The following is a 93985-nucleotide window of genomic DNA, read 5'->3' on the forward strand; positions in this document are numbered from 1 at the left end:
GTGTACGTCTTCGGCGGTGCCACGACATCCCCTATTTGCGTCTCGTCTGTGTGGTCGGCCGGTTATCGTGCCGACGCGACACATTCCATGACGGTGCGCGACAGCCGACTAGCTGTGACGGGGTGAGTTGCCGTTGACGCACCCGTCACACACATCTCACGCACGTGTCGTCACGCCGTGAAGGAGGGCACACAGGTGGACGATCAGACCGCGGTCGCGCACCTCGCGAGCCGCATCCGCGTGTTACGCCTCGCCGCGGGCATTCACAGCCTCGCCGAGCTGGCCCGGCGCACCCACCTCGACAGGGCCGGGATCAGCAAGGCTGAGAAGGGCGTGGGGCTTCCGTCGAAACGGTCATCCGGGCCATCGACACCGCGGTGGGTGCCGGTGGAGAGTTGGTCGAGCTGCGCGCCCGGATCCACCGGGCGCGGCTTGGTATCCCCGAACCGTGGGAGGAGGCGAGCTCTACGGACCGGCGGCAGATGCTGGGGGCAGGCGCCTTCACCATGCTGTCCATGCTCGCCGCGGACACCTCCCGGGAGATCGCGCACGGAGACCCCGACCCGCTGACACTCGTGGACATCGACGACGACATCGACCGGATCGCCGCGATCTACGCCTTCACCACTCCGCACACCGTGCTCCTGCCCCAGGTCGAGCGCCGTTGGGTGCAGGTCGACACCGCGCTGAAGGGCCGGAGCAGCCTGGCCGTGCATCATCGGTTGAGCCTCGCGGCCGGGCGGCTGTCCTACTTCGCCTCCCGGCTGGCGTTCAACCTCGGCGACTTCACCACCGCCCGGCATCTCGCCGTGCTCGCCGGACAGTACGCCGAGCAGACACAGGACGCGGTGTTGCTCGCCTCGGTCGCCGGGATGCATTCGGGGATCGCCTACTACCGGAACCGGTACGACGTAGCCGTGTCCGTCTTCGGCGAGTACCCGCCCGATCCGCCGTACCTGCAGGCCCGGAACGCGGCCTACCGGGCACGTGCCCACGGACGCCTCGGCAATGCGCCGGCGGCACGGGCCGAACTGGCACTGATGCACCGCTCCTTGGCCGACGATCCACCCCGGCCGGGGGATCTACCGCTCGGGGAGGCAGCGGCGGGCATGTTCACGGCAAGCACTCTCGCTTCGATCGGAGAGGGTCAGGAGGCGGAACCGTGGGCCCGCCGGTCCGTGGCGGCGCACGAAGCCGCCGGGCCGCGGGCGAACCGGGAAGAGTGGGGACATGCCCTGCTCACCCTCGCAACCTCCCTGATCAGCCGGCAGCGGCCCGAACCAGAAGAAGCAGCCCGGATCGGCGTCCAGGTCCTGGACGTCGTCGACGGCCATCCCACGCACACCGTGACCCAGCGAGCCGGGGAGATGTTGGGCATGCTGACCGACCATCGCGGCTTGCCTGCCGTGGTCGACTTCCGCGAGCGGCTCGCGACCGCGCCACGTCCGGCGTTGACGGCATGAGCGTCCAGCTCGGCGAGCCGACCGTCATCGTCATACCCACCGTCGTCACGGACCGGTTGATCCTGCGCTCCTGGCGGCCGGCGGACATCGACCCGTACGCGGCGATGAACGCCGACGACGAGACCATGCGCCACCTCAACGGCACGTTCGACCGGGACGGCACAGAGCGGCTGATCACCCATCTGATCGGTATGTGGGCGCTGCTCGGACATGGCATGTGGGCGGTCGAGGACAAGGCCACCGGGGAGTTCCTCGGCCGGGCCGGCTTGTACTACGGCCCGGGGTGGCCCGGGGTCGAGGTCGCCGTGTCCATCCGCCGGGACCGCTGGCGGGAAGGACTCGGCACGGAAGCATGCCGTGCTGCGGTCACGTGGGGGTTCGCCACCCTCGGCTTAGACGAGATCGTCACGTTCACCAACCGGGGCAACGCCGGGATGAACGGGATCGCCCGGAAGCTCGGCATGTCCTTCCAGGGCGAGGCGTCGGCCATCGGCCCGTGGAAGGACAACAACGTGTACGCCATCACCCGGGCCGAGTGGGAGACGCGCACCGGCGGGTGAGGTTACGTCGCGACCCGGCCCTGATCCAACGACCGATGCCCCGACCGGCAACGGCGGGCATCGTCGCGGGACGGGAACGTCACACCGCCATGCGTGCGATCATCCGTTCGTCGGCCCGGCGCTGGGCCGCCCACCGCGCCCGGTCCGCGTCCGGTGGCCGTGGCTGCGCGGTACCGGAGGCTGACGATGTAGGCGTCGCCGTTGAACGCCGGTCGCTGCGGCATCGCGCGCAGTTCGGCGCGCGCGGCTTCGGCCCGTGCGGCGCGTCCCTCGACGGCCGCACGCTCCCGGTAGGCGTCGAGAGGATCGATGCCAAGGCGGTTCATCTCGGCAGTGGCGCGCGGCTGCGACCCGTCGGCGCATCTTCTCGATGAGATGGGCTCGGAGCGGTAGCGCTCACCATGGCGGACGGTCCGACCGCACCCGCCGAGCCGGCACACCGGCGCCGCGCGCTCCGTCTCGTAGACGTAACCGCCAGCCCCGGACCAGGACATCCTCCGGTCAACCGGCCAGAAGGCGGCCGAGACGGTGTCGGCGGCAATCCCGCGCGGCGTGGGGACCATGCGGGTACCGGCACCACGGGTGAGCCAAAGATGATCATATCGATCGGCGTTTCGGCTGGTCGGAAGGTTACGTCGAAGATCAAAACCAGAAAGATCACGGCGGAGGATGCGAGATTCGAACTCGCGAGGGGTTGCCCCCAACACGCTTTCCAAGCGTGCGCCCTAGGCCACTAGGCGAATCCTCCGCTAGCCACCCTATCGGATCCGACGGGCGATGGAGGCGCCGGGCGGGGCGATCCCCAGCGAGTCAGACGCCGGCGATCGCGATCTCCGTGGACTTGATCAGGACGGTGACCGCGGAGCCCTGCGCAAGACCGAGGTCGGTGGCAGCCGCCTTGGTTATCGCGGCGGTGATCTGGTCCCCTCCCTCGATGGCAACCTTCACGACGGCCATCGCCCCACCCTGTTCGATCCCGGTAACCGTGCCGGGGATCTGGTTGCGGATACTCAGCCCGGACACCGCGTTCACGGCCAGGGCCACCTCGGTCGACTTGACCAGGATCCGGACCTGCGACCCATCAGTGATGCCAAGATCCCGGATCGCCTCGGTGGTCACCGCGGCAGTCACTTCCTGCCCGGCGACCAGACGGATCTTCACAGTACTGATCGCTTCTCCCGAAGTGATTCCAGTCACAGTTCCGGAAATCTGGTTGCGAATACTGATGCTCATGCTCTATCTTACCGAGTTTCCTGCGCGTTGCGGGCGATCGGGGTGCCGCTACCTTCGCACGGCGTGCACTCGGGCCGTCGCGAGACTGAATGGTATGAAATACTTCGCTGTGGTTTGTCGACCGGATAACGATTACCCATGACAGGTCGACCCCACAGCGAAGATCCCTCCAGCAGGCCATAGACTGTCGGGCAGACCCCTCGCGCGGCGTCACCCTCGTGAACTCCCCCAGGGCCGGAAGGCAGCAAGGGTAAGCAGGCTCTGGCGGGTGCGCGGGGGGTCGTCCTTCGTTACGAGGTCGTGGTCCTGGGTTCCGACGAGGCAGGTAAGCCGGTGGTCCAGTGAGCGGTGCGCTGTACAACCGATACCGTCCGGCGACCTTCTCCCAGGTCGTCGGCCAGGAGCACGTCACCGGCGCGCTCATGCAGGCGCTGCGCACCGGCCGTCTCCACCATGCCTACCTGTTCAGCGGGCCGCGCGGCTGCGGCAAGACGTCGTCCGCACGCATCCTTGCCGCATCCCTGAACTGCGTGAACGGTCCGACACCGGAACCATGCGGGGTCTGCGAACAGTGCGTGTCGATCCGCGGCGGGGTCAGCATGGACGTCACCGAGATCGACGCCGCCTCCCACGGGCTGGTCGACGACGCCCGCGATCTGCGAGAGCGTGCGTTCTTCGCACCCGCCTCGGCGCGCTTCAAGGTGTTCGTCGTCGACGAGGCGCACATGGTCACCGCGGCGGCCTTCAACGCTCTGCTCAAGGTCGTCGAGGAGCCCCCGTCCTACCTGAAGTTCGTGTTCGCGACCACCGAGCCGGACAAGGTCATCGCCACCATCCGGTCCCGGACGCACCACTACGCGTTCCGGCTGGTTCCGCCCGGGGTGCTGCGTGACCATCTGACGTCGGTCTGCGCGCAGGAGGGCGTGGATGTCGACCCGGCGGTGTTACCGCTGGTCGTGCGGGCTGGCGCCGGGTCGGTACGTGACTCACTGTCCGTTCTCGACCAGCTGCTTGCCGGGGCCGGCCCGGACGGCCTGCGCTACGACCGGGCGGTCGCACTGCTCGGCATGACCGACGGCGTCCTGCTGGACGAGGCGGTCGACGCCCTGGCCGCGCGTGACGGTGCCACCGCCTTCACCGTCATCGACAAGGTCGTCTCCTCCGGGCACGATCCGCGCCGCTTTGCCATGGACCTGCTCGAACGCCTACGGGATCTGATCGTGCTCGCGGCCGTCCCGGACGCCCCCGACAGGGGACTGTTGGAGACCTACTCGGCCGACCAGCTCGAACGGATGCGTGGCCAGTGCGCACGGATGGGCCAGGCCGAGCTCTCCCGCGCCGCCGATGTCGTGCACACCGGCCTGGTCGAGATGCGCGGAACGACCAGCCCACGGCTCCTGCTCGAGCTGATGCTGGCACGCGCGCTGCTGCCCGCCGCGGGCTCCGACCCGTCAGCGCTACTGGTCCGCATCGAGCGGTTGGAACGTCAGGGGGGGACGACCAGCACCACCGCCCCGGTCACGGCTGCGGGTACGACTACGGGTGTTGCCGGTACGACCACGGTTACGGCCGCGGGCACGCAGCCGGGGGCCCCGGCCGGCACGACGGCTCCGGCCGCCACACCAGGTCCGGCCGCGTCGGTCCAGGCCCCGCACGAGCCCGCCGCGACCACTCCGGCGCCAGCGCCCGGCACGGCCAGCCGAGCTCCCTCGACCCGGATACAGCCGCCGCCCGAGCCCGGACCCGTCTTCTACCCTCCCGCTCCCCCCGCAGCACGGCCAGGCGGCCCGGGCGGCGATTTCGACACGGGAGGACTGCGAGCAATCTGGGGCGACGTGCTGCGTGCGGCCCGGTCACGCAAAGCTGCCACACATGCCCTGCTGCAGGAATATGCATCGGTCGCGGACGTCCGTGGCGACGAGGTCATCCTGGCCTTCTCGGTGCCGACGATCGCCCGGATGTTCGGGCAGGGCAGCAACGTGGACGTCCTGTGCGCCGCGCTGGCCGAGGTCGCCGGCGGAACCTGGCGGGTCACCATCGGAGCGGCCGGCGGACCGCCGAGTGGTCCACCCGGTGGAACAGCCTCCTCCGGCAACGCTGGTCCGTCGGGCGGTTTCGGTGGATCCAGCTGGTCGAGCGATCCGAGCCCGAGCCCGGGCGCGGGCGCGGGACCCGGTCCCGGCGGGTCTGGCTCATCGACGGCATCCGGTTCATCGACAGCGTTCGGCGCTGCCACCCACACCGTGCCCGCTGTGGCGCCGCCGGCGACGACAACGTCGCCGCAGCGCCAGGCGGCATCACCTGAGCGACAGGCGGCCGTCCGGCATCCGGACAACCCGTCGGCGTCCCTGATCTCGGAGCAGGCACCACAGGCGCAGGCAGCCCCACGGCCGGATCCAGACGCTGCCGCACCGGCTGAACGACGGCATCCACGCAGCGTTGCGCACGCTGGTACGACCACTCACAGCAACACAAACATGCCACGCGTGTCACCCACGGTTCTGGCGACGGCCTCGGCGCCACCGCCAGCCGGCCCGGCGGCCAGCCCGGCAACCAGCCATAGCGAGGTCGATGACGAGCCGTCCCCGGACGACGACACATCCGGGCATTCCGATTCGTCACCAGAGAGCCAAAGGCAGCATGATCATGTTCCTTTCGCGCTGCCGGAGGCCCAGGTCCTCGGGTCGCTGTCGGGCGAGGATGCGGCGATGGCACTGCTGCGGGCCGGTCTCGGCGCCACCATCATCGAACAGCCCACAAAGTGACATCCGTAGGACACGGAGGCCGCATGGTCGGCGAGTGCACCTCGAGTGCGTGCGAAGTGGCCGGCAGGGCACCAAGTGGCCGGCAGGGCGGTAGCGCCGGAGCCCGGACGTAGGCTCGTGAGCATGCCGAACCCGCAGATACCACCGGGCGCCGGGCCGAACATCGGCCAGATCCTTCAGCAGGCCCAGCGGATGCAGGCCGAGTTGCTGACCACCCAGCAGGAACTTGCCGACGCCAGGGTCGACGGCACCGCCGGAGGAGGTCTGGTGAAGGCCACGGTCACCGGTGGGGGTGAACTGGTCGATCTCGCCATCGACCCCGCCGCGGTGGATCCGGCCGACACCGAGACGCTCGCCGACCTCGTCCTCGCGGCGGTCAGGGACGCCGCTGACAATGCGCGCAAGCTTGCCTCCGAACGGATGGGCCAGGTCACCGGCGGGTTCGGCGATGTCCTCGGTGGGCTCGGCGGTATCGGCGGTCCTGGTGGCATTGGTGGTCCTGGCGGACTCGGCGGTGGCCCGGCAGGTTTGCCGGGCGGGTTCGGCCCGGGGCCAGCAGCCCCCGGCCTGGGATGACATGCGCGGGATGGGCAGCTCTCAAGCGGGCGAACACCTGCCGGCCATACCCGCCAAAAGAATGATCAGCAGAATGGCGACCACCGGAACAGCGGACTCTGAGACAGGTCGGTGACGATGTACGAGGGGATCGTCCAAGATCTGATCGACGAACTCGGCCGGCTGCCCGGTATCGGCCCGAAAAGCGCGCAACGGATCGCCTTCCACCTGCTTTCCGCTGATCCCGTGGATGTACGGCGACTGGCGACCACGCTGAACGAGATCAAGGACAAGGTCCGCTTCTGCCGGACGTGCTTCAACGTCGCGCAGGCGGAACTGTGCCGGATCTGCTCCGATCACCGTCGTGATCCGGCACAGATCTGTGTCGTCGAGGAGCCGAAGGACGTCGTCGCCGTCGAGCGGACGCGGGAGTTCCGCGGGCGTTACCACGTCCTCGGTGGGGCGATCAATCCGATAGGCGGGGTCGGTCCTGACGATCTGCACATCCGGGAACTGATCGCCCGACTCGCCGACGGAACGGTGACCGAACTGATTCTCGCGACCGACCCGAATACCGAGGGTGAGGTCACCGCTTCATATCTGGCTCGCCAGATCGCTCCCATGGGTCTGAAGGTCACCCGTCTGGCCAGCGGCCTGCCCATGGGCGGGGATCTGGAATGGGCGGACGAGGTCACCCTCGGCCGCGCCTTCGAAGGCCGCCGCGTCGTCGTCTAGACAAAGCCGCTCCGGGAGGTCCGTAAAGCCGGATCCTGCGGAAACCCACGTCCCACAGGCCAGCTCCCCGGACGGGATGGTAGCGGGACGCAACGGTGTGACCCTCTTCGGCGCACGGACACCGCCAGACACACTCGACTGGTGCATACGTTGTTCTGACCGGGCAACGTGACCACCGGAAACTGCCATGGATCCCATGAAGGTCAGGAGCATACGACTGATGATTATTAGTGCGCACGTGGGTGCCGGAGCGCTGATCGGCACAGCACTGCGCCGGCCGCTTCCCGCATTTGCCGCCGGATTCGCCTCCCACCTCGCCATGGACATGGTGCCGCACTGGGGAACCGGTCCGGGCCTGGGCTGGATTCCCGTAGCCCGACGGGACGGCGTGGCAGGACTGGCCGCGATGGGCATCCTGACCGTGGCGGCGCCCCCAGGACGCAGGCTTGCGCTCCTCGCAGGCATGAGCGGGGCCTGCCTTCCCGACACCGACAAGATCGGAATCTACTTCGTCGGGCGCAGCCCGTGGCCGCGCCGCTTCGACCGCTTCCACGGGCGCATCCAGCGGGAGTCCGCCGACCTGCTGCCCCGGGACGTGCTCGTCGCCGCCACACTCAGCGCAACCGCCATCGGGCTTCTACAGCTCCTGGGCCGGAGCCGGCCAGCACGACCGTGAGGTCAGGAGTTCCGACAATCCATACGCTCTGCTGGTCTTGCACTCTGCTGGTCTTGGCATGCTGAAAACAAAGGAACAAAGGAATCCGGCGATGGGTCGATACGGGGAACAGCTCTGGTCCCCGGATCCGGCCGCGCCGCTGCGTGGACGCCGCGTGGGCGTGTACCGCCCCTACTGCCCCGACCTTCTTGCCGCCTACCCGCCGGTACTCCAGGAAGATCTCGTCTCACGGGCCATGGCCATCGAAGCCGGCATCCGTTCGCTAAGTGCTACGGCCGCGGTGGGCCTGGACCGGGTAGCCGGCTTCCTGCTCCGCTCGGAGGCCATCGGGTCGTCCCGGATGGAAGGGATCCGGGTCGCCCCGCAGCAGGTCGCCCTTGCCGAGTTCGCCGTCGCAGCCGCTCCCGACACCGTCGTCGAAAGTTTCAGCACCAGTGCACGCAGGGTCGCCCGCAACATCATCGCGCTCCGCCAGGCGGTCACCGATGTCGCCCGGGCCGGGACGATCACTATGGACGGCATCGTCGACCTGCAGCGTACCCTGCTGCCGGGCCATTCCAGCACCGGCCCGCGAACCGTGCAGACCTGGCTGGGGGGAAGCGAGTGGAACCCGCTCGACGCCGCTTTCATACCGCCGCCCGCATCCGCTGTGGGGAGGTTGATGGCGGACCTTGCCACGTACGCGTCCGAGGGCCCGCACCCTCCCTTGATCCAGGCCGGGCTCGTCCACGCGCAGTTCGAGACGATCCAACCGTTCGACGAGGGCAACGGGCGTGTCGGGCGCACGCTTATCCATACTGTTCTGGCGCGGCGAGGGCTCCTCGGCCGGGCCGTGCTCCCGGTCAGCCTCGTCTTCATGACCCGGCCGCGCGAATACGTGAGAGCGCTGACCGCCTTCTGCCATGAAGGCCCGCCGAACAGCATGGTTGCCCGCACAGCGCTGAACCAGTGGCTCACCTTCTTTCTGGACGCCGTGGTCGTTGCCGTCGAGGAGGCCCGCGCGTTCACCGCGGAGCTGGCTGAACTGCGCCGCTCCTGGGACGTCCGGCTATCGGCTTTTCGCAACCGGACAACTGCGCCACGGAACAGGCCGTGGGAACCGTCGGTGTCCGACCGGCTGCTGGCCGCCTTGTCCGAATCCCCGGTGATCACGGAGGTAAGCGCGGCGCGCCTGCTGGACGTCCCGCCGCAGGCGGCCTGGGCGGCGGCCGAAGAGCTCGTCGCAGCCGGCATCCTGCGCCGCCGGCAGATCGGACGTGGCACCATCGGTTATCTCAGTCGGGAAGTGTCCGACCTGCTCAGCTCCGCCGAGCGCCGGCTCACCTCCGTCAAGTGACCCTGATGCCCCGCAGCGTCCCGCAACGTCCCGCGGTCCCGTGCCGACCGCAGAACGACCATCGACCGACCAACCACCGACCAACCACCGACCAACCACCGACCAACCGAGCGATGATCGGCTGTCTGTCGCGCCCAGTCGGACGGGAAGCTCAGCCGGACGGGAACACGACCGCGGCGCCGTTGACCCGGTCCGCCGCCAGGTCGATCAGTGCCTCGTCCGCACGGTCGAGCGGGTACGGCGTGACCGTGACCGCGAGGTGGTGCCGGCGGGCAATCTCCAGGAACTCGCGGCCGTCCGCACGGGTGTTCGCGGTCGTGCTGCGCAGGGATCGTTCCTGGAACAGATGCCGTTGATAGTTCAGCGCCGGCACGTCGGACAGATGGATGCCGGCAACCGACAGCGTCCCGCCCCGGTTGAGCGCGCTCAACGCGACCGGCACCAGATCACCGACCGGGGCGAACAGGAGCGCGGCGTCCAGCGGCTCCGGCGGTGCGTCATAGGCACCGGACGCCGACAACGCACCGAGCGAGAGCGCAAGCCGGCGGGCCGCCTCGGAACGGGTCATGACATGGACCCGCGCTCCCTGTGCCAAGGCCACCTGCGCAGCCAGGTGGGCGGACGCGCCGAAACCGTAGATCCCCAGCCGGCCACCGGATGGCAGCTCCGCCCGGCGCAGGGCCCGGAAGCCGACGATGCCCGCGCACAGCAACGGCGCCAGCTCCCCGTCGGAGTAGCCGCCCGGCAGCCGGTAGGCGTAGTCGGCACGGACGACGGCGTACTCGGCGTAGCCGCCGTCCGCGTCCCAGCCGGTGTAGCGGGATGCCGTGCACAGGTTCTCCGCGCCGCGCCGGCAGTAGCTGCAGGTACCGTCGGTCTCCCGCAGCCAGGCGACGCCAAGGCGGTCACCGACAGCAACGCCGTCGACCCCGCTACCGACCGAGTCGACGTAGCCGACGATCTCGTGTCCGGGGATGGTGCCGGGTTTGCGCGGCCGTAGGTCACCTTCGGCGAGGTGCAGGTCGGTGCGACAGACACCGCAGGCCACAACCTGCAGTCGGACCTGGCCGGCAGCCGGTTCGGGTACCGGGACGACCGCCCGGCGCAGCGGCCGCGCCGCTGCCGGAGCCGGGGTGGTGACCTGCCAGCCGATCATTGTCGGTGTCATGTTCCTGATGTTCCCAGTTCCGACAGGCGCCTACCGGTCACACGCTGTTGCCATTCACCGACAAGCGGTCGGCTGTCCGGCCGTCCGGGACGAACGGCCGACCGCCGGCACGCTGATCGTGGAGACGTCAGATGTTGACGCCGTGGTCACGGGCAAGACCGCTGAGGTCGTTGTGGCCCTGACCGACCGCGCGGAACTTCCATTCGGCACCGTTGCGGTAAACCTCACCGAAGATAACGACCGTCTCGGTGGAATAGTCTTCGGACAGGTCATAACGGACCAACTCGGTACCGGTCTGGTCGACAACACGGATGTAGGCGTTGCGTACCTGGCCGAAGTTCTGCTGCCTCTCCTGCGCCCCGTAAATCGACACCGGGACGACAATCTTGTCGATCTCGGCCGGAACCTGACCGAGGTTGATGACGATCGACTCGTCGTCCCCCTCCCCCGCGCCGGTGAGGTTGTCACCGGTGAGCTGGATGGCACCGTCCGGGGACTTCAGATTGTTGAAGAAGACGAAGTGCTGATCAGTGAGAACCTTGCCGTCGGCCTTCACGCCGATGGCGGAGGCGTCCAGGTCGAAGTCGGTTCCGGTGGTGGTGCGGGCGTCCCAACCGAGCCCGACCGTCAGCGCGGTGAGCTGGGGCGTGCCCGCCTCGGCCGCCTGCTTGGTGAGGCTGACGTTGCCGCCCTTGGCGAGGCTGATGGCCATGTGCAGATCGTCCCTTCCGATCGGGGTCCGCGTCGTAGCGGGTTGTCCCGACTGATGTCCGACAATGGATACCGGAAGAACCCTCGCACACGCGAGGTCACACGCCCACCCCAGGTCGGGATTCGTACATGACGGGTCATGCCGGCGCCACGACCAACACGACCGCAACTCTTCCAGCATCCGAGCCCTGGAGCGCCAAAAGCGCAGTACGATCATGTTTTCGCGCCCGGCAAAGCGATGCGCGGGATCGGCGCGTCGCCAAGCGAGGCGATGAGCCTGGGAGAGACCCAAGTAACCTGGGACCCATGGCGGTCGTCGTGGCGAAGTTCGGTGGCTCCTCCGTGGCGGACGCCGACCGGATCAAACGGGTCGCCGAGCGGATCGTGGATCAGCGCCGCTGCGGTGACGACGTCGTCGTGGTGGTGAGCGCGATGGGTGACACCACCGACGATCTGCTCGGCCTTGCCGAACAGATCGCCCCCCTCCCACCGGCCCGCGAACTCGACATGCTGCTCACCGCCGGTGAGCGCATCTCCATGGCGCTGCTGGCCATGGCCATCTCGAACCTGGGCGCCGAGGCTCGCTCCTTCACCGGATCCCAGGCTGGGGTGATCACCGACTCGGTACACGGCAGAGCCCGCATCATCGACGTCACCCCGGGACGCATCCGAAGCGCCCTGGACGAGGGCGCCATCGCGATCGTCGCCGGTTTCCAGGGCGTCAGCCAGGACACCAAGGACGTGACAACGCTCGGTCGGGGTGGCTCCGATACAACCGCCGTCGCGCTCGCAGCCGCCCTGAACGCCGACTTCTGCGAGATCTACACCGACGTGGACGGCGTCTTCACCGCCGACCCGCGGATCGTGCCGGACGCCCGCCGCATCGAACGCATCTCGTACGAGGAGATGATGGAGATGGCGGCCTGCGGGGCAAAGGTACTCATGCTTCGATGCGTCGAGTATGCACGCCGTTACACGGTCCCCGTACACGTCCGCTCGTCGTTCTCGTCGAGGCCGGGGACATGGGTTACCGAGATTGCGGAGGCAGAACTCGTGGAACAGGCCATTATCCGGGGAGTCGCGCACGACCAGGGAGAAGCGAAGGTAACCGTGGTCGGCTGCCCGGACAAACCCGGAGTGGCTGCCGCGGTGTTTCGGGCGGTTGCCGATTCCGACGTCAATCTCGACATGATCGTCCAGGTCGGTTCGGTCGCCGGTACCGGCCGGACCGACATCTCCTTCACCCTGCCGAAGACCGACGGCCGCAACGCCCTGAACGCGCTGGAGAAGGTCCGCGCGGAGATCGGGTTCGAACGAACCCTGTATGACGACCACATCGGCAAGCTTTCCCTGATCGGTGCGGGAATGAAATCGCATCCGGGAGTATCGGCCCGGTTCTTCGGGGCACTGGCTGACGCCGGCGTCAACGTGGAGATAATTTCTACGTCGGAGATCCGGATTTCGGTGGTCATCCGTGACACCGACCTGTCGGTTGCGGTGCGGGCCGTCCACGGCGCGTTCGAACTCGGCGACCCCGACGGCCAGGCCGTCGTCTACGCGGGAACCGGTCGATGACCGGCAGGATTCACGAGAGGGCAACCGTGACGTCGGCATCAGCATCGCCGTCAGCGTCGGCGCATTCTCCGGTACCGGCGCCGGCGCATTCAGCACCGGTACCGGCGCATTCGGCCCGGCGTCCAACGCTGGCCGTGGTCGGAGCGACCGGTGCTGTGGGCACCGTGATGCTGTCGCTGCTGGATGAACGTCCCGACATCTGGGGCGAGATCCGCCTGATCGCCTCGGGGCGGTCCGCCGGGCGCAAGCTGCGGGTTCGTGGCGAGGAAGTCGAGGTACTGGCACTTGCCCCGGCAGTCTTCGACGGCGTCGACATCGCCATGTTCGACGTACCGGACGAGGTCTCGAAACAGTGGGCACCGATCGCAGCCTCCCGCGGTGCGATCGCAGTTGACAATTCAGGGGCATTCCGGATGGACGCGGACGTCCCCCTTGTCGTTCCTGAGGTGAACGCGGACGCGGTTACCGACCGGCCCCGCGGGATCATCTCCAACCCGAACTGCACGACGCTGTCGATGATTGTCGCCCTCGGCGCGCTGCACCGCGTCTTCGGCCTGGAATCTCTGGTCGCGACCTCCTACCAGGCGGCCAGCGGGGCGGGTCAAGCCGGTATCGACACCCTCTACGCCCAGCTTTCCACGGTCGCGGGCGACGGTGGCCTCGGCCAGAGCGCGGGCGATGTCCGCAAGGCGATCGGCGCGGACGGACTCGGTCCGTTCCCGGCTCCGCTCGCGCTGAACGTCGTGCCGTGGGCCGGTTCACCCAGGGACGGGGGCTGGTCGTCCGAAGAAATGAAGATCCGAAACGAATCACGCAAAATCCTGGGGATTCCCGGGCTCAAGGTGTCCGCGACCTGCGTGCGGGTGCCTGTCGTCACGACTCATGCAGTAGCTGTGCACGCATGGTTCTCACGTCCGGTCACGGCGGACGCCGCGCGGGCCGTGCTGCACGCGGCGCCGGGTATGGCCGTGCTGGACGACCCGGCGGCCGGCGAGTTCCCCACGCCGGCAGACGTCGTCGGTACCGACCCGACCTGGGTCGGCCGCATCAGGCAGTCCCCCGACGACCCGCACGAGCTGGCCCTGTTCGTCTGCGGCGACAACCTCCGCAAGGGTGCGGCGCTCAACACCCTCCAGATCGCCGAACTGCTGGTGTCCCGCGATCAGTAACGATCAGCAGACCATAGGTCAGATCGGCATGCAAAGGATTCAACCGTGACGCCGCCGGCGATATACGGCTTGTGAAAGTCGGGAAAGTCCACTCACCGGTCGTCCGAACAGCCCGCTGCTTTCACTCGATGTGACGCAATCCGACCGGATGTGATTCCCATCACGATACGATGGAAACGTCTGACGGTAACACGATTGACGAGGAAAAACACAGATGCCGTGCGGTGCGGCGTCGCGACGTGACAGGAGCACCGGGGAAGATGTTTCCCGGTGCACACAGGCGGCGAAAAAGTGAATAAACCGCGATCGACGCCGAACCCGGCAGGCGATCCATGTCGAATCGGACGCAACAGAAACGGTCGAGACCTACGCGGACATCCGGTCAGGATCCACGAAAACACCGATCAGTTCAAGCTCGGGAGATGCAAGGAATGAATCGACGAAGCGCAATTCACGGTGATTGGCGATGATTTGCCGAACGCCGAGTCGAAACACGACGAGGGCCCGCCCTGGTTCAGATGACGGACCCTCGCCTTATGACTGTGAAGTTACGTCGGAGTTACGTCCCTCGTGGCTCAGACGACCCGAACGGCGTCAGCCTGTGGACCCTTCTGCCCCTGGGTCACTTGAAACTCGACCCGCTGCCCCTCTTCCAGGCTCTTGTAGCCGTCCATGTCAATCGCGCTGTAGTGGACGAAGACGTCCGAACCGCCACCGTCCACGGAGATGAAGCCGAAGCCCTTCTCCGAGTTGAACCACTTAACCGTGCCCTGAGCCACGCGCCGTTCTCCCTGCTGGTGCAGTCAGGACCCACACCGCGCGGGCCCCGGACCGTCTGGCGTGAAATTTTGGTTCTCCCACGTCAGCGTTCGTCGTCGGCGTCCCTTGTAGACGCCAACTGCCGAACTTGGCCATGGAAGACGCTACACGGCTACAGGCCATGGCGGGAGCCCTCCGGGCAAGGAAGTCCACTACATACCTCACGCACCGGGTGGTGCCACAACATCCCAGGTAACCCACTGCAACCATCGGCCATGGGGCTTGGGGCGGCCCCGGCGAAGGCCTGCGCGCCTGCGGACAAGGACCGGTCCCAACCTGCGCATACCCCAGCCGGAAGGGTACGGGATGGCGCACCGGAGACAAGCGGGAAGACGCGCCGGAAGAACTGTCTGCGCCGGGCTCTAGGGTTTCGAACGTGGCAACCCCGACCCCCGAGACGGCCCGCGCCCCCGACGTCACCGGCAGGTCCGAGACGACCGGAGGCCTACTACTGGGCGGGGTCGAGGTCCCAGCCGCCCGGAAAGCAGCCGAACCCAGCGATCCGGCTACTCACCGTAAGATTCGTGGGGCATTCTTCACTCCAACAGCACTGTGTGACCACATAGTCACCTGGGCGCTCCGGGGCCAGTGGGACAGCGTTCTCGAACCCGCCTGCGGTGAGGCGGCGTTCCTGCTGGCAGCCGCCCGCCGGCTGCGGGTATTGGACGGCGGCCGCGGCCACCAGCCCTGCGACGGCAGCCACGACAACCACCCACACGGCGCCCAGCTGCACGGGATCGAACTACACGCACCGAGCGCGTCCGCGGCGACCCTGGCTGTCGCGGCGAGCGGCGAGCGGGCCGAGATCACTGTCGCCGACTTCTTCTCCGTCCCGGCACGGCCCGACTTCGACGCCGTCGTGGGCAACCCGCCGTACGTGCGGTACCAGAAATTCCACGGCGAAGTCCGCATGCGGGCCCAGGCCGCAGCCCTGCGGGCCGGTGTCCGCCTGACCAGCCTTGCCAGCTCCTGGGCCGCGTTCACCGTGCACGCCTCACTGTTCCTGCGCCCCACCGGGCGCCTCGGCCTGGTACTCCCGGCCGAGCTGCTGTCGGTCAACTACGCCGCACCCGTCCGGCGCTTCCTGTTGGAACGCTTCCGGCATGTCCAGCTCGTGCTGTTCATCGAACGGGTCTTCCCCGGGGTGCAGGAGGAGGTCCTGCTACTGCTCGCGGAGGGCACCGGACCGACCGATCGCTTCGACGTCCACCAGGTTCACGACCTGGTCGAACTCGCAGCTACCGGGGCGGGGCACACCGCGGGCCCGACCGGCGACCCGGCGTGCCGGCGGGGACCGAGCCTGCCTGCGGCCGTGCACCCGACGGCAGTCGTACACCCGGTAACAGCCGTACATCCGGTAACGGCCATAGATCCGGTAACGGCCGTAGACCCGATGGCGGCCGTAGACCCGATGGCGGCCCTGAGCGCACCGACACCCGAGCCGCAGGCATCCTGGATGCCCGTACTGATCAGCGTTGCCGCCCGTCGGACCCTGCTCGAGCTCACCGTCGCCAGCCTCTTCGGGACGCTGGCGACCTGGGGCCGCACGACGCTCGGCGCGGTGACGGGCAACAACCGTTACTTTGCCCTCAGCCGAGACAAGGCGTCCGCGCTCGGTCTCGACGACGACGATCTCGTACCGATCTCGCCGCCGGGCTCCCGGCACCTACGTGCCCTTACCCTGCGGGCCAGCGACTGGCAGCGGCTGACCGACACGGGTCTGGCGACCCTGCTGTTCCGCCCGGGGCCGAGGCCGTCCCCGGCTGCCCGTGCCTACATCGCCGAGGGCGAACGCGCCGAGGTCGACCTGGCCTACAAGTGCCGCATCCGCAATCCCTGGTGGCAGGTCCCCCTCCCGGTCACGCCCGCGGATCTGCTGCTGACCTACATGAACGCGGACACACCGCAGCTGGCGACCAACCGGGCCGGGGTTGCGCACCTGAACTCCGTCCACGGGGTCGCCCTCGTCCCCGAACACCGGCGCACCGGGCGGGACCTGCTGCCGCTGGCCGCGCTGAACTCCGTGACGATGCTCGCCGCCGAGACCGTCGGGCGTGCCTACGGCGGCGGCATGCTCAAACTCGAACCGCGTGAGGCAGCCCGGCTGCTGCTACCCACCCCGGAGCTGGTCGAGCGGCTGCGTCCGCAGCTGTCCGCGGCCCGCCACGGAGTGGTGCGCGCGCTGGCCGCCGGACGGCTCACCGACGCGGTGGCAGGCGTCGATGAAGTGCTGCTCGCCGGCGGGATCGGGCTGGACACCGCTGTCATCGGGGAGGTCATGACCGCTCGCCACGCCCTGTGGTCCCGGCGCCATGCCCGCGCGGGCCGTGCGGACCCGGGCCGTGCGGACGGCGGACCCACATGAGCCGCCGCCCGGACAAGCTCGTCGCCTACGAGCCGGTGCTCGCCCGCCATCCCACGACGGATCCGTGGCGGCACACCGCCGGCGCCGAGCCGTCCTACGAACCGGGCTACGACCTGCTCGGTGAGCTGCTGACCCAGCCGGTCCGATGCGGCGAGGCCTCCGAGAGCGGCGCGTTCGCCAAGGGGATCGACGCCTGGATCGCCCACGAGCTGCGCCGCGCCGGCTTCGGCGCCGACGAGGTGTGGCCCAGAGCCAACCAAGCGAGGGTGCTGCCGCGTGACGTGGCCGTGCTGCTCGACAAGCTGCCGAAATCACTGGCCGACGAGGTGCGAGCCCGGGTGAGCGCGATGCCGGCGGTGACTCCGGCCGACGCGGTGATCCTCGGGCGCGCCTATGACAAACAGGTCGACGTCGTGATCTCCCGCTGGGAACGCGGCCCCGAGCTCCTGGTCAGCACGAAGGCGCAGGTCTCCTCATTCGGCAAGAATTTACCGAATCGTTTCGAGTAGGCGTTCGAACGGACCATCGACATGATCCGCAAGCTGCGCGCGGGCATGGGCGGACCGGGTGGACCAGGCGCGGGTGCTGACAGTGACGGCTACACCACAACCGCCCTCGTCCTCGTCGAGTGGGACGACACCATCGCTGACCCGACCGCCGGCGCGGCTGGCGGCGCGGACATCGGGCAGACCGGCTGGGCGGGGGTGCGGGTTCGACGTGACGCCGTACCCGCGGACGTGGCCCCACCGCAGTTCTTCACCACGCTGATCCGGCACATCACCGCCGTGACCCCGGTCGTCCACCACGTCCGCGTACGGGAGCTGCTGGAACGTCGTAACCTTCCCGTTGCCGAGGCGGACGCCGATCTGTTGACCGCCGAGGTGAACGCGGCCACCGACCCGGCGACGAAACAGACCGAACCGGCCGGTCTATTAATGATCGACGTGCCGCTCTTTCCCGATCTTTAGGACGCTCTTAAGTCAAGATTGCGTAAATAGATCTTACTCTCGGTGTGCAGGTACGCGTGTCAACTGGATAATCATGACACCGTCGACGCCGCGACGGCCGGTTCCTCGGATGCTTTCATGCTTGTGGAGCGTTCAGAGCTTGCAGTCAGCCGCCGGAACATCGGGTAACACCTCACCGGTGGCGATACCGGCCGGACGGTGATACCTGCCGAGCAGTGATAACAGCCGGACGGTGATAACAGCCGGTGAGGTCAGTCGCCCGGAGTTCCGATCTCGCATGGGGGTAGGCAGTGACAGTGACTCTTCCTACGACACCGTTCGGCACGACCGGTATGAATATCACCCGGATCGGCTTCGGGGCCTGGGCAATCGGAGGCACCGGTTACGCCTTCGGTTGGGGCGCTCAGGACGACGAGGAGTCCGTGGCCGCCATCCGGTACGCGGCCGAGTCCGGCGTGAACTGGATCGACACCGCGGCCGGATACGGCCTCGGGCACTCCGAGGAGATCGTGGCACGAGCCCTGGCGGGCATCGCGGCGGCGGACCGTCCATACGTGTTCACCAAGTGCGGATTGATCTGGGACGATTCGCAGCCCGCGGGTGGTGCCTTCGCCCAGGTGGGCTCTCCCGGCTCAATCCGGCGGGAGGTCGACGCGTCCCTGCGACGGCTGAACGTCGACCGGATCGACCTCTACCAGCTGCACTGGCCGCCGCAGGACGGCACACCGGTCGAGGACACCGTCGCGACGCTGCACGAACTGCGCACGGCAGGGAAGATCCGGTCGGTGGGCGTGTCCAACTTCGACGTCGAGCTGCTCGAACGCGTCGGGCCGGTGGGTGGTGTGGAGGCCCTCCAGCCACCGTTCTCCGCAATCAGGCGGGAAGCCGCCGCGGAGATCCTGCCGTACTGCGCCAAGCACGACATCGGAGTCATCGTCTACAGCCCGATGCAGTCGGGACTCCTTACCGGATCATGGTCTGCCCAGCGCTCGGCCGGCCTGCCGGCCGATGACTGGCGGCGCAGGTCACCTGATTTCACCGGCGAGCCGCTACATCGCAATCTTGCCCTTGCCGACGTCCTGCGGACCGTGGCGAAACGGCACGAGGTCAGCGTTGCCGCGGTCGCCGTCGCCTGGACCCTCGCCTTCGACGGTGTGACCGGGGCCATCGCCGGTGCGCGCCGCCCGTCCCAGGTCGACGGCTGGATCGCAGCCGCCACACTCGCCCTGAGTGCGGACGACCTCGACGACATCGAGATAGGCATCGACCGCCTCAGCGTCGGCTCCGGGCCGTCCCGACCGACGTGGTGACGAGCACCTTCTGAAGCCTCCGGACACACCGGAGAAGCGGACCCGATAGATCATCAGGTGATCTACCGGGTCCGTCAGATCGCCATCGGGAACCTACGCGGCCGCATCGAGGAGACCGCAGACGAACTCCTGGAGAAGATGGCGGACCAGGAACGGGTCGATCTGGTCGACCATTACGCCAGCCTGCTACCGGTCACGGTGATAGCCGAGATCCTCGGCGTTCCGGTCGACATGCGTACCCAGTTCCTGGCCTGGGGGACCGCGGCAGCGCCGACTCTTGACATCGGCCTGCCCGACCGGACGTACAAGCATGCGGAGAACGCTCTTCGAGAAATCAACAGCTGGCTGCGCGACCATTTCAGGCGGCTGCGCAACAACCCGGGCGAGGATCTGCTCAGCAGACTCGTCCTCCTCGTCGACCAAGGCGAACGCCTGAGCGAGACAGAACTGACCGCGACTGCGCAACTGCTGCTAGCGGCTGGCTTCGAGACGACCGTCAACCTGCTCGGAAACGGCACCGCCCTGTTATTGGCCCACCCCGAACAACGGATGCTCCTGCGTGACGATCCGGCGCTGTGGCCGAACGCCGTCGAAGAAATCCTGCGGTACGAGTCACCGGTCCAGACCACCGCCAGATTCGCTCGCCAGGACACCGAGATATGTGGGTTTCCGATACGCGCCGGGCAACTGGTGACCGCTCTGCTGGGCGGCGCCAACCGGGATCCGGATGTTTTCACCGATCCGGGCCGGTTCGATATCCGCAGGCCCAACGCCCGGGAACACCTGGCCTTCTCCGGCGGCATCCACTACTGTTTCGGCGCCGCACTTGCCCGACTCGAAGGTGAGATCGGCCTGTGCAGACTGTTCGAACGCTACCCGGACCTGATGCCGGCCGGTGAGCCCCGCCGGAGGCCGACCCGGGTGCTGCGCGGCTATGAGGCCTTTCCGATGGCTCTCGGGTCCTAAAAGCTGACCACTCGGTTTGAACCGGATCATCTGGATCGTCTTGCGGCCTGATCTCGACGGCCGGCCGGGAGCAGAGGCTCTCGCGGAGAGATTCGCAGGGAACCCTCACGAAGCATAGACGCCTGTCAGATGTCACGGTGAGATGTTCTGTTCGTCCATCCGACATCCTCGACAGGAGATATCTGGTGTTCGCACCGTATCGACGCCTGAGAACACGTGCCTGTTCTGGCGTGGCCAGCTTGCTGGGCGTCACCACTCTTGCCATCGGCATCATTTCCACGGTGTCGCCGGCACCCGATCCGTCGGGGCCCCCGTCCGTGGCCACGGTGAACGCGGCGGCGAATGACGATCGGCCGAACTTTGTGTTCGTCCTGGCTGACGACCTCGACCAGACTACGTCGCCTTACTGGGAGGCCATGCCATACACGGCGTCCCTGATCCGCGACAAGGGCATGACGTTCACGAACGGTTTCGCTCCGACGCCGATCTGCTGCCCGGCGCGGGGTACCATCCTCACCGGTAAATACGGCCACAACACCGGGGTGCTCACCAACGCCGGTGACGTCGGCGGCTGGGCCACCTTTGCGGCGAACGGCAACGAGGAGAAAACCTTCGCCAGGTACCTGCACGACACCGGCTACGACACCGCTCTGGTCGGGAAGTACATGAACGGGATCGATGACGACCCGACGCACATCCCGCCGGGCTGGTCAGAATGGTACGGAAGCGTCGACAACTTCTTCTACACCGGCTACAACTACGCGCTGAACGAGAACGGCACGATCGTCGACTACGGTGGCCCGGAAAATCCGGCGAACTACTCGACCGATGTCGTCGCCGCCAAGTCCACCGACTTCATCCGACGGGCGGCTGCCGGAGACGAGCCGTTCTTCCTCTACGCGGCCTCCACGGCGCCGCCCTTCCGCTGCCCCCGGCCCCACGGCATGCCGACAACCCGTTCGCCGACGACGCCGCACCGCGGACTCCGAATTTCAATGAACCGGACGTCTCGGACAAGCCGTGGTGGCTCCAACAGAGCGCGAAGGCGCGGTCCGCGCAGTTAGCCGCGACCAACGGCCCGGACTACCGGAACCGGATGGGATCGCTGTACGCCTTCGACGAAATGGTACGGGGCATCGTCGAAACCCTGGGCTCGATCGGTGAGCTGGACAACACCTACCTCGTTTTCACCTCGGACAACGGCTACAACCTGGGCGCGCACCGGCTGATCGGCAAGCAGGCGCCCTACGACGAGTCGATGCGGGTACCCCTGGTTATCGCCGGTCCCGGAATCGAACATGGCACGGACGGGCACATGATCGCCCACATAGGCCTCGCCCCGACCTTTCTTGAGCTGGCCGGGGTGAGCATTCCACCGGACGTCGACGGGCAGTCACTCGTCCCGCTGCTCCATGGTGAGGAACCCGCATCCTGGCGTACCGATCTGCTGGGTCAGTACGCCGGCCCCGGTGTCGACGGCCAGGACGGGATCGCCGCCGAGGCAGTGGGAAAAGCGACCGCTGTCTACCTCGACATACCGCCGTGGAGCGGCCTGCGGACCGCACGGTACCTCTATGTCCGCTGGTATGACCTTGACCGCTCACCGCAGGTCCACGAACACGAGCTCTACGACCTGAACGCCGATCCTTACCAGCTCACCAACCTGCTCGCGACCCCGGCAGGCAAGGTTCAGAACGCGGCCTTGGTCGCCGACCTCGACACGCGTCTGAACGAGCTTGCGACCTGTTCTGGTGCCACCTGCCGGAGCTGAACACGCGCAGAACCGCCGTGGCCGGCACTATTGGCGTGGCCGGCCACGGCGGTTCGTCTCACCCGGGTGATCCCGCCTGGTGATAGGCAGAAAGGTGAATGGGCAACGTGATCCGGACGGTGGTCCCACGTCCCAGGACGCTGGATGCCTCAGCGGTACCACCGTGGGCCGCCGCCACCGCGGCGATGATGGACATGCCCAGGCCGTTGCCGCCGTGCACGCGGTCGCGGCCGTCGGTCGCGCGAAAGAAGCGGTCGGAACGCCCGATGCCGCAGGAACGCTGCGCGCCGGCGGGATGGTGATGGACCTTGGCCGGCGCCGTGCCCGGGCCGACGGCCGGGAGGTCGTGTTGACCGCGACCGAGTTCGACCTCCTGTCCGCGTTACTGCGTCGCCCCGGTCTTGTGCACTCCCGTGAACGGCTGCTGTCGCAGGTGTGGGGCTATACCGCGGCAGCCGGCACACGGACCGTCGACGTCCATGTCGCCCAGATCCGGGCGAAACTGGGTGACGCGAGCCCGATCCGGATGGTACGCGGTGTCGGTTACACCGCCGACGCCTGACCGGCCCCGTCCCCGGGAGGTGGGCTGGCGGTACCGTCGATGGCCGGGATCCCGGCGGTCCGGGCTGGCCTTACGGACAGCTCTGCTGACCACGGCTGTCGCCACCCTGACGGCCGTCCTCACCGGAACGATCTTTCTACGACTAATCGGTGGAACAGCCGACGAACAGGCACGTCGGACGCTGGACAGACAGGCTGAGCTCGTCGCGCAGCTCTATGACCGGCCGGCGAGAGCGGTCGAGTTCAGACCCGGTGCGGTCCGGATACTGGCCGCCCAGCAGATCACCGTGATCCGTGTCGACGGCGAAGGGACGGTGATGTCCAGCTGGGGATCACGGATCGCTCGCAGGGCGGTACTGCCTGCCGACGTCCTCGGCGGGTTGGCGGCGGGAGACACGGTCAGCAGGGTCAGAACGGTCACGGGAGACCGTGTCAACATCGCCGCACGACCGTTGCCAGCCGGGGGTGCGGTGGTGCTGGCCCAGCCCGCCTCCCAGGGCCGGGAACTCAGTGTGCCGGTGTCGCGCCGGCTCACCGTCGCACTCCTCGACGGGCTGGCCGAGAACGCACTGCGGGTCGTGCCGACCGGAGCCCCGATCGTGTTCGCCCTCCGGAAGGAGGGGAAACACGCCGTGATCGAGGTCCGTGACGCAGGGCCCGGCCTCACCGCGGAGGACTGCGCGGTCGCCTTCGAGCGATCCTTGCTCTACGAGCGCTACCGCGGCATCCGCCCGGTTTCCACCGGCCTCGGCCTGGCCCTGGTCGCCGGCCTCACAGCACGGCTCGGCGGCCAGGCCGAGGCCGGGACAGCGCCTGAAGGCGGGGCGGCGTTCACCATCCGGCTACCCACCGCCGGCTGACCGGCCGCCGCACACCCCGCTCTTTCCCGCCCGTGGGCTTCCTGTCCCATGCCTGCGCCGGTTCGGTAGCTGAGCTTGGGAGGTCGGCAGGAAGTCAGCCGGCCAGTACAAACATCCGGACCGCTGAACGGGTCTGTCCGTCGACGTCGGCAACGATTCTGACCGTGTCACCGACCTTCACATCAGAGATCTTCGCTCTGTCCTTGTCGCGGCGCACGATGGTCTCGTCCGTGACCGAGTAGGAAACTCGGTACCCATCGTCACCACGAACGGTAAGTGACGAATCAGATACAGCTGCTACCGTCCCGCGCTGGGCACCGATCGTCCTGTAGCCGTCGTCGGTCCGCGCGACGAACTCACCATGGATGCCCCTGCGGGCCAGCCAGGCACGGCGCGGATGGCCCGGTGACGCATCAGTTGCGGAAGCAACCGCATCGGCTACCACGCTCAGGGACGGCGTGGCAGGACCTCCGGAGTCGGCCAGTGCCGCGGTGGCCAAGCCACCGGCCACAACGACCATGGCGCCGACCACCGCGGCCACTCTGGTTGCCGTTGACCTTCTCATACCCTCACCTCCGCCGACCGCGGCCACCATGGTCCGCGTCACCGACCACACTGCGGATCAGCGGTATGCGTGCGACGAGAGAAACGTCAGGATCGTGTAAGAACGTGCATCCGCAAGGCCGCCGACGTCGACAGGGCCCGGCGGGAGCGCCGGCAAGAGCGGCGCTGAGGGCAGGAACGTTCGATCGGCGAACGGCCTCCGAACGGATCGTCGCCAGGCTGCGGAGGAAGGTCGGATCGGCTCCGGGGAGGCCCAAATCGCAATAAGCCCGATGCTAATACGGGATGATCAGAACGAAGTCACGATGAACAGGTGCCCTCTCGGAGCCAGCGGCCGCGCAGACCGAACCCTCCACTCCGATGACCTCGGACAACACGACTCCGGACAACGCGACTGCGGCACCGGACAGCCCGGCGGACAACAACGTCCGGCAGGAGGCCCGACAGCGGGAGCTCGGTAAGTTCCTCCAGGCCCACCGCGAGCGCGTGCCAGGTCTGCTGCGAGAAAAAGTGGCGGAGTCCTCCGGCCTGCAGCTCGTCTGGTACACCTGGCTCGAGCAGGGACGGGTCCAGGCGTCCGAAGAGGTCGTCGAAGCGGTCGCGCGGACGCTGCGGCTGGACACCGACGCCCGGCGACATGCCCTGGCGCTTGTTGGTCTGCCTGTGGAGATGCCACCGCCACCGCAGCGGCGCTACATCGTCACACGTCTGCTTCAACCCGTTCTGGAAAGCTGGCCGACGAGCCCGGCGCTGCTGCTGGACCGCAGGTTCGACATCATCGGGTGGAACGACGCCTACGCGGCGTTGTGGACGGACCCCGGCCTGGTCGACGAACGGCGCCGCAATCTCATATACCTGCTGATTACCAGCCGCCTGCTCGGGAGCACCCTGCACGAGTGGGAGACGGTGACGAAGGATCTGCTCGCGCAGTTCCGCAGCCAGATCGGCAACGATCGTCACGACGAGCGCACCCGGGAGATATTCGCACTGCTCGAAGTGGAACGGGCCGAGCTGAAGCCATGGTGGGAAAGCCGGTCGGCGCACGGGTTCGCCACCCGGACGGTGACTGTCAACACCGCCACCGTCGGCGAGATCCGGCTGGTCCTGTCCCTGTTCCGCCCGATGGACGACCCGGACTCCGGCATCCTGCTGCAGACCCCGGTCGGCCACGCCGACCGGACACGGCTCCGGCAACTCACCGAGCTACCGGCCCGATGGGTCGGCAACGATCGAACGCGCGGCTTTTACGACTGATAACAACCGGCCGACCCGTGGACCCGAGCCCAAGGGTCGGCCGTCAGACCCGTGGGTCGGCGAGATCCCGCTGACGACTGACGGGACGACGAAGTGGCGGCTGACGGTTACCGTTGGCCATCAGTACAGCCAACGGCGGTGACGCCTGCGGGACGCCTCGGGCCAGAAGTCGATGAAGTCCCGTTCCGCCGTGCGTGCCCGGTATTCCTCCAGGCCCAGCAGGAGCCCGATGGTGAACGCGGTCGTTTCGCCCGCGTCCGCGGCCGACGTCCCCCACTGCCGGAGCAGCTCCTGCGCGACCGTGGCGTCCTGGTGGGTGCCGAGCAGCTCCTGGATCTGCTCGGCCAGCCTGGCGAACGCCACCGCGTCGGGTCCGAAGACCGGTCCGGCCGTCTCGGCCGCGTACCGCAGCCGCTTCGCCTGTTTGCGGGCGCTGTGCAGCTGGACGTCGCGTTCGTGGCCGGGCGGGGTGGCCAGGGCCGCGTTGACCTTGCGGGTCAGCCGGCTGTCGACACGTCCGATCAACCTCGGCAGGACGACCCTGGCGGGCTGTGCCGCAGGTTCTTTCAGCTCCGTCGCAGGCTCCTGCAACAGCCCGCGGACCAGGTCCTTCAGGTCTGCGACAAGTGTCAGGTAACGCTCGCTGCGCAGCATCGCCAGCGCCTCGGTGCGCGCCTGCTCCTGCCCGACGAGCAGCTGGCTGTCGATCACTTCGGCGACCGGGCCGCGCACCAGTTCGGCCGGCAGCGAGGCCACCCGCCCGTCGAAGTACTCGACCATCACCTCGGCATCGCGGGCGGCGGACAACGCGCCGGCCAGGTCACGCAGCTCCCCGTCCAGGTAGGCCGCGCGCTCGGCGTCGAACATGGGCGCGAACGTACGCAGCGTGCTACGGAACCGGCGGGTGGCCACCCGCATCTTGTGGACGGCGTCCGGGACGTCGAGGCGGACATACGGGTCGGCGGCGAGCAGCGCCTCCACCTGGGCGGCCAGATAGGCACCGACCACCTCGCCTGCCGGGGAGCGCAGCCGTAGTTTCCCGGGCGAGGGCAGCACGTCGGATCGTCGCTGCTGCGCCAGTGCTGGGCCGAGGACGCGTGACAGCTTCGAGCTGTCCGGGGACGCTGACGCACCCGCGGCGGTGAGAATCGCGCCGACATCGTCCAGCAAGCTGACATCACCGGCGCCGACACGTTCGACCTCGATCTCGCGCCACTGATTGCGCTCGCGGTCCTCACGCTTCCTGCCCCTGTGGGCCGCCGGCCCCAGGGTCTGGGCGCTGACCTGGTCATCGACCACCTCGGCGAGATCGGCGCCAGCGGCATCCCGGAGCCAGACGGCCGTACGGGTCGTGACCAGACGTGCCACCGGTCGAAGCCGCGCGCCGCGCAGATGGACGCGTACCAGATCAACAAGATCGTCCGGTGGAGTGTGGGCTGCCCCCTCGGCGTGCGTCCCGGTGTCCACAGCGTCCACAGCGTCCACCGGGTTCAAGACGGGACCCGGGCCGGCTACCTGAGCGGCAGCGGACACCTCCGGCGTGGGATTGACAGCCGGTGCTCGGTCGGTTCCGGTCGATCGATCCTCCGTGCCGGTAGGGGCCGCGTCCAGCGGACGCTGGATCTCCTCGCGCTCGCCGGCGCGCAGCGGCAGCTTGAGATGCCAGCCCTCGTCATGCCCGCCCGTCCGGCGCCGAAGGGTGATCCTGTTCTGAGCCAGCCGCAGATCGTCGGAGTCGTAGTAGACGGCCTCCAGCGTCACCCTTTCCGGTTCGCTGACCGCTGTCACTCCTGGCAACTGGCCCAGGGCTGGCAGTACAAAAGCCGGATCAACGGCGAACTTACGTTCCACTTCCTTCAGTCCGCCACCCATGGTCACCCTCCGTCATATCCGCCTCATGTCATCACCGTCTGCGCAATTACCGCCGATACATCGGAATAGCGTTGACTGCGCCCGATGAGCCACAGAGAGATCACTGTTGTTCATCATATGTTAACCATCTGACAGTCCGGAGATTTTCCTCCAGTAATGATCACGACACGGGCAACCAGGAAACCCTGCCAGCCAGCGCGACATAACCGACAAAAGCAACAATGTCGATCAGGGAGTGGGCCGCTACGAGCGGGCCGACCCGCCCCCGACGCTGATAGATCCGGCCGAACAGCAGACCCATGATCAAGTTTCCGGCGAAGCCGCCGAGCCCTTGGTAAAGATGGTACGAGCCTCGCAGCACCGCGCTCGCCACGAGCGCGGTGCGCTCATCCCAGCCAAGCTGGCGCAGCCTCGTCAGCAGATAGCCGACCACGACGACCTCCTCGAGCGCCGCGTTCTGCACCGCGGACAGCACCAGGACGGGGATGCGCCACCACACCTCCGGCAGGCTCGTGGGGACCACGGTCAGGTTCGCGCCGGAGTGCCAGGCGAGCAGGTACAGCCCGAGCCCGCCACCGCCGACGATCGCGGCGAGCCCGGCCCCGAAGCGGGCGTCGCGGGCAGGCCGGCTGCGGTCGAGCCCGATGGCGGCAAGCCCTCCGCCATCCCGGACAAGCAGGTGCAGCGCCAGGAAGGCGGGCACGATCGCGGTCACGATCCCGGCCAGCTGCAGTGCGAGATCGAGCCAGGGGCGTCCCGGAGCTGCCGAGGAGTTCAGCTCGGCGACCTGCTGACGGACCGGCCCGGCAGCGGTCAGATCACCGACGTAGCGGACGACCGCCCACAGTGCGGAGGCCCCCAGCGAAACGCCCAGAACAAGGCACACCTCGTGGGCGAGCAGCCGCCGCCGAGGCCGTGCGCGGCCGGCAAGGTCGCCGCTGCCCTGGTCCGGTGACCCCGGAACTTCAGCCTCCGGCAGCGCGAAAGAAGCATGATCGCGCCGCCCTTGGCCCTCCAGCCCCTCACCGGCTTCCTCGCCGGGCTCGTCCCACGATTTCTCCCCCGGTTCCGCCCCGGGGCCGTTGCCGGCGCGTATGCCGGCGTCCGCCTGCGCTGGTCCCCGCTCGTCGCTGCGTAGCTTCACCCGCCGAACGTAACGGCCCCGGGCGAACCGGCCGGCCGGGACGGCGGCCCCGCACCGATCTCCGTACCCGCGCACCCGGCATCAGCAAGCCGCATCGGTGAATCGGCATCAGTGACGAGTGTCACCGCCTGCGGGTTCCGGGTCGGCGAACACCCTGAACAGCAGGAACAGCGCCGGCAGCAGGACCGCCACCCCGAACCCGATCGCGATCAGCATGGCCCGCAGGTTCTGCGTGGGTGCCGCGGCCGAGACGGCAGCGACCTGCCCGACCACCAGGTCCGGGTACTGGGCGGCAGCCCAGCCCCACAGCACCCCTGCCACCGCGAGGCCCGCCGCCAGCCGCGCCGCGGTGTAGTGACGCCGCCAGAGCAGGACCAGCGCCCCCACCCCACCACACACCGACACGGCCACGAACGGAACACCGCGGGTGGGGAACCGCTCGGCGACCACCGGCGCGTCCCGCCACAGCAACGGCAGCAGCACGACCGCGAGCGCGCCCGCAACCACCGCACCACCCAACGCCCGGCGGCGGAAGCCGGCCACGAGATGCTCGGTCTCGGGCCGCCGGGACGCGTCCCGGCACAGGTACACCGCGGCGAGAAAAGCGGTCGCGGTGACCGCGAAGGCGCCGGACACCAGACCGAACGCGCTGGTGAACGGGGCGGTCGCGTCATCGGGCCGGCCGTCGCCGCTGGCCATAGCGGCACCGCACACACCCAGCATGAACGGCGTGACCGTGGACGCGACCGCGAACACCCGCCCCCACCAGTGGTCGGGGCCGGCCGCTGCGGCACCGTAGGCACGGTAGACGTACGCGGCGCCCCGCAGCACGATGCCGACGAGCGCCAGCGCCATGGGCAGCTCCAGGGTGCTGCCGAGCACGCCGAACGCCTCCGGGAACCCGGAGAACATCGCCACGATCACAAAAATCAGCCAGACGTGGTTCGCCTCCCACACCGGGCCGAGCGCGGACGAGATCAGCGCACGCTGTTCGCCGGCATGCCGTCCGCGGGCGAACAGGTCCCATACTCCTCCGCCGAAGTCGGCACCACCGAGTAGCGCGTATGCCGTCAGCCCGCCGACCATGACCATCAGCAGGGCATCCGCGGCGGTCACCGATCCGCCCCTGCCGGCCGCGCGGGTTCCGCCGGGGCAGCTTCCCTGGCCGCGGGTACGGGATCCGCCGGGACCGCGTCTGCCGAGAGCGCGTCGGCCGAGACGGCGTCCGCTGCTATGGATGCGGTCTCGTAGGCCGGCCCGCCCGTGGCCATCCGCCGCAGGATGAGTACCAGTGCCGTCGACAGTCCCAGATAGAGCAGGAGCGTCCCGCCGAACGCCCAGCCGAGGCCGGGGCTGTGGGTCACCGCGTCCGTCACCAGCATGCGACCGTAGACGATCCAGGGCTGGCGGCCACCCTCAGTCACCTCCCAGCCGGCCAGCATCGCAATCATGGATGCCGGCCCGGTGGCGCTCGCCGCGAACAGCCAGCCCCGGCCAATCGGGATCGCCGGGTGAACCCCACGCCGCCGGCGCCGGAACGCCACCACCGCCACGGCCACGGACAGCCCGACGAGCGCCGTCCCGAGGGCCACCATCGTGTCGAAGGCAAGGTGGACGATCAGGGCGTTCGGGCGTTCGGCCGGTGGGACCGCCGCAAGCCCCGTCACCACGTGGTCACGGCTCCAGCCGGTCATGAGCGACAGCAGGTCGGGGATCTCGATGCCGTGCCGGACCTCTCCGGTCACGTCGTCGTAGATGCCGCCGAGCGTCAGCGGCGCATGCGACCGCGTCCGGTACAGGGCTTCCATCGCGGCCAGCTTCACCGGTTGCTGCTTCGCGACCACGCGTGACGCCCAGTCGCCGACGATCAGCTGAAGCGGAGCGCAGGCGAGCACCGTGACCAGGCCGACGCGCAGACCGCGGCAGTGGTAGGCGTCCCGGCGTCCGCGCAGCATCCCGACCGCGTACACCCCGGCAACAGCGCCGCCGGTGCACATCAGCGCCGCAAGCAGCATGTGGACCACCTGTGCCGGGGTGGCCGGGGTCAGGAAGGGCGCGAGCGGCTCCGCGCTGACGACCCGCCCGTCGACCTCCCGCACTCCGCGAGGGACGTTCATCCACGCGTTCGCGGTGATGATGAACAGGGTCGACAGGGTGCCCGCGACGGCGATCGGGAGCATCGTCAGCCAGTGGGCCCTGGGGGACAGGCGCTTCCACCCGTAGAGGTAGAGGCCGATGAAAACCGCCTCGATGAAGAACGCGAAGCCCTCGAGGGTGAACGACAGGCCGAGCGCTCCGCCGTAGCGGGCCATGAACGCCGGCCACAACAGGCCGAACTCGAAGGAGAGGACCGTTCCCGACACCGCGCCGACCGCGAACATCACGGCGAAGGCCCGTGCCCACTTGCGGGTGAGGGCGAGCCAGACCGGGTCGCCCGTCCGGATCCAGCGACGTTCGGTGTAGAGCAGCAGCCAGGGCATGCCCACCCCGAAGACCGCGAAGCAGATGTGGAAGGCCAGTGAGAACGCGGTCTGCCCACGAGCAAGATCCGTGGACGCGGCGAGGATCATGTGCAACCCCTCCTGCCTACCGTCCGTGCGGACGAAGGACCATGCCGGGAAGCGATCTTCTATGCTCTGTAGAACTTCTACGCTTTGTAGAATACGGGACGCCGGCCCGCGGGATCGCACGACCAACCTGGATCACAACCGGACTCCCGATCAGGGCACAGAACTCCGTGGCATGTCGTACAGTGAGATACATGGCGCGTCTCGGTGACCTTGAGCGGTCAGTCATGGACGTGCTGTGGGACGTTGACGTCTGGTTGACCGCGCGCGAGGTGGCCGCTCGGCTCGACCACGAACGCGACCTTGCCTACACCACGGTTCTCACGGTGCTGGAACGCCTCGAACGCAAGGGCTTCGTCCAGCGGGAACGGGCGGAACGCGCCCACCGCTACCGGGCGTCAAGCAGCCGGGACGCCGTCGTGGCCGAGGCCATGCTCGCCGTCCTGGACACCACCGAGGACCGCAGCTCGGCGCTGGTCCGTTTCGTCGGTTCCGTATCCCCGGCCGAAGCCGAGATCCTGCGCAGGGCGCTAGCCCCGACGCCAGGCGCCGAACTCGGCTACACCGGTCCGACCATCCGTCCGACCGACCTCGCAATCGACGAGGGAACCGGCGAACCGGGACGCACCGGCGCAGGGGTCACCCATACCGGCGACACCGTATCGGGCACGACACGCGCACATACCGAACCACCGTCTGCGGGCAGAGGTACTGTTCACCCGCTATGACGACCGCGGCCATCCTCTCCCTGTTCGCGGGCGCGCTCGCATGGCCGGTTCCACGACTGCTCGCCGGAGCTCACTGGCCGTCCCGCTGCCCGCGATCGGCGATCGTGCTGTGGCAGGCGATCGGGCTCGCCGGCGGTGTGTCAGCGCTGCTCGCGGTGATCGCATTCGCTTTCGCGCCGCTTTCCGCCGATCTGCCGGTGGGCGTGCTCGACCATGCCGGTCATGTGGCCGCCGGCGAACCCCTCGCCGGGCTCGGCTGGATCAACGTGATCGCGCTTGGGGTGGCGTCCGCGCTGGCCGCCCGGTTGTTCGGCGTCCTCGCCCTGTCCACCGCGCGGACCCTGCGGCATCGTCGCCGCCACCGCCACCTGGTCGACCTGGCCGGTCAGGACCACGGCGGGCACAACGACGTAGCTGCGGCGTCGGAAGGGCTGCCAGGCGCCGGGGCATGCCAGCCGCCACACGGGTTGCCCAACTGTGCCGGAAGCATCCACCGCCGCGGACGGCTTCGTGTCCTGGACCATCCTGTCGCGGTCGCCTACTGCCTACCCGGCGTGCGCCACACCCGGGTCGTCGTCTCCAAAGGTCTGCTGGCGGCGCTCGCCGAGGACGAGCTGGAGTCCGTCCTCGCTCACGAAGAGGCCCACGCCCGCGGCCGGCATGATCTCGTCATCCAGCCCTTCATAGCCTGGCAGCAGACCTTCCCGTTCCTCCCCCCGGCGCGCGATGCGACCGCCGCGGTGTCACTGCTGGTCGAGATGCTCGCCGATGACACCGCCGCCCGCCGCACCAGCTGCCAGACCCTGGCCCGGGCGCTGGCCCGGCTCGGGGTGGCCCGGTTCCCGGTACCGGCGGGAGCGGTCGGCATCACCGGAGTGTTCCAGCGCGGGACGGTGAGTCCACAGCGGACGACCGGTCACACCAGGGTGCTGCGAGTAAGATTGTCAAACAGGGGACGCGGCAGCGGCAGGAGTGGCATGACGGACCACCTGCTTGCCGAGCCTGCCCGCTCCTCCCCGATCCACACCCCGGTGATCGCGCGCATCTCGCGCCTGCTGGATCCCTCACACCGGGCACCGCTGTGGGCGCATGCCGCGATCTACCTCACCGCCGCCGCCATCTGCGCCTTCCCCGCGTTCGTCCTGCTGGCCATCTGACCCGACACGATCTGGGCCCGACACGACCTGGGCCCGACACGACCTGAGCCCGACACGACCTGAGCCCGACACGACCTGAGCCCGACACGACCTGAGCCCGACACGACCTGGGCCCGGCCAGGACAGGGCCGGTCAGGTCTTTGCGGGACGGCCGGCTGGATGCGGAAGAAGGTCAGGCGCCATCCCGCCCGCGACCGGCCTTCCCTCTGTCCGGCCCGACTGGCCGGGGAAAGCAGGGCCTGGCCCGTAGCGGATTCCCGGCCCGGACGATCGGCCCTCGGTCGCCTGCTCCAGGAGCCTGACGCGAGCCGGAACCCTCCTGTCCAGGTCAGCGGCAGTCCGGTTCCCACCGTCGTTCCCCGCTCCGACCCGATGCTCACCCCTGCTACGGGCACGCGGCGGGCACGGCCGATGCCGGTTGATTGGCCGGTTTCCGATACTTTGGGTGACAGTGGCATTCTGTGTGGGTGACCGAAGGGAGTAGCGAGGTTACCGACCCAGACTTTTTTGTGTCGTACACCGGGGCGGATCGGGAGTGGGCGGAGTGGATTGCCTGGACGTTGGAGGCCGCCAGCTACCGGGTAGTGATCCAGGCATGGGATTTCACTGCGGGGACGCACCTCGTGGAGAAGCTGCACAGGGCGACCGAGCAGGCGCCCCGGACGGTGGTGGTGCTCTCGGCGGCCTATCTGACCTCGGTGTCCGCAGCGCCGGAGTGGCAGGCGGCATGGGCGGCGGACCCGTCGGGGCGAGCGCGCAAGCTGTTGGTGTTCCGGGTGGAGGAATGCGACCGTCCGGGCTTGCTGGGCCAGATTGTCTCGGTGGATCTGTTTGGGATCACCCAGGATGCGGCGCGGCACATGGTGGTCGCCGCCGCTGCGGGTGAGCGGGGGAAACCCGCCACGGAACCAGGGTTCCCCGGTGCTCTGGGCGGTGCGGGGGCGACGGTGGGCGGTCCGGTGTTCCCACCGGATCTGCCGCCGGTGCGGAATGCGCCGCCGCTGGCGCAGCGTGCCATCCGTGAGTCGCTCAGCGCAACGATGGCAGATCAGATCGCGGTAGCGGTACGCCGCCGCTGGGAAGCGGAGGTGGAACTGCGGCGAGTCAACGACCCGTACACGATCCCGGTACGGTGGGAGGCGGCCGAGGAAGCCTTGGTCACGGACTGGGCAGTGCTGCAACGAGCAGCCTGTTCGGCAGGTTGGCCGGAGCCGGACCGGGCGTGGTGGGCACCAGGACCGGCGGCGTTAGCCGGCGGCGGGGACCACATCGCCGGGCTGCTCGCTCGGGTGCCGACCGGCCGGCTGCTGGTGCTCGGCGAACCGGGAGCGGGCAAGACCATTCTGATCGTCCGGCTGGTGTTGGACCTGCTGGCCCGCCGCGCCCCGGGTGGGCCGGTGCCGGTGCTGGTGCCGCTGGCGTCCTGGGATCCGACCCGAGAGCACCTGTGGGACTGGTTGGAACGCCGGCTGTGCCTGGACCACCCTGCGCTGCGAGCGCGGGTGACCGGGACTCGGCGGGGGGTGAGCTGGGCACGGGCGCTGTGGGACGCTGGCCTGTTCCTGCCGGTGCTCGACGGCTTGGACGAGATCACTGAAGCGGCCCACGGCCGTGCGCTCGCCGAGTTGAACAAGGCGCTGCGGCCCGGGGTCGGGCTGGTGCTCACGGCCCGCACCGGCCCGTACCGGGCGGCGGTCAGTCCGGATGACGGGGCGCCCGGGGTGCAGCTGTCCGGCGCCGCCGGTATCCAGCTGTGTCCGCTGGACGCCGGTGTGGTCGCCGACTACCTGCGAGCCGCGGCGGGCGGGCCAGCCGGGCGGGCCCGGTGGGGTCGGGTGCTGGATGTCCTGACCGATCCGGCACACCCGGTGGGGCAGGCGCTGACCACCCCGCTGATGGCCACCCTGGCACGGACGATCTATACTCCGCGGCCCGGCGAGCCAGCCACCGGCCTGCCCAACCCTGATGATCTCCTTGGCCCCGGGCTCGCGAGCCGGCAGGCGGTCGAGCGGCACCTGTTCGACGGGTTCCTCCCGGCGGCCTACCGGCCCCATCCCGACCCGGCGTTGCGCTGCCCCTGGAAGCCGGCCGATGCGCAGCGCTGGCTGGTCTTCCTCGCCGGCCACCTCGAACACCGCCTGGGTGGCACCACCGACCTGGCCTGGTGGCAGCTGCGCACCGCCGCTCCCCGCACCTTCACCGGGCTCGTCGCCGGGGCAGGGAGCGGGGCAGCGGCTGCGCTTCTCAGCGGGTGCCTGCTCGGGCCTCTGGCCGGGCTCCTGACCGGGCTCCTGGGCGGGCTTGCGTTCGGCATCCCGGCCGGGTTCGTGGAGGGACCGGACCGGCCTGCCCAGGGACTGCGCTGGTCACTCACCCGGGGCGGGCTCGCGGCCACGCTCCTGGTCGGGCTCGTGTTCGGGCTCGCGATCGGGCTCGCGGGCGGGCTCACGATCGGACTCACCGCGGGGCTCACAGTCGCGCTCATGTTCGCGCTCACGGTCGGGCTCAGACCTCGGCCAGGGGAGCCGACAGAGGCCACCACCCCACACACCATTCTCGGCCAGGACCGCAGCACCTTCCGTAACGTCCTGCTTGCGTTCGTGCTCACGGGCGGGCTCACGGGCGGACTCCTGGGCGGGCTTGCAGCCGGGCTCACGATCGGGCTCACGAACGGGCCCACAGGCGGGCTCACGAACGGGCTCACGGTAGGCCTCCTATCCGGGCTTGCGATCGGGTTCACGAATGGGCTCGCGGCCGGGCTCGCGGTCGGACTCGCGGCCGGGCTCACGATCACGCTCACGAATGGGCTCGCGAATGGGCTAACAACCGGGCTCACGGTCGGGTTCACGGTCGCGGCCGGACTCACGGTGGGGCTCGCGACCGGGCTCGTGATCGGGCTCGCGGCCGGGCTCGCGGCCGGGCTCTCCCGGACCACGTGGGGATGGTTCGCTGCCGCCCGGTGGTGGCTAGCTTTGCGAGGTCAGCTGCCGTGGCGGTTGATGCGTTTCCTCACCGATGCGCACCAACAGCGGGGAGCGTTGCGGCAAGCTGGAGCGGCCTACCAATTCCGCCACGCGGAGCTCCAACGGCACCTCGCCGGGCGGCTGTGATCTGCTATCGCACCGTTCTCGATCTCCATGCCACTTGATGCCATCGCTACCCGCAAGTGTTCGTTGGTTCCCCGGGCCCCACTGTCACATCTTCCAGGTAGGGACGTTACGGACTGCATCATAAGCGTCCCAAACGTCCTCGGCTGGCGGCAGGGACGCCTGGTCATCTGATCGACGCTTTTCGTCACCGGAACCAGACAGATGACGAAGAGGGGATCAGCACGTGGAGCTACTGTCATGAGCAGGGAGGCGCAGGTCTTCGGCCTGGTGCGGTTCGACGGCGAGGGCCGGCAGGTCACAGAGATCGTGCTGGCGTTCGAGAACGCGCACGCCGCCGACCGCCACGCCCGGCAGGCCGGCTGGGCGGAGTACGCGGTAGAGTCGGTACGCTTCCCCGCCGCCGTCCGCCCCCGGGCCACCAACCGCCACCCCGTCCCCGTTGCTGCGGGCCGGACCCCGGCAGCGCCGACACCCACTTCAGCAGTTCCTTGCCGTCGCCCGCGGTCGTCCATACCCGCGCGGCGTCGCCGTCGTAGGTGTCCACGACGATCCGGCACAGCGCCTGCACCCGCTTGGCCATCGATCCGGGGAACCGGTGCAACGCCGGCTGCTGTGAGAAGACCGCACCCAGCTTGTCCGGATCGAAGTCCGCCAGCTCCTCGGCGTCCAGCCCCCGGCCGAGCCGCCGGGTCAGCTCGTAGGGCGCCGCGAACGCCCACTCCAGTGGGATCTGCTGGTCCAGAACCATGCCGATCAGGAGCGCCAGCGGATCGTTGGTCAACAGCTCGTCCGCTTCGGCGATCTGACTCAGATGCAGTCCTACGCCGACCACCGTAGCGGGCCGCGAACGAACGGCTCAGTGGGTTCTCACGCGCTCGTGCCCGGAGCAGCCCAGACCGCGGTGGCCGCTCACGCAACAGGCCCCCGCCGGCTCGGGCTGGCCGCCGGGCGTCAATTTTTGACCTGGAGTTCCATTTCCGTCTATGGTGACGGGCATGGCTCGAGGCAAGGCGTTCGATCCGGACGTCGCGGTCGACACTGCGATGGAGGTCTTCTGGGCCAACGGGTACGCCAACACCACGCCGCAGCAGCTCGTCAACGCGCTCGGAATCGGCCGGGGCAGCCTCTACAACGCTTTCACCAGCAAGCGCGCGCTCTTCGAGCGGGCACTGTGTCGCTATCACGAGCGCGAGGCGATGCGGATCATCCAGGTCCTGGACGGGCCAGGTCCGCCCCGGGAACGCCTACGGGCTGCTCTCGGCCTGGTCGTGGCCGCCGCCCTGTCGGACGACGAACGGCGCGGCTGCATGATCGCAAACGCGGCGGTCGAGTTCGCCGATGGGGACGAGCTGATAAACCACCTGGTACGCCGGACCTTCGACCGGCAGGAGGCGGCCTTCCGCAGCACCATCGAGGAAGGCCAGCGGGCCGGCGACATCGATCGGGCAGCCGACGCCGGGGCGCTGGCCGCTCTCTTCCTCGCCACGATCAACGGCGTCCGGGTCCTGGGGAAGGCTGATCCGAATCCGCAGCGGCTCGCGGGACTCGCCGACACCGCCTTGCGGTCCCTGTAGCCAGCAATCCGGGTAGCCAGCGATCCAGTCAGGAGTCCCGACAGGGCCGTCGTCCACAATAATTTTGTACCTCAAGGTAAAGAAAAGAGTGTTATGGATCTTCAGCTTGCCGGCAGGACCGCGGTCGTCACCGGCGCCAGCAAGGGCATCGGACTGGCCATCGTGCGCACACTGGCCACCGAAGGAGTTCGGGTAACCACGGCAGCACGGAATGTCACACCACAGCTCGCCGAGCTCGGTGACGCCGTGACGCAGGTACCGGTGGATCTCACCACCCCGGCCGGGGCCGATCTCCTCGCCGCCCGGGCCGGCCAAACCGACATCCTCGTCAACAACCTCGGCGGCGTGACCGACGACAGCATGTGCGCCCAGGGTTTCCTCGCGATACCGGACGAGTCCTGGCGGCAGACGTTCGAGCTGAACCTCTTCAGCACCGTCCGGGTCACCCGAGCACTCCTGCCGGGTCTCCTGGAGCGGCGGGGGGTCGTTATCACCATCTCCTCGATCGGCGCCCGGGCCGCGTTCCAGCCGGTCGACTACGGTACAGCCAAGGCGGCACTGACGAATCTGAGCAAGGCACTCGCCGAAGAATTCGGTGGCCGTGGGCTCCGGGCACTGACGGTCAGCCCGGGCCCGACCCGAACCCGTAACTGGACGGAAGCAGATGGATATGCGGGCAAACTGGCCCGGGTAAACGGGGTGACGCTGGACGAATTCCTCGCCGAGGTGCCGGCACGGATGGGCATCACGACCGGCCGGCTCACGGAGCCGGAGGAGACAGCCGCCCTGGTAGCTTTTCTGGCATCACCACGGGCCGGGAATCTCACCGGTGCCGACTACATCGCCGACGGCGGTGTCCTGAAGGCCGTCTGAGCCAATCCGGCCGGGAGTGGGCCACCGAATCCGGCTCAGCCTTCGGCGGCCCGCCAGCGCACGCCGTGCCCAGAAAGGAAACCCAGGAACAATTCCGGGTCGAATGAATCTTTTCCATCTTGGCTTGGCTAATGTCAGGAACACAATCCGTTGATGAGGCCATCCAGCCCTTGATCGAACGTTGTCGGCCCGGCCGGCAGAAATAGAGAAGCCCTCGGTAGATCACAGGGTGTCTATCCGCTGTTCCCCGACCGAGGACTCCGTTGTTAACCTACCCCGGCGTCATCCACCTGCCCTCCTCGACCCTGGCCTTCCTCACCGACCTGCTCCAAGCCCACCGGGATCAGCTGAGCACGTGGCGGAAGCTGTCCGCCCGCGACCAGGCCACGCTCGTGCTGGCCCACCTGCGCAACGGCGACACCTACACCCGGCTCGCCGACGGCTTCGAGGTAGGCGTGGCCACCGTGTTCCGCTACATCCACGAGGCCGTCGGGCTGCTCGCCGAGCTCGGTCTGCGGGCCAGGAGGCATGCCTGCTGGAACCTTTCCGTCGCGTCAGGCTCGCGCAGCAACCGGGCGACCTCGACAAGCCCGGCCTGGCGTACCAACTCGGCGACACGGTCAGGCGACCACCGGTAGGCGAGCGACACCGCATGGTCGAACGCCTGCGCCAGGCGCCGAGGCTCGTCGCCGGCATAGAAGGCGAGCAGCAGGTGGCCGCCCGGGGCCAGCACCCGGTGAAACTCGGCGAACACTGCCGGCAACCGCTCCGGTGGTATGTGAATGAGGGAGTATCGGGCGACGATGCCGCCGAGAACGCCGTCCGGCAGGTCCAGTGCGGTCGTCGAACCCTCGTCGAACCGCAGACCCGGGTGCGACCGCCGGGCCAGTGCGACCATCGCCGGCGACAAGTCGACACCGAAAGCGGTCAACCCGAGAGAGTGCAGGTGCACCGTCACATGGCCGGGGCCGCAGCCGAGATCGGCGACCGGCCCGGTACCGGAGGCCTGCACGAGTTCGGCGAAAGCGGCGAGTAGCGCACGGTCCAGCGGCTTGGCCTCCAGCGCGGCGCTGAAGCGCTCGGCGTACTCGACGGCGACGGTGTCGTAGGCCGTCCGGGTGGTGCGCAGGTAGGACGGTTCGGTCATGGCCGAGGACAGTAGTCCGCTGACCGCAACTGACACTCTGCCGGCACACCCACGCCCACAATGTGGGCGACCAGCCAACCCGTACGGACTGCTGCGGACCATTTGCGGACCGGGAAGCCCGCTGAGAGACGAAACCGCAGGTCAGCATCGCGGCGCCGTCTTCGAGGCGCACCGTGGTGCGCGAAGATTCGGCGCTTCCGGGCCGTTGCGGTCATGGCCGGCCGGGGTCGATCATGATGGTGTTCGTCGTGGTCGACCCCGATGTGCTCTGTGGTGCCTGTGAGCCTGTAGGTCAGCATGGTGGCGGAGGGCTTCCACGGGAACCGTGGATTGGTGCCTTCGAGCCCGTGCGTCAGACTTCGATCTCCCCAGCCCTCCCCACGACGAACACCGTGTCGCTGTGTGGGAGGCATGTGATGGACGTCGTGCACGCCCGCTGCGCGGGCCTGGACATCTCGAAGAAGGACGCCAAGGTCTGCGTGCGCATCGCCGGGGCGGGCCGCCGCACAACCCAGGAGACGGTCACGACCTGGGGCGCGATGACCCGCCAGATCCTCGAGCTGCGCGACCACCTGGTGGACCAGTCCGTCACCTGTGTGGTGATGGAGGCGACCCCGGACTACTGGAAACCCTTCTACTACCTGCTGGAGGACGCCCCGTTCGAGGTGCTGCTGGTCAACGCCCGGCACGTCAAGAACCTCCCGGGACGCAAGACCGACGTCGCGGACGCGACCTGGCTCGCCCAGCTCGGCGCCCACGGCCTGGTACGCGGGTCGTTCGTGCCGCCCGCCCCGATCCGCCCGCTCCGCGACCTGACCCGGGCGCGCACCGCGATCACCCGGGAACAACGAGTCCGCCGGCAAGGTCAAATCCAGCCGGACCCGCCCGGGCAACCCCTACCTCCACGGTGCGCTCGGCGCCGCGGCCATGGCCTGCGCCCAGAACCCGCGCACCTACCTCGGAGCCCGCTACCGACGCGTCGCCTCCCGCCGCGGACCGCAGAAGGCCAACGTCGCAGTCCAGCACTCCATGCTCACCGCGATCTGGCACATGGCCACCACCAGCACTCCTTACGACGACCCCGGCGCCGACTACTACACCCGCCTCAACCCCGAACGAGCCCGGACCCGCGCCGTCCGCCACCTCGAAACCATGGGCTACCGCGTCACTCTCGACACCGCCTCCTGACCCACGGCAGCCAGCAGCCGACCCGCGACAGCGCGCCGGCAGCTCCGCGCGCCCAGCTACCAGCGACCGGTTCGGGAATCTTCGCGTCAGAACTCCGGCCGAGCCGGCAGGGGCACCGCACCGTGGTGTGCGGTGAGCCCCCCGTCGGCGACCAGCGTCGTCCCGGTGACGTAGGACGCCTCGGGCGAGGCCAAGAACCAGATGGCCGCCGCGTGTTCCCGCGCGTACCCCCAGCGCTGCATCGGGATCCGCCGGCCCACCGCCGCGGCAAGCTCCGGATCGGTCCGGTGCCGTGCCGTCAGCGGGGTCTCAGTGAGGCCGGGGGCGACCGCGTTGATCCGGATGTTCTGGACGGCGTGGTCGAGCGCGGCGGCGCGCACCATGTTGATCACTGCCGCCTTGGACGCGTTGTAGGCCCAGTTCCCAGGCTCCCCCTGCAGTCCGCCGCTGGACGCGGTCACAACGATCGAGCCGCCGCCGCTGCCACGCAGCACCGGAACAACGGAACGTATCCCGATCACCACACCCCGCACGTTGACGGCGAAGATTCTATCCAGCCGCTCGACGGCACCGGCGGCCTCCCACGGCAGGGTTCCGCCGATCCCGGCGTTTAGCACCGCCACGTCCAGCCGTCCGAAACGTGCGAGCGCCAGCTGTGCCATGGCGGTGCCGGTCTCCTCGCGGGAAACGTCCCCGACGAGTGGCACGACCTGCTCCGGCCCGGGCTGTCCGGGCTGTCCGGTCAGTGTGGACAGCACGGCCTCATCGAGGTCGACGGCCACCACCCCGAACCCCCGGGCGGCGAACAGCTCCACGCACGCTCGCCCGATCCCGGACGCCGCGCCTGTGATTACGACCGACGAGGTGACCACGCTTCCTCCGGAGAACTCGGGGACACCGCCGCGGCGGTGGATCCGGCTAGGCACCATCGGTGTCAGCCTCGCTGGTCGGGGTGAACGTGGATGTTCCACGTCATGACGCGCAGGAGTCGGGTCCGCTCACCCCGCGGCCGGGAACCAGCCGATGTGCAGGCCGTTGAACACCCGGCGGGGACAGTGGATGCGGGGCTCGGCGGGGAAGTCTGCCGCGTCCGAGACGGACAGCCAGGAGCGATCCTCCGTCAGCGAGGTCAGGTTGGCGGTGCTGAACGCCCACGCCGCGGCACTCTCATGGGACCGAGTAACGAAACCGGAGGTCAGGCGGCGCCGGCCTTGGCTGCGGTCTTCATCTGCTTCTTGAAGTCCCGCACCTTGATCCGTGACTCGGGACTGGTGATGTCGGCGATCGAACGGAAGCTGCCATCCTCTCCGAAGGGCACGCAGACCTCCCGCCAACCAGGAGGAGTCACGCCAAGCTGCTTACCGAGCAACGCCACGAAAATCTTGGCTTTCTGCTGGCCGAAGCCCGGCAGGGCGGCAATCCGCTTCAGCAGCTCCCGACCATCCGTCGCGGTCGTCCACACCGCCGCAGCATCGCCATCGTAGGAGTCCAGCAGCAAACGGCACAGGGCCTGCACACGCTTGGCCATCGAGCCAGGGAACCGGTGCAACGCCGGCTGCCGGGAGAAGATCCCACTCAACTTGTCCGCATCGAAGTCGGCCAGCTCGGCCGCGTCAAGCGGACGCCCAAGCCGTTCGACAAGCTCGTACGGCGCGGCGAACGCCCGCTCCAGCGGGATCTGCTGGTCCAGCACCATCCCGATCAGGAGCGCCAGCGGATCGTTCGTCAGCAGCTCGTCCGCCTCAGCGATCTGGCTCAGGTGAAGTCCCACGCGCGTCACAGTAGTCGGACCGGTGCAGGCGTCGCATCGCTGCTCAGGTCACCGCACGATCGGCGTCGTCGCGCCCGGCCCCACGGACTGTCAGCGCCAGGCTAGCCCGAACGTCCAGGTGGGTGTGAGCGCCGCCGTCCCACGCCCGGGGCTTACCGCGATCAGCCGAGGGCGTTGGCGGCGCGCTCGGTGGCGTCCGCCGCCGCCAGCACATTGACGTAGTCACGCAGGTGAGTGATCTGGCCATCTCGGACGGTGAGTACGACGATGTTGGGTAGGGTGAACTCGCGACCACTGGATGTGTTCCTGGCGATGGCCTCCTGCTCGACGATGACCGTCTGCGGATTGCCGGTGTCGTGACTGGCGATCGTGCGGTACCGCTCGAAGCGCAGTGGCATGCTCCGCCAGCCCGCCGCTATCCAGCCGACGATCTCTTCCCGGCCCACGAGCCGGGAGGGCACGCCTGGTGCCGTGAACGGGAACTCATGGACCGCGTCGACCGCATAGAGCCGCCTCATGTCCTCGGTAGACTGCCTGATCGCGGCCCGGCGATACTGCTCCAGGACGTCGCGCGGGCCCGCCGTCGGCTCGATCGGTTCCATGTCGGATGCGCACCTTTCTCGTTGCTGCCGGAAGGAATGTTCAACGGCCTTCAGATCACCATCATTGGCCGGGCCACGTCCAAGACCCGCCGGGCCGCGATCGATAACCTGACGGCATGGAACAGCCGCTGGAGACCCGGGAACTGGCGCACTTCCTGGCCGTGGCCGAAGAACTGCACTTCAGCCGGGCCGCCGCCCGGCTCGGCATCGCCCAGCCCGCGCTGTCGAAGACGATCCAGCGGCTGGAGCGCCGCCTGGGCGTCGTCCTGTTCGAGCGAACCAGTCGCGCGGTGACGCCGACCCCGGCCGGGCAGGTGCTGGCCCGCGAGGCACGCCACTCCCTGGACGCGGTGGATGCCGCCGCGCGGCGTACCCGGCGGGCGGGCGCCGATGATCCGCACCTGGTACTGGCGATGAAGGCGGGCGGGGACGCGGGCCTGCTTCCGGCGATCCTCGCCGCCTGCGAATACGAGCCGTGCTCGCTGCCAGTGCGGGTGATCTTTCAAACGGACCGGGGACGGCTGCTGCGGGACGGCCGCGCCGACGCCGCACTGCTCTACAGTCTGGCCGATGACCTGAGCGGGCTCGACACCGAGCCGCTGCTGACCGAACCCCTCATGGCTGTGCTGCCAGCTACGCACCCGTTCGCCGTTCGGGCGAGCCTGTGCATGGCCGACCTTCGCGACGAGAACGTGCACCCGCGGCGTGGGCCGTCTACCGGTCCCGAAGCGCGCAGCCTCACCGAACTGCTACAACTCGTCGCGCTGGGCCAGACCGTCGCCTTGGTCCCCCGTTTCGTGACCACGCCACTGCGCCACGACCTCGTCAGCGTGCAGGTGACCGACGCGCAGCCCGTCACCCTGCTGCTCGCCTGGCCCGCCCACAGCACGTCACCAGCTATCGCGGCTCTCGCACGCGCCGCCCGCGCAGCCAGTCCGGGCGGGGAGCCCGCCCGCATCACCTGATCAACAAGTCGGTCGAACACGCGACTCTGCCAGTACCGTCCCCGACCTGGCATGCCGCGGTCGCCGTATCGTTGGATCACAGACATGGCTGGCGGCACGTGCCGGTCGCGCGCGGCCCCGAGGAGGTGCGATCATGGCGACGATCGAGGCGATGCTGGATGCGATGGGGTTCACCTGGGACCGGTCCGCCGTACGGCGGGACATTCCACGGTTCGCCGTCGAGCGCGCCGTCTGGCGGCTTCGCCAGTCGCTGCCGGAGTACGTATGGGACGCCGCGGTGCTCGAGGGCAACCCGTTCACCTACCCCGAAGTCCAGACACTCCTGGACGGGATCACCGTTGGCGGGCGGAAGATCAGCGATGAACGTCAGATCCTGAACCTCGCCGAGGCGGCGAACGAGCTCGCCCGGCTCGTCAGGACGGGCGAGTTCCGGCTCTCCAAAGAGATCTCCGACAGGCTCCAGTTCCTGCTCGCCCGGGACGAAGCACTGGAGTCAGGCCACTTCCGCGGCGAGGGCAAGGAGACTCTCACCCCCGGCGTCAGCCTCGGACAGCATGGTCGCTACCTGCCACCCGCTACCGAGCGCGGTGGCGAGAACCTGCGTCGCATCCTCTCGCAGGGGCTGGAATTCCTGTCCGCCGAGATCGACGCCGAGTTCGAGCAGGCGATCGCCTATTTTCTCTTCGGCTCGCTTCAGCAGTTCTACTACGACGGCAACAAGCGCACCGCCCGCTACATGATGAATGGTCACCTCATGTCCCAGGGGATGGATGCCATCAGTGTCCCGGCCGCACGCCGCCACGAGTTCAACACCGAGATGGTGGACTTCTTCCGGCGCAAGGACGGTACGGGCATGTTTGGATTTCTGACATCCTGCCGGCTCGCCGCCGATGACGGGGTCATACCGCCAGGCGGCGGCTAGAGACTCACCCGGTCGTCCCCCTGTCTCGGACGTCCCCACTCCATGGTTCCGGTACTGGCTGGTCCAGAACCATGCCGATGAGGAGGGCCAGCGGATCGTTGGTCAGTAGCTCGTCCGCCTCGGCGACCTGGCTCAGGTGCAGGCTCACGACTCCACGGTATCGGTCGACCAACGCGGACGCGGCGGGCCGGCACGCCTCCGTGGTCCGGCTACCGCACTCCACGCCGATCGACACGGCCGAGCCGCCGGTGGATAGCCGACGACTGGCGCTGTTCTTCAAGAACGCGATTCGGTCATCTCGGATGACTGCCGGCGGTGTCATCGAGGTCGATGACGACCTTCCCGGCCACCTTCCTCCCGATCAGCGCCTGGATCGCGTCGCCGATGCGCTCCCACGAGCCGCGCCAGCCCACCTCCGGTTTGATGGTGCCGCGGGCGGCCAGGTCGACGAGGACGGCCAGGTCCGGACCGGGGTTCGACGCGTCGCCGAACGACTGCAACGTCTTGGCCGGCCCCAGGGCGAAGATCGAGTTCGGTGGAAACACCGCCGGCTCGCCTGAGACCCAGCCGACGCTCTGCAGACTGCCCCCGGGCTTGAGCAGGCCCCATGCCGTGACCAGATGCGCTCCGCCCACGTTCTCGATGATCACGTCCACCGGCGCGTCGACGGCGTCGAGCCCGACGACGACCTCGTCAGCCCCCAGCGCGGCGAGCCCGTCGACCCGGCGGGCAGAGCCGACCGAGGCGATGACGTGGGCGCCGCCGAGCCGGGCCAACTGCACCGCCAGCCGGCCGACTCCGCCGGCGGCGCCGGTTACGAGCACCCTCCGGCCGAGGACCGAGCCGACGGCACGCAAGGTCCGCAGGGCTGTCATCCCGACGAGTGGCAACGCCGCCGCGGCGGCGAGGTCGAGCGAGGCGGGGACCACGGCGACGCTGTCGGTACCGAACACGGCGCGCCGCCCCCAGGCGCCGATCCCGAACGCGACGACCCGCTCACCGACGCCGGGCCCGGTGCCGTCCTCGGCCGTCCGGACGACGTACCCGGCGGCGTCATACCCGAGCACCGCACCGGCCGGCTGGAGCTCGAGGTGGCGAACCTCCCCGCTGTTGACCGACGCGTGACGCACGTCGACGAGAACCTGGTGCGGGGACGGTACCGGCTCCGGGACATCGGCGAACCGAATGCCCCCGGCGACGTCGGGCGCGGCGAGCAGAGCTTGCACAGCGGTTCCTCCCATGTGGTCAATCGGACCAACGGTCCGATTACTGCCGGATAGTATCGGACCAGTAGTCCGATTGCCAGGAGGTGTCATGGTCGTCGAACGGACGGACGCGGCACGTAATCGGCGGGCGATCCTGCGGGCGACCGAGGAGCTCCTCGTCCAGCACGGACCCGAGCGCATCTCGCTCGACTTGGTCGCCGCGACCGCCGGCGTGGGCAAGGGCACGGTGTTCCGGCGGTTCGGCAGCCGTACGGGTCTGTTCCAGGAACTGCTCGCTGATCGCGCCGCCGGCATCCGCGAAGCGATCGGGAGCGGGTCGCCGCCCCTCGGCCCGGGCGCGCCGCCCCGCGAGCGGCTCCTGGGATTCCTTGACGAGCTGGCCCAGCTCGCGGCCAAGAACATCGCCCTGATCGCCGCGCACGAACAGGCGTGCGCGGCCGACAAACATTCCGACCCTACGTATCTGTGCTGGCACGGCCACGTGACCGGACTCATCCGCCAAGTTCAGCCCGATGCCGACGCGGACTTTCTGGCACACACGCTGCTCGGTACATTCGACGCCGACCTGGTGCGGCACCTGACTGCCCACGGTGGCGAAGCCCGGCTCCGGGTGTCGACGCGGAGTCTCGCCACCGCACTCCTCCGCTGACGGACAAGGCTCACGGGCGAGGGCGCGCCGGCCGGACCCCGTGAGCCGGCGGTGTGTAGATGTTGGAATCCTCCGCGTTCACGCGGGGGAGGATGTCAATCCGACGGAGTCGAGCCCTGCGGCGGTTGCGGAAAGGCTGCGATCGCGTCGAGGAACCTGCTGATCTCCCGCTCGCCGCCCCGCAGGCGAACACCTGGGTGACCCGTGGCGCGCGCCGGGTGGAGTGTGGTGAGGTACTCGGCCAGGTCTCGCCTGGTGCCGAGCACCTCGACGTCCGGATTCAGGGCCGCGGTGCCCTCGAGCGCCCACCGCCCCCCTCCCACTGATCGTGTAGTTGTCGTCGCGGTCGAGAGTCCGGACTACCCAGGTGACCGGGCCGACATCGAGCCGCTCGCGGGCCAGGACGAGGCGCAGAGTGCTGAGCAGGTGCTCGGGATGGGTTGGTTCGCCCGGCGCGGGGGGCGCGGCGAGATGGCGCAGGCCCCACAGCGCGAGTTCGTCCAGGGCGGGCGCGAGGTCGAGGCCGGCGGGAGTGAGGCGATACAGACCTCCCGTCGACCGGGCTCCCGGTCGACGAGGACGAGCCCGTCCGATTCAAGATCACGCAGACGCTGCGTCAGGGTCCGCGGTGTGATGCCGCCGAGCCGGTCCATCAGGTCGGTGAAGCGCTGGCCTGGGCGGCACGTTGCCGAATACCCGAGTTCGTCAAGATAGGCGAGACCGTCCGGAAACAACTGACCGCTATCCACAACACCCTTGACTACGCCGTCACCAACGCCCGCGTCGAGGCCACCAACCCCCACCTACGCCAACTCACCCGCCGTGCCTACGGCTTCCACTCGCCCAACGCACTGATCGCCATGGCACTCCTCATCCGAGGCGGACTCGAGATCGACCTCCCCGGCCACCGTTCTTGATCGACGATCAGTGACCCACTGACACGTCAGAAGAGCCAGAAGTCATTCAACGGCTGGCAGGAGAAGGCAAGGCTGGGTTCGCCGCGTTTGCCGTGGCAGGATGAGCCGGAACGTCGCTCCGCCGCCCGGGGTCGGCCGGTAGTCGACCCGTCCGCCATGCGCGGTGGCGACGGCCGCCACGATGGACAGGCCCAACCCGGTCCCACCGGCGTCCCGGGACCGGCCCGAATCGGCCCGGTAGAAGCGTTCGAAGACGTGTGCGACAGCGTCCTCGGGGACACCGTGGCCGTGGTCGATCACCGAGATGACGACCTCGCCGGTTCCACCGTCCCCTGCCGGGCCGGGTTCGCCGGAGGCACCCGGAGGGCCGGCCTCGATCGGTTCCGCGACGACGGATATCGCGGTGTCGGACGGGGTGTGGACGACGGCGTTACGAACGAGGTTTCCGACGGCCTGGCGCAGCCGTCCCTCATCTCCGGCCACCTCGAGGATCAGCGGCACGTCGGCCTCGATCGTCCGGCCCGGGCTGACAGCCCGGGCGTCGGTGACGATGTCGCGGACCATGGCCGCGACATCGACGGGCTGGCGCTCCAACGCCGGTCGCTGGTCCAGCCGGGCGAGCAGCAACAGGTCGTCGACCAGCTCGCTCATCCGAGCGGATTCTTCTTCGATGCGGCGCATGACCAACGCGAGATCCTCGGGCCGGTTCGCGGCGCCCCGATGGAACATCTCGGCATAGCCGCGGATCGAGGTCAGCGGGGTCCGCAGTTCGTGGCTGGCATCCCCGACGAAGCGGCGCAGGCGCCGTTCGGATGCCTCGCGGGCCCGGAAGGCCGCCTCGATCTGGGTGAGCATCGCGTTGAAGGCGAGCCCGAGCCGCCCCACCTCGGTGCGGCGGTCGGCACCGGCGACCCGTTTCGTCAGGTCACCCCGTGCGATCATGTCCGCGGTCTGCTCGATCCGGGTGAGGGGGCGCAGCCCGAGGCGGATGATGACGTAGGCCAGCACGGCCAGCACGGCCAGCATCACCGAACTCGCGACGATCTCGATCCTGGTGACGTTCTTGAGGGTGGCATCCATCTCCGAGAACGGCACGGCGACGACAAGCACGTCTGCGTTGTCGAAGCGCTCGGCGAGCATCCTGAAGCGGCTTCCGCCGTCCTGGGCGGGCACCGTCCACAGCGCAACGGTCGCGAGGTCCGGGTGCAGCCGCGCGGTGGCGAGCAGGCGCGGCGTGACGGCCGGGCGCTGGGTCGGCGTCGCCGGGCCGCTGGGGCCGGGGCTGGTCTCGGCCAGTCGGCGACCGCTGCTGTCGTACAACGCGCCGTAGGTGCCGACCAGGAACGCGCTGCCGAAGCGGGGGTCATGGTCGTCGGGGTCGTGGTCGCCGTATCCGCCGGCCCGCAGGAGTGTCTGTTCCATCACCGGATGGGCGTCGCGTACCTGCTGGTCCAGCCGGCCGCGCAGGTATGCCTCCACAGCGCCCTGCGTGCCGACCGCGCCGAGGGACATGCCGACCGCCAGCAGACCTACCAGGGCCAGCAGCAGCCGGGCGCGCAGGGACATGACCGGTCCGCTCAACGCGGCAGACGCAGGACGTAGCCGACGCCGCGCACCGTGTGGATCAGCGGCGGTGGAACATCGTCGATCTTACGTCGCAGGTAGCTGATGTAGGTCTCCAGGACCCGCGCGTCCCCTCCGAAGTCGTGCCCCCAGACATGGTCGAGGAGCTGGGCGCGGATGAGCACCTTGCGGGCGTTCGCCAGCAGGTAGTGCAGCAGGCGGTACTCGGTGGCGGTCAGGTCGATGTGCCGGCCGGTGCGCCGCACCTCACGGGTCTCCGGGTCGAGTTCGAGATCGGCGAAACGCAGCGGCTCGGGTGCGCCGTCGGCGACCCCGGCCCGACGCAGGATCGCGCGGACCCGGGCGATCAGCTCGCTGATCATGAACGGCTTCGTGACGTAGTCGTCCCCGCCGAGGGTCAGCCCGTGCACCTTGTCCTCGGTGGCGTCGCGGGCCGTCAGGAACAGGGTCGGCACGCCCTGCCCCGAGCCCCGCAGCCGCTCGCAGACCGCGAATCCGTCGATGTCAGGGAGCATGACGTCCAGCACGAGCAGGTCCGGCTGTGACAGCGCGACCTGCGTCAACGCCGCCTGACCGGAATGCACGGCGCGGACGTCGAAGCCCTCGTAGCGCAGCGCCATGGTAACGAGATCAGTGATCGCTTCCTCGTCGTCGACGACGAGGACCCTGATCGGACGGTTCATCTGCCCAGTCTCACTCTTGCCCGCGGGGCTGGTCATCCCGACGCGACGGGTGCGGAACCGAAGCAGACGGATGCGGGGGGTGCATCTCCGGCGGGGACGGATCCGGTGGGTACACGGCGGGAAGGCGCGTATGCGGCGGCGGCCACCTGACCGGGGAACCCGGCCGAATGGTCCAGCCGGCCGGTGGCGTCGACCGTCAGCCAGGCCCATCCCTGTCGGGCGAGATCGGCGAGCAGGGCCGGCGCGGCCCGGCCCGCGGCAAGGGAGGCCGTGGCATAGGCGTCCGCCAGGGTCAGATCTGCTCCGATGATGGTGACCGAGGCGAGATCGGTCGCCGGGGTCCCGGTGCGCGGGTCGACGACGTGCTCGCCCCGCTCCGAGACACCCGACGTGGCGACGGCCAGGTCCGTGCCCTCGACCACCGCGACGAGCCGGGTCCGGTCGAAGGGATCCGAGATCCCGACCCGCCAGGGCCGTCCCGGCCCCGATGCACCCCGGACCCGCAGGTCTCCCGCCGCGTTGACGCAGTGGACCAGGGCGCCGGCGTCGGTCAGCGCCCGGGACGCCGCATCGGCCGCCCAGCCCTTGACCAGCCCGGTCGGGTCCAGGGTGCCGTCCCCGCGCCAGGCCGGGTCGAACCTTCCTCCGGTCCGGTCCCGGCAGGCGGCGGCTATCCGGTAGACCTCGCGGACGTGATCCGGGCAGTCGTCGAGGTCGATCTCACCGTGCCGGATCCGGGAGACCCAGGATCCCGGCAGGAACGTGCTGAAGTCCTCGTCCGCCCGATGCAGTACCGCGACCGCCGCCCCGATCACCGTGTCCAGGTCCGGCGTGTCGAGTGGGGAGCGGACGTCGATGCTGACGACCGTGCCCATCACCGTTTCGGCGTGGACCCGGCCCGGCCGACTAGGCACCGGCCTTGTCCAGCGCGGACTGGACGGACCACGCGTAACCGTAGCTGGTGTACGAGGCTCCGGAGACGGTGTCGATGTGGGCACTCTGGGCGTTGAGCACCTCCTGACGCAGGATCGGCACCGCCCGATTGTTGATCTCGATGTCGCGTCGCTCCCGGTCCGGTAGCTGCAGGGCCACCACATTAGTGATCTTTTTTCCGCTCAGGACGATCTGGACCTGCACGGATCCGTAGCGGGTGCTGACGGCGTCGCCTGTCACCGTCCTGGTGGCGGCCGTGCCCGAGGATCCCGAACCCGACGACCCCGAACTCGAGAGCGAACCGGAGGAGCCCGAGCCCGAGGACGAACCGGAGGAGCCCGATCCGGACGAACTCGAACCGAAGGAGCCATCACCCGACGTAGGAGTCGGAGCCGAAGTCGGCGTCGGGCTGCTTCCCGTCGTGGAGGGCTGACGGCTCGCTCCGGCCGTGGCCGGCAGGGCGACGAGCGCTGAGGGCTGCTCACCGTGCCCCGTCGCGGCCTTCGCACCGACCACGAGGACGACAGCTCCCATCAGCGCGGCGAAGCCGAGCCGCGCCCGGTAAGGCTTTCCGGCGTTCTCGTTCATCTCAGCGTGAACTCCTCGGTGTGGATCTGGTCGCTGCAGAGGCCGAGACCGCGCAGAGCGCGGACGACCGCGTGCGTCATTCCGGTGGGGCCGCAGACGAAGACGTCCCGTTCGGTGACGTCCGGCACGGCCGCGTCGAGGAAGCGCGCCTCCAGCGGGTCGTATCCGAGGTCGCGCCGGGAACCGACCACGCGGTGGAGGACCAGCCGTCCGTCCCCGGCCAGCTCCTCGAGCTCCCGTCGCAGAGCGAGATCGCTCGCCCGGCTCGCCCGGTGCACCACGACGACGTCGTCACCGCGGTCGGCAAGATCCTCCGCGAGCGCCCGGACCGGTCCGATTCCACTGCCCCCGCCGATGAGCAGCGCCTTGCCCCGGGTGGCGTGCTCGGCGGTGAAATGCCCGAAAGGGCCCTCCGCCACGACCGGGGTGCCCGGCCGGAGGTGGGCGATCGCGCGGGAGTGGTCGCCCGCGGCCTTGACCGTGATGCGCAGCCGGTGCGGTTGCGGCGGGGCGGACAGTGAATAGGGGTGTGCGCTGACGACGTGCCCGCGGGCGGCGAACCGCCACAGCAGGAACTGCCCCGGCAGCGCGCCGAGACGATGCAGGTCGTGGCCGCGGACCCAGACCGAGACGACGCCGGGCGCCTCATCGACCACGTGCTCCACCGTCATCCGGTGCTGGACGACGGCCGCGATCGGCAGGAGCAGCCGCCAGATGACGAGGCAGGCGGCGACGGCGACGTACATCCCCTGCCACAGCAGCCGGTTGGCCGGATGACCGACGAAGTCCGCGCCGGTCGCCGTCTGGTGGGAGTACACCAGGAGCACGGCGACGTAGGCGGTGAGGTGCAGCAGGTACCAGACCTCGTAGGAGATGTGCGGCCGAGCCGCGCGGGCGCTGGCCACGCCGACGCCCACGAACAGCAGGGTGCCGATGGTCGCCTTCCACATCTCCGGATAGGTCGTGACCACCGTGACGAGTTCGGACAGCGGCTGGTGATGCTCGGTCAGACCGTAGCCCCACACCGTCAGCAGGACGTGGACGACGATGAGCAGCACGATGTTCGTGCCCAGGCCGCGGTGCCAGGCCGCCAGCCGGTCGAGCCCGACCGCGTGTTCGAAGACCGGCATCCGTGCCATGAGCAGGAGCTGCACGAGTACCAGGTAGGCCGCCAGCAGACCGCTGACCCGGCCGGCCGCGGTCATGATGAGCCCGGCGCCGTGGACGCTGGAGGCGGAGGTGTCGAACCACCACAGGGCCACGACCACGACACCCCACGCCACCAGGGCGAGGCGCACGGCGAGCTGCGGAGACCAGCCCAGCGACGCGGATCGCCGGCGGGCTGGTCCCGGCGGGGCCCAGTGTCCCAGCAGACGCGAGGGACCCGGCCGTTGCGGAAGGCTCGACCGCTGCGGAGACGTCGACGGGTGGATGCGGGTCGATCCGTGCGTCCGTGTCCCGTCGCCCGGGTACCGCGTGAAGCTCATGGACACAGACGATGTCCGCGAAGGCTGGGAATCAGCTGTGAAGAGCCTCAGAACTTGCCAGGACTTCCACTGTCCTGCCCGGCCACGCCGTTTCGGCGCAACCGCACCAGGACCGCCTTACTTTGTTCAGGACACAAGGACGATCTTTCCTTTTACGCGATTGGTCTCGCTGATCTCATGGGCCTTGACAACATCATGCAGCGGGAAAACCTGGTCGACGACGACCCGGAGGTTGCCGTATTCGACCAGATCGGCGATATCTTCGAGATCGGCGCCGGACGGCGTGAAACCGAATTCGACGAACCGCGAGCCGCGTTTCCGGGCCTGTTCCCGTACGGCGTGGCGGTCGGGGCCGGTGCCACGCACGTCCAGGAGGATCCCGCCGGGCCCGAGCGTGTCGAGGGACCGGGAGCCGTAATCTCCGCTGATCGGATCGAGTACCACATCGATGTCACGCGCCACGGCCGCGAAATCGACGGTGGTGTAGTCGATGAGCTCATCAGCCCCCAGGTCACGCAGAAAATCGTGCTTTTCCGCCCGTGCGGTGCCGATGACGTATGCTCCGCGCGCCTTTGCGATCTGCACGGCAAGGTGCCCGATCCCACCGGCGGCTGCATGGATGAGGACGCGCTGCCCGGCGGCAACGGCGGCGACGCGGACAAGCGGCTGCCAGGCGGTGAGCACGGCAACCGGCAGCGCGGCGGCGTGCACGCGGTCGATGCTCGGCGGCGCGGAGGCGAGTACGTCCGCCGGAACAGCCACATACTCCGCGTAGGCGCCCCGAGGTGGGAACGCGCACCCGTAGACAACGTCCCCCGGGGCAAAGCGAGTCGTCTGTCCGCTGATCGCTTCCACGACACCACAGAGGTCCAGCCCCAGCGTGAACGGCGGATCACCGAAGCGCCGGACCAATCCGGATCGGATCTTCCAGTCAGCCGGATTCACGCCGGCGGCGCTCACCCGTACCAACACCTCACCCGGGCCCGGTGCCGGCCGGTCGATCTCGACGACCTCCAGAACCTCCGGACCGCCGTAGACGTGCTGGCTGATGGCGCGCATGCGGGTCACGCGTGCTCCCCTCGGATGGCAGAGTCGTTCTTGGTTGCAAACCCATCGTCAGCACGGCGGTATCTCTTGTATAGAAGGCACCTTGTTGATATCAAGGTACCTTATGGATACCGACCTGCAGAGTATCGCCGCACGTTGGACTGTTACCTACCGTCGCGACTGTCCATCGCGCACAGTAGTCGAGGTTCTCGCCAACAAGTGGGCGCTGTACGTCCTGGGGGCGCTGCGGCAATACGACCGTCCGATGCGTTTCAACGAGCTCCGACGGCTCCTGGACGGGATCACACAGAAAATGCTCACCCAGACTCTGCGTGCGTTGGAACGGGACGGTCTGGTCAGCCGGACCGTCTACCCGACCGTTCCCCCTCGCGTGGAGTACGCGCTCACCGATCTGGGGGTCGGCGCCGGACAGGTAACCAATGCCATTGCGGAATGGTCCGTGAAACACAGCCACGAGATAATCGCCGCCCGTCAAGTCTTCGACGACCGGGCCAGCGCCGAGCCGATCCCCCTGCAATTGCCGGGCGACAGGGCGGAATACGGGACGACGTGACAGGACATCGTCCTGCTCCTACGCGGCGCATGTCAGGCCGCCGCGCCACTCACGCACACCGCTCCTACAGCTGTGGCGCCACTATCTGACCATGATATTCGACGGCCTACGCCCAGCAACAGCACATCCCCGGTCGAGCACCATACTGATCAGCAAAGCGAGCGGGCCGTTGGTCAGCAGCTCGTCCGTCTCGACGATCCGGCTCAGGTGCAGGCCCATACCCCACGGGAGCCGCCAACATACGGCCCTGGGCTTCCAAGTCGACCTACCTACATCCTTCTGCGGCCACGTCCTGCCGGCTTGGACGGCCCAGGCGTCAGCCGCCCAGCCACTCGTGCCGGGTGGGCTTCGTTGCGATGACGACGGTGGCGTTCAGCTCGGCAGAACTGGCCACCCGTGGGATCAACCCGTTGCGGACGACGGTTTCGACGGTCCGCGGCGCCTGACGCTCGCTGGTTTCGACCAGCAGGTGACCGCCCGGTGCCAGCCACTGTGCTGCCTCGGCAGTCACCCGTCGCAGGACGTCAAGCCCGTCCGCGCCGCCGTCGAGCGCCATCCGCGGCTCGTGGATGCGGGCTTCCGGAGGCAGCAGCTTGATCGCCGCGGTGGGTACGTAGGGTGCGTTGGCGACCAGGACGTCGACACGGCCCCGCAGCGTAGCCGGCAGCGGCTCGTAGAGATCGCCTTCATACACCTGACCACCAGCGACGACGAGGTTGCGGCAGGCGCACCGCACCGCGGCCGGGTCGAGGTCGGCGGCATGCAACTCGACTGCGTCCAGGGCCGCGAGCAGGGCGGCGCCCACCGCACCCGAGCCGCAGCACAGGTCGACGACGACCGCTCGTGGCCGGTTCGGGGCTCCGCCGGCGGGGCCGACGGCCAGGCCCCGGACGAGGGCGGCAGCCTGACGGACAAGGAACTCGGTGCGACGGCGGGGTACGAAGACGCCGGGGTCCACGGCTATCCGCAGGCCGCAGAACCACGCCCAGCCGAGGACGTGTTCAAGGGGCAGGCCAGCAGCTCGCCGGTCCACCATGGCGGTGAGGTCGCCCGGAGTCCGCGCTGCGTAGACGAGCAACCGCGCCTCATCCTCGGCGAAGACGCAGCCGGCGGCCCGAAGCCTGGCAACGATGACGGATCGGGACAGCGGTGACGGAGAAGCCGACACGGGAACCTTTCGGGATGCCGAAGGGCGCCCTCCCGGTCACCTAGCGGACCAAAGGAAGCGCGATCATGCTTCTTTCGCGCTGCCGGCGGCCCAGGTCCCCGGGTCACTATGCCGGGTGTGAACCGCATGGCCGTGAGGCGGGAGCGCCCAGCCTGATAGAGCGGGAATGGGGCTCACCTCCTCGACACGTCCACTGATGGTGACAGCCACACTACCTGAGCGGACCGCGCCGCCGGTACATCGCGACGAGCCGGGACAGCATGCGTCGGCATGACCCACTTGATATGGCGCAATACCAGGGTTCTTCTCCCGCCTTCCTCTCCGGCCGTATGGGTAGTCTCCGCACCGTGGATCTTGATCCGTTGAGTGCGTCGGCGATCGCAGCCACGATCTCAGCCATCCTGGGCGGGGCGGCTGGAGAGGCTGGGAGGAACGCCTGGGAATCACTGGCCACGCTGGTCCGTCGCGCCTTCGGACGCGGGTCGCCCCCTGACGACATCGCCGACCACGCACCCGGCGACGAAGAAGTGGAAACCCTGGCGCGGGAGTTGGCCGCCCGGGCCCGGAGCGACCCGGCTTCGCCGAGGCGCTGCGTTCCTGGGCGTCACACATGTCACCACCGCAGTCGGACAACGACAGGATTCTGAACATGATTACCGGCGATGCATACGTCGAGGGAAACGTCGAGGGAAACGTCGTGCAGGCCCGTGACGTCGCCGGTTCGATCGTCTTCGGCACCCCGGAGCGCCGCGCAGACTGAGGAGCACACAATAATTTCCGTTCACGCGCAGGCGGATCTCCATTCGGGCGCAGGTGTCACAGGGAAATCGGGGGAGGCATGTCCAAGAGGCGATGGCCCACCGTTCCAGTCGGCCCGGACGCCGATCGCTGGGTCACCCGAGAAAAACACCGGCTGGTACTCGGCGTCGTGCACAACGTCACGTCGGCCACTCGCCTCCTCGACGTTCTCTCCATACGGAGTCCGATCCGCGGGTCCAGGTGGTCTTCACCTGGACCCGATCATCGCCTTTTTCTCATGGAGTCCGTAAGACGCTCGCCGATCTGGGCAGTGATTGTACTGCCCTGGAAACAGGCGGTCAGCACACGGTTCGACCTGGCGGTCGCCGCGATCATTATCGGCGAGCTCTCGGCATTTCCGAACAGCAGCGGCTCGTAGTAGTCAGCTCGACGTGGGGACGGGCTTCCCTCCTCGGCCAGCGGAGCGATCTCGTCGGACGGCTGCTGGCGGAGCTTCCGGCAGACGAGTACCGGGTCGCCGCCGCCCTTCACCCGAACATCTGGCACGGCCACGGGCCGTGACAGGTCGAGACCTGGCTCGCGGCGTGTCTGCGCTCCAGCCTGTTGCTGCTGCCGCCGAAGGAAGGCTGGCGAGCCACTCTGGTCCCGCCGACTGCGTGGTCGGCGACCACGGTTCGGTCACGTTCTACGGCGCCGCGCTGGGCCGCCCGGTTCTGCTAGCCAGTTTCCCCTTCGTGGACGTCATCACCTGCCGACACGAGAACCTGATCGGGAGTCCGGAAAGTGGATCGTCCGCATATTCGAATGTTATCCGGGCTGCCTGGTGGCCGGCGCGGAAACCGGACCGGACACCTGCTTGGTGGGGCTCCGGCTCGTAGAGCGCCAGTGCGCGCCGCGCTTGGTCGCGCGCGACCGCCACCCCCAACGCCGCGGACTTAAGGCGTTGATGTCCGGCCAGTCGTCATCGTTCGTCCGTCAGGCGTCCGGCGGCGTATGCGACCGACCAGCCTGGCCGGGACGCCAACCTCGCGCCGGCGATACACGGCGCAAGAGGAAGTCCATCGCAGAGCCGGGCCAACTCCCGCGTGGACAGACCATCGGCCGCCGAGCCGTGAGTGAACGAAACAGCGATGCCTGTTCGGCCAGCCCTGTCGGGAGCCGGCGCGGATCCACCCTGAGCTCGCGCAGGAACCGGGCCAGCACCTCCTGCGGAGCCACCGCGGCGGTCACCTCCGGACCGCCCAGGTCTGCGTACATCCGCCCGTGGACGAACTGCGCTCGCAGCCGATGCAGTCATTCCAGTGCGACCGCGGTCTTTCCCACCCCGCCCGCACCGGTCAGCACGAGCACCGGGACCACACCGTCCGAAGACAGTGACCGCAACCGGTCCAGCTCCGCCAGCTCACGGCTGCGGTTCACGAAATGCGGCGGACGCGTCGGCAACGAATTCGGCGAAACAGTGTTCGGCGCCACCTCATGGACGTGGATCGCGACGCCGCCGTGAATCGAACCTGCCTGGACGCTGTGTCCACCCACCATGCCGGACAGGACGTTGTGCATCACCGCCGAGTCCGCCTCAGCACGGCCTGTGTCCCGACGGGTTGCCCCCGGACCGCTCACGCCCGCCTCCAGTTCCGGCGAGAGGACATGCCTCGTCAGGAGATCCTCGATGAAACGCGGGATACCGACCCTGCGCTGCGCGCATTGCCCAAATCACAGAGACGACATCCGACTGCCAATCAAGACACAACCATCACGCTACGTTTAGATCAGACGGACAACTTCCACAACTTTCCGCAACCATTTGTAACTTTACGTAATAAAATCAGTACCGAACACTCATGATCGACACAGAAGTGTGATGAATCGATGGCATAATGTAGCGACAGCCTACGTAGCGACGACCTACGCGCAGGAGGAGCGATGAGTACCGGGAGCGGCCCGACCGTTCGGAGACGGCGTCTGGGCGCCGAGCTCCGCCGGCTCCGCGAGGCAGCCGACGTATCCGTCGACCAGGCGTGTGAGCTCCTTCGCTGCTCCGTTTCGAAGATCAGCAGGATGGAGAACGGCCGTGTACCGGTCCGGACCCGGGATGTTCAGGACCTGCTGCGGCTCTATGGCGTGACCGCCGAGGCCGAGCGGGAGGCGTTTCTCGCGCTGGCTCGCGAGTCACGCAAGCACGGCTGGTGGCACAGCTACCACGATGTGGTTCCCCCGTGGTTCGAGATCTACATCGGACTCGAGGGAGACGCCTCCTCGATAAGCGTCTATGAAGCCCAACTCGTTCACGGCCTGTTACAGACGGCCGAGTACGCCCGACACGTCATCCGCGCCGACAATCCGCAGATTACGGAACAGGAGGTGGACCGCAAGGTCGCGCTCCGCCTCAACCGGCAGAATCGGCTGACCGGCGACAGCCCACCCCGGCTCTGGGTCGTTCTCGACGAGGCAGTGCTCCACCGTCCGGTCGGTGGCAAGGCCGTGATGCGCACTCAGCTCGAGCATCTCCTCAAGCGCGCAGAACTTCCCAACATCACCCTCCAGGTCGTGCCCTTCGCCGCGGGTGCGCATGCGGGAATGGGCAGCACCTTCGCGATCCTCGGCTTTCCGGACCCGACAGACCACGACGTGGTCTATATCGAGGAGGCGACCGGGAGCCTTTATATGGAACGGGCGGCGGAAATTCGACACTACCGACTGAAGGCCGACTACCTGCGGGCAGCCGCGCTCCGACCGGACCAATCCCTTGAAAAGATAGCCAGCGTTGCGGAGGCAATGAAATGACTGAATACACTGAGCCCACCCTGGACAAGATGGATACGACAGCCGTCGGCTGGCGCAAGAGCAGTTACAGCAATGGTGCGGGCGGCATGTGTGTCGAGATCGCGGACATCGACGATGGCGTCCTCGTCCGGGATTCGAAGAACCCGTCCGGACCGGTCCTGACCTTCACCGACGGCGAATGGGAGGCCTTCCTCGCGGGCGTTCGGGACGGCGAGTTCGACCGGAGTTAAAAGATTTAAAAGAGCCAACGGCGGCGCGGGAGAAACATGATCGCGCCGCCGTTGGGACTCGAGCATCCGGAAACTTGAGCCTCCCGAACCTCCCAGATCGGCCTCCGGACCCCCGAACGCGGAAAGCATGATCGCGCTGTCGTTGGCCGTCCAGGACGTGACGCCCAGGCACCGTCTGCGCCTGCGGTAGCGCCGGTCAGGAGCCACCAACCCCGCGAGCGACGGTGATGGTCACCATCCGGATTCGATCAATGACCTTATAGAAAGGGTCTTGCGATCGAGCCCGCAACAGCGCACTCTTGTAGCTGTCCGGTCGGGTTGTAGTTCTTCCGGCGTTGGTCTTGACGACGGACGCAGGCAAGCATCGTCTCGATCATGCTGGTGGGCGTCCGCGTCCGCTGTAGCCGCAGAGGAGTACAGGTGCCATGAACGCCATCGACTGGGCAAAAGCCCCAGGGTCGGGGCGTACCGGGTGTCCTCTCCGCCCGGCCTGCAGATCCGATTGGTTGCCACGATCACGCGTCGGCGGAACGTAGGTAGTCGATCACACGGCGATTCAGGCGACCATTGCCGTGGACCGCGGCTCCTTTTCCTGATTCATCACACGCCTGACACTGCCAGGTGGGCTTTTCGTCGTTGTTGTTTCCGTGCAACGGGAGGTGATCAGCGTGGCCACTGCCACGACTAACCTGCTCAACACCCCGCTGGAGGATCCACGTGCCGAGCGGGTGCGCCGCAGCGCTCTCGCCGCATATGTCGACGGAAAGATCAGCTTTGCGCAGGCGAACTCCCGCGTCCGTAAAGCAATGGAAAGGTTCCACCTCTGACCGCCGCATGCTCGGGCCCAGTCAGTAGGTCCAGATCCGTGGATCCAGGTCAGCCGGTCCAGCCGAGCCGATCCGTCGACAGGCCGGGTCAGAACGAAACAGCCGGGGCTGCTTCGTTCTTCTCGCGCACAGCCCGTCGCTCCGCCTCCCATTGGCGCAGGATCTGCTCGGCGGTCCGTGCGCGCTCCGCCTCGGGCAAGCCGTCCAGCAGGGTAGCGAGCAGATCGTTGCGTTCGTCGGCCACAGGTTGCTCCCGCCTCAAGACCTTCTTCATGAAGAGTCTGGGTAGCACCTACCCCGCGAACGATCGCGACAACCTAAAGTGATCATTAGAGTCTCTTGCATCACCGGTCCGGCAACGGCTCACACCGAGGTTCCGACTCGTGCACAGCGCTTGCTGCCCGATCTCTCCCAAGACCAAGGATCCCGACCGCGACCAGCACCAGTGAGGCGACGAACGCCGCCATCCGCAGCCCTTCGGGGGCAGACTCGTCGAACAAGGTCAGGCCGAGCATCACCGGCAGGAAGGCCGAAACCCCGCTGGTCACCGGAAACGCAATCACCGCCGCCCGCCCCTGCAACCCCCGCTGTTCCAGGCCCAGGGCAAGCACGGAGAAAGCGATCAGGACGTATGGGGTCGGTGTGGCCAGCAGCCGAACCAACTCATGATCGTCCAGGTACAGGCCGATCTGGCGGGTCGCCAGCGTCGCGATCGCGTAACAGGCGCCTGCGGACAGCCCGAACAGCAAAGCCGCCTGCGCGACCCGCTCACTACGGCCCGCCCGGTTCGCCAACCACGCGCCCCCGGCCGTGAACGTCAGCCCGCAGGCCAGGAACAGCCCCATTTCGTGATCACTTGCACGATCACCGACCTGGGCGTCACGACTGAAAGCAAAGGCGAGCAGGGCGATTCCGGCAACCATGGACGCCATCCCACGCCAACCGACCCGGCTGATCCGCTCCCCGAGGAACCGCCGGGCCAGCAGCGAGAACACCACCATGTCGCCCGCCATGAGCGGCGCGACAAGAGCCACCGGAGCCACCGACAGGGCCAGTACCTCCAGCAGGAACGACCCGGCCTCGACCGCGAGTCCGAGCAGCCACAGCGGACGCAGCGTGAGGCGGAGCAACAGTCCCAGCCCGAGCCCACCGCCAGGTGGCGCCTGCCGCGCCGCAACAGCCTGGATGAGGGGAGCCATCCCGTAGAGCGCCGCCGACACAACCGCGATCGGTGCGCCGACGGCGAGAGCGTCGTTCACGCGCGTCCCAGAGGCTGACCGGAGTGTGTACGTGTGCTACCGCCCCACCTCACGTCTCCCACCACCACCACCACCCCACGTCCGGCACCACCCCATGTCCCGCACGACCGTCTCCTACCAGCCATTACCGAGCTCGACCTGGCTGAGCGCGGCACCGAACGCCTGCTCCCAGGCATCCGGCGTACCGACCACGCGGACCGAGGGCGGCTTGATACGGTCCAGCACGGCAAGCACCGAACGGCGCAGGGCCGCGGTGTCCGCGGAGGCGACATCCGCTCGTCCCCGGTCGAGTTCAAGCTGCAGGTTGTCCCGGCCGTGACCGGGCACGACGTCCAGCAGCAGGAGATCGCGTCCGATCACGCGGGCCTCACTGCACGTGTCCCCCGAAGAGGTAATGATGAGATCACTTGCTGCCATCAGTTCGGGAATACGGTCGGTGAAGCCGAACGGGATAACCTGCCGGTGCGTACGTGCCAGCCTCCGCAGGCGTGCAGCGAGCGAAGCGTTACGCCCGGCCACCGCGAGCACCCACACTCCGGACTCGGCCAGCGCGCGAGCACCGTCGACCAACGGGCCAAGCCCCCAGGAGCCCGACATCAACAGCACACACCGTGCATCGCCGGGGATCCCGAGAGCATCGCGGGCCGCATCCTGCGTCGGCGGGTCGTAGAAGGGCTGACGCACCGGCGTCGGGACGACGGCGATCCGCGCCTGTGGATGAAACCGGCGGACGAACCGCGCCGCCGTGGCCGAAGTGACCAGGTACAGATCGGTGTTGTCATGCACCCAGAGCCGGTGAACACAGACGTCCGTACAGAACACCGCGGTGACCATGCCGGGATGTTCGGACTTGATCCGGCTTGCCGCGGCGGCCCCGGTCGCGAAGATTGACAAGAGTAGTTCCACCGGCTGCTCACGCAGCGTCAGCCGCAGCTCGGGGACGAGAAAACGGGATGCGGTCGCCTCGATCACCCGCGACAACGGACCGCCCGAGCGCATCTGCGAAAAGTGCACCGCGTCGTACAGACCGGGCACAGCCAACATCCCGCGGAATACGGCCTCGCCCATGGAGCCGGCACGGCCACCCATCATGCGCAGGGAGTCCAGCGTCCGGGTGGAGAACCCACGCAGGGCCAGCGAGTGCGAGCAGGCCTGCGCCATGACGTCGTGTCCCATCCCGAGCGAGCCCGACAGCAGCAGCGCCCGCCGCTCCCCGGAGCGACGCGTCCGCCCCACCGGCCCGGCCGCCGAGTCGTCCATATGATCGCCGGCCATGGCTTACTCGGATGACGCCGGAACGCCGACCCCGTCGGCCTGGCGGGGCGGCAGCGAGACCACCTGGTCACGGGTGGGCTGCCGGTTGGCCATGTACCACTCGACATACTGCCGGACGCCGTCGGCAAACCGGGTGGTGGGGCGCCAGCCCAGCAGTGCCTCGGCCGCCGCGTTCGACACCGGCCGCCCCCTGAAGTCGCCCGGGCGCGCCGGCACATGATCGATCCTGACGCCTGGGATGTGGTCACGGACCGCCTGCGCCATCGCCAGCACGCTGACCCGCTCGTCGCCCTCGAGCGCGATCGTCGCATTGCGCGCGGCGTCGTCGATGGCGAGCACATGCGCATCCGCCAGGTCACGGACGAATACATAATTGCGGAACTGCTGACCGTCGCCAGCGATCGTGAGGGGTTCCCTGTCGAGTGCCTTCCGGAGGAACCGGGCCAGGACCAGTTCGTCACGCATGCCAGGGCCGTAGGGAATGCCGTACCGCAGAATCGTGAAATCCACGCCGTATGTCTGCTGATAACTGTGGAGCAGCAACTCCGCCGCAATCTTGGTGGAGGTGTAGACGTGACCGGCACGGATCAGCGCGAACTCGACGTCCTCGGCCAGCGGGTGCGGATCGTCCGGATCACCGCCGGCGGCACCGTACACCCAGACGGTGCTGGCGAACAACACCCGCCGCACGCCGACGACGCGCGCCGCCTCACAGACGTTTGCCGTGCCCTCGACGTTGAGCCGCACAGTTCGGATCGGGTCGGCAAAGGCATGGTCGACGTTGGACATGCCGGCGAGATGGAAAACCATCTCGCAGTCGGCGAACGCGCTGGTGACAGCAGACAGGTCCAGGACGTCGAGCACCCTGTGGTCGGCGCGGGGGTCGGCCTTGTGTATCCGCAGATCAAGCGAAATCACTTCATGGCCGGCATCGGAAAGCCGGTCCACTACATGGGCTCCGATAAACCCGGAGCCTCCGGTGACGGCTATACGCATGGTCATCCGTCCAGAATTGTCGGTTGCGGGTCGGATCGCCCAGTGAAATTGTCACGGGGACTTGTTACAGGTGCAGGTCATCCGGTCAGATCTGCACTGTCAAGGTCTCGAGAGCGGACGCAAGCGACGCAAGCACGTGATCCGCCTCGGCCTCGGTCATGTCCGAGTGGACCGGAAGACACACATGACGGGCGCACAAATCCTCGGCAACCGGCAGGTTACCGCCAGCGTACGGGGCGAAGGCCGGCTGCTGGTGCAGGGGTGCCTCGTACACCTCACCCGACAACGACACGCCGTGGTGCTCCTTGAGTTCTTTTTTCAGTCCCGCCCGCTCAATGCCCTGACGCGGCAGAACCAGATATTTGTAGAAGTTGCTGTACCCGCCGGCCGGCACCCGGACGGGCTCGAGCCCGTCGATACGACCGAGTCCCGCATCGTACCGGGCGGCGACCCGGCGACGGACTTCGAGGAACTCGGACAACCGGCGGAGGTGTACCAACCCGGTCACGGCGTGCAGCTCACTCATCCGCCAGGCGTAGCCCTGTTTGATGTGGACGTTGCCGAGAAAGCCGGCTTTCCCCTGATCGCGAAATATGATTGCCTCGTCCCGTACACGTTCGTCAGCGGTGAGGATCATCCCGCCCTCGCCGCTGGTCACGACCTTGGTCGGGTAAAACGAAAACGCTCCAGCCACACCGAAGGACCCCGCGTGGCGACCGTTATGGCTCACACCGTGGGCGTGCGCCGCGTCCTCGACCAGAAAGATGCCCCGCTCATCACACAATGCCCGGATGTCGTCGACCTCCGAAGTGATCAGACCGCCTATGTGTACCAGAACGACCGCCCGCGTACGCGGTGTAAGCACATCGGCCACGGTGGATGCGCTGAGTGCGAACGTACCGGGGTCCACGTCCGCAAAAACCAGGTTCGCCCCGGCCCGCAGAGCGGCAAAGCCGGTCGCCGCAAAGGTGTTCGTAGGGACGACGACGTCCGAGCCCGCTACGTCCAGAGCCCGGAGAATAACCTCAAGCGCTGCGGTACCACTACTGACTGCGATGCCAAAAGGGAGGCCGTGGGCCGCGGCAAACGTGGCCTCGAACTCCCTCGTATGCGCACCGAGCGTCAGCGCTCCGCTGGCCAGGATCTCTGACACAGACGACGCTATCTCCGCGCGATCGGCTTCCGGGAAGACGATCCGCGCTGATGGAACCTGCATCTACACCCCTTCAAAAGTCCCGAGTCCTGTCAGTCATCGCCCGCCGGTCCGGACACGGTGGACAGCGACGCTACCGGTTCATCCACCGTGAGTCCGTCAGGATCATCATGCTCCGAGGCATCCTCCTGTCGATCCCTTCCGCGGTCGCCCACCGGAGAGCTGCCCGACCAGCCCGAGAATGGCCGCCGAGCTCCCGGTTTACATTTTGGTGTATCTATTAAACAATAGACCTTATTACCATCCAATACCCACCTGACAGATACTCGTCCGACTACAGTGGGGCAAGTCACCTGGATGATCCGGCAAACCGGCCACAGCGACCACAAGCTCGAATCACAACAACACAACTCCGGCCTTACGGTCTGCTGACGGGTGCATTTTACGGCTTGACGGCAACCGGAGACTACCTCCTGTCACGTCGGCATAAGCAGGCGACAACTTCGATCTTCAGAGAACCGCCACCGCCGGACTCGTCAGTGGCGTCAACGCGCGGCCACGGTCATCGCCACCGCCCGCGGGCGGCATCCAGCGCACCCGGAGCGCCATCACTCATCAAGATCGCCCGAACGCGACCGCGAACTCCGGGCAACATAAAGCGTCCCAACAGAGGGTAGACATGATCTGACGTACGGGGGGAACGCAGATCACGCTACCGCTCTGCCGGGACGCACAGCAAGGGTACCTAGAAGGCGCCCGTATGGGGAGCAGGAACGGACCAGGACTTTGGTCCCGTTTCGGCGCCGTCATACTTTCGGTATAAAATATTATATTTTGGACATAAATCGAATAATGGTATTATGAGATGTAACGGGGTCTTACATAGCATAACGGACGTCATCGCCGGAGCACCGCATCGCGGTTGACAATCGCCTCGCCAGCTGCTCACTCACCTGCCGGTGGCGGGGTGGTTGCCGGCAACAGCCGACAATGACAACATCCACCAGTACTCGCGTAACACGCCCGGGACATACCCCCAGCGGGTTTCTGACAGACCAAAGACAGCGCGATCATGCTTTTCTCGCACCCGGGGTTCCTCACCGGAAGCCGATGCGGAAGGCCCGGAAGCCGATGCGGCGAGTCCGAGAGAGCCAAATTCCCGGGTCACGAAGCGGTCCGAAGGAGTTACAAAGTGACACGGGACAAGATCGTCAGAAGCCTCGTCGGTGTCGTGGGACTTGTCGACAAGGTGGAACCTTTCATCGAGCTCCAGGACACGGTGACCAGTGACCAGGCTGCCGGGGAAATGCACAGAGCAGGTGTCCGACACGCCCGGGTCGTGCATCTGGAAGACGACCTTGTTCGCTCGTCGATCGTTACCTCCGAGGATCTGGACAGGATTTCCGATCCAGCTCGCCCACTGGTGGAGGTGATCGACACCTTCCCGCCCGAAGTCTTCCTCGACTGGCGCGACTTTCTCACCGATGTTGTCAACCAATCGCTGCGTGACACGCCGGCGGACATGACCATCACGGTCGAGGACGACGGCCAGCCACTCGGCGTCCTTTCGGCCGCGGCTGTCCGGACGTTCATCGGAACCAGCCGGGAATAACCTGCCGACCTCGACCAAACGTCATCGATCCGCACCGGACCGATGACGACGACCAGGCGCCGGCCGCCATACCCGTCCCCACCTATGCTCGTCCCCACCCGCCCCTCGCCTTGGCCCTGATCAGCAGCCGGGCACGGCCGGCAGACGATCCGGTCCGCACCGCGCCGCTCGGCGGCGTCGCGAACCCTCCGCCATGCTTTGCCCCTGCCATGCGATATGGGACCACAGTGATCGAGTGTGACCCCATATCGCATGGGACCACCATGCAGCACCCAACACAGGCAGGCTGTCATTCAGCCATGAGAGCATCCCGAGCGTGCACCACGAATATCGACGAGCGCAAACCAGGAGAACTCGGCCAGGCATCCGACCGGTGCCGGCTTTCGACCACCCCGGTCCCATCCGTCCTGCCAGTTACGCCAGGTGAGCACATCCGACGATTGCAGCCATCAGGACCGTCCTGGTCAGTCCGACGACAAGATTCCGGTCAAACTGGATTACGACACCGTCCAGCACCGCATAACCGGAATGGCAGACCGACATGACGGACAGAGCATGAACATCGAAACTCCCGGCTGGTTCCGGACCGCACTCGAGCGGCGGCCCAGACAGTATGCAATGGAGGTCGACGGGTGTCGGATCAGTTACCGATGCTGGGGGGAGCCGGAGCGGCCGGGCATCATCCTCGTGCACGGGGGCGCCGCGCATGCGGGCTGGTGGGATCACATAGCACCACTGATCGACAGCGAGTATCGGGTCGTCGCCATCGACATGTCAGGTCACGGCGACAGTGGACGCCGTGACGAGTACAGCCTCCAGAGCTGGGCTGCCGAGATCGTCGGCGTTGCCGAACATGCCCAGCTGGCCGGCTCCCCGATCGTCATCGGTCACAGTATGGGCGGCTGGGCGTCTATCATGGCCGCCGCCAGGTATCCGGAGCGGATCAGCGGGATCGTCATCCTCGACGCTCCCGTCGCGGACTTCACTCCCGAGGAAAGAGCCGCCCGCGAGCGCACGGCATTCGGGCCGCTGCGGGTCTACCCGACCGTGACCGAGGCCCTGGCCCGCTTCCGGACCGTGCCCGACCAGCCCAACATGCTGCCCTACGTCGTCAACCACGTGGCACGGTCGTCCATGGGCGCCGTCGAGGGAGGCTGGACCTGGAAGTTCGATCCAGGAATCTTCCGCGGACGCCGGCCCTCCCCACAGATCCTCAAGGAGGTGCGCTGCCGGGTTGCGCTGTTTCGGGCCGAACACGGCCTGATAACCCCGGACATCGGCATCGAGATGTATGAGCTGCTCGGTCGGGTCGCTCCGGTCATCGAGATCCCACTCGCCGGACACCATCTCATGCTCGACCAGCCACTGCTGCTGGTCACCGGCATCCGGACGTTGCTTGCGGACTGGCAACACTCGGTGCCGCAGACCCGCCCAAAAGTCGGGACGAACAGCGCGTAGTTGCTCGGCGAAGCGGCTGGAGCGACCCCAGGCCCCCGGGTCGTTACCGCAGACATCCGGACGACTCCGCCTCCTCGACACGGCGCCCGGGAATCAGGCCCGCTCCCGGCTCCTCACTCTGGTCCCGCCGCACACCCGCCGGTTCGGCACCCAGCGCGGAAACCGCCGGCTGACCGGATCCGGCGACGAAGGAGGCAACCGCGGCGATCACCAGGGTCGTGATCGAGAACGCGAACACGGCGGCAAGGCCGTCCGCGAACGGTCCGGAAATCAGACTCGGGAAAAAGGCGTGTCCGGTCACGTGGGCGCCGCCGTCCGGCAACGCCGTCAGCGTCTCCGGCGTGAGCAGCTGCTCCATCGGGTTGTAACCGAGAAATGCCGAGAACAGGACACCGATCGGTGGGAGGTCGGCTGCCGTCCGTGCGGTCGAGTCCGGTATGCCCTGCGCCAGAAGGCCGTTGAACATGGTCGACGGCAGGGTGCGGGAAAGCCCGACGACAATCAACGTGAAGACCAGACCGATGGAGAGCACGAAGGCGGAGTTCTGGAAGGTCGCTGTCATGCCGGCGCCGACTCCCCGCTTGTTCGCCGGCAGTCCGTTCATGACGTCGGCACGGTTCGGTGAGGAGAACAAGCCGGTACCGATACCGTTGATAATCAGGATCAGCGCGAACGCGGGGTAGGAGAAGTTCACCGGTATGAGCATGAACAGCACGAAGCTGGCGATGACGATGACCAGGCCACCGACGGTGAAAATGCGGGCACCGAACCGGTCGGACAGCGTCCCCGCCAGCGGCGCAGCCACCAGGAATCCGATCGTCAGCGGGATCATGTAGATGCCTGCCCACAGGGGTGTCTCGGAAAAGCTGTAGCCGTGCTGCGGCAGCCAGATCCCCTGCAGCCAGACGATGAGGACGAACTGGAGCCCGCCGCGTCCGAGCGACGCCAGCAGGGAGGCGATATTGCCGGCGGTGAAGGACCGAATACGGAACAGCTTCACATCGAACAGAGGTTCGGCAATCTTCGACTCGATGACCGCGAACGCGACCAGGATCGTCAGACCACCGATCATCGCAGCAAGCACCCAGGGGTTGGTCCAGCCCATGGTGTGTTCACCGTAAGGCTGGATGCCGTAGGTGATTCCGACCAACAGTAGGATCAGTCCGCCGGCGAACGTCGCATTCCCCCACCAGTCCATTGAGGTGCGTTGCCGCACCCCGTTGTCCCGGAGCTTGGCGTAGGCCCAGAAAGTCCCGAACACGCCGAACGGCACCGACACCAGGAACACGTAGTGCCAGTTGACGGGGGCGAGTACACCGCCGAGCAGAAGTCCGATGAACGTACCGGCAATGCCAGCCACCACGTTGATACCCAGCGCCAGCCCGCGCTGCTGGACCGGAAAGGCGTCGGTGAGGATCGCGGTGGAGTTCGCGAAGAGGAACGCCCCGCCCACGCCCTGCACGATTCGCCATCCGATGAGCCATATGGCGGCCGCGCTGCCATCCATCCAGGTAACGGCTAACAGGACGGAGGAGACCGCGAAAATCGCAAAACCTATATTGTACATGCGGACGCGTCCGTACATGTCCCCGAGACGTCCGAAGGTCACCACCAGGACGGCCGTGACGATCAGGAAGCCCAGCATCATCCACAGCAGATAACTGGTGTTCCCCGGACTCAGCGGGTTGATGTTGATTCCACGGAAGATGTCCGGCAGGGCGATCAGGACGATCGAGGAGTTGATCGTGGCCATGAGGATGCCCAACGTGGTGTTGGACAGCGCGATCCACTTGTAATGCCGGCCCGGCGCGGCAGATCCGTCAACCACACCGGGCGGTCGTACTGAACCGAAATTGTCCGTTATATCCGTTTCTGTACGATCCGCATCCCGCACCTGGTGCCCCCTCCTCGAACGCCGACGATGCCACGCATCGAAAACTTGCTTAGTAAGACTAAACAAATTTAGGCTGTCAAGAAAGCCACAGATGTGCGATCAAGCGCCAAATGCCGGAGTTATAGCAATACGATCACACTAAACGTCCAACACAAACTCATCCACTGACACCTTCTGGTCAACCGCAGCAACCACCACCACAGCAGGCACCACCGCCTGACGGGGTAGGCGTAGTCGAGGCCGACGACGACCCCGCGCGACTGACGGCAACAGCGGTGAACACCCGGCTGGTGTCAGTGTGGCCACCCGGACACGGATTGCTGACAGCGGCCGGTTCGGTGATGCCACGTCGCACCTCGAAACTGGTGTCGCACGTACAGCAACGGTATTGATACGCAGGCACGAGTCAATTTTACGCCAGCCGAGCCACCGTGATGACAGATCGCGGTCATCACGGTCGGCGTACGCGCCAGAGGGCCAAAGGCAGCGCGATCATGCTTTTCTCGCGCTGCCGGAGGGCCAGGTCACTCAGAGAACCACGTGGTGCGTTCCCGTCGAGGTCATCTCCAGTGGATCAGTCGCTGCGGATCAGCGGAACCGGACCGGTTGACCGGTCGCCTCCAGGACCGACAACCAGAGGTCACCAGCTGGATCAACCTGGCTGCGGTGGCTGATGGCCATCGTGATCGGGACGTGTACGAACCGGCGGCGCCACCGTCCGACAATCACCTCGGTACGGCCGGACATCGCCGCATGCACGGCAGCATGTGAAAGCCGGATGCAGTACACGCTGTCGTAGGGGTTGGCCGGCACACTGCGAATCACGTAGCTCGGGTCGATGTACTTGAGGTTGAGCTCCATCTTCGCGGCGGCGAAGTGATCCGTGATCCGCCTGGTGAGGAGCTGACCCACGTCCCGAAGCTTCACGTTGCCCGAAGCGTCGCTGCCCTGGGGCGTAGCGGGATCCTCCTGAGCGAGGAGATCCTGGCCAGCACCTTCCGCCACGACGACGACCGCATGCCCCCGCTCCTCGACACGCCTGTGCAGGAAGCGCAGGAGACCGCCGTCACCGTCGAACACGAAGGGCACCTCGGGAACGAGCACGACGTCCGCATCGCTGTTCGCCAGGGATGCGTAGCATGCGAGGAAACCCGAGTGGCGGCCCATGAGTTTGACCACCCCGATACCGTTGGGCGAGGACATCGCTTCGACATGTGCCGCCCGGATCGACTCGGCTGCCTTTGAGAACGCGGTCTGGAAGCCAAAACTCTGGTCGATATACGGGACATCGTTGTCAATCGTCTTCGGTACACCGACGACGGCAATCTTATCCCCGCGTTCACGCGCGACGCGGCCGATCTCAAGCGCACCGCGCAGGGAACCGTCACCACCCACCACGAACAGGATGGTGATACTCATCCGTTCCAGGCAGTCGACGACCTCTTCCGGGTCCTGCTGCCCCCGGGACGTACCGAGGATCGTTCCTCCGTTCTCGTTGATGGTGCTGACGAGCTCGGGGGTCAGGTCCAGCACGCTGTGGCCGTACCGGGCGATGAACCCCTGGTATCCGTTGCGGAAGCCGAAGATCCTGGTGACACCGTAGTGGGACGTCAGCTCCAGCACCAGGCCACGGATAACGTCGTTGAGACCGGGACAAAGCCCTCCACAGGTCACAATTCCGACTCGGGTTTTCGACGGGTCAAAAAAGATCTTCCGCCGCGGCCCCGCCGGTTCGAAGCCGGGAAGGCTGTCGATCGGCACGTTGCGTTGAGCAATCATCGACAACGTGTCGTCGAGGAGTACGCGATCGTCCTCGTCGACGTAGTGCTGAGTCGTCCGCTTGTCATCGATCAGCGGTGCCAGTGGCGACGCGATCCGGCAGGGCCCCAGTGCCCTGACCGAAACCTCCGGAACGTCGACCATCAGTAACACGCCTTCAGCGGCCCGGAGGCCCGGGGCCCCCGAACCGGCCGGTTTGCAAGACCCTGACCCGCCGGCAGACCGGCCGAATTTCCGACACGAAACAGAGATTTCCGAGTGAGACGCAGCACGATTATCAAATCTCCTTTCTCGCCCACTCGTGTCAAAGCGTACCGGCCGGATCCTCAGCATCGATGCCGAGGATCACAAACCGTACGACAACGGACGGCGGATGAAACCTTCTTTTTACCGACCGGATACACGCGGGAACGGTACACAGGCCGTCCGCCGCCGGTTGTCCGTACCAGGTCGCCGGTCAGCAGCAGGTCGTGGTCAGTGCCCGCCCGCAGCCGGGCCATCCGGACAAAAATGCCCGCACGACGCAGGAGTGAGATGACTAACGACGTACGAAACAGAAACCGGCAAAAAAGACAAAATTGATATAAATAGGCTATTTCAGATAACGATCACAACGATCACAACGATCACGGTCGCCGCGGAGCACGCCCGCCCACACCTCTACCTACAGCCGGCCGGCGGTCCGGCCGTGCAGGGTTCCGACACTTTCGACCGTCCGGGTGGTCAGCGTGGGCAACCGCTCGGCGATGAGCAGCGCGAGGTCGTCGTGCAGGTTGCCACCGACGTGACCGTGTACATGGGAGACGAGGCGGTCCAGGGCGGCATCGAGAGTGACGGCCGTGAGCGCGGCAAGGTGGTCGTCAAGGCGAAAGAAGGCCCGTTCGCTGTTGCGTGCCTCGATCAGACCATCGGTGAACAGCAGCAGCCTGTCGCCAGGATCCCACCTGCCGGTGGTCGCCGTGAAGTGCTCGGCGATACCGAGCGGAGGGCTGGGCTCAGTGATCTGCAGCGGACGGGCAGAGTCCCCGGACAGGAGTACCGGTGGTGGGTGCCCCGCCGAGATCAGCCACAGCGTGCCGTCCGGCTGGATGTCGACGATCAGGGCGGTAACGAAGTCCTCGGCACCCGCCTCCCGAGAGACCGCCCGAGCACAGGCCTCGGCGACCCGCTCGATCTCCGGATAGACGACGGCGGCCTCCCGGAACGCGCCGAGAACGACCGTGGTCAGCCGGACGGCTGGCAGCCCCTTGCCCTTCACATCCCCGATAATCATTCGGGTGCCGGCGGGTGCCGTCACCACCTCGTACAGGTCGCCGCCGACGAGAGTCTCGGCCGCGGCGGACAGGTAACGAGCGGCGAACGCGATCCCGTCGACGGCCCCGGGAACGGCCGGAAGCAGTGCGCGCTGGGCCACGTCGGCAACAGCGCGGACACGTCCCAGCTCCCTCTCCCGACGCAGCCGCATCACCGCGACGTAGACGGCGACGCCGGCTTGGATAGCGACGAGGAGACAGGCGGTGACGTGCTGCCCGCTCCCGAAGTCCTCCCACGCGCCCGACACCACGCTCGCGGCCACCGCGGCAAGCCCCACGATCACGGTGGCGACCGGAGCGCCGGTGGCGGAGGCGAGCAGGGGCACCAGCCCGTAGAAACCGGTCAGATTGATCCGCGGGACGACGATGTCAGCGACGACCAGCACAACCAACAGGCCCAACGGACCCAACAGGCCACCGTCGGTCGCTGTGACCGCGTTTCCATCTGTCCGCACTGTCCGCACTGTCCCCATCATGACCACAACCAACGAACAAGGAAACGCCGATCACCACGATACGACCACGAGCGGGCCGCGCCACGCGGCAGGGATGAGGGCAGGACCGCACCCCGGCGCCGGCGCCGGACGGGCGACGGCGCTGTCATGAGCCATCTACACACAGGCGATCATCGACGTTCGCGCTACAAGGTTGCAGTCATCCACAAGACACACACAACACAACACTGCCGGATCGCTGTAGACACGGGAACATCAACTGTGCACCATCGGTAGCAATGCAGACGAATGACATGAACCCGGTGAACCCGACAGACAACCGATACCTGCCCGCCTCGGGCAACGGACACGGGCCCGCGACGGCCGGTGTCTCGCGGATCGTAGCCGCTTCCCGATCTGCCTCGGGTCGACGACCAGAGCGGTGACCGAACCTGTATCCGTCACCGGAGACGGTCTCGAAACAAGATCTATAACTAGCCGACCGAAGAGCGCACGACCATGATTTTCGCGCGCTCGGAGGCCTTGAGAAAGCCGGGGAGACCGTCCGTGGGGGGAGCGCAGTGGAGGCAGACGCTGCTTCAGCTACGAGTAAAGATCTTTGCATCGGCTCGGAAGCGCTCGAGCTCCTCCGAGCTTATGGTGGGCCGCGACGAGCGTGCCGCGGCGAGCAGATCGTCCGTGGTCACCGGAAGCCGCTCTCCTCTGTCGACCGCACGATGGAAGGCGGCCGCCACTGCCCGCTGGACCGTGGCGGCGAGGTCGGCCGGCGTGAACAGCTCCGTCGCCGCGACCACCGGCTCGATGTCGACCTGCTTGTTGTCGATCCGTTCGAGGAAGCGGTCGAGCAGAAGGCGGCGTCCGGGCGCGTCCGGAGGCCCGACCGGAAGGACAAGATCGAAACGGCCCGGTCGGATGAACGCCGGGTCGAGAGCCGCGATCGAGTTCGTCGCACAGATCAGCAGGCGCCCCGGCGCGCTGCGGAACTGGGGAATTGCCTTCAGCAGCTCGTTCACCACGGACTGGCTTTCCGGCCCGACGGCGTCCCGGGACTGCGCGATCTCGTCGACCTCGTCGATGAAGACCACCACACGCTCGACCTGCATGAGCTCGGTGATGGCCGTGCGCAGTTCAGCCGCTAGGTTGCCACCGCCCGCCGCGACCAGCCGGGACGGCAGCAGCTCGACGAACGGCCACTCCAGGCGTGCCGCCACGGCCCGGGCGAATGATGTCTTGCCGGTGCCCGGCGGCCCGAACAGGAGCATGGCCGTCGGGGTGACCACCCCATACGTCTCGGCCAGCTCGTTCTCCTTGATGGGAAGCAGCAGCCGCTGTTCCACCAGTCTCTTGCCGTCGGCCATACCGGCGAGGCCGTGCCATTCAGCCGCGGTGAGCAGAGTGCCGCCCCAGCGTTCCACGGTCGTGACGTCCGCCGGTCGCAGCGGTTCGTACTTCTCGTAGAGCGTGAGCCCCGTCTTGCTGAATCCCCGGTTGCGGAAGGCCAGTTCGCCGAACTGCCCCGGAGCGAGCAGTGTGGTGATGCGGCGGTGCCCGGCGTGAAGCAACTGATTCTCCAGCGCCTGGAGGAGAGCAGACCCGATCCCCCGGTAGCGCCATGCTGGCGCGATTGCCAGCGCAAGTACCTGGGCATGCCCGCGTTCATATTTCGCGACCGCGACGCCCACGAACTGATCGGGTGTGACGGCGACAACCGCGGGGGTGTCCTCCCGCAGCGCAAGAACCGTGTCGGTCAGATCAAAGGACGGCCCTTCCGCGTCGGATCTGACCTCCTCAAGCAAACGGACCGTCGCGGTGTGATCGGTGGTGTCGTAGGACCGCACATGCCAGTTCGTCACAGCCGGCTCCTTTCACTCGTGTCACTCGTGCGCAAGTACGGTTCGGTTACCTGTCGCGTCGTTTCCACTTGTGCAGCCACTCGAGGCGGCGGCAAGAAGCCTGCAATGCAGGATTAGGAGTGCCCGAGAGCAGGAGTGTCATCTCGTGACACCCCGTCCTTGGGCGCTCCAAAGGAGTCGGATCGCTACCCGGTCACGCTCTGCCCTGGTACCACGGGCGGCGCGGAGAAATGATCGAATCCGATTTCGGTGCCTGGTCTGCTTTACCGACCGGCGCGGGCCATCCATCCGCGGAGGGGAGCGTCAGATGGCCCGCGCCGGGGTCTCACCCGGGGGTCACGACCATTGTCGACAACCACCCCGGGGAGCTTTTTCGACCACGTAGTCCTCAGCTGAGGAGGCCGGGCTCGATGAACCCGGACGCAGCCGGCGGCCGCCGAGCCTCCTCCCTTCGCCGCCGTGTCGTGGCCGAGGTGGTCGACGTGTGACACGGAGATCCACGTGGTGTTATGTCGTGACGATTTCCTGTCGGGTTCGCGCCAGCCCTGGGCATGCGGCCAAAACCGACCCCGACGAGCAGCGGACATTTTATTGCGGTAACAGCCGCCGCATTTCCGGTAAACCGGCCGTTGTTCCTGCGACGCGGGCGCGCCGGTGCGTCGGGACCTTGGCGAACCGTTCCCCGGGGGCTGCGGCCCCCTGCTCGAGGACGGTCGACGATCATTGTCGCCGCCCCTGCGAGTCGGATCATCAGACCGCGCTCTGTCGAGGTCGGGGGATCGTGCGCTCCCGCGCAGACGGGGCGGCGGACAGCAGGTCCCGGCCGGCACGAGCGAGATCGTCCGGCAATGCGGTCAGGCCCAGGCGACGGCCGGCATCAGCGCGTACGACCATCAGATGCGCGAGCAGTGTACGAGCCTGGTCGATCTCTTCTTCCGGTGCGCCATCGGCAATCAGCCGGGCAAGCGACATCATGACATCGCTTTCCGAGGTCACAGCCTCGGCATATTCACGTGCGGCAATCCACAACCGAGCTGCCGCGTGCTGCCAGTCGGCCATGGCGCGAGCCATCGGCGCCGGGGAGGCGATGCGCTGCAACGTCGGCGTGCTCACTGGGACACCCTGGGTGCCGGCGGGTTGACCAGCTGGCGACGCAGCGCACGGCGCTCATCCTCGTCCAGGCCACCCCAGACCCCGGCATCCTGCCCGGTGCCAAGCGCCCAGTTGAGGCATTCCCGGATCACCAGACAACGGCGGCAGACCGCCTTGGCCTCCTCCAACTGCCGCAAGGCCGGTCCGGTGGTACCGACGGGGAAGAACAACTCCGGGTCCTCGTCCCGGCAGGCGCTGCGCTGGCGCCAGACTTCCAAATCCTCTGCGGACTGCGGCTCCTGCGTCCGAACGTGGCTCCACATGTATGTGGAGTTCATATCCTCGAACTGACCGCGCAACTCGCCGTCGGCATCCAGTACAAGAACTCTTCTGCTCATCCGACACCGTCCTGTGGTCGCGTCGACATGAAGACTAAATCGAGCAGAAGCGTACGGCCGGCCCAAGTTGCTGTCTACTCGCAATGTTTCAGAACGGGGGATCGGGGAATAGCACCCACGGGGGTCCGCAGAACCCGGAAATAAGGCCTGGAAGACAACAGCCAGTACCCCGCATTCGCTCAGGATGATGGAATTCAGTGCGCGCCGGGACATCCACCGGCCAGTTCACAGATCCGCACGATCACCGTCCGGATACTCCGCGTGTGCCCGAGTCCCGCCGCAGCGAGGTTCCGGCTGGGGCCGCATACGGGGCCGACGAATACCGGCTGAGGCGGAATCCGGGAAAAATCAAGGTGCTCCCCCGCGGACCAACCGGGAACAACGACTCACCACAGGTGACCGCGGGTCCTTAGACTCCGGAGGGGGGGTTGGCTACGTTCCGAGTACATGCCTTGACATGACGGCCAAATGGGAGAAGGTCAGATGCCTCCTCGAAGGGTTACCATCGGTCCGTTGCAGCATGCACGCCAGATCCGCGGCCTGTCTCTGGCGCGGGCAGCGGAAGAGATCAAGAGTCTCGCCGAGGACATCGGTAGACCGTGGGATGCGTTGACCGCACAGCGCCTCTCGGAGTACGAGGGCGGCAAGCGCCCAAGCTGGGAACACTGTGATCTCCTTGCTCGCTATTACTGCACGAATGTCGTTGCCCTAGGTTGGGCATGCGACTACACCGGGCCCGAAACCGGGGCTCTGGCACTCCTGTCCAATTCAGTTGACGATGGGGAGGCTCGATGGGCAGACGCCGATCTCGACCTTCTGTGGAGACCTGACGGGTTGAACGTCGGGTTCGAGGAGGTGACCGCCAACATGGAAAGGCGGATGTTTCTAAGCGTGTCCGGCGTGGCGCTGACCTCGGTCGCACACCACTGGCTCATGACCGATTCAGCCGGACTTGCCGCGGCACTCGAAGGAAAGCGTGTGAGCGACTCGCTCGTCGGGGGCTTCGAGCGGCGGGTCGAAACGCTTCGCCGAATGGATGACGTTCTCGGAGGAGATGACATATACGAACTGTCCATGGCGGAACTGCGGGTCGCCGTACGCGTCCTGCGGACCGCGGTGTACGGCCACGCCCACGAGGCAAGGCTGTACGCCGTCGCCGCCGAGCTCGCCCGCCTGGCGGGATGGGCGGCGTTCGACAGCGGCTACCACGGAGGCGCCCAGCGCCTGTGGATGGTGGCGCTGCGGGCCGCCGGCGAGGCCGGGCAACCGGCACTGGGGGCCAACATCCTGCGCTGCATGGCCGAGCAGGCATCCTGGTACGGCGATCCGAACGACGCCGTCACCATGCTTCGCTCGGCTCAGGCCGGAGCCCGTACGGCGATGACCGCCACGGAGAAGGCAGCAATCTCCGGTGCACTCGCACTCGCGTACGGCCGCGCGGGTGAAAGCGCCTCGGCCGCAAGAACTGCCGAGGACGCGGTTCATCTCATCAGCCAGTCCCAGCCGGCGGAGGATCCGCCGCATATTTACTGGTGTGTACCGTCCTGTATTTCCCTGTTCGCCGGTGAGGCGCTGTTGTCCAGCGGCGACGGGGCAGCGGCGATTCCTTATCTGGATACCGCGGCGGACGGCCTGGCCGGTGATTTTCCACGCGCCCGCGTGGAAGCTATGACTAGGTTGGGCGTGGCGCACGTCCGGGCCGGAGATGCCGAGGCTGCGGTTCAACTCGGGCATCAGGCCGTCGAACAGGCGGCTCTTCTCGACTCCGGTATGGCCGGAAGGGATGTCGCGACGCTGTGCCGTGAGATCGAACTTACCGGATGCCCGGGAGCCGCCGATCTCACCGATCACGCCCGCGTCGCCCTGACCGCCGTCGGCTCGGCCTAGAAGGCCAAGGCAACGCAATCATGATCCTTCCCCGCCCGGGGTTCCTGCCGGCTCGGCTTCGCCGATCCGGCAGATCCGGGAAGTTCAGACCTCCGGGTCACTGACGGCGACGTTCTATCCGATCTCCGCGACGGAGACCGGTTTTCTGCTCCGGCACCGGGAAGGCGCCGAGGGCAGTGGAGGCAGTCGGGGCAGCGTCATCGCCCCGGCTGCCTCCTTCCTTTTTGTCCTTAAAACCCGATTCGACACAATTAAACGATCTCCAGCGTCATCACCAACACCGTGATCCTCATCACATTCCCATCTTGATTCAGATCAGAGCGAAGTCAGATTTTCAAGATCCATAATCCTGAAGGCATGCAGAAGCCACAAATATGATCTCTACTGGAAACTCCGGTCGGCAATGAGCCAACTTCTTACAGTAATGATGATTACGGAGCGTTAAATACGCCCGAAGCATCCCGCCAAATACCCACTCACGGGATCCACCTCGCCCCCGCCACAGGCGGGCAGCCGGTAAGGCGGCGGCGGAAGTCCTCGGATCTTCAGGGCCTTTCTGCCCGGCCATGGAGTCGGGAAACTGATAACCAGGTCACGTCCGGACGGGCCGTCCAGGGTTTGCTTGCGCAGCCGAACGACCGGTGCGCAGTGGGTATGCGGTGGGTATTCCGCCCACGCCGGGATTCACGTACTCACGTCGGTGGCCGGGAGCAGCCTTCACGGACCTCACCACGGAAGAAACATGATCGCGTTATCTCCGGCTCCAGGCCGTGTCCGGTGGATATTGATCGTCCGATCTTGGAGGTCCGGGAAGCCCCGCTCCCTGGAACGCTCAGAGCGGGAACGCCACGTCCGCGGGCCAGGACGCCGGCCAGGACTCCGGCGGCGTGAGCCCTTCCGGCAGCGTCGTGGCGGCGTCCCCGTGCGCTGCTTCGAGCTGTTCCTGTGTCAGCGAGCGCGCACCGGTCAGATCGGCTCCGTCCAACCAGGCGCCGGTGAGATCCGCCCCCGCCAGCCGGGCACCGCGCAGGACGGCCCGGTCCAGCAGGGCACCGGTCAGCTCCGCCCCGTCGAGCTGGGCGCCATGCAGGTTCACACCGATGAGTTCGGCACGGGTGAGTTTCGTTTCGACCAGACAGGCACCGGAGAGGTCCGTGCCGGCCAAGTGGGCCCGAACAAGATCTGCCCGGCCCAGTTGGGCGCCGGTGAGGTCGGCACCGACCAGATCAGCGCGGGAAACTCCCTCCCGGTGGGGAAGCCGGCCAAGGACCGTGATCGCCGCCTGGACGTCGGTATCCGGCCCACCTGCCATGGGCACCCCGCAAGAACCGGTGAGCACCCCGCAAGAGCCGTTCTCATCACCGAAAGCACCGGCATGAACGCCTGCCGCCGCCGGCTTGGCATCGGGCCGGGCCGCGACCGCGTGTTCCCGGACAAACGCCGAGAGCACCTCGACCACGGTGGGGTGATCCTCCGGGGAACTCTTCGCGATCCGTTCAAGCGCGTAGATCCCACCGAGACGCACGTCCAACGTGTCCGAACCGAGCTGGTCGACCGCACGGGTGTAGCGCTCGATCAACTGCCCGGCAAGCTCCCGCTCCCACATACGGCGGTCGGCATCACGAGCATGGGCATTCGCCCGGCAGGTCTCGGCCAGGCCGATCATCATCCCGGCGAGAACGACCAGGGCCACGGCGGCGATCCCGATGTCGGTACGGGTCGCCGCGATCACCCCGGCTCGTCCCGCGTCCACGGTCGCCGGGTAGAAGGCCGGCACCCGCATCCACAGCGCCACGAGCCCGCACAGGACGGCAAGCCCTACCGTCACCAGCCCCGCGTCCGTCCACCTGCCGCGCCATCCATCCAGTCGTCTGCTGCCGCCGCGCCCACGCATGGCAGAAGTTGTATGCGAGCGTATGCCTGGGAGTCGTCACCATGACCATAGGTTGACACCCATCTACGCTGTGACGTCTTCGGCCGCCGATGGTCGACCATAGGCGGGGCATGTTCCTGTAGAACACAGGCTCTGCGGGACCGCCGAGCGCGCGAAAACCACAATCGCGCGCTTTTCGGCCAGTCAGAGACAGGTCACACTGGGCAGCCGTCCGAGGACGGGTAGTGCCATAAATCCCTCGGCGTAGGCGACTCCGATTCGGGCACCCCACAGTCGACCGAGGTTCTCGGCCATGGGGCCGAACTCCTCACTGATCGGCTGGGTGCCGCCGTGCGCGCACAGCGCCCGGAGCTTGACGTCGAAAGTGGTGGTGACGTCGACGATCGCGGTGGCACGCACCGGCCCGTCCACGGTCAGGGAGTTGTAGCTGTCACAGGTGTAGACCCGATGCGGACGGCCGCTGGTGAGCACCGCCTGCGGCAGAGCTTCGAGCACAGCCGCGGCAACACGCCGGTGGCGCGGGTGGACATCAGCCAGTGGATGGGTCACCACGATCTCGGGGTACAGCCCGATCAGCAGCTCCTGGATCTCGGCCACGATCCGGTCGGTGTCGAGGACGTGCAGGTGTGCGCCGAGAATGCGCGCACCCGCCTCGGCCTCGGCCATCCGGTCGGCGGCGTTGCGCGGGACCGCGATAGTGACACGGGCGGCCCGGGCGTGCAGGGCGAGGGTGCCACCGGCCCACAGCTCCGCGTCGTCGGGGTGGGCCATCACCGCGAGCACGCTGCCCGGACGAGGTCCACCGGGCGGTGCGGGCGCCGAACCATGGTCATTCATGTCGATGCTCATTCACGTCCGCCCGCGCTCGGGGTTCCTTCCGGATCGGCGAGGTGGATCCGGCGGGTCCGGAGGCCGATCCCGTGGGTCCGGGAGGCCGCAGGATGCCTGGCTGCCGCTCATTTGACGAACCGATCCCGAAATAGCTGGCATTGATCAGATCAGGGTCGGCGGCGAGAGCTGCCGCGGTGCCGCTGAACGCGATCCGGCCCCGGTCGAGGATGTACGCGCGATCCGCCGCTGCGAGAGCGAGCGACACGTGCTGCTCGATCAGCAGAATGCCGGTGGCGTGCTCGTCCGCCAGACGTCGCAGGACGGCCAGCAGGCTCAATGCGAGATCGGTTGCCAGACCGGAGGAGAACTCGTCGACCAGTAGCAGCCGCGGCCGGCGGGCGACAGCGCTGGCCAGCGCGAGCTGCTGCCGCTCGCCCCCGGAAAGTTCGCCGCCGGTCCGGTCGAGCAGGGGACGCAGGGCGGGAAAGCTCTCCAACGTCTTTTCGATCTGGTCACCGGGCCGGCGGCCGACGGCCAGCCGCAGGATCTGGCGGACCGTCAGGCCCCGCAGTGATGTGCCTCCCTGCGGCACCACTGCCAGGCCGCGGCGAGCGAGTCCGGCCGGGTGCACACGGCGCGTCGGCTGCCCGAGCACGGCCATCCGGCCGTCGAACGGCGTGATCATCCCGGCCACCGTCCGGACCAGGGTTGTCTTGCCGCCGCCGTTGGGTCCCAGCAGCGCTACGACCTCACCGGCACGGACCTCGAGCGAAACCTCGTGCAGCACGGGGACGCCCGCATACCCGCTGACGACCTCCTCGACGACCAGCGCCCGGTCCGAGCGGGCCTGCGCGGGCAACCGCACCGTGGTGGCCGGAGGAGCGCCCAGGTAGACCTCGCGAACCTCGGCGCGGTCGCGGACCTCCGCCGGCGGGCCGTGCGCGACCACCCGGCCGCCGCTGAGCACCACGACATCGTCGCACGCCTCGAAGACCAGTTTGATGTCATGGTCGACGAGCAGGATCGCGCAACCACGCTCGGCCAGCCGTCGTATCCGGCCGGTGAGGATGGACCGGGCGGCCGAATCCAGACCGGCCGCCGGCTCGTCCACGAGCAGCACCTGACCGCCCGCGGCCAGAGCCCGACCGAGCCCGACAGCGAGCCGTTCGTCGTGGTTGAGCGTGGCCGGAAGCCGGTCCGCGACCGCGCCCAGCTCCAACGTCCAGGCGGGTTCCGGCCCGGCGACCGCCAGGTTCTCGGCGACGGACAGATCCTCGAACAGTTCCAGTGACTGGAAGGTACGGGCAAGACCCCGGCGGAACCGCTCATGGGGCGGCAGCGAGTTCAGCACCGTCCCATCCAGGATGATCCTGCCGGCGCTGGACGGCGTAAATCCTGTGATCGCGTCTATCAGCGTGGTCTTCCCTGCGCCGTTCGGCCCGATGAGCCCGGTCACCTGTCCGGCGTGCAGGGTGAACGACACGTCGTGGACGATCTCGACCTTCCCGTAGCGGACGCACAGTCCGCTGATGTCCAGGCGCATGGTCACCGGGCCACCTCGGCGTGTCGGGCCGGCTGAGGTCGTCGGGCGTTGTAGGCAAGTCCCTCAGGGCGTACCACCACCAGAACGGCCAGAGCGACACCGCACAGCAGCGACTGGTACCGCGCGAGATGACCGAAGTTGTCAAGCACTGTGAACACCACGCCACCGGGTGCCAGCAGGCCGCCCAGCACCGCCCCACGCACGCTCATCACCCCACCGACCGACGCGATCGCCAGAAAGAACAGGGACGCGAACACCCCGAAGGAGTCGAACGACAGCCTGCCCTGACCGTAGCCGATCAGGCATCCGCCGAAACCGGCGATCCCGGCGGAGGCGGCTGAGGCGAGCAGCTTGGTCCGGGCGGCGTCGACGCCCACGGCCGATGCCGCCCGCTCGTTGGAGCGGACCGCAAGCATGCGCAGACCTGATGTCGAGGTACGCAACCGGGCCACCCCGAAACCGCATGCCGCGAACACCGCAAGGCTGAGCAACCCGTATTCCAGCCGCGGAAAACCCTCCCCGGCCACGCCGAGGTCGAACCCGAAAAGCTTGGGCGGCGGGACGACCGATCCGGCGAGCCCACCTGTGATCAGCGGATTCACAAATATGATCTCCTGGAAAGCGACCCCGGCGGTGAGCGTGACGATGGCCAGATCGACCCCTCGTATCCGCCGCGACAGCGCCCCGAGCACCAGGCCCGCGGCGGTGGCCGCCGCGGTGGCGAGCAGTGGCGCGAGCGGGAACGGCACGCCGAGGCCGCCCTGCAACCTTGCCAGCAGGAACCCGGCCACACCGGCCAGCGACATCTGCGCAAGGGAGAGCTGGCCGGCGAATCCGGTCAATACGACAAAGGACAAGCACACCACGGCGGCGGCCAGGCTACGTTCCAGGCCCAGCCGATAGGGGCCGGTAAGGACGAACAGCGCGAGCATTCCGACCGGCACGAGTACGGCGAGATCACGCAACGGACGTCCTGTCGGCTCCGCCCGAGGCAGCCGCGCGACCGACACGGCCCTGGCCCGCCCTGGTATCAGCTGGCCACGGGTAACCGCGATGGCAATGAGGGCGATCAGCGGGAACAACGTCCGCAGACCGGGCTGGTTGAGCCATGGAACATCATGCTGCAGGGGCAGGAGAACCGACTGAAGCATACCGAGCAGAAGCGCCCCGACGATGGTGGCACCGAACGACGAAAGCCCACCGAGCAGCGCCGCCGCGAGGGCGGGAACAATAAACAAGGTGTACGTGGAAGGGCTCAACACGCTGATCGGTGCGACCAGGATTCCGGCGAGCGCGCCGAGTACGGACGCCACGACCCAGCTCACCGCGGCGACGGCCTCGGGCCGGTAACCGAACTGTTCCACCGCTTCGTCGGACTCTGCGACCGCCTTGGTGGCGAGCCCGAACAGGGTCCACCGGGATACTGCCCACATGAGCGTGCCGATGGCCGCCACCAGCATCGCGAGCAGCGGGCGATCGATCGGAACGGTTACCCCGAACACGGAAAAGGACGCCTGCGGGAGCACGGAGTCGATAAACCTGTTGTCCGACCCGAACTGCAGTACCGCCAACGCCTGCAACGCAATCATGAGACCGACCGAGGCAACCAGGGTCAGGACCGGCGGGGCGTGCCGAAGAGGCCGAAATATGAGAAAGTACACAAGGAGGCCGAGGAGTGCGGCCATGGCGAGTGACACGGTCAACGCCAGCGTGAAGGTAGGACTGTCGGTCAAATGAATACGGGGCGGAAGGCCCACGACGGGCAGGACGATGTCCCCGACATCCCGCAGTTCCGCATACTGGTAGGTGACGTACATTGCGAACGCGGCGTGCGCAACATTGACTACCCCCGAGGCTCGGTGTATTAGCACCAGCCCAAGCCCCAGCGCCGCATACACCGCGCCTGCGCCCAGACCCAGGATCAGTGCCGCGACATACGTGGACACAACGCTCTCCAATCGACAGGGCAGTCCGTTGTGGACCAAGGCGGTGCCTTGCGGGCTAAGGCAGTGTAACTTCTGGCAATATGACGCTGTCCCGCCGTGTCGTCGCAGCAGCCGCAGTCACGTTGGTCGTCCTCGTGGGGTGCACCAGCCAGCGCGGCAGCCGATCCAACAGCCCAGGTCAAGCAGACAGCAGATCGGCAAACCACCTGAGCGGACCGCCTGTCAAGCTTGGCTTCGTCTCCATGGAGAACACCCCGCTCGGGTCGTTTCCCGAGACTCGGATAGCCGCCGAGAGCGCCGTCGCCTACGCCAACGCGACGCTCGACGGAGTTCACGGCCGACCTCTTGAACTCGTCCCCTGCGCAACAAATGGCTCACCGGAGTCGTCCCAGGACTGTGCCAACCGACTCATTGCCGCGGGACCCGTGGCCGTGGTCGGCGGGGTGGATCTGAGCACCGAGGCGGCCATGCCGCTGTATCAGCAGGCCGGCATTCCCTATGTCAGCGGATCACCTCAGCTGAGCGGGGAACTGAGCTCACCCAACTCCTTCTCGCTGACCGGCGGCACGCTCACGGAACTGCTCGGAATTACCGAGTACCTGACAGCGACCAAACACGCCACGAAGGTCCATGCCCTGTACGCGGACCTGCCCGGGCTCCTGACCGCCGCCATTCAGGGATCCCAGCGGATTCTACGGGCCAAGGGGGTGTCAGACGTCCTGCTGGTCTCAGAGAAGGTCGATACGGCGGACTTCGCCCCGGCCGTCAACCAGGTCGCGTCCGGGAATCCGGACGCAATCGTCGTCGTTTTCCCGGCCCAGTCGTGCGCCCGAATCGCTCAGGTTGCGGGCACACTCCAGGTGAAGGCCCCGATGTACTTCGTCGGTTCCTGCGCGACGCCCGCGGTAGCGCGTGCCGGCGGTCGGGCCACCGGGAACATCAACTTCGTCTCCGGTTATCTTCCGCTCGACGCCACCGGCGGTGACCAGGACACCAAGGCATTCCTGGAAAAAGTACCGGAAGCTTCGCGGTCACCCTTGTCGCAGGCGTCCTTCTCGACCGTCCTCACGGTACGCTCGCTGCTCGCCGAAACCGCACAGACGACCCCCACCGATCTTCGGAATGCTTTCAGGGCGACCCGGGAGCATCCGAACGTGATGGCCCATCCGTTCACTTGTGACGGCACCCAGATAAAAGTCTTCCCGTCGGTCTGCAATACGGCGGTACGAATCCTGCGGTGGTCCGACAACAGATTTGTCGGCGTCACCGACGCCTGGGTGGACGGGCGTGAGCTCATGAAGCTGATCAGCTGATCAGCCGCCACGCCGGCGCCGCTGATCGTCAGTGGCGCCGGCGGCCTACCCCTGCGGTCATCCGGCACCCGACACCTGACGACCGCCTCGGCACCCGGCGGCCACCTCAGCGCAATCCGTATTGACAACGGTTTCCAGATCGGAGACAGTTCGGCTCGGATGAACCGTCCCCGAGCGTCCAGGAGGTTCCGTGTCCCTGACCGTCTCCCCCGATCTGCTCGCGCAGGCCGAACGCGGCCACGTCGCGGACGACGCCTTCCTGGCCTGCGTGCGCGATTCACTGCCATACGCCTATGACCTGGTCGAACGGCTCGCCGGCGAGCTACCCGGCACCGATCGTGACTTCACGGACAATCTTGTCCCACCGCCGGACGACGCGGCACAGGGCCAGCTCCTGCGGGCAATGGCGAGCAGCGCAGTCCGGGCGGCTCTGGAACGACGCTTCGGCGTGGCGCTCGCCTTCCAGAACTGCCACCGCCTGGCCGCATTCCGTCCGGAGACGGTCGGCGGGGAGCAGTACCAGCGATTCGTCTCCAACGAAAGCCAGGTACTCAACCAGCAGCCGGAGTTCGTCAACTGCTGACGCCGGTGCCGGTTGCCGGCCCCGGCGCACCATGCGGATATGCGCCGGGCGCAGGCAACCGGCCCGGACCCTCCGCCGTCCCCGCACGAGCGCGCCGGCGACGGACCAGCGTCCCGGTAGCAGGGACGAGGAGCGCCGACAACACGAAGATTCCCGAAGCGGTGAGCACGATCGCGCCGCCGGCCGCCACAGACCACTGTTCGCTGATCACCAGGCCGATGACACTGCTTGCGACTCCGATGACGATCGAGAGCGTGGTCATGCCCCCCACGGTGTCGCACCACAGCCGGGCCGTCGCCGCCGGCGCCACGATCAGCGCGACCGAAAGGATCGTCCCTACTGCCGGCACCGAGGTCACGATCGTCACCTCGATCAGCAGCAGGAGGACGACGTCGAGCCGGCCGGCCGGATAACCGATCGCGACAGTCGCATCCCGGTCGAAGGCCCCGAACACGAGTTCCTTGGACAGCAGCGCGAGGACCACCAGCACGACGGCTGCGGTGATCCCGGAGGTCACCAGGTCACCGGCCTGCACCGTGAGGATGGATCCGACCAGATAGGCGGTGAGGTCCCTGGTGAACCCCGTCTGCGCCGACAGCAGTAACACCCCCAGCGCGAAGCTGCCGGACAGCACGACACCGGTGACGCTCGCGTTGTCGCCACGGGCCGACAGCGCGGCCACGGCAAGGACCACCAGGAAGCCGAAAATCCCCGAACCGAGGTAGATGTTGACGCCCAGGATCGCCGCGAGCACGACCCCCGGGAAGGTGGCATGCGTCATGGCCATCGCGAAAAAACTCAGCCGACGCAGTACCACGTGCACACCGACGGCACCGCACAGCGCACCGACGAACACCGCTTCGCCCAGGGCACGGCGGGTGTAGGAGTCCGACAGCAGACTCAGGACGGCCATCTAGCGGACACCCCCGCCCGTGTGCGTCCCCGGGGCAAGCCGGCCGGCCGAGAGCTCACCGACGTCCGCGACCTCGGGTGGCAGCTTCATGCGCCGACGCCGGCGACGCCGGGCAAGCGGGACGACGCCCAACGCAAGCAGATAGAACGCGACCAGCGCGAGCACGACCGTGGCACCCGAGGCCAGCCGTACCCCATGGTTGATCGACGCCTCATAGCTGGCCGCGAGCCCCAGCCATCCGCCGAGCATGCCGAGCAGGACCGCGAGCCCGGTCACGACCAGCAGACGATCGGACAGCAGCCGGGCGGTAGCCGCCGGAACGACCAGGAGCGCGATACTGAGGATCGTCCCGACGGCCTTGACCGCGGCGACGACGACCAGAGCGATAATCAGGTTCAGGGCGAGGTCGAGCAGCACGACGCGGTAGCCCATTGCCTGTGCGGTGTGCTGGTCGAACGTTCGCAGCAGCAGCTCCTTACGCAGCGCATACATCACCAGACTGACGACTACAGCCACCACTGCTGTCTGCGCGATTTGGGTGGAGTCGACGGTGAGCACACGACCGAACAGGAAGGTCGTCAGGTCGGCGGTGTAGGAACGCCGCCGCGAAACAAGCACGACCCCCAGCCCGAAGAACGAGGTCAGCAGGATCGCGAGCGCAGCATCCTGACTCACCCGTGCCCTGGCCGCAAAAGCGGTGAACAGTACCACCGCCAGGACCGCGAAAACCAGCGCCCCCGGGACGATCCCCGGTTCCCGCGATACCAGGTATCCGATGACGACCCCGGGGAAGACGGCGTGGGTGAGCGCGTCCGCGAGGAAGGCCAGCCGGCGCAGCACCACGAACACCCCGACACCCCCCGCCAACGCGCCGAGCAGCAGCACCTCGACCAACGCCCGCTGCATGAACGGCAGCGCGAACGGATCCACCAGCAACCGGCTCAGCACAGCGGACCCCTTGGCAGCGGCTCCCCCGTCAGCAGACCCCTTGTCAGCCGACGACCCGGGAACGAGCGATTCACACGTGCGTGACTCATACCGGGCGACTCACGAATGAGCGACGATGACACCCTCACCCCGCAGCTCGAGCGCGGAACTGCCGTAGGCCGCCCGCAGTCGGTCGGGGGTGAGTGTCGCCGCGGTCGGACCGAAACCGAACTGGTGCCGGTTGACCAGGCAGACGTCGTCGCAGGCCAGATGCGCCAGGGACAGGTCATGAGTGCTGACGACAACTGTGGCACCGGCCGCACGCAAACCTTCGATTGCCGACAGCAGCGCCTGCCGGGAGACCGCGTCCACACCGTTGAACGGCTCGTCCAGCAGCAGGAGCCTGGGCTGCTGGGTCATCGCCCGCGCGAGCAGCACCCGTTGACGCTGGCCGCCCGACAAGGTGCCGAAACGGTCGGCGCTGCGGTGGGCAAGCCCCACCGCGGCCAACGCTTCGGCGGCGATCAGCCGGTCGGACCGGCGCGGCCTGCGTACCCAACCGACCTGGCGGTACCGGCCCATCAGCACGACCTGCCCGACGGAGATCGGAAAACAAGATCAAGAGTGTCGGCCTGCGGGACATAGGCAACGTCCTGACGGGCCTGAGTCGGCGTCCGGCCGAGCACCTGGATGGACCCGCGGACGACCGGGACGAGCCCCAGAACCGCCTTGATCAAAGTCGACTTCCGCCCCCGTTCGGACCGATGAGCGCAACCATATGCCCCGCGTTCACCACCCCGTCCACATCCTCGAGAACAGGCACCCGGCCGTAGGCGACGCTAGCCCGATCGAAGACCACAGCGGGGGGACGGTCACCGGCTGCATCCACGAGTGACCCGGCGCCGACGTCGGCTCGGGGGTCCACCATCTGTCGCCCCACTTCAACGTGCCTCACCTGAGCCTTGCCTCACTTCAGCGCGTCAACGATTGTCCTGGTGTTGTGCTCCTCCATCTGCAGGTAGGTCGCGCCGTCCGAGCCCTGCGGACCGAGGGTGTCGCCGTACAGCGAATCTTCGCCCGCCACCACCTTGACACCCGCCTCCCGACCGATCGTCTCGGCCGTGTTCGGCGGCAGCGACGACTCAGAGAAGATCGCTTTGACTCCGATGGATCTGATCTTTTCGACAAGATCCTTGACATCGCGGCCGGACAGCTCCGCCGACGTGTCGAAACTCGGGATGATCGAGCCGACAAAGGTCAGTTGATACCGGTCGACGTAGTAGCCGAATGCGTCGTGGTTGGTCACCAACTTGCGGTCGGCGGGAGCCAGTGAGCTGATCTGCCGCGCGATGTCGGCGTCAAGTGCATCGATCCTGCCGTCATAAGCGGTGCGGTTGGCCTTATAGGCGACGGCACCAGCCGGGTCCTCGGCGGTGAACGCCTTCTCGATGCTGACAATCATGATCTTCACGTTGAGCGGATTGTGCCAGATGTGCGGATCCCCCTCCTTCTCCTCCTCGTCACCGTTACCTGAACGGATCTTCACTCCCTGACTGGCATCGACCCGGGTGCCCGTGAAACCCGCGGAGGAGATCGTCGCGTCGAGCCACTTCTCCAGGCCGACCCCGTTGGCCATGAGCACGTCGGCCTCACCGATGGCCTTGACATCCGCCGGTGAAGGTTCGCAGTCGTGCGGATCGACGTTGGGCTTGAGGATCTGGATCACCTGAACCCGGTCGCCGCCCACGGCACGCGCGAAGTCCGCGACCTGGGTGGTCGTCGCCACCACCTTGAGCTTCTCCGACGACGCGGCCGACGCGGACCCGCCGCCGGAACCGCAACCGGCGGCAAGCAGGGTGAGGAGAGCAAGCAGCGCAAGACTGGCAATGCCTGAGGATGAACGGGCCCGTGACATACGCAAGACGACTCCACCGTGAGGACGACTGCGTAATGAAAACGGTTCCCGGTTCGGGTGTCAAATCAGGATGCCACCCGTCCTCCCGGACGGCACCTGCCCTTCCGGACACCACCCGCCCTCCCGGACGGCACGTCACCGTCCGGACGTCATGTCGCCATCTCGTAACGCATTACAATCATATGATCATAAAAAGCGACCACACGTAGTGTCTCCGGAGCGGGCCATCCTGGCGGCACGCCATCTGACCGTTGGTGCGGCCCCTCGTATCAGGTTCACGCCGGAGCGCGTTTGAAAACCATGGACCTGCGTATACGCCTCGCTTTCGTCGGAGCCTGGTCGCTCGGAGCCTGGTCGCTCGAAGCCCGGGTCGGCACTCACCGGTCCGGTTCGCCGAGCCCGGACGACGGTCGAATTTCGGTTTTCGGCAGAACGCACGATTCTCGGACGTGCTCGCAGCAGCGCGCCCAGAACACGTCCGAAAGATGTCTCCTGGCCGATTATGGTGAGATACTGAAGCCGTACACCTGTCACACAACCGTCACCGGCCGACGTTGTGGATGACGTTTTGCGGTTTCACTCGAACCGTGATCCGCTGTTCACTCGACCGACGGAAAGGGTAACTGTCCGCCCCGAGATACTTTTTCGCAAGGTGATCGATGACGGCGTCGGCACCGTCGATCTCGAGGCGGGCCAACCCCGAGACGCTGACCAGGTGGTAAGCGTCATCCGGGTCGAGTACACCGATCGAAACCCGTGGGTCCTTACGCAGGTACCGCTCCTTGGCCCGACCGATCGCCGTGTTGAATATGATCTCGTCGCCATCCACGTCGACCCAGACAACCGTGCTGTGCGGCGACCCGTCCGGACGCAGGGTGGTTACCCAGGCGTACACCGGTCGGCTCAGCAGATTCCGGGCGTCCTCGTTGAGTGTGGCCATTGAGTTCCTCCTTGGTCGACATCGAGGTCACGTTCAGGATAATCCCAGATCCGGCGAGAAAATTTCCGGTCAAAGTAGCGAGCCTGCCTTAGATCTTGCATTCGCCGGGCGGGCCGGAAAATTCAAGCAGAACATCCAAAACAGGCTCCAAGCACCGAGGGCAGCGCGTTCGACCGGAAAACGGCGTCCGGACGGATACATCACGAAGCGGATGCCAAAGCCGCGGCCGGACAGAACCCGGTTGTGCAATCAGGTGAAGAGCATGTTTCCGACCGGACGTACCTTCGCCCGGGTCACGCGGTGGACGACGGTCCGCCGACCAGCACACCAAAGCCTGCATCAATGCGAATCAGTGCCCCTGTGACGCTCCGCATACCCACATCAACGGTTTGGCCGATCACCGCCGCGATGTCCTCGGGTTCGAGCACACGCTGCAGGACCGAGTGGGTTTCGAGATGCTTCTCACGCTCGGGCGTGAAGATCGGAGCGGTCGCCTCGGTGCGAACGCTGCCCGGGGCGATCGTGTTGACAGTGATTCCATATGACGCCGCTTCCGCGGCGACATGGCGGCTGAAGGTGTTCAGTGCCGACTTCGCCGTCGAGTGGGAGAGTCTGTTGGACCCCACGTAGTCGGCGGCGGTACTGGAGACGTACACGATCCGGCCGCCGCCATGACCTCGCATCGCCGCCAGTACCTGTTGGGTGACGAAGAAGGCCCCGGCGAGCTCACCGCTGACTTTGTTGATGAAGTCCTTCCACGCCAGGGATGCAAGCGGGGCAAACGGTGGGGCTACGGTGTTGGCGTTGCAGACCAGCACGTCGATACGGCCCTGATCAGCCAGAACGGCGTCGACCATCCTCTCAACCTGATCGGGATCACAGACATCGGCCTGAACGCACTGAGCGGTCGCCCCCGCGGCTTCGACGTCGAGGGCGACCGCACGGGCGGCATCGACGTTGCTCCGGAAATTGACCACCACGTGGTAGCCACGGCGGCCCAGCTCGCGGGCTGTCGCCGCACCAATGCCGCGGCCTGCCCCTGTGACCAATGCCACCTCACGTGATCCACTCATCGCGCCTCCATCTCGGGTCTCTGGTCTCGGGTAACCGTAATATAGGAGATTACTTTTGGTAAGAAGCCACTTCTGAGTATGCTCATAACATGAAGGTAGGTTCGCAGCCCTCCGAGAGCATCCAGGACGGTATGGGTGACGACGCGTTCCACAGCGGCTGTCCCGCTCGTACGGTGCTCGACCACGTCACCAGCCGCTGGGGCGTGCTGATCCTCACCGGGCTGGGCGCCGGTCCGCTCCGGTTCTACGAACTGCGGACGAAGATCGAAGGAATCAGCGAGAAGATGCTCTCCCAGACCCTGCGCACCTTGGTCCGGGACGGCCTGATCGAACGCACGGTGGAGCCCTCATCCCCACCCAAGGTCAGCTACAGCCTCACCTCGCTCGGCGAGGGACTGGCCCAGCCCCTGCGGCAGCTGTTCGACTGGATCCGGGACCATGCCCTGACGGTCAGCGCCGCGCAAGACCGCTATGACGCACGATCGAGCAGGTAGCCAGCCCCGGGAAGGCCGAATGCCCAGGTCCTCATCCCATCAGGGGCCCGGGGGCCTGGATCACTGATGCGGGTGCCCGTCCGGAATCCGGATAACCCGCGCAAAAGCCGTCTACCGGGCGGACAGCTCCAGAAGCTGCGGGACGCAATATCACCGCTGGCTGTCAGGTAGACGACAGTTTTTAGGAAGATACCCGCCGCCTACTCGACGACCGCTCCAGCCACTGTCGCTGCGACTCCTAGTAGTCGTCGCGTAGAGCAGCCGACGAGTGTTACTCTGCGTAAGAGCTTGGATCCAGCGAGCGGCTAGCTTGGCGCTTATCAGTTCAAGGAGCGGAGATGCCCTGGTCGGGGTCAGCGGGTCGGGGCAGGCTACTGCGGTGACCGCGCGATGATCTTTCTTTCGCGCTGCCGGAGGCCTGGGTCTCCGACTCACCAGAGGGCCAAAGGCAGCGCGATGATCTTTCTTTCGCGCTGCCGGAGGCCTGGGTCTCCGACTCACTGAGTAGGAGCGTCCGAGGACGGGGCGTTCGATCAGCCAGCGACGGCCGGGTGGATGCATCCACAAGCAGACACGCCGGGCCGGCATCGCCCCTTGGCCGTGACCGACTCCTGACAGTGACTGAATGCTCCGCACTCCAGAAAGGACCACATGACAACACTGACGGAGCGAGCTGGCCGGCCGGGCCGATCCGCCATTCTCGCTGACGCCTCTGTCATTCGCAACCTC

At 67.4% G+C, this 93985-nt stretch carries 88 protein-coding genes, 1 tRNA gene, 1 other RNA gene and 5 pseudogenes; 41 read left to right on the forward strand and 54 right to left on the reverse strand.

The genetic code is table 11. The features are described 5' to 3' along the window. Nucleotides 1–377 precede the first annotated feature (377 nt). On the forward strand, nt 378–1463 hold the full coding sequence (locus CV1CTNOD_RS21960; protein ID WP_131787859.1) for a transcriptional regulator: 1086 nt from the start codon (nt 378–380) through the stop codon (nt 1461–1463). Continuing rightward, a complete protein-coding gene (locus tag CV1CTNOD_RS21965) occupies nt 1460–2023 on the forward strand; it encodes a GNAT family N-acetyltransferase (RefSeq protein ID WP_131787860.1) in 564 nt (187 codons plus the stop codon). The genes CV1CTNOD_RS21960 and CV1CTNOD_RS21965 overlap by 4 nt, the downstream gene beginning before the upstream one ends. A 2-nt stretch (nt 2024–2025) precedes the next feature. On the opposite strand, the gene CV1CTNOD_RS21970 is transcribed toward CV1CTNOD_RS21965, so the two are convergent. From CV1CTNOD_RS21970 to CV1CTNOD_RS21980, 3 genes are all read right to left on the reverse strand, one after another. Beyond that, nucleotides 2026–2586 carry a hypothetical protein gene (locus CV1CTNOD_RS21970; protein WP_131787861.1) on the reverse strand — a complete coding sequence of 187 codons (561 nt, stop codon included), beginning with the start codon at nt 2584–2586 and terminating at the stop codon, nt 2026–2028. A gap of 100 nt (nt 2587–2686) precedes the next feature. Then, a tRNA-Ser gene (locus CV1CTNOD_RS21975) sits at nt 2687–2771 on the reverse strand. A gap of 62 nt (nt 2772–2833) precedes the next feature. After that, nucleotides 2834–3256: a TOBE domain-containing protein gene (locus CV1CTNOD_RS21980; protein ID WP_131787862.1), complete on the reverse strand. Its 423-nt coding sequence runs from the start codon at nt 3254–3256 to the stop codon at nt 2834–2836. A gap of 191 nt (nt 3257–3447) precedes the next feature. On the opposite strand from CV1CTNOD_RS21980, the gene ffs reads away from it, so the two are divergent. The 6 genes from ffs (at nt 3448) to CV1CTNOD_RS22010 (ending at nt 9323) form a co-directional block, all read left to right on the forward strand. Next, nucleotides 3448–3544: signal recognition particle sRNA small type (gene ffs, locus CV1CTNOD_RS21985), an RNA gene on the forward strand. Between the two features lie 53 nt (nt 3545–3597). Then, nucleotides 3598–6021, forward strand: coding sequence for a DNA polymerase III subunit gamma and tau (locus CV1CTNOD_RS21990; protein ID WP_131787863.1), 2424 nt, complete (start codon nt 3598–3600; stop codon nt 6019–6021). A 123-nt stretch (nt 6022–6144) separates the two neighbouring features. Continuing rightward, nucleotides 6145–6597: a YbaB/EbfC family nucleoid-associated protein gene (locus CV1CTNOD_RS21995; RefSeq protein ID WP_131787920.1), complete on the forward strand. Its 453-nt coding sequence runs from the start codon at nt 6145–6147 to the stop codon at nt 6595–6597. A gap of 117 nt (nt 6598–6714) precedes the next feature. Beyond that, complete coding sequence (gene recR / locus CV1CTNOD_RS22000; protein ID WP_131765207.1) at nt 6715–7311, forward strand: recombination mediator RecR; 597 nt, start codon at nt 6715–6717, stop codon at nt 7309–7311. Nucleotides 7312–7531: 220 nt separating this feature from the next. Then, on the forward strand, nt 7532–7987 hold the full coding sequence (locus tag CV1CTNOD_RS22005; protein ID WP_131787864.1) for a hypothetical protein: 456 nt from the start codon (nt 7532–7534) through the stop codon (nt 7985–7987). Nucleotides 7988–8078: 91 nt separating this feature from the next. Further along, a complete protein-coding gene (locus CV1CTNOD_RS22010; RefSeq protein ID WP_131787865.1) occupies nt 8079–9323 on the forward strand; it encodes a Fic family protein in 1245 nt (414 codons plus the stop codon). Between the two features lie 151 nt (nt 9324–9474). On the opposite strand, the gene CV1CTNOD_RS22015 is transcribed toward CV1CTNOD_RS22010, so the two are convergent. Then, nucleotides 9475–10479 carry a zinc-binding alcohol dehydrogenase family protein gene (locus CV1CTNOD_RS22015; protein ID WP_131787921.1) on the reverse strand — a complete coding sequence of 335 codons (1005 nt, stop codon included), beginning with the start codon at nt 10477–10479 and terminating at the stop codon, nt 9475–9477. 139 nt (nt 10480–10618) lie between these two features. Continuing rightward, complete coding sequence (locus CV1CTNOD_RS22020) at nt 10619–11203, reverse strand: TerD family protein (protein ID WP_131787866.1); 585 nt, start codon at nt 11201–11203, stop codon at nt 10619–10621. Nucleotides 11204–11508: 305 nt separating this feature from the next. On the opposite strand from CV1CTNOD_RS22020, the gene CV1CTNOD_RS22025 reads away from it, so the two are divergent. After that, nucleotides 11509–12777: an aspartate kinase gene (locus CV1CTNOD_RS22025; protein WP_131787867.1), complete on the forward strand. Its 1269-nt coding sequence runs from the start codon at nt 11509–11511 to the stop codon at nt 12775–12777. Nucleotides 12778–12911: 134 nt separating this feature from the next. Further along, nucleotides 12912–13946 carry an aspartate-semialdehyde dehydrogenase gene (locus CV1CTNOD_RS22030; RefSeq protein ID WP_431607172.1) on the forward strand — a complete coding sequence of 345 codons (1035 nt, stop codon included), beginning with the start codon at nt 12912–12914 and terminating at the stop codon, nt 13944–13946. Nucleotides 13947–14521: 575 nt separating this feature from the next. On the opposite strand, the gene CV1CTNOD_RS22035 is transcribed toward CV1CTNOD_RS22030, so the two are convergent. Then, nucleotides 14522–14725, reverse strand: coding sequence for a cold-shock protein (locus tag CV1CTNOD_RS22035; protein WP_013872098.1), 204 nt, complete (start codon nt 14723–14725; stop codon nt 14522–14524). A 416-nt stretch (nt 14726–15141) separates the two neighbouring features. Between CV1CTNOD_RS22035 and CV1CTNOD_RS25950 the strand changes: the two genes are divergently transcribed. From CV1CTNOD_RS25950 to CV1CTNOD_RS27480, 7 genes and pseudogenes are all read left to right on the forward strand, one after another. Continuing rightward, a complete protein-coding gene (locus tag CV1CTNOD_RS25950) occupies nt 15142–17130 on the forward strand; it encodes an N-6 DNA methylase (protein WP_207386604.1) in 1989 nt (662 codons plus the stop codon). Then, complete coding sequence (locus tag CV1CTNOD_RS22045; RefSeq protein ID WP_131787869.1) at nt 17127–17639, forward strand: hypothetical protein; 513 nt, start codon at nt 17127–17129, stop codon at nt 17637–17639. The genes CV1CTNOD_RS25950 and CV1CTNOD_RS22045 overlap by 4 nt, the downstream gene beginning before the upstream one ends. Before the next feature lie 21 nt (nt 17640–17660). Further along, nucleotides 17661–18098, forward strand: coding sequence for a hypothetical protein (locus tag CV1CTNOD_RS22050; RefSeq protein ID WP_131787870.1), 438 nt, complete (start codon nt 17661–17663; stop codon nt 18096–18098). Nucleotides 18099–18430: 332 nt separating this feature from the next. Next, the gene (locus CV1CTNOD_RS22055; RefSeq protein ID WP_131787922.1) at nt 18431–19408 is read left to right on the forward strand and encodes an aldo/keto reductase; all 978 of its coding nucleotides are present in this window, start codon (nt 18431–18433) and stop codon (nt 19406–19408) included. A 57-nt stretch (nt 19409–19465) separates the two neighbouring features. Then, nucleotides 19466–20374 carry a cytochrome P450 gene (locus tag CV1CTNOD_RS22060; protein ID WP_207386605.1) on the forward strand — a complete coding sequence of 303 codons (909 nt, stop codon included), beginning with the start codon at nt 19466–19468 and terminating at the stop codon, nt 20372–20374. Nucleotides 20375–20736: 362 nt separating this feature from the next. Then, nucleotides 20737–21231, forward strand: a pseudogene (locus CV1CTNOD_RS27475) (sulfatase-like hydrolase/transferase); the annotation flags it as partial. Between the two features lie 68 nt (nt 21232–21299). Then, on the forward strand, nt 21300–22145 hold the full coding sequence (locus tag CV1CTNOD_RS27480; RefSeq protein ID WP_278043969.1) for a sulfatase/phosphatase domain-containing protein: 846 nt from the start codon (nt 21300–21302) through the stop codon (nt 22143–22145). A 58-nt stretch (nt 22146–22203) separates the two neighbouring features. On the opposite strand, the gene CV1CTNOD_RS22070 is transcribed toward CV1CTNOD_RS27480, so the two are convergent. Further along, nucleotides 22204–22341 carry an ATP-binding protein gene (locus CV1CTNOD_RS22070; protein ID WP_278043970.1) on the reverse strand — a complete coding sequence of 46 codons (138 nt, stop codon included), beginning with the start codon at nt 22339–22341 and terminating at the stop codon, nt 22204–22206. Between the two features lie 138 nt (nt 22342–22479). Here CV1CTNOD_RS22070 and CV1CTNOD_RS22075 point away from each other — a divergent pair. Together CV1CTNOD_RS22075 and CV1CTNOD_RS22080 are read left to right on the forward strand one after the other, a co-directional pair. After that, a pseudogene (locus CV1CTNOD_RS22075) lies at nt 22480–22707 on the forward strand (winged helix-turn-helix domain-containing protein); the annotation flags it as partial. After that, a complete protein-coding gene (locus tag CV1CTNOD_RS22080; protein WP_242606921.1) occupies nt 22682–23566 on the forward strand; it encodes a sensor histidine kinase in 885 nt (294 codons plus the stop codon). The pseudogene CV1CTNOD_RS22075 and the gene CV1CTNOD_RS22080, both read left to right, overlap by 26 nt. A 94-nt stretch (nt 23567–23660) precedes the next feature. Here CV1CTNOD_RS22080 and CV1CTNOD_RS22085 read toward each other — a convergent pair whose 3' ends face one another. Next, entirely contained in the window at nt 23661–24131 is a 471-nt protein-coding gene (locus CV1CTNOD_RS22085) for a DUF5666 domain-containing protein (RefSeq protein WP_131787872.1), read from the reverse strand. 359 nt (nt 24132–24490) lie between these two features. On the opposite strand from CV1CTNOD_RS22085, the gene CV1CTNOD_RS22090 reads away from it, so the two are divergent. Then, a complete protein-coding gene (locus tag CV1CTNOD_RS22090) occupies nt 24491–25384 on the forward strand; it encodes a helix-turn-helix transcriptional regulator (RefSeq protein ID WP_131787873.1) in 894 nt (297 codons plus the stop codon). Between the two features lie 120 nt (nt 25385–25504). Here CV1CTNOD_RS22090 and CV1CTNOD_RS22095 read toward each other — a convergent pair whose 3' ends face one another. The 4 genes from CV1CTNOD_RS22095 to CV1CTNOD_RS22110 form a co-directional block, all read right to left on the reverse strand. After that, nucleotides 25505–27256, reverse strand: coding sequence for a CYTH and CHAD domain-containing protein (locus tag CV1CTNOD_RS22095; RefSeq protein ID WP_131787874.1), 1752 nt, complete (start codon nt 27254–27256; stop codon nt 25505–25507). Nucleotides 27257–27416: 160 nt separating this feature from the next. Then, nucleotides 27417–28235: a type II CAAX endopeptidase family protein gene (locus CV1CTNOD_RS22100; RefSeq protein ID WP_131787926.1), complete on the reverse strand. Its 819-nt coding sequence runs from the start codon at nt 28233–28235 to the stop codon at nt 27417–27419. Between the two features lie 273 nt (nt 28236–28508). Next, a complete protein-coding gene (locus tag CV1CTNOD_RS22105; protein ID WP_131787875.1) occupies nt 28509–29516 on the reverse strand; it encodes a cytochrome d ubiquinol oxidase subunit II in 1008 nt (335 codons plus the stop codon). Further along, the gene (locus CV1CTNOD_RS22110; protein WP_131787876.1) at nt 29513–30970 is read right to left on the reverse strand and encodes a cytochrome ubiquinol oxidase subunit I; all 1458 of its coding nucleotides are present in this window, start codon (nt 30968–30970) and stop codon (nt 29513–29515) included. Before CV1CTNOD_RS22110 ends, CV1CTNOD_RS22105 begins: the two co-directional genes overlap by 4 nt. Before the next feature lie 191 nt (nt 30971–31161). Here CV1CTNOD_RS22110 and CV1CTNOD_RS22115 point away from each other — a divergent pair, with 191 nt between their 5' ends. From CV1CTNOD_RS22115 to CV1CTNOD_RS25955, 3 genes are all read left to right on the forward strand, one after another. Further along, complete coding sequence (locus CV1CTNOD_RS22115) at nt 31162–31695, forward strand: BlaI/MecI/CopY family transcriptional regulator (RefSeq protein ID WP_131787877.1); 534 nt, start codon at nt 31162–31164, stop codon at nt 31693–31695. After that, nucleotides 31692–32852: a M56 family metallopeptidase gene (locus CV1CTNOD_RS22120; RefSeq protein WP_131787878.1), complete on the forward strand. Its 1161-nt coding sequence runs from the start codon at nt 31692–31694 to the stop codon at nt 32850–32852. Before CV1CTNOD_RS22115 ends, CV1CTNOD_RS22120 begins: the two co-directional genes overlap by 4 nt. A gap of 467 nt (nt 32853–33319) precedes the next feature. Then, nucleotides 33320–35962 (forward strand): toll/interleukin-1 receptor domain-containing protein, encoded by a 2643-nt coding sequence (locus tag CV1CTNOD_RS25955; RefSeq protein WP_242606922.1) that lies wholly within the window; start codon nt 33320–33322, stop codon nt 35960–35962. 295 nt (nt 35963–36257) lie between these two features. On the opposite strand, the gene CV1CTNOD_RS22130 is transcribed toward CV1CTNOD_RS25955, so the two are convergent. Continuing rightward, nucleotides 36258–36794: an HhH-GPD-type base excision DNA repair protein gene (locus CV1CTNOD_RS22130; protein ID WP_131787879.1), complete on the reverse strand. Its 537-nt coding sequence runs from the start codon at nt 36792–36794 to the stop codon at nt 36258–36260. 163 nt (nt 36795–36957) lie between these two features. Here CV1CTNOD_RS22130 and CV1CTNOD_RS22135 point away from each other — a divergent pair, with 163 nt between their 5' ends. The 3 genes and pseudogenes from CV1CTNOD_RS22135 to CV1CTNOD_RS27080 form a co-directional block, all read left to right on the forward strand. Next, nucleotides 36958–37536 (forward strand): TetR/AcrR family transcriptional regulator, encoded by a 579-nt coding sequence (locus tag CV1CTNOD_RS22135; RefSeq protein ID WP_131787880.1) that lies wholly within the window; start codon nt 36958–36960, stop codon nt 37534–37536. Nucleotides 37537–37629: 93 nt separating this feature from the next. Then, nucleotides 37630–38409: an SDR family oxidoreductase gene (locus tag CV1CTNOD_RS22140; protein ID WP_131787881.1), complete on the forward strand. Its 780-nt coding sequence runs from the start codon at nt 37630–37632 to the stop codon at nt 38407–38409. Nucleotides 38410–38672: 263 nt separating this feature from the next. After that, nucleotides 38673–38912, forward strand: a pseudogene (locus CV1CTNOD_RS27080) (helix-turn-helix domain-containing protein); the annotation flags it as partial. On the opposite strand, the gene CV1CTNOD_RS22150 reads toward CV1CTNOD_RS27080, so the two are convergent. Further along, nucleotides 38882–39556: a class I SAM-dependent methyltransferase gene (locus CV1CTNOD_RS22150; protein WP_131787882.1), complete on the reverse strand. Its 675-nt coding sequence runs from the start codon at nt 39554–39556 to the stop codon at nt 38882–38884. The pseudogene CV1CTNOD_RS27080 and the gene CV1CTNOD_RS22150 sit on opposite strands and share 31 nt — an antisense overlap. Nucleotides 39557–39972: 416 nt before the next feature. Between CV1CTNOD_RS22150 and CV1CTNOD_RS22155 the strand changes: the two are divergent. Beyond that, nucleotides 39973–40744: pseudogene (locus CV1CTNOD_RS22155) on the forward strand (IS110 family transposase). Nucleotides 40745–40830: 86 nt separating this feature from the next. Here the strand turns inward: CV1CTNOD_RS22155 and CV1CTNOD_RS22160 are convergent. The 3 genes from CV1CTNOD_RS22160 to CV1CTNOD_RS22170 form a co-directional block, all read right to left on the reverse strand. Continuing rightward, complete coding sequence (locus tag CV1CTNOD_RS22160) at nt 40831–41616, reverse strand: SDR family NAD(P)-dependent oxidoreductase (RefSeq protein ID WP_131787927.1); 786 nt, start codon at nt 41614–41616, stop codon at nt 40831–40833. A gap of 323 nt (nt 41617–41939) precedes the next feature. Beyond that, nucleotides 41940–42515, reverse strand: a complete 576-nt coding sequence (locus tag CV1CTNOD_RS22165) for an HhH-GPD-type base excision DNA repair protein (RefSeq protein WP_131787883.1) — start codon at nt 42513–42515, stop codon at nt 41940–41942. Nucleotides 42516–42676: 161 nt separating this feature from the next. Continuing rightward, nucleotides 42677–43117, reverse strand: a complete 441-nt coding sequence (locus CV1CTNOD_RS22170) for a nuclear transport factor 2 family protein (protein WP_131787884.1) — start codon at nt 43115–43117, stop codon at nt 42677–42679. Between the two features lie 116 nt (nt 43118–43233). Here CV1CTNOD_RS22170 and CV1CTNOD_RS22175 point away from each other — a divergent pair, with 116 nt between their 5' ends. Together CV1CTNOD_RS22175 and CV1CTNOD_RS22180 are read left to right on the forward strand one after the other, a co-directional pair. Then, the gene (locus tag CV1CTNOD_RS22175; protein WP_131787885.1) at nt 43234–44082 is read left to right on the forward strand and encodes a LysR family transcriptional regulator; all 849 of its coding nucleotides are present in this window, start codon (nt 43234–43236) and stop codon (nt 44080–44082) included. Nucleotides 44083–44215: 133 nt separating this feature from the next. Continuing rightward, nucleotides 44216–45004, forward strand: a complete 789-nt coding sequence (locus tag CV1CTNOD_RS22180; RefSeq protein ID WP_131787886.1) for a cell filamentation protein Fic — start codon at nt 44216–44218, stop codon at nt 45002–45004. A 4-nt stretch (nt 45005–45008) separates the two neighbouring features. On the opposite strand, the gene CV1CTNOD_RS25100 is transcribed toward CV1CTNOD_RS22180, so the two are convergent. Next, entirely contained in the window at nt 45009–45152 is a 144-nt protein-coding gene (locus tag CV1CTNOD_RS25100; RefSeq protein ID WP_165485671.1) for a hypothetical protein, read from the reverse strand. 145 nt (nt 45153–45297) lie between these two features. Then, nucleotides 45298–46230 (reverse strand): zinc-binding dehydrogenase, encoded by a 933-nt coding sequence (locus CV1CTNOD_RS22185; RefSeq protein ID WP_207386606.1) that lies wholly within the window; start codon nt 46228–46230, stop codon nt 45298–45300. Between the two features lie 88 nt (nt 46231–46318). On the opposite strand from CV1CTNOD_RS22185, the gene CV1CTNOD_RS22190 reads away from it, so the two are divergent. Further along, on the forward strand, nt 46319–46879 hold the full coding sequence (locus CV1CTNOD_RS22190) for a TetR/AcrR family transcriptional regulator (protein WP_131787888.1): 561 nt from the start codon (nt 46319–46321) through the stop codon (nt 46877–46879). A 95-nt stretch (nt 46880–46974) separates the two neighbouring features. Here CV1CTNOD_RS22190 and CV1CTNOD_RS27085 read toward each other — a convergent pair whose 3' ends face one another. Beyond that, entirely contained in the window at nt 46975–47202 is a 228-nt protein-coding gene (locus CV1CTNOD_RS27085; protein ID WP_131787889.1) for a hypothetical protein, read from the reverse strand. A gap of 36 nt (nt 47203–47238) precedes the next feature. Further along, a complete protein-coding gene (locus tag CV1CTNOD_RS27090) occupies nt 47239–47628 on the reverse strand; it encodes a winged helix-turn-helix transcriptional regulator (RefSeq protein ID WP_278043971.1) in 390 nt (129 codons plus the stop codon). Between CV1CTNOD_RS27090 and CV1CTNOD_RS28005 the strand changes: the two genes are divergently transcribed. Then, nucleotides 47572–47796 carry a transposase gene (locus tag CV1CTNOD_RS28005; RefSeq protein ID WP_347402973.1) on the forward strand — a complete coding sequence of 75 codons (225 nt, stop codon included), beginning with the start codon at nt 47572–47574 and terminating at the stop codon, nt 47794–47796. The two genes, CV1CTNOD_RS27090 and CV1CTNOD_RS28005, sit on opposite strands and share 57 nt — an antisense overlap. Before the next feature lie 42 nt (nt 47797–47838). Here CV1CTNOD_RS28005 and CV1CTNOD_RS22210 read toward each other — a convergent pair whose 3' ends face one another. From CV1CTNOD_RS22210 to CV1CTNOD_RS22235, 6 genes are all read right to left on the reverse strand, one after another. After that, on the reverse strand, nt 47839–49362 hold the full coding sequence (locus CV1CTNOD_RS22210; protein ID WP_131787890.1) for a sensor histidine kinase: 1524 nt from the start codon (nt 49360–49362) through the stop codon (nt 47839–47841). Between the two features lie 11 nt (nt 49363–49373). Continuing rightward, on the reverse strand, nt 49374–50063 hold the full coding sequence (locus tag CV1CTNOD_RS22215; RefSeq protein WP_207386607.1) for a response regulator transcription factor: 690 nt from the start codon (nt 50061–50063) through the stop codon (nt 49374–49376). Nucleotides 50064–50095: 32 nt separating this feature from the next. Continuing rightward, nucleotides 50096–50938 (reverse strand): FAD:protein FMN transferase, encoded by an 843-nt coding sequence (locus tag CV1CTNOD_RS22220; RefSeq protein WP_131787930.1) that lies wholly within the window; start codon nt 50936–50938, stop codon nt 50096–50098. A gap of 31 nt (nt 50939–50969) precedes the next feature. Next, nucleotides 50970–51584 carry an FMN-binding protein gene (locus CV1CTNOD_RS22225; RefSeq protein WP_131787892.1) on the reverse strand — a complete coding sequence of 205 codons (615 nt, stop codon included), beginning with the start codon at nt 51582–51584 and terminating at the stop codon, nt 50970–50972. Further along, a complete protein-coding gene (locus CV1CTNOD_RS22230; protein ID WP_242606923.1) occupies nt 51581–53071 on the reverse strand; it encodes a ferredoxin reductase family protein in 1491 nt (496 codons plus the stop codon). Before CV1CTNOD_RS22230 ends, CV1CTNOD_RS22225 begins: the two co-directional genes overlap by 4 nt. A 126-nt stretch (nt 53072–53197) precedes the next feature. Beyond that, nucleotides 53198–54130 carry an NADP-dependent oxidoreductase gene (locus CV1CTNOD_RS22235; RefSeq protein WP_131787932.1) on the reverse strand — a complete coding sequence of 311 codons (933 nt, stop codon included), beginning with the start codon at nt 54128–54130 and terminating at the stop codon, nt 53198–53200. Nucleotides 54131–54242: 112 nt separating this feature from the next. Here CV1CTNOD_RS22235 and CV1CTNOD_RS22240 point away from each other — a divergent pair, with 112 nt between their 5' ends. Then, nucleotides 54243–54692, forward strand: coding sequence for a winged helix-turn-helix transcriptional regulator (locus CV1CTNOD_RS22240; protein WP_131787893.1), 450 nt, complete (start codon nt 54243–54245; stop codon nt 54690–54692). Between the two features lie 129 nt (nt 54693–54821). Here CV1CTNOD_RS22240 and CV1CTNOD_RS27095 read toward each other — a convergent pair. The 4 genes and pseudogenes from CV1CTNOD_RS27095 to CV1CTNOD_RS22255 all read right to left on the reverse strand — a co-directional run. Continuing rightward, nucleotides 54822–54911 (reverse strand): annotated as a pseudogene (locus CV1CTNOD_RS27095) (HhH-GPD-type base excision DNA repair protein); the annotation flags it as partial. Between the two features lie 97 nt (nt 54912–55008). After that, nucleotides 55009–55860 carry a putative protein N(5)-glutamine methyltransferase gene (locus CV1CTNOD_RS22245; protein ID WP_131787894.1) on the reverse strand — a complete coding sequence of 284 codons (852 nt, stop codon included), beginning with the start codon at nt 55858–55860 and terminating at the stop codon, nt 55009–55011. A 1020-nt stretch (nt 55861–56880) separates the two neighbouring features. Continuing rightward, nucleotides 56881–57171 carry a hypothetical protein gene (locus CV1CTNOD_RS28460; RefSeq protein ID WP_131787895.1) on the reverse strand — a complete coding sequence of 97 codons (291 nt, stop codon included), beginning with the start codon at nt 57169–57171 and terminating at the stop codon, nt 56881–56883. 741 nt (nt 57172–57912) lie between these two features. After that, nucleotides 57913–58239: an ATP-binding protein gene (locus CV1CTNOD_RS22255; protein ID WP_131787896.1), complete on the reverse strand. Its 327-nt coding sequence runs from the start codon at nt 58237–58239 to the stop codon at nt 57913–57915. Nucleotides 58240–58542: 303 nt separating this feature from the next. Here CV1CTNOD_RS22255 and CV1CTNOD_RS22260 point away from each other — a divergent pair, with 303 nt between their 5' ends. The 3 genes from CV1CTNOD_RS22260 to CV1CTNOD_RS25105 all read left to right on the forward strand — a co-directional run bounded on the left by CV1CTNOD_RS22260 (nt 58543) and on the right by CV1CTNOD_RS25105 (nt 60460). Continuing rightward, entirely contained in the window at nt 58543–59403 is an 861-nt protein-coding gene (locus CV1CTNOD_RS22260) for a helix-turn-helix domain-containing protein (protein WP_131787897.1), read from the forward strand. Next, on the forward strand, nt 59400–59633 hold the full coding sequence (locus CV1CTNOD_RS22265; protein ID WP_131787898.1) for a DUF397 domain-containing protein: 234 nt from the start codon (nt 59400–59402) through the stop codon (nt 59631–59633). Before CV1CTNOD_RS22260 ends, CV1CTNOD_RS22265 begins: the two co-directional genes overlap by 4 nt. A gap of 668 nt (nt 59634–60301) precedes the next feature. Continuing rightward, the gene (locus tag CV1CTNOD_RS25105; protein ID WP_165034716.1) at nt 60302–60460 is read left to right on the forward strand and encodes a hypothetical protein; all 159 of its coding nucleotides are present in this window, start codon (nt 60302–60304) and stop codon (nt 60458–60460) included. An 88-nt stretch (nt 60461–60548) separates the two neighbouring features. On the opposite strand, the gene CV1CTNOD_RS22270 is transcribed toward CV1CTNOD_RS25105, so the two are convergent. The 5 genes from CV1CTNOD_RS22270 to CV1CTNOD_RS22290 all read right to left on the reverse strand — a co-directional run bounded on the left by CV1CTNOD_RS22270 (nt 60549) and on the right by CV1CTNOD_RS22290 (nt 65206). Next, nucleotides 60549–60704 carry a hypothetical protein gene (locus CV1CTNOD_RS22270; protein WP_207386609.1) on the reverse strand — a complete coding sequence of 52 codons (156 nt, stop codon included), beginning with the start codon at nt 60702–60704 and terminating at the stop codon, nt 60549–60551. Between the two features lie 100 nt (nt 60705–60804). Further along, nucleotides 60805–61719, reverse strand: a complete 915-nt coding sequence (locus CV1CTNOD_RS22275) for a hypothetical protein (RefSeq protein WP_131787900.1) — start codon at nt 61717–61719, stop codon at nt 60805–60807. A gap of 114 nt (nt 61720–61833) precedes the next feature. After that, entirely contained in the window at nt 61834–62994 is a 1161-nt protein-coding gene (locus CV1CTNOD_RS22280) for an MGDG synthase family glycosyltransferase (protein WP_431607168.1), read from the reverse strand. Between the two features lie 3 nt (nt 62995–62997). Beyond that, the gene (locus CV1CTNOD_RS22285; RefSeq protein WP_131787901.1) at nt 62998–63990 is read right to left on the reverse strand and encodes an NAD-dependent epimerase/dehydratase family protein; all 993 of its coding nucleotides are present in this window, start codon (nt 63988–63990) and stop codon (nt 62998–63000) included. Between the two features lie 85 nt (nt 63991–64075). After that, complete coding sequence (locus CV1CTNOD_RS22290; RefSeq protein WP_131787902.1) at nt 64076–65206, reverse strand: DegT/DnrJ/EryC1/StrS family aminotransferase; 1131 nt, start codon at nt 65204–65206, stop codon at nt 64076–64078. A gap of 1129 nt (nt 65207–66335) precedes the next feature. Between CV1CTNOD_RS22290 and CV1CTNOD_RS22295 the strand changes: the two genes are divergently transcribed. Together CV1CTNOD_RS22295 and CV1CTNOD_RS22300 are read left to right on the forward strand one after the other, a co-directional pair. After that, nucleotides 66336–66755, forward strand: coding sequence for a hypothetical protein (locus CV1CTNOD_RS22295; RefSeq protein ID WP_131787903.1), 420 nt, complete (start codon nt 66336–66338; stop codon nt 66753–66755). A gap of 555 nt (nt 66756–67310) precedes the next feature. Continuing rightward, the gene (locus CV1CTNOD_RS22300) at nt 67311–68213 is read left to right on the forward strand and encodes an alpha/beta fold hydrolase (RefSeq protein WP_131787904.1); all 903 of its coding nucleotides are present in this window, start codon (nt 67311–67313) and stop codon (nt 68211–68213) included. A gap of 43 nt (nt 68214–68256) precedes the next feature. On the opposite strand, the gene CV1CTNOD_RS22305 is transcribed toward CV1CTNOD_RS22300, so the two are convergent. The 7 genes from CV1CTNOD_RS22305 to CV1CTNOD_RS22335 form a co-directional block, all read right to left on the reverse strand. Next, the gene (locus CV1CTNOD_RS22305; RefSeq protein WP_242606924.1) at nt 68257–70041 is read right to left on the reverse strand and encodes an MFS transporter; all 1785 of its coding nucleotides are present in this window, start codon (nt 70039–70041) and stop codon (nt 68257–68259) included. Nucleotides 70042–70285: 244 nt separating this feature from the next. Continuing rightward, nucleotides 70286–70510 carry an FmdB family zinc ribbon protein gene (locus CV1CTNOD_RS22310; RefSeq protein ID WP_131787905.1) on the reverse strand — a complete coding sequence of 75 codons (225 nt, stop codon included), beginning with the start codon at nt 70508–70510 and terminating at the stop codon, nt 70286–70288. A gap of 185 nt (nt 70511–70695) precedes the next feature. Beyond that, nucleotides 70696–72030 (reverse strand): ATP-dependent 6-phosphofructokinase, encoded by a 1335-nt coding sequence (locus tag CV1CTNOD_RS22315; protein ID WP_131787906.1) that lies wholly within the window; start codon nt 72028–72030, stop codon nt 70696–70698. A 520-nt stretch (nt 72031–72550) separates the two neighbouring features. After that, on the reverse strand, nt 72551–73654 hold the full coding sequence (locus CV1CTNOD_RS22320) for a PP2C family protein-serine/threonine phosphatase (RefSeq protein ID WP_347402972.1): 1104 nt from the start codon (nt 73652–73654) through the stop codon (nt 72551–72553). 578 nt (nt 73655–74232) lie between these two features. Further along, nucleotides 74233–75507: a GNAT family N-acetyltransferase gene (locus CV1CTNOD_RS22325; protein ID WP_131787908.1), complete on the reverse strand. Its 1275-nt coding sequence runs from the start codon at nt 75505–75507 to the stop codon at nt 74233–74235. A gap of 750 nt (nt 75508–76257) precedes the next feature. After that, a complete protein-coding gene (locus tag CV1CTNOD_RS22330; RefSeq protein ID WP_131787909.1) occupies nt 76258–76620 on the reverse strand; it encodes a hypothetical protein in 363 nt (120 codons plus the stop codon). Next, complete coding sequence (locus CV1CTNOD_RS22335) at nt 76617–76922, reverse strand: WhiB family transcriptional regulator (protein ID WP_131787934.1); 306 nt, start codon at nt 76920–76922, stop codon at nt 76617–76619. Before CV1CTNOD_RS22335 ends, CV1CTNOD_RS22330 begins: the two co-directional genes overlap by 4 nt. Nucleotides 76923–77480: 558 nt before the next feature. Here CV1CTNOD_RS22335 and CV1CTNOD_RS22340 point away from each other — a divergent pair. Continuing rightward, on the forward strand, nt 77481–78884 hold the full coding sequence (locus tag CV1CTNOD_RS22340) for a helix-turn-helix transcriptional regulator (RefSeq protein ID WP_131787910.1): 1404 nt from the start codon (nt 77481–77483) through the stop codon (nt 78882–78884). A gap of 832 nt (nt 78885–79716) precedes the next feature. Here the strand turns inward: CV1CTNOD_RS22340 and CV1CTNOD_RS22345 are convergent. The 4 genes from CV1CTNOD_RS22345 to CV1CTNOD_RS22360 all read right to left on the reverse strand — a co-directional run bounded on the left by CV1CTNOD_RS22345 (nt 79717) and on the right by CV1CTNOD_RS22360 (nt 85098). Further along, nucleotides 79717–80712, reverse strand: a complete 996-nt coding sequence (locus tag CV1CTNOD_RS22345; protein ID WP_242606925.1) for a pentapeptide repeat-containing protein — start codon at nt 80710–80712, stop codon at nt 79717–79719. Between the two features lie 249 nt (nt 80713–80961). Then, nucleotides 80962–81615, reverse strand: a complete 654-nt coding sequence (locus CV1CTNOD_RS22350) for a PIG-L deacetylase family protein (protein ID WP_131787912.1) — start codon at nt 81613–81615, stop codon at nt 80962–80964. Further along, the gene (locus tag CV1CTNOD_RS22355; protein ID WP_242606932.1) at nt 81608–83152 is read right to left on the reverse strand and encodes an ATP-binding cassette domain-containing protein; all 1545 of its coding nucleotides are present in this window, start codon (nt 83150–83152) and stop codon (nt 81608–81610) included. Before CV1CTNOD_RS22355 ends, CV1CTNOD_RS22350 begins: the two co-directional genes overlap by 8 nt. Before the next feature lie 2 nt (nt 83153–83154). Further along, nucleotides 83155–85098, reverse strand: a complete 1944-nt coding sequence (locus CV1CTNOD_RS22360) for an ABC transporter permease subunit (protein WP_131787913.1) — start codon at nt 85096–85098, stop codon at nt 83155–83157. An 80-nt stretch (nt 85099–85178) separates the two neighbouring features. Between CV1CTNOD_RS22360 and CV1CTNOD_RS22365 the strand changes: the two genes are divergently transcribed. Together CV1CTNOD_RS22365 and CV1CTNOD_RS22370 are read left to right on the forward strand one after the other, a co-directional pair. Beyond that, entirely contained in the window at nt 85179–86411 is a 1233-nt protein-coding gene (locus CV1CTNOD_RS22365) for an ABC transporter substrate-binding protein (RefSeq protein WP_131787914.1), read from the forward strand. A gap of 190 nt (nt 86412–86601) precedes the next feature. Then, entirely contained in the window at nt 86602–86994 is a 393-nt protein-coding gene (locus CV1CTNOD_RS22370) for an SCO5389 family protein (protein WP_131787915.1), read from the forward strand. On the opposite strand, the gene CV1CTNOD_RS22375 is transcribed toward CV1CTNOD_RS22370, so the two are convergent. From CV1CTNOD_RS22375 to CV1CTNOD_RS22400, 7 genes are all read right to left on the reverse strand, one after another. Then, entirely contained in the window at nt 86984–87907 is a 924-nt protein-coding gene (locus CV1CTNOD_RS22375) for a metal ABC transporter permease (protein WP_242606927.1), read from the reverse strand. The genes CV1CTNOD_RS22370 and CV1CTNOD_RS22375 overlap by 11 nt on opposite strands. Further along, nucleotides 87908–88855 carry a metal ABC transporter permease gene (locus CV1CTNOD_RS22380; protein ID WP_431607169.1) on the reverse strand — a complete coding sequence of 316 codons (948 nt, stop codon included), beginning with the start codon at nt 88853–88855 and terminating at the stop codon, nt 87908–87910. Between the two features lie 99 nt (nt 88856–88954). Continuing rightward, entirely contained in the window at nt 88955–89416 is a 462-nt protein-coding gene (locus CV1CTNOD_RS28465; RefSeq protein ID WP_431607170.1) for a metal ABC transporter ATP-binding protein, read from the reverse strand. A gap of 151 nt (nt 89417–89567) precedes the next feature. Next, the gene (locus tag CV1CTNOD_RS28470) at nt 89568–89762 is read right to left on the reverse strand and encodes a hypothetical protein (protein ID WP_431607171.1); all 195 of its coding nucleotides are present in this window, start codon (nt 89760–89762) and stop codon (nt 89568–89570) included. A gap of 39 nt (nt 89763–89801) precedes the next feature. Next, nucleotides 89802–90749: a metal ABC transporter substrate-binding protein gene (locus CV1CTNOD_RS22390; RefSeq protein ID WP_131787936.1), complete on the reverse strand. Its 948-nt coding sequence runs from the start codon at nt 90747–90749 to the stop codon at nt 89802–89804. Nucleotides 90750–91290: 541 nt separating this feature from the next. After that, entirely contained in the window at nt 91291–91689 is a 399-nt protein-coding gene (locus CV1CTNOD_RS22395; protein ID WP_131787916.1) for a PPOX class F420-dependent oxidoreductase, read from the reverse strand. 293 nt (nt 91690–91982) lie between these two features. Then, on the reverse strand, nt 91983–92762 hold the full coding sequence (locus CV1CTNOD_RS22400; protein ID WP_131787917.1) for an SDR family NAD(P)-dependent oxidoreductase: 780 nt from the start codon (nt 92760–92762) through the stop codon (nt 91983–91985). Between the two features lie 89 nt (nt 92763–92851). On the opposite strand from CV1CTNOD_RS22400, the gene CV1CTNOD_RS22405 reads away from it, so the two are divergent. After that, the gene (locus CV1CTNOD_RS22405) at nt 92852–93256 is read left to right on the forward strand and encodes a winged helix-turn-helix transcriptional regulator (protein ID WP_131787918.1); all 405 of its coding nucleotides are present in this window, start codon (nt 92852–92854) and stop codon (nt 93254–93256) included. Nucleotides 93257–93985: the final 729 nt, after the last annotated feature.

The sequence above is a fragment of the Protofrankia symbiont of Coriaria ruscifolia genome (genome assembly GCF_900634745.1).
Lineage (GTDB): Bacteria > Actinomycetota > Actinomycetes > Frankiales > Frankiaceae > Protofrankia > Protofrankia californiensis.

Excerpts from the sequence above, each read along its gene's own strand:
- CV1CTNOD_RS21965 (WP_131787860.1), top strand. The coding sequence starts at position 1,460 with ATGAGCGTCCAGCTCGGCGAGCCGACCGTCATCGTCATACCCACCGTC.
- CV1CTNOD_RS21970 (WP_131787861.1), bottom strand. The coding sequence starts at position 2,586 with ATGGTCCCCACGCCGCGCGGGATTGCCGCCGACACCGTCTCGGCCGCC.
- CV1CTNOD_RS21980 (WP_131787862.1), bottom strand. The coding sequence starts at position 3,256 with ATGAGCATCAGTATTCGCAACCAGATTTCCGGAACTGTGACTGGAATC.
- CV1CTNOD_RS21995 (WP_131787920.1), top strand. The coding sequence starts at position 6,145 with ATGCCGAACCCGCAGATACCACCGGGCGCCGGGCCGAACATCGGCCAG.
- recR (WP_131765207.1), top strand. The coding sequence starts at position 6,715 with ATGTACGAGGGGATCGTCCAAGATCTGATCGACGAACTCGGCCGGCTG.
- CV1CTNOD_RS22005 (WP_131787864.1), top strand. The coding sequence starts at position 7,532 with ATGATTATTAGTGCGCACGTGGGTGCCGGAGCGCTGATCGGCACAGCA.
- CV1CTNOD_RS22010 (WP_131787865.1), top strand. The coding sequence starts at position 8,079 with ATGGGTCGATACGGGGAACAGCTCTGGTCCCCGGATCCGGCCGCGCCG.
- CV1CTNOD_RS22015 (WP_131787921.1), bottom strand. The coding sequence starts at position 10,479 with ATGATCGGCTGGCAGGTCACCACCCCGGCTCCGGCAGCGGCGCGGCCG.
- CV1CTNOD_RS22020 (WP_131787866.1), bottom strand. The coding sequence starts at position 11,203 with ATGGCCATCAGCCTCGCCAAGGGCGGCAACGTCAGCCTCACCAAGCAG.
- CV1CTNOD_RS22025 (WP_131787867.1), top strand. The coding sequence starts at position 11,509 with ATGGCGGTCGTCGTGGCGAAGTTCGGTGGCTCCTCCGTGGCGGACGCC.
- CV1CTNOD_RS22045 (WP_131787869.1), top strand. The coding sequence starts at position 17,127 with ATGAGCCGCCGCCCGGACAAGCTCGTCGCCTACGAGCCGGTGCTCGCC.
- CV1CTNOD_RS22050 (WP_131787870.1), top strand. The coding sequence starts at position 17,661 with ATGATCCGCAAGCTGCGCGCGGGCATGGGCGGACCGGGTGGACCAGGC.
- CV1CTNOD_RS22055 (WP_131787922.1), top strand. The coding sequence starts at position 18,431 with ATGAATATCACCCGGATCGGCTTCGGGGCCTGGGCAATCGGAGGCACC.
- CV1CTNOD_RS22070 (WP_278043970.1), bottom strand. The coding sequence starts at position 22,341 with ATGTCCATCATCGCCGCGGTGGCGGCGGCCCACGGTGGTACCGCTGAG.
- CV1CTNOD_RS22085 (WP_131787872.1), bottom strand. The coding sequence starts at position 24,131 with ATGAGAAGGTCAACGGCAACCAGAGTGGCCGCGGTGGTCGGCGCCATG.
- CV1CTNOD_RS22090 (WP_131787873.1), top strand. The coding sequence starts at position 24,491 with ATGACCTCGGACAACACGACTCCGGACAACGCGACTGCGGCACCGGAC.
- CV1CTNOD_RS22095 (WP_131787874.1), bottom strand. The coding sequence starts at position 27,256 with ATGGGTGGCGGACTGAAGGAAGTGGAACGTAAGTTCGCCGTTGATCCG.
- CV1CTNOD_RS22110 (WP_131787876.1), bottom strand. The coding sequence starts at position 30,970 with ATGATCCTCGCCGCGTCCACGGATCTTGCTCGTGGGCAGACCGCGTTC.
- CV1CTNOD_RS22115 (WP_131787877.1), top strand. The coding sequence starts at position 31,162 with ATGGCGCGTCTCGGTGACCTTGAGCGGTCAGTCATGGACGTGCTGTGG.
- CV1CTNOD_RS22120 (WP_131787878.1), top strand. The coding sequence starts at position 31,692 with ATGACGACCGCGGCCATCCTCTCCCTGTTCGCGGGCGCGCTCGCATGG.
- CV1CTNOD_RS22135 (WP_131787880.1), top strand. The coding sequence starts at position 36,958 with ATGGCTCGAGGCAAGGCGTTCGATCCGGACGTCGCGGTCGACACTGCG.
- CV1CTNOD_RS22140 (WP_131787881.1), top strand. The coding sequence starts at position 37,630 with ATGGATCTTCAGCTTGCCGGCAGGACCGCGGTCGTCACCGGCGCCAGC.
- CV1CTNOD_RS22150 (WP_131787882.1), bottom strand. The coding sequence starts at position 39,556 with ATGACCGAACCGTCCTACCTGCGCACCACCCGGACGGCCTACGACACC.
- CV1CTNOD_RS22170 (WP_131787884.1), bottom strand. The coding sequence starts at position 43,117 with ATGGAACCGATCGAGCCGACGGCGGGCCCGCGCGACGTCCTGGAGCAG.
- CV1CTNOD_RS22175 (WP_131787885.1), top strand. The coding sequence starts at position 43,234 with ATGGAACAGCCGCTGGAGACCCGGGAACTGGCGCACTTCCTGGCCGTG.
- CV1CTNOD_RS22180 (WP_131787886.1), top strand. The coding sequence starts at position 44,216 with ATGGCGACGATCGAGGCGATGCTGGATGCGATGGGGTTCACCTGGGAC.
- CV1CTNOD_RS22190 (WP_131787888.1), top strand. The coding sequence starts at position 46,319 with ATGGTCGTCGAACGGACGGACGCGGCACGTAATCGGCGGGCGATCCTG.
- CV1CTNOD_RS22210 (WP_131787890.1), bottom strand. The coding sequence starts at position 49,362 with ATGTCCCTGCGCGCCCGGCTGCTGCTGGCCCTGGTAGGTCTGCTGGCG.
- CV1CTNOD_RS22215 (WP_207386607.1), bottom strand. The coding sequence starts at position 50,063 with ATGAACCGTCCGATCAGGGTCCTCGTCGTCGACGACGAGGAAGCGATC.
- CV1CTNOD_RS22220 (WP_131787930.1), bottom strand. The coding sequence starts at position 50,938 with ATGGGCACGGTCGTCAGCATCGACGTCCGCTCCCCACTCGACACGCCG.
- CV1CTNOD_RS22225 (WP_131787892.1), bottom strand. The coding sequence starts at position 51,584 with ATGAACGAGAACGCCGGAAAGCCTTACCGGGCGCGGCTCGGCTTCGCC.
- CV1CTNOD_RS22230 (WP_242606923.1), bottom strand. The coding sequence starts at position 53,071 with ATGAGCTTCACGCGGTACCCGGGCGACGGGACACGGACGCACGGATCG.
- CV1CTNOD_RS22235 (WP_131787932.1), bottom strand. The coding sequence starts at position 54,130 with ATGCGCGCCATCAGCCAGCACGTCTACGGCGGTCCGGAGGTTCTGGAG.
- CV1CTNOD_RS22240 (WP_131787893.1), top strand. The coding sequence starts at position 54,243 with ATGGATACCGACCTGCAGAGTATCGCCGCACGTTGGACTGTTACCTAC.
- CV1CTNOD_RS22260 (WP_131787897.1), top strand. The coding sequence starts at position 58,543 with ATGAGTACCGGGAGCGGCCCGACCGTTCGGAGACGGCGTCTGGGCGCC.
- CV1CTNOD_RS22265 (WP_131787898.1), top strand. The coding sequence starts at position 59,400 with ATGACTGAATACACTGAGCCCACCCTGGACAAGATGGATACGACAGCC.
- CV1CTNOD_RS22280 (WP_431607168.1), bottom strand. The coding sequence starts at position 62,994 with ATGGCCGGCGATCATATGGACGACTCGGCGGCCGGGCCGGTGGGGCGG.
- CV1CTNOD_RS22285 (WP_131787901.1), bottom strand. The coding sequence starts at position 63,990 with ATGCGTATAGCCGTCACCGGAGGCTCCGGGTTTATCGGAGCCCATGTA.
- CV1CTNOD_RS22290 (WP_131787902.1), bottom strand. The coding sequence starts at position 65,206 with ATGCAGGTTCCATCAGCGCGGATCGTCTTCCCGGAAGCCGATCGCGCG.
- CV1CTNOD_RS22300 (WP_131787904.1), top strand. The coding sequence starts at position 67,311 with ATGAACATCGAAACTCCCGGCTGGTTCCGGACCGCACTCGAGCGGCGG.
- CV1CTNOD_RS22315 (WP_131787906.1), bottom strand. The coding sequence starts at position 72,030 with ATGGTCGACGTTCCGGAGGTTTCGGTCAGGGCACTGGGGCCCTGCCGG.
- CV1CTNOD_RS22335 (WP_131787934.1), bottom strand. The coding sequence starts at position 76,922 with ATGTGGAGCCACGTTCGGACGCAGGAGCCGCAGTCCGCAGAGGATTTG.
- CV1CTNOD_RS22340 (WP_131787910.1), top strand. The coding sequence starts at position 77,481 with ATGCCTCCTCGAAGGGTTACCATCGGTCCGTTGCAGCATGCACGCCAG.
- CV1CTNOD_RS22350 (WP_131787912.1), bottom strand. The coding sequence starts at position 81,615 with ATGAATGACCATGGTTCGGCGCCCGCACCGCCCGGTGGACCTCGTCCG.
- CV1CTNOD_RS22355 (WP_242606932.1), bottom strand. The coding sequence starts at position 83,152 with ATGCGCCTGGACATCAGCGGACTGTGCGTCCGCTACGGGAAGGTCGAG.
- CV1CTNOD_RS22365 (WP_131787914.1), top strand. The coding sequence starts at position 85,179 with ATGACGCTGTCCCGCCGTGTCGTCGCAGCAGCCGCAGTCACGTTGGTC.
- CV1CTNOD_RS22375 (WP_242606927.1), bottom strand. The coding sequence starts at position 87,907 with ATGGCCGTCCTGAGTCTGCTGTCGGACTCCTACACCCGCCGTGCCCTG.
- CV1CTNOD_RS28465 (WP_431607170.1), bottom strand. The coding sequence starts at position 89,416 with ATGGGCCGGTACCGCCAGGTCGGTTGGGTACGCAGGCCGCGCCGGTCC.
- CV1CTNOD_RS28470 (WP_431607171.1), bottom strand. The coding sequence starts at position 89,762 with ATGGTGGACCCCCGAGCCGACGTCGGCGCCGGGTCACTCGTGGATGCA.
- CV1CTNOD_RS22390 (WP_131787936.1), bottom strand. The coding sequence starts at position 90,749 with ATGTCACGGGCCCGTTCATCCTCAGGCATTGCCAGTCTTGCGCTGCTT.
- CV1CTNOD_RS22395 (WP_131787916.1), bottom strand. The coding sequence starts at position 91,689 with ATGGCCACACTCAACGAGGACGCCCGGAATCTGCTGAGCCGACCGGTG.
- CV1CTNOD_RS22400 (WP_131787917.1), bottom strand. The coding sequence starts at position 92,762 with ATGAGTGGATCACGTGAGGTGGCATTGGTCACAGGGGCAGGCCGCGGC.
- CV1CTNOD_RS22405 (WP_131787918.1), top strand. The coding sequence starts at position 92,852 with ATGAAGGTAGGTTCGCAGCCCTCCGAGAGCATCCAGGACGGTATGGGT.